Origin of the sequence: Variovorax paradoxus (assembly GCF_009755665.1) — a bacterium.
GTDB lineage: Bacteria > Pseudomonadota > Gammaproteobacteria > Burkholderiales > Burkholderiaceae_C > Variovorax > Variovorax paradoxus_G.
In genome coordinates this window covers 2,355,247-2,468,462 of record NZ_CP046622.1, presented here as the reverse complement: position 1 = coordinate 2,468,462, position 113,216 = coordinate 2,355,247, and the positions used below count along the sequence as shown (strand labels likewise).

104 protein-coding genes and 1 tRNA gene (2 of these 105 only partly in view) are annotated in these 113,216 nt (G+C 64.5%); 33 read left to right on the top strand and 72 right to left on the bottom strand.

From position 1 onward, the window contains the following. The 21 genes from GOQ09_RS11605 to GOQ09_RS11505 form a co-directional block, all read right to left on the bottom strand. Positions 1-411 carry the 5' portion of a hemerythrin domain-containing protein gene (locus GOQ09_RS11605; RefSeq protein WP_157613556.1) on the bottom strand. The gene continues 123 nt to the left of window position 1, outside the view, so 411 of the gene's 534 nt are visible here — the first part of the coding sequence; its start codon is at positions 409-411; its stop codon lies beyond the left edge, outside the window. A gap of 180 nt (positions 412-591) precedes the next feature. After that, positions 592-1,116, bottom strand: a complete 525-nt coding sequence (locus GOQ09_RS11600; protein WP_157613555.1) for a phosphoribosyltransferase — start codon at positions 1,114-1,116, stop codon at positions 592-594. An 18-nt stretch (positions 1,117-1,134) separates the two neighbouring features. Next, entirely contained in the window at positions 1,135-2,466 is a 1,332-nt protein-coding gene (locus GOQ09_RS11595) for an adenylosuccinate synthase (protein WP_157613554.1), read from the bottom strand. Between the two features lie 23 nt (positions 2,467-2,489). Beyond that, on the bottom strand, positions 2,490-3,650 hold the full coding sequence (locus GOQ09_RS11590; RefSeq protein ID WP_157613553.1) for an ATP phosphoribosyltransferase regulatory subunit: 1,161 nt from the start codon (positions 3,648-3,650) through the stop codon (positions 2,490-2,492). A 44-nt stretch (positions 3,651-3,694) separates the two neighbouring features. Then, a complete protein-coding gene (locus GOQ09_RS11585; RefSeq protein WP_126747290.1) occupies positions 3,695-3,883 on the bottom strand; it encodes a DUF2065 domain-containing protein in 189 nt (62 codons plus the stop codon). Between the two features lie 19 nt (positions 3,884-3,902). Further along, complete coding sequence (hflC, locus tag GOQ09_RS11580) at positions 3,903-4,805, bottom strand: protease modulator HflC (RefSeq protein ID WP_157613552.1); 903 nt, start codon at positions 4,803-4,805, stop codon at positions 3,903-3,905. 16 nt (positions 4,806-4,821) lie between these two features. Further along, complete coding sequence (gene hflK, locus GOQ09_RS11575; protein ID WP_157616669.1) at positions 4,822-6,186, bottom strand: FtsH protease activity modulator HflK; 1,365 nt, start codon at positions 6,184-6,186, stop codon at positions 4,822-4,824. Between the two features lie 74 nt (positions 6,187-6,260). Then, entirely contained in the window at positions 6,261-7,430 is a 1,170-nt protein-coding gene (gene hflX, locus GOQ09_RS11570; protein WP_157613551.1) for a GTPase HflX, read from the bottom strand. Positions 7,431-7,484: 54 nt separating this feature from the next. After that, positions 7,485-7,730: an RNA chaperone Hfq gene (hfq, locus tag GOQ09_RS11565; protein ID WP_012747311.1), complete on the bottom strand. Its 246-nt coding sequence runs from the start codon at positions 7,728-7,730 to the stop codon at positions 7,485-7,487. A gap of 164 nt (positions 7,731-7,894) precedes the next feature. Beyond that, positions 7,895-9,238: a ribosome biogenesis GTPase Der gene (der, locus tag GOQ09_RS11560; protein ID WP_126747287.1), complete on the bottom strand. Its 1,344-nt coding sequence runs from the start codon at positions 9,236-9,238 to the stop codon at positions 7,895-7,897. A gap of 48 nt (positions 9,239-9,286) precedes the next feature. Continuing rightward, positions 9,287-10,429 (bottom strand): outer membrane protein assembly factor BamB, encoded by a 1,143-nt coding sequence (bamB, locus tag GOQ09_RS11555; RefSeq protein WP_157613550.1) that lies wholly within the window; start codon positions 10,427-10,429, stop codon positions 9,287-9,289. 12 nt (positions 10,430-10,441) lie between these two features. Then, the gene (locus GOQ09_RS11550) at positions 10,442-11,134 is read right to left on the bottom strand and encodes a YfgM family protein (protein ID WP_157613549.1); all 693 of its coding nucleotides are present in this window, start codon (positions 11,132-11,134) and stop codon (positions 10,442-10,444) included. A gap of 5 nt (positions 11,135-11,139) precedes the next feature. Then, complete coding sequence (gene hisS, locus GOQ09_RS11545; protein WP_157613548.1) at positions 11,140-12,450, bottom strand: histidine--tRNA ligase; 1,311 nt, start codon at positions 12,448-12,450, stop codon at positions 11,140-11,142. A gap of 15 nt (positions 12,451-12,465) precedes the next feature. Then, positions 12,466-13,743 carry a flavodoxin-dependent (E)-4-hydroxy-3-methylbut-2-enyl-diphosphate synthase gene (gene ispG / locus GOQ09_RS11540; protein ID WP_126747283.1) on the bottom strand — a complete coding sequence of 426 codons (1,278 nt, stop codon included), beginning with the start codon at positions 13,741-13,743 and terminating at the stop codon, positions 12,466-12,468. Next, complete coding sequence (locus tag GOQ09_RS11535) at positions 13,740-14,726, bottom strand: helix-turn-helix domain-containing protein (protein WP_157613547.1); 987 nt, start codon at positions 14,724-14,726, stop codon at positions 13,740-13,742. Before GOQ09_RS11535 ends, ispG begins: the two co-directional genes overlap by 4 nt. Next, positions 14,719-15,573, bottom strand: a complete 855-nt coding sequence (gene pilW / locus GOQ09_RS11530; protein ID WP_157613546.1) for a type IV pilus biogenesis/stability protein PilW — start codon at positions 15,571-15,573, stop codon at positions 14,719-14,721. The genes GOQ09_RS11535 and pilW overlap by 8 nt, the downstream gene beginning before the upstream one ends. 4 nt (positions 15,574-15,577) lie before the next feature. Then, complete coding sequence (rlmN, locus tag GOQ09_RS11525) at positions 15,578-16,729, bottom strand: 23S rRNA (adenine(2503)-C(2))-methyltransferase RlmN (protein ID WP_157613545.1); 1,152 nt, start codon at positions 16,727-16,729, stop codon at positions 15,578-15,580. A gap of 21 nt (positions 16,730-16,750) precedes the next feature. Then, positions 16,751-17,176, bottom strand: coding sequence for a nucleoside-diphosphate kinase (ndk, locus tag GOQ09_RS11520; protein ID WP_157613544.1), 426 nt, complete (start codon positions 17,174-17,176; stop codon positions 16,751-16,753). 150 nt (positions 17,177-17,326) lie between these two features. Beyond that, the gene (locus GOQ09_RS11515; protein WP_157613543.1) at positions 17,327-19,129 is read right to left on the bottom strand and encodes a pseudouridine synthase; all 1,803 of its coding nucleotides are present in this window, start codon (positions 19,127-19,129) and stop codon (positions 17,327-17,329) included. Further along, positions 19,126-20,046 carry an SMC-Scp complex subunit ScpB gene (gene scpB, locus GOQ09_RS11510; protein WP_157613542.1) on the bottom strand — a complete coding sequence of 307 codons (921 nt, stop codon included), beginning with the start codon at positions 20,044-20,046 and terminating at the stop codon, positions 19,126-19,128. The genes GOQ09_RS11515 and scpB overlap by 4 nt, the downstream gene beginning before the upstream one ends. A 129-nt stretch (positions 20,047-20,175) precedes the next feature. Next, a complete protein-coding gene (locus tag GOQ09_RS11505) occupies positions 20,176-21,159 on the bottom strand; it encodes an RluA family pseudouridine synthase (RefSeq protein ID WP_157616668.1) in 984 nt (327 codons plus the stop codon). A gap of 56 nt (positions 21,160-21,215) precedes the next feature. On the opposite strand from GOQ09_RS11505, the gene GOQ09_RS11500 reads away from it, so the two are divergent. Then, positions 21,216-22,025 (top strand): outer membrane protein assembly factor BamD, encoded by an 810-nt coding sequence (locus tag GOQ09_RS11500; RefSeq protein WP_126747276.1) that lies wholly within the window; start codon positions 21,216-21,218, stop codon positions 22,023-22,025. Positions 22,026-22,106: 81 nt separating this feature from the next. Here GOQ09_RS11500 and GOQ09_RS11495 read toward each other — a convergent pair whose 3' ends face one another. Both GOQ09_RS11495 and GOQ09_RS11490 read right to left on the bottom strand, forming a co-directional pair. Continuing rightward, complete coding sequence (locus GOQ09_RS11495) at positions 22,107-24,173, bottom strand: ATP-dependent DNA helicase (protein ID WP_157613541.1); 2,067 nt, start codon at positions 24,171-24,173, stop codon at positions 22,107-22,109. Beyond that, a complete protein-coding gene (locus GOQ09_RS11490) occupies positions 24,170-24,373 on the bottom strand; it encodes a DUF465 domain-containing protein (RefSeq protein WP_126747274.1) in 204 nt (67 codons plus the stop codon). Before GOQ09_RS11490 ends, GOQ09_RS11495 begins: the two co-directional genes overlap by 4 nt. A gap of 106 nt (positions 24,374-24,479) precedes the next feature. Here GOQ09_RS11490 and GOQ09_RS11485 point away from each other — a divergent pair, with 106 nt between their 5' ends. Continuing rightward, the gene (locus GOQ09_RS11485; RefSeq protein WP_157613540.1) at positions 24,480-25,250 is read left to right on the top strand and encodes a PP2C family protein-serine/threonine phosphatase; all 771 of its coding nucleotides are present in this window, start codon (positions 24,480-24,482) and stop codon (positions 25,248-25,250) included. A gap of 37 nt (positions 25,251-25,287) precedes the next feature. Here the strand turns inward: GOQ09_RS11485 and GOQ09_RS11480 are convergent, their stop codons facing one another. From GOQ09_RS11480 to GOQ09_RS11450, 7 genes are all read right to left on the bottom strand, one after another. Next, on the bottom strand, positions 25,288-25,962 hold the full coding sequence (locus tag GOQ09_RS11480) for a hypothetical protein (protein WP_157613539.1): 675 nt from the start codon (positions 25,960-25,962) through the stop codon (positions 25,288-25,290). Then, positions 25,959-27,059: a cell division protein ZapE gene (gene zapE / locus GOQ09_RS11475; protein ID WP_157613538.1), complete on the bottom strand. Its 1,101-nt coding sequence runs from the start codon at positions 27,057-27,059 to the stop codon at positions 25,959-25,961. The genes GOQ09_RS11480 and zapE overlap by 4 nt, the downstream gene beginning before the upstream one ends. A gap of 4 nt (positions 27,060-27,063) precedes the next feature. Beyond that, positions 27,064-28,494 carry a dihydrolipoyl dehydrogenase gene (gene lpdA, locus GOQ09_RS11470; RefSeq protein WP_157613537.1) on the bottom strand — a complete coding sequence of 477 codons (1,431 nt, stop codon included), beginning with the start codon at positions 28,492-28,494 and terminating at the stop codon, positions 27,064-27,066. Positions 28,495-28,507: 13 nt separating this feature from the next. Continuing rightward, on the bottom strand, positions 28,508-29,770 hold the full coding sequence (odhB, locus tag GOQ09_RS11465; RefSeq protein ID WP_157613536.1) for a 2-oxoglutarate dehydrogenase complex dihydrolipoyllysine-residue succinyltransferase: 1,263 nt from the start codon (positions 29,768-29,770) through the stop codon (positions 28,508-28,510). Between the two features lie 55 nt (positions 29,771-29,825). Next, positions 29,826-32,702 carry a 2-oxoglutarate dehydrogenase E1 component gene (locus GOQ09_RS11460; protein WP_157613535.1) on the bottom strand — a complete coding sequence of 959 codons (2,877 nt, stop codon included), beginning with the start codon at positions 32,700-32,702 and terminating at the stop codon, positions 29,826-29,828. Between the two features lie 178 nt (positions 32,703-32,880). Further along, positions 32,881-34,794 carry a propionate--CoA ligase gene (locus GOQ09_RS11455; RefSeq protein WP_157613534.1) on the bottom strand — a complete coding sequence of 638 codons (1,914 nt, stop codon included), beginning with the start codon at positions 34,792-34,794 and terminating at the stop codon, positions 32,881-32,883. A gap of 157 nt (positions 34,795-34,951) precedes the next feature. Beyond that, entirely contained in the window at positions 34,952-35,554 is a 603-nt protein-coding gene (locus GOQ09_RS11450; RefSeq protein WP_157613533.1) for an isochorismatase family protein, read from the bottom strand. Between the two features lie 75 nt (positions 35,555-35,629). Between GOQ09_RS11450 and GOQ09_RS11445 the strand changes: the two genes are divergently transcribed. Continuing rightward, entirely contained in the window at positions 35,630-36,436 is an 807-nt protein-coding gene (locus tag GOQ09_RS11445; RefSeq protein WP_157613532.1) for an alpha/beta fold hydrolase, read from the top strand. 19 nt (positions 36,437-36,455) lie between these two features. Here GOQ09_RS11445 and GOQ09_RS11440 read toward each other — a convergent pair whose 3' ends face one another. Continuing rightward, positions 36,456-37,553 carry a PQQ-dependent sugar dehydrogenase gene (locus GOQ09_RS11440; RefSeq protein WP_242631118.1) on the bottom strand — a complete coding sequence of 366 codons (1,098 nt, stop codon included), beginning with the start codon at positions 37,551-37,553 and terminating at the stop codon, positions 36,456-36,458. 274 nt (positions 37,554-37,827) lie between these two features. On the opposite strand from GOQ09_RS11440, the gene GOQ09_RS11435 reads away from it, so the two are divergent. Continuing rightward, positions 37,828-38,412, top strand: coding sequence for a C40 family peptidase (locus GOQ09_RS11435; protein WP_157613530.1), 585 nt, complete (start codon positions 37,828-37,830; stop codon positions 38,410-38,412). Between the two features lie 89 nt (positions 38,413-38,501). On the opposite strand, the gene lpdA (GOQ09_RS11430) is transcribed toward GOQ09_RS11435, so the two are convergent. Genes lpdA (GOQ09_RS11430) through aceE form a run of 4 tightly spaced genes read right to left on the bottom strand, consistent with a single transcriptional unit; the run spans position 38,502 to position 45,346 of the window. Next, positions 38,502-40,325 (bottom strand): dihydrolipoyl dehydrogenase, encoded by a 1,824-nt coding sequence (gene lpdA / locus GOQ09_RS11430; RefSeq protein WP_157613529.1) that lies wholly within the window; start codon positions 40,323-40,325, stop codon positions 38,502-38,504. Next, a complete protein-coding gene (locus tag GOQ09_RS11425) occupies positions 40,322-40,915 on the bottom strand; it encodes an MFS transporter (RefSeq protein ID WP_126747261.1) in 594 nt (197 codons plus the stop codon). Before GOQ09_RS11425 ends, lpdA (GOQ09_RS11430) begins: the two co-directional genes overlap by 4 nt. Beyond that, complete coding sequence (aceF, locus tag GOQ09_RS11420) at positions 40,912-42,582, bottom strand: dihydrolipoyllysine-residue acetyltransferase (RefSeq protein ID WP_157613528.1); 1,671 nt, start codon at positions 42,580-42,582, stop codon at positions 40,912-40,914. The genes GOQ09_RS11425 and aceF overlap by 4 nt, the downstream gene beginning before the upstream one ends. 49 nt (positions 42,583-42,631) lie before the next feature. After that, positions 42,632-45,346 carry a pyruvate dehydrogenase (acetyl-transferring), homodimeric type gene (gene aceE, locus GOQ09_RS11415; protein ID WP_157613527.1) on the bottom strand — a complete coding sequence of 905 codons (2,715 nt, stop codon included), beginning with the start codon at positions 45,344-45,346 and terminating at the stop codon, positions 42,632-42,634. Between the two features lie 215 nt (positions 45,347-45,561). Here aceE and GOQ09_RS11410 point away from each other — a divergent pair, with 215 nt between their 5' ends. From GOQ09_RS11410 to GOQ09_RS11390, 5 genes are all read left to right on the top strand, one after another. After that, positions 45,562-48,102, top strand: coding sequence for a PAS domain-containing sensor histidine kinase (locus GOQ09_RS11410; RefSeq protein ID WP_157613526.1), 2,541 nt, complete (start codon positions 45,562-45,564; stop codon positions 48,100-48,102). Continuing rightward, positions 48,099-48,731: a response regulator transcription factor gene (locus GOQ09_RS11405; RefSeq protein ID WP_012747279.1), complete on the top strand. Its 633-nt coding sequence runs from the start codon at positions 48,099-48,101 to the stop codon at positions 48,729-48,731. Before GOQ09_RS11410 ends, GOQ09_RS11405 begins: the two co-directional genes overlap by 4 nt. Before the next feature lie 80 nt (positions 48,732-48,811). Next, entirely contained in the window at positions 48,812-49,663 is an 852-nt protein-coding gene (gene folD / locus GOQ09_RS11400; RefSeq protein WP_157613525.1) for a bifunctional methylenetetrahydrofolate dehydrogenase/methenyltetrahydrofolate cyclohydrolase FolD, read from the top strand. A 5-nt stretch (positions 49,664-49,668) separates the two neighbouring features. Continuing rightward, entirely contained in the window at positions 49,669-51,729 is a 2,061-nt protein-coding gene (locus GOQ09_RS11395) for a M3 family metallopeptidase (RefSeq protein WP_157613524.1), read from the top strand. Between the two features lie 30 nt (positions 51,730-51,759). After that, positions 51,760-52,407 carry a glutaredoxin family protein gene (locus GOQ09_RS11390; RefSeq protein ID WP_157613523.1) on the top strand — a complete coding sequence of 216 codons (648 nt, stop codon included), beginning with the start codon at positions 51,760-51,762 and terminating at the stop codon, positions 52,405-52,407. Positions 52,408-52,453: 46 nt separating this feature from the next. Here the strand turns inward: GOQ09_RS11390 and rpiA are convergent, their stop codons facing one another. After that, the gene (gene rpiA, locus GOQ09_RS11385) at positions 52,454-53,173 is read right to left on the bottom strand and encodes a ribose-5-phosphate isomerase RpiA (RefSeq protein WP_157613522.1); all 720 of its coding nucleotides are present in this window, start codon (positions 53,171-53,173) and stop codon (positions 52,454-52,456) included. 40 nt (positions 53,174-53,213) lie between these two features. Here rpiA and GOQ09_RS11380 point away from each other — a divergent pair, with 40 nt between their 5' ends. Beyond that, positions 53,214-54,293, top strand: a complete 1,080-nt coding sequence (locus tag GOQ09_RS11380; protein ID WP_157613521.1) for a quinone-dependent dihydroorotate dehydrogenase — start codon at positions 53,214-53,216, stop codon at positions 54,291-54,293. Positions 54,294-54,333: 40 nt separating this feature from the next. Here the strand turns inward: GOQ09_RS11380 and GOQ09_RS11375 are convergent, their stop codons facing one another. The 14 genes from GOQ09_RS11375 to uvrB all read right to left on the bottom strand — a co-directional run bounded on the left by GOQ09_RS11375 (position 54,334) and on the right by uvrB (position 65,714). After that, positions 54,334-55,059: a phage holin family protein gene (locus tag GOQ09_RS11375; protein ID WP_157613520.1), complete on the bottom strand. Its 726-nt coding sequence runs from the start codon at positions 55,057-55,059 to the stop codon at positions 54,334-54,336. 48 nt (positions 55,060-55,107) lie between these two features. Then, on the bottom strand, positions 55,108-55,404 hold the full coding sequence (locus GOQ09_RS11370; RefSeq protein WP_126747251.1) for a glycine zipper domain-containing protein: 297 nt from the start codon (positions 55,402-55,404) through the stop codon (positions 55,108-55,110). Between the two features lie 145 nt (positions 55,405-55,549). Next, the gene (locus GOQ09_RS11365) at positions 55,550-56,653 is read right to left on the bottom strand and encodes an NAD(P)/FAD-dependent oxidoreductase (protein ID WP_157613519.1); all 1,104 of its coding nucleotides are present in this window, start codon (positions 56,651-56,653) and stop codon (positions 55,550-55,552) included. A gap of 32 nt (positions 56,654-56,685) precedes the next feature. Further along, positions 56,686-56,796, bottom strand: a complete 111-nt coding sequence (locus GOQ09_RS11360) for a stereocilin (RefSeq protein WP_082517415.1) — start codon at positions 56,794-56,796, stop codon at positions 56,686-56,688. A 170-nt stretch (positions 56,797-56,966) separates the two neighbouring features. Next, positions 56,967-57,041: transfer RNA gene (locus GOQ09_RS11355), tRNA-Val, on the bottom strand. A 78-nt stretch (positions 57,042-57,119) separates the two neighbouring features. Then, positions 57,120-57,827 carry a DNA polymerase III subunit epsilon gene (gene dnaQ / locus GOQ09_RS11350; RefSeq protein ID WP_157613518.1) on the bottom strand — a complete coding sequence of 236 codons (708 nt, stop codon included), beginning with the start codon at positions 57,825-57,827 and terminating at the stop codon, positions 57,120-57,122. Positions 57,828-57,839: 12 nt separating this feature from the next. Then, entirely contained in the window at positions 57,840-58,178 is a 339-nt protein-coding gene (gene fdx, locus GOQ09_RS11345; RefSeq protein WP_157613517.1) for an ISC system 2Fe-2S type ferredoxin, read from the bottom strand. A 7-nt stretch (positions 58,179-58,185) separates the two neighbouring features. Continuing rightward, complete coding sequence (gene hscA, locus GOQ09_RS11340; RefSeq protein WP_157613516.1) at positions 58,186-60,045, bottom strand: Fe-S protein assembly chaperone HscA; 1,860 nt, start codon at positions 60,043-60,045, stop codon at positions 58,186-58,188. Between the two features lie 9 nt (positions 60,046-60,054). Beyond that, a complete protein-coding gene (hscB, locus tag GOQ09_RS11335) occupies positions 60,055-60,573 on the bottom strand; it encodes a Fe-S protein assembly co-chaperone HscB (protein WP_157613515.1) in 519 nt (172 codons plus the stop codon). A 153-nt stretch (positions 60,574-60,726) separates the two neighbouring features. Next, positions 60,727-61,050, bottom strand: a complete 324-nt coding sequence (gene iscA / locus GOQ09_RS11330; protein WP_007828190.1) for an iron-sulfur cluster assembly protein IscA — start codon at positions 61,048-61,050, stop codon at positions 60,727-60,729. Between the two features lies 1 nt (position 61,051). Next, positions 61,052-61,471, bottom strand: a complete 420-nt coding sequence (gene iscU, locus GOQ09_RS11325) for a Fe-S cluster assembly scaffold IscU (RefSeq protein ID WP_153283850.1) — start codon at positions 61,469-61,471, stop codon at positions 61,052-61,054. A 50-nt stretch (positions 61,472-61,521) separates the two neighbouring features. Then, positions 61,522-62,742: an IscS subfamily cysteine desulfurase gene (locus GOQ09_RS11320; protein ID WP_157613514.1), complete on the bottom strand. Its 1,221-nt coding sequence runs from the start codon at positions 62,740-62,742 to the stop codon at positions 61,522-61,524. An 85-nt stretch (positions 62,743-62,827) separates the two neighbouring features. After that, the gene (iscR, locus tag GOQ09_RS11315; RefSeq protein WP_093237517.1) at positions 62,828-63,364 is read right to left on the bottom strand and encodes a Fe-S cluster assembly transcriptional regulator IscR; all 537 of its coding nucleotides are present in this window, start codon (positions 63,362-63,364) and stop codon (positions 62,828-62,830) included. Positions 63,365-63,596: 232 nt separating this feature from the next. Further along, the gene (gene uvrB / locus GOQ09_RS11310; protein WP_242631079.1) at positions 63,597-65,714 is read right to left on the bottom strand and encodes an excinuclease ABC subunit UvrB; all 2,118 of its coding nucleotides are present in this window, start codon (positions 65,712-65,714) and stop codon (positions 63,597-63,599) included. Between the two features lie 105 nt (positions 65,715-65,819). Between uvrB and GOQ09_RS11305 the strand changes: the two genes are divergently transcribed. From GOQ09_RS11305 to GOQ09_RS11290, 4 genes are all read left to right on the top strand, one after another. Beyond that, complete coding sequence (locus GOQ09_RS11305; protein ID WP_157613513.1) at positions 65,820-67,016, top strand: amino acid aminotransferase; 1,197 nt, start codon at positions 65,820-65,822, stop codon at positions 67,014-67,016. A 156-nt stretch (positions 67,017-67,172) separates the two neighbouring features. Continuing rightward, entirely contained in the window at positions 67,173-68,588 is a 1,416-nt protein-coding gene (locus tag GOQ09_RS11300; protein WP_157613512.1) for a polyhydroxyalkanoate depolymerase, read from the top strand. After that, the gene (locus GOQ09_RS11295; protein ID WP_157613511.1) at positions 68,585-69,211 is read left to right on the top strand and encodes an RnfABCDGE type electron transport complex subunit B; all 627 of its coding nucleotides are present in this window, start codon (positions 68,585-68,587) and stop codon (positions 69,209-69,211) included. The genes GOQ09_RS11300 and GOQ09_RS11295 overlap by 4 nt, the downstream gene beginning before the upstream one ends. Next, positions 69,208-69,846: a LysE family translocator gene (locus tag GOQ09_RS11290; RefSeq protein WP_157613510.1), complete on the top strand. Its 639-nt coding sequence runs from the start codon at positions 69,208-69,210 to the stop codon at positions 69,844-69,846. Before GOQ09_RS11295 ends, GOQ09_RS11290 begins: the two co-directional genes overlap by 4 nt. Before the next feature lie 13 nt (positions 69,847-69,859). On the opposite strand, the gene yedA is transcribed toward GOQ09_RS11290, so the two are convergent. Beyond that, a complete protein-coding gene (gene yedA / locus GOQ09_RS11285) occupies positions 69,860-70,774 on the bottom strand; it encodes a drug/metabolite exporter YedA (protein ID WP_157613509.1) in 915 nt (304 codons plus the stop codon). 115 nt (positions 70,775-70,889) lie between these two features. Here yedA and GOQ09_RS11280 point away from each other — a divergent pair, with 115 nt between their 5' ends. Next, on the top strand, positions 70,890-71,387 hold the full coding sequence (locus GOQ09_RS11280) for an Lrp/AsnC family transcriptional regulator (RefSeq protein WP_157613508.1): 498 nt from the start codon (positions 70,890-70,892) through the stop codon (positions 71,385-71,387). Here GOQ09_RS11280 and GOQ09_RS11275 read toward each other — a convergent pair. From GOQ09_RS11275 to scpA, 7 genes are read right to left on the bottom strand one after another with little or no spacing between them, the layout of a single operon-like run. Next, positions 71,377-71,865 (bottom strand): VOC family protein, encoded by a 489-nt coding sequence (locus tag GOQ09_RS11275; RefSeq protein WP_157613507.1) that lies wholly within the window; start codon positions 71,863-71,865, stop codon positions 71,377-71,379. The genes GOQ09_RS11280 and GOQ09_RS11275 overlap by 11 nt on opposite strands. Continuing rightward, complete coding sequence (gene bioB / locus GOQ09_RS11270) at positions 71,862-72,893, bottom strand: biotin synthase BioB (protein WP_157613506.1); 1,032 nt, start codon at positions 72,891-72,893, stop codon at positions 71,862-71,864. The genes GOQ09_RS11275 and bioB overlap by 4 nt, the downstream gene beginning before the upstream one ends. Continuing rightward, positions 72,893-74,941, bottom strand: a complete 2,049-nt coding sequence (gene accC / locus GOQ09_RS11265) for an acetyl-CoA carboxylase biotin carboxylase subunit (RefSeq protein ID WP_157613505.1) — start codon at positions 74,939-74,941, stop codon at positions 72,893-72,895. Before accC ends, bioB begins: the two co-directional genes overlap by 1 nt. Positions 74,942-74,958: 17 nt before the next feature. Continuing rightward, positions 74,959-76,503 (bottom strand): acyl-CoA carboxylase subunit beta, encoded by a 1,545-nt coding sequence (locus GOQ09_RS11260; RefSeq protein WP_157613504.1) that lies wholly within the window; start codon positions 76,501-76,503, stop codon positions 74,959-74,961. Positions 76,504-76,543: 40 nt separating this feature from the next. After that, positions 76,544-77,542, bottom strand: coding sequence for a methylmalonyl Co-A mutase-associated GTPase MeaB (meaB, locus tag GOQ09_RS11255; protein WP_157616666.1), 999 nt, complete (start codon positions 77,540-77,542; stop codon positions 76,544-76,546). Between the two features lie 44 nt (positions 77,543-77,586). Next, a complete protein-coding gene (locus GOQ09_RS11250) occupies positions 77,587-78,060 on the bottom strand; it encodes a GNAT family N-acetyltransferase (protein ID WP_157613503.1) in 474 nt (157 codons plus the stop codon). Between the two features lie 14 nt (positions 78,061-78,074). Beyond that, positions 78,075-80,237 (bottom strand): methylmalonyl-CoA mutase, encoded by a 2,163-nt coding sequence (gene scpA / locus GOQ09_RS11245; RefSeq protein WP_157613502.1) that lies wholly within the window; start codon positions 80,235-80,237, stop codon positions 78,075-78,077. A 127-nt stretch (positions 80,238-80,364) separates the two neighbouring features. On the opposite strand from scpA, the gene GOQ09_RS11240 reads away from it, so the two are divergent. Beyond that, complete coding sequence (locus GOQ09_RS11240) at positions 80,365-81,012, top strand: GntR family transcriptional regulator (RefSeq protein WP_157613501.1); 648 nt, start codon at positions 80,365-80,367, stop codon at positions 81,010-81,012. Between the two features lie 25 nt (positions 81,013-81,037). Here the strand turns inward: GOQ09_RS11240 and GOQ09_RS11235 are convergent, their stop codons facing one another. Continuing rightward, positions 81,038-81,820, bottom strand: coding sequence for an IclR family transcriptional regulator (locus GOQ09_RS11235; RefSeq protein ID WP_157613500.1), 783 nt, complete (start codon positions 81,818-81,820; stop codon positions 81,038-81,040). A 189-nt stretch (positions 81,821-82,009) separates the two neighbouring features. Beyond that, positions 82,010-82,975 (bottom strand): tRNA dihydrouridine(20/20a) synthase DusA, encoded by a 966-nt coding sequence (gene dusA / locus GOQ09_RS11230; protein WP_242631078.1) that lies wholly within the window; start codon positions 82,973-82,975, stop codon positions 82,010-82,012. A gap of 507 nt (positions 82,976-83,482) precedes the next feature. Here dusA and GOQ09_RS11225 point away from each other — a divergent pair. After that, on the top strand, positions 83,483-84,310 hold the full coding sequence (locus GOQ09_RS11225) for a tyrosine-type recombinase/integrase (RefSeq protein WP_242631077.1): 828 nt from the start codon (positions 83,483-83,485) through the stop codon (positions 84,308-84,310). On the opposite strand, the gene GOQ09_RS26320 is transcribed toward GOQ09_RS11225, so the two are convergent. Both GOQ09_RS26320 and GOQ09_RS11220 read right to left on the bottom strand, forming a co-directional pair. Beyond that, positions 84,259-84,780 carry a hypothetical protein gene (locus GOQ09_RS26320; protein ID WP_242631076.1) on the bottom strand — a complete coding sequence of 174 codons (522 nt, stop codon included), beginning with the start codon at positions 84,778-84,780 and terminating at the stop codon, positions 84,259-84,261. The genes GOQ09_RS11225 and GOQ09_RS26320 overlap by 52 nt on opposite strands. A 3-nt stretch (positions 84,781-84,783) precedes the next feature. Further along, positions 84,784-85,743, bottom strand: coding sequence for a hypothetical protein (locus GOQ09_RS11220; RefSeq protein WP_157613498.1), 960 nt, complete (start codon positions 85,741-85,743; stop codon positions 84,784-84,786). 802 nt (positions 85,744-86,545) lie between these two features. On the opposite strand from GOQ09_RS11220, the gene GOQ09_RS11215 reads away from it, so the two are divergent. The 5 genes from GOQ09_RS11215 to GOQ09_RS11195 all read left to right on the top strand — a co-directional run bounded on the left by GOQ09_RS11215 (position 86,546) and on the right by GOQ09_RS11195 (position 90,690). After that, positions 86,546-87,217 carry a hypothetical protein gene (locus tag GOQ09_RS11215; protein ID WP_157613497.1) on the top strand — a complete coding sequence of 224 codons (672 nt, stop codon included), beginning with the start codon at positions 86,546-86,548 and terminating at the stop codon, positions 87,215-87,217. A gap of 453 nt (positions 87,218-87,670) precedes the next feature. After that, positions 87,671-87,946 (top strand): hypothetical protein, encoded by a 276-nt coding sequence (locus GOQ09_RS11210; RefSeq protein ID WP_157613496.1) that lies wholly within the window; start codon positions 87,671-87,673, stop codon positions 87,944-87,946. Then, a complete protein-coding gene (locus tag GOQ09_RS11205) occupies positions 87,943-88,086 on the top strand; it encodes a hypothetical protein (protein WP_157613495.1) in 144 nt (47 codons plus the stop codon). Before GOQ09_RS11210 ends, GOQ09_RS11205 begins: the two co-directional genes overlap by 4 nt. 3 nt (positions 88,087-88,089) lie before the next feature. After that, the gene (locus GOQ09_RS26605; RefSeq protein WP_157616665.1) at positions 88,090-88,206 is read left to right on the top strand and encodes a pyocin activator PrtN family protein; all 117 of its coding nucleotides are present in this window, start codon (positions 88,090-88,092) and stop codon (positions 88,204-88,206) included. A gap of 228 nt (positions 88,207-88,434) precedes the next feature. Then, entirely contained in the window at positions 88,435-90,690 is a 2,256-nt protein-coding gene (locus GOQ09_RS11195) for a hypothetical protein (protein WP_157613494.1), read from the top strand. Between the two features lie 544 nt (positions 90,691-91,234). Here GOQ09_RS11195 and GOQ09_RS11190 read toward each other — a convergent pair. Further along, a complete protein-coding gene (locus tag GOQ09_RS11190) occupies positions 91,235-91,903 on the bottom strand; it encodes a TetR/AcrR family transcriptional regulator (protein ID WP_157613493.1) in 669 nt (222 codons plus the stop codon). Positions 91,904-92,035: 132 nt separating this feature from the next. Between GOQ09_RS11190 and GOQ09_RS11185 the strand changes: the two genes are divergently transcribed. From GOQ09_RS11185 to GOQ09_RS11175, 3 genes are all read left to right on the top strand, one after another. Beyond that, positions 92,036-92,821: an SDR family NAD(P)-dependent oxidoreductase gene (locus GOQ09_RS11185; protein WP_157613492.1), complete on the top strand. Its 786-nt coding sequence runs from the start codon at positions 92,036-92,038 to the stop codon at positions 92,819-92,821. 187 nt (positions 92,822-93,008) lie between these two features. After that, a complete protein-coding gene (locus GOQ09_RS11180; RefSeq protein WP_165442078.1) occupies positions 93,009-93,242 on the top strand; it encodes a hypothetical protein in 234 nt (77 codons plus the stop codon). Between the two features lie 50 nt (positions 93,243-93,292). Then, a complete protein-coding gene (locus tag GOQ09_RS11175; protein WP_157613490.1) occupies positions 93,293-94,168 on the top strand; it encodes an SDR family oxidoreductase in 876 nt (291 codons plus the stop codon). A gap of 39 nt (positions 94,169-94,207) precedes the next feature. Here GOQ09_RS11175 and GOQ09_RS11170 read toward each other — a convergent pair whose 3' ends face one another. The 5 genes from GOQ09_RS11170 to GOQ09_RS11150 all read right to left on the bottom strand — a co-directional run bounded on the left by GOQ09_RS11170 (position 94,208) and on the right by GOQ09_RS11150 (position 100,799). Next, positions 94,208-94,885, bottom strand: coding sequence for a glutathione S-transferase family protein (locus GOQ09_RS11170; RefSeq protein WP_157613489.1), 678 nt, complete (start codon positions 94,883-94,885; stop codon positions 94,208-94,210). A 42-nt stretch (positions 94,886-94,927) separates the two neighbouring features. Then, complete coding sequence (locus tag GOQ09_RS11165; protein ID WP_157613488.1) at positions 94,928-95,842, bottom strand: LysR family transcriptional regulator; 915 nt, start codon at positions 95,840-95,842, stop codon at positions 94,928-94,930. Between the two features lie 38 nt (positions 95,843-95,880). Next, the gene (locus GOQ09_RS11160) at positions 95,881-98,985 is read right to left on the bottom strand and encodes an efflux RND transporter permease subunit (RefSeq protein ID WP_157613487.1); all 3,105 of its coding nucleotides are present in this window, start codon (positions 98,983-98,985) and stop codon (positions 95,881-95,883) included. After that, positions 98,982-100,097: an efflux RND transporter periplasmic adaptor subunit gene (locus GOQ09_RS11155; RefSeq protein ID WP_157613486.1), complete on the bottom strand. Its 1,116-nt coding sequence runs from the start codon at positions 100,095-100,097 to the stop codon at positions 98,982-98,984. Before GOQ09_RS11155 ends, GOQ09_RS11160 begins: the two co-directional genes overlap by 4 nt. 84 nt (positions 100,098-100,181) lie before the next feature. Further along, positions 100,182-100,799, bottom strand: a complete 618-nt coding sequence (locus tag GOQ09_RS11150; protein WP_157613485.1) for a TetR/AcrR family transcriptional regulator — start codon at positions 100,797-100,799, stop codon at positions 100,182-100,184. A 117-nt stretch (positions 100,800-100,916) separates the two neighbouring features. On the opposite strand from GOQ09_RS11150, the gene GOQ09_RS11145 reads away from it, so the two are divergent. The 6 genes from GOQ09_RS11145 to GOQ09_RS11120 all read left to right on the top strand — a co-directional run bounded on the left by GOQ09_RS11145 (position 100,917) and on the right by GOQ09_RS11120 (position 105,881). Then, complete coding sequence (locus GOQ09_RS11145) at positions 100,917-102,380, top strand: efflux transporter outer membrane subunit (protein ID WP_157613484.1); 1,464 nt, start codon at positions 100,917-100,919, stop codon at positions 102,378-102,380. Positions 102,381-102,503: 123 nt separating this feature from the next. Further along, a complete protein-coding gene (locus tag GOQ09_RS11140) occupies positions 102,504-102,701 on the top strand; it encodes a hypothetical protein (protein ID WP_157613483.1) in 198 nt (65 codons plus the stop codon). A 43-nt stretch (positions 102,702-102,744) separates the two neighbouring features. Then, positions 102,745-103,131, top strand: coding sequence for an ester cyclase (locus tag GOQ09_RS11135; RefSeq protein WP_157613482.1), 387 nt, complete (start codon positions 102,745-102,747; stop codon positions 103,129-103,131). A gap of 150 nt (positions 103,132-103,281) precedes the next feature. Then, on the top strand, positions 103,282-104,745 hold the full coding sequence (locus tag GOQ09_RS11130; protein ID WP_157613481.1) for a cytochrome ubiquinol oxidase subunit I: 1,464 nt from the start codon (positions 103,282-103,284) through the stop codon (positions 104,743-104,745). Next, the gene (gene cydB / locus GOQ09_RS11125) at positions 104,735-105,742 is read left to right on the top strand and encodes a cytochrome d ubiquinol oxidase subunit II (RefSeq protein ID WP_157613480.1); all 1,008 of its coding nucleotides are present in this window, start codon (positions 104,735-104,737) and stop codon (positions 105,740-105,742) included. The genes GOQ09_RS11130 and cydB overlap by 11 nt, the downstream gene beginning before the upstream one ends. Continuing rightward, a complete protein-coding gene (locus tag GOQ09_RS11120) occupies positions 105,729-105,881 on the top strand; it encodes a DUF2474 domain-containing protein (protein WP_242631075.1) in 153 nt (50 codons plus the stop codon). Before cydB ends, GOQ09_RS11120 begins: the two co-directional genes overlap by 14 nt. A 190-nt stretch (positions 105,882-106,071) precedes the next feature. Here GOQ09_RS11120 and GOQ09_RS11115 read toward each other — a convergent pair whose 3' ends face one another. Further along, the gene (locus GOQ09_RS11115; RefSeq protein WP_157613478.1) at positions 106,072-106,290 is read right to left on the bottom strand and encodes a hypothetical protein; all 219 of its coding nucleotides are present in this window, start codon (positions 106,288-106,290) and stop codon (positions 106,072-106,074) included. Positions 106,291-106,458: 168 nt separating this feature from the next. On the opposite strand from GOQ09_RS11115, the gene GOQ09_RS11110 reads away from it, so the two are divergent. Continuing rightward, entirely contained in the window at positions 106,459-106,737 is a 279-nt protein-coding gene (locus GOQ09_RS11110) for a hypothetical protein (protein WP_157613477.1), read from the top strand. 93 nt (positions 106,738-106,830) lie between these two features. On the opposite strand, the gene GOQ09_RS11105 is transcribed toward GOQ09_RS11110, so the two are convergent. The 3 genes from GOQ09_RS11105 to GOQ09_RS11095 form a co-directional block, all read right to left on the bottom strand. Further along, on the bottom strand, positions 106,831-108,621 hold the full coding sequence (locus GOQ09_RS11105; protein ID WP_157613476.1) for an alkaline phosphatase D family protein: 1,791 nt from the start codon (positions 108,619-108,621) through the stop codon (positions 106,831-106,833). Between the two features lie 150 nt (positions 108,622-108,771). Further along, positions 108,772-109,770 carry a Bug family tripartite tricarboxylate transporter substrate binding protein gene (locus tag GOQ09_RS11100; RefSeq protein WP_157613475.1) on the bottom strand — a complete coding sequence of 333 codons (999 nt, stop codon included), beginning with the start codon at positions 109,768-109,770 and terminating at the stop codon, positions 108,772-108,774. After that, complete coding sequence (locus GOQ09_RS11095) at positions 109,767-110,687, bottom strand: LysR substrate-binding domain-containing protein (protein ID WP_126747223.1); 921 nt, start codon at positions 110,685-110,687, stop codon at positions 109,767-109,769. Before GOQ09_RS11095 ends, GOQ09_RS11100 begins: the two co-directional genes overlap by 4 nt. 119 nt (positions 110,688-110,806) lie before the next feature. Between GOQ09_RS11095 and GOQ09_RS11090 the strand changes: the two genes are divergently transcribed. Continuing rightward, positions 110,807-113,216 carry the 5' portion of a tannase/feruloyl esterase family alpha/beta hydrolase gene (locus GOQ09_RS11090; RefSeq protein ID WP_157613474.1) on the top strand. 341 nt of this gene lie beyond the right edge of the window, so 2,410 of the gene's 2,751 nt are visible here — the first part of the coding sequence; the start codon lies at positions 110,807-110,809; its stop codon lies beyond the right edge, outside the window.

The window sequence follows — 113,216 nt, the reverse complement described above, 5'->3', positions numbered from 1 at the left end:
GAGCGTGTCTTCCTTGTCCAGATGCGTGGACATGAACTGCCGGTGCTGCCGCAACAGGGCCCCGGCCTGTCCAGCCGCATCCGGGTCGCCGGACCGGGCCCGCTCGAGCAGCAGCGTCGCCTGCGAGATGAGGCCATTGCAGCACTCGCTCTCGGCATCGAGCTGCTCAAGGAGCTCGTCGGCTTCGCGCGACCTGCCGCGCAGTATGTTCAGCATCACAACGCCTTTGGGGCGATGCGTGTTTTCTTCGAAGGCCCGAAGCCGCTCGATGATCTCGATGGCGGACGTTGCGCGTTGCCGAACGCTCGCCTCGCCCCCTGCCTTCATCGCCTCGCGGAGGCAATCCAGCAATTCCCGGGTGCGAACGTGCTCGGCGCGCAAGATGGCCCACGCGCATTCTGCTGCCAACATGCCTGACTCCTTTGGAGCTGCTGCCCTGCTCCAAAACTGCCTGTGAACTTCAAGCTTTAACGCTATCGTTCTACATCGCTGCATCGGGTACTGCAAGCCATGGTGACGCATACGCGCAGTGCGCCTACATGCGCGCGCGCCCGGGCTGTTGATGAGTCGCCGCCCGGGGGCAAGATCAGGTCAGACCGACCACTTCTCGAGCAGCTTTTCAGGCCCGAGCGAGTCGTAGCCTTCGAAGGGCTGGTGGATCCAGGGGTTGGTCGCGAGGTACTCGACCGAGTAGTCAGGCGTGAAGGTCGACAGCGCCTTGGTCCAGAGCACCGCGCTGCGCAGTTCGGTGATCGGCTTGTAGTTGTTGCGCAGCATGTCCATCACCGCATGCAGCGTGTGGCCCGAATCGGCCAGGTCGTCCACCAGCAGCACCTTGCCTGCGATCTCGCCCTTGGGCGTGGTGATGTAGCGGGCAATGTCGAGGTGGCCCTGCACCGTACCGGCGTCGGCGCGGTACGAGCTGGTCGACATGATGGCGAGCGGCTTGCTGAAGATGCGCGAGAGCACGTCGCCGGGGCGCATGCCGCCGCGCGCGAGGCAAAGAATGGTGTCGAACTCCCAGCCCGACTGATGCACCTTGATTGCGAGCTTCTCGATCAGGTTGTGGTACTCGTCGTAGCTGACGTAGAGATGTTTGCCGTCTTCGGTCAACATGGTCTGGTTCGTTCCTGTTCAGTCGGCGAGATAAGGGTGGCGCATCATGATCGTGTGATCGCGATCAGGGCTGGTCGACACCATGTGGATCGGCACGCCCGTGATTTGCTCGATGCGCTGCAGGTAGAGCCGCGCATTGACGGGCAGCTTGTCGTACTGCGTGACGCCGACGGTGCTTTCGCTCCAGCCTTCGAGGGTTTCGTAGATGGGCGTGCAGCGTTCGATCTCGTCCGCACCCATCGGCAGGATGTCAGTCGTTTCGCCGTCGAGTTCGTAGCCGGTGCACAGCTCGAGCTTTTCGAGGCCGTCCAGCACGTCGAGCTTGGTGATGCACAGGCCCGACAGGCCGTTGACCTGCGCCGAGCGCTTGAGCAACGCGGCGTCGAACCAGCCGCAGCGGCGGCTGCGGCCCGTGGTCACGCCCTTTTCGGCGCCTACGGTACTCATGTGATAGCCGGGGGTGCCAGGCGTCGCCCAGTCGAGTTCGGTCGGGAACGGACCGCCGCCCACGCGCGTGCAGTAGGCCTTGGTGATGCCCAGGATGTAGTGCAGCATGCCCGGGCCCACGCCCGAACCTGCGGCGGCATTGCCGGCCACGCAGTTGCTGGACGTGACGTACGGGTAGGTGCCGTGGTCGACGTCGAGCAACGTGCCTTGCGCGCCTTCGAACAGCAGGTTGGCACCGGCTTTGTGCGCATCGTTCAGTTCGCGCGACACGTCGGCCATCATCGGCTTGAGCAGCGCGGCATGGCGCATGGCTTCGTCGAACACCAGGTCGAAGTCGATGGCGGGCGCGCCGAGCACCTGGGTCAGCACGTGGTTATGCAGATCGAGCAGCACGCGCAGCTTGGTTGCAAAGCGGTCGGGGTGCTTCAGGTCTTGCACGCGCAGCGCACGGCGGGCGATCTTGTCTTCGTAGGCCGGGCCGATGCCGCGGCCGGTGGTGCCGATCTTCTCAACGCCACCCTTTTCGCGGTAGGTCTCGCGCGCGATGTCGAGCGCGGCGTGGAACGGCAGGATCAGCGGGCATGCCTCGCTGATACGCAGGCGCGAACGCACTTCGACGCCCGCTTTCTCCAGGCCTTCGATTTCCTCGAAGAGCTTGGCCGCCGACAGCACCACGCCGTTGCCGATGTAGCACTTGACGCCCGGGCGCATGATGCCGCTCGGAATCAGGTGCAACGCGGTTTTCACACCGTTGATGACCAGCGTGTGGCCCGCGTTGTGGCCGCCCTGGAAGCGGACCACGCCCTGGGCGCTTTCCGTCAGCCAATCGACCAGCTTGCCCTTGCCTTCGTCGCCCCACTGGGTACCGACGACGACCACGTTTCTTCCGGTGGTTACGCTCATGCTCGTTCCATTACTTCAAAAATTCAGATGGCTCGGACTTGCCACTGCCCTGCTTGCTCGACGAGCTCGCGGTCGCAATGGAATTCATCGATTTCGCTGCCGTGGCCGGGCAGTACGCAGACCACGGTTTCGCCGGCCTTGCGCAGCCCGGCAATGGCCTGGCGCAGGCCGGCGGCGTCGCTCCACGGGGCACGGATGGCCGCGCGCAGCGGCCGCGCCGGCAGCACGCCGACCAGTTCGCGCACGTCGAGGCTGAAGCCGACCGCGGGGCGGTTGCGGCCGAACACGGCACCGACTTCGTCGTAGCGGCCGCCGCGCACCAGCGCATCGGCCGCACCCGGCACATAGATGCCGAACCGCATGCCGCTGTAGTAGGCGTAGCCGCGCAGGTCGGCAAGGTCGAAGCTGATCTGCCGCCCCGAGTCGCCCTGCAGGCTGTCGGCAAGCTTCTTCAGGCCGGCGAGCGCCGCGCTCACGGCGGGGGTGCCCTTGAGGGCCTTGGCAGCCTCGTCGAGCACCGACGCATCGCCGTACAGTTGAACCAGGGCGCGCAAGCCGTCGCGCGACGGCGCCGGGAAGTTGCGCGTGAGCGCATGCAACTCGCTCGCGTCCTTGGCAACCAGCGCCGCGTGCACGCGCGCCAGCACCGAGGCATCGACCGGCACGCCGGCAAACAGCGCCCGCACGATGCGCGCGTCCGCCAGGTCGACGATCAGCCCATTGCCGACGCCGGCCGCATGAAGGCAATCGAGTGCTAGCAGCAGGGTTTCGGTGTCGGCTTCGAGCCCGGCATGGCCATAGATTTCGGCGCCGAACTGCAGGGGCTCGCGCGTGGCATGCGGCCGGTCGGGGCGGGTATGGAGCACCGGCCCGCAGTAGCACAGGCGCGCCACGCCCTCGCGGTTCAGCAAGTGGGCGTCGATGCGCGCCACCTGGGGGGTGGTGTCGGCACGAAGGCCCATGCTGCGGCCGGAGAGCTGGTCGACGAGCTTGAAGGTTTGGAGGTCGAGCGCCTCGCCGGTGCCCGACAGCAACGACTCGAGATGCTCGAGCAGCGGCGGCATCACCAGCTCGTAGCCATAGCCACGGGCGGTATCGAGCAGCTGGCGTCGAAGTTCTTCGATGTGGCGCGCCTCGGAAGGCAGCACATCGGCAATGTGATCCGGGAGGACCCAGGCGGACATGGGGATCGGGGGCGTGGTTAAACCGGGATTCTACCGGGACCGAGCTACCCCAAAACCCAAAGGAGGAGCAAACCCAGCAAGATGCTGCAAAGTCCGAAGAAACGCAGCTGTCCGTCGCGCAGCTGCATCAGCTGGCCGAAGCCGCGCCGCCACCCGCCCGGCGACACGAAAGGCAGGATGCCTTCGATCACCAGCACGAGCGCCAGCGCGCTCCAGAAGATTTCGGCGCTCACGACGAAGCCGGCCGACGGATCAGCGGCGCGGCGCGTTGCCTGCTGGCGTGCCGGCGCTCTGCATGGCGCGGAAGAAGTCGGACGACGGATCGAGCACCATCACGTCGCTCTTCTTGTTGAAGCTCTGCTTGTAGGCTTCGAGGCTGCGATAGAACTGCGCGAACTGCGCATCGCGGCCGAAGGCCTCGCTGTAGGCAGCGGCGGCCTGGGCATCGCCCTCGCCCTTGATCTTCTGGGCGTCGCGGTAGGCGTTGGCCACGATCACTTCGCGCTGGCGGTCGGCGTCGGCGCGGATCTTTTCGCCTTCGGCAAAACCGGTCGAACGCAGCTCGTTGGCAACGCGCTTGCGCTCGGCCTCCATGCGGCGGTAGACCGATTCGGTGATCGCTTCCACGTAGTCGACACGCGTGATGCGCACGTCGATCACGTCCACGCCCCAAGGCTTGGCACCCTTCACCACGGCCAGCACTTCGCGCTGCACGTCGGACATGAGCGCCTCGCGGCGCACGGAGATCAGGTCGCGCACGGTGCGCTTGTTGATGTTTTCCTGGAAGGCATTGCGAACCACGCGGTTGAGCTGCGTGGCGCCCGCGCTCTCGTCGAGGCCGACGTTGCGGATGTAGGCCTGCGGATCGGTGATGCGCCAGCGCACATACCAGTCGATCACCACGCGCTGCTTCTCGGCCGTGAGCATGGGCTCGGTGTCGAGGCTGGACAGCGTGAGCAGGCGCTTGTCGATGTACGAGACGTTCTGCAGCGGCGGCGGCAGCTTGAAATGCAAGCCTGGCTCGGTAATGACCTGCTTGATCTGCCCCAGGGCGTACACCACGCCGAACTGGCGCTGGTCGACCACGAAGAGGGTCGAGCTCAGCAGCACCAGCAGCACGAGGATCGACGAGGCGATGAATCCGATTCTGTTCATGTTCTTCTTAGCCTTTTCAACGCACGTCGCGGTCGCGCGAACGGCCGTCGCGGGCGCGGTTGTCGCCGGCGGAGGGGGCCACGGGAATCACCGAGGACTGGGCGGGCGCGGTGCCGGCCACGCTGGGGCTGGCTGCATCGACCGGCGTTGCCTGGTTGTTGCCGCTCATCTGCATGAGCTTGTCCAGCGGGAGGTACAGCAGGTTGGAGCCTTGCTTGGTGTCGACCAGCACCTTGGTGGTGCTGGCGTAGATCTGCTGCATGGCGTCGGTGTACATGCGGTCGCGCGTGACTTGCGGGGCCTTCTGGTATTCGGCCAGCACGGCGGCGAAGCGGCCTGCATCGCCTTGCGCCTGCGCGACGATACGCGCCTTGTAGGCCTCGGACTCTTCCTTCAGGCGCGATGCGGTACCCGTTGCACGCGGCACCACGTCGTTGGCATAGGCCTGGGCTTCGTTCTTGGCGCGCTCGCGTTCCTGTCCGGCCTTGAGCACGTCGTCGAATGCGGACTGCACCTGCTCGGGCGGGCGAACGCCACCCTGCTGCAAGTTGATGTTGACCACCTCGACGCCGACCTTGTAGCGGTCGAGGATGGTCTGCATCAGCGCGCGCACGCGAGGCGCGATCTGGTCGCGCTCCTCGGCAAGGGCCGCATCCATCTTCATCTTGCCGACCACTTCGCGCACGGCGGTTTCGGCCACTTGCACCACCGTTTCCGTGGGCGACTTGCTCTCGTACAGGTAGGCGCGCGCATCGCTCAGGCGGTACTGCACGGCAAACTTGATTTCGACGATGTTCTCGTCCTCGGTCAGCATGGCCGACTCGCGCAGGCCCGTCGTGCGCACGATGGCGTCGCGGCCCACGTCGGTGGAACGGATCTGCGTGACCACGACAACTTCGTGGCGCTGGATCGGGTACGGCAGGCGCCAGTTGAAGCCCGCGCCCACCGTCGCCTTGTAGCGGCCGAATTGGGTAACCACGGCCTGCTGGCCTTCGTTCACGATGAAGAAGCCGGTACCCAGCCAGATGAGAACGGCCACGATGGCCACGAGGCCGATGCCGAAGCCCGCATTCTTCATGTCGGGCCTGTAGCCGTTACCGCCGCCATCGTTGCCGCTGGGGCGGTTGCCGCCACCCTTGCCACCGAAGAAGCCGCCGAGCTTGCGATTGAGGTCGCGCCAGAGTTCGTCGAGATCCGGCGGCCCCTGGTTGGGGCCCTGCCCGCGAGGGCGGTTGCCGTTGTTCTGGTTGCTGTTGCCCGAAGGCGGGGGCGTCGGGGCGCCCGGTGGGTCTGCGTCGGGAGGTCGGTTGCCGGTCGGGCGGTCGCCGTTGGATGCGGGCTCATCGCCACGCCCCCACCGGCCATCGTTCAGGTTGAACATGCCCAGAAACCCTCTCCACGCTGGCTTTGCATTCATTCGCTTCGTTCTCTTGTCAGTGGCGGGATTGTGCCCAATCAATTGGCGGTATCGTGCAATTCAGTGTCGGCTTCTGGGGTCATCGTATCGCCCACGGAACCCGACCGGCGGGCCAGTTCGGCTCGCAGCAGGGGAACGCCCTCGCCGCTTCGCGCACTCAGGAAGATGCGCGGAACCTGCACGCCGTCGATTTCCATCTCGTCCTGCAGATGCAGCGGATGCTGTGCAGTTTCAAGGGCGTCGAGCTTGTTGAACACCAGAAGCTGCGGAACGGCATCGGCCCCGATGTCGCGAAGAACCGACTGCACTTCGGCCATCTGCTCGGGGAAATGCGGGTTGGAGGCATCGACCACGTGCAGGAGCAAGTCGGCGTCGACCGCCTCTTGCAGGGTGGCCTTGAACGCGTCGACCAGGCCGTGAGGCAAGTCGCGAATGAAGCCGACGGTGTCTGAAATGGAAACCTGCCGGCGGGCGTCGCCCAGGTACAGGTTGCGCGTGGTGGTGTCGAGCGTTGCAAAAAGCTGGTCGGCCGCATACGCGCGGGCTTTCACCAGTGCATTGAACAGCGAAGACTTGCCTGCGTTGGTATAGCCCACGAGCGAGATGTTGAAGGTCTCGCGGCGCTCGCGCTGGCGGCGCTGCGTTCCGCGCTGCTTCTGCACCTTGGCGAGGCGCTCGCGCGTGCGCTTGATCGACTCGCTGATCATCCGGCGGTCGAGCTCGATCTGCTTTTCACCGGGGCCGCCTCGCACACCGGCGCCGCCAGTCTGGCGCTCCAGGTGGGACCAGCGGCGAACCAGGCGCGTGCTGAGGTATTGCAGTCGCGCCAGCTCGACTTGGAGCTTGCCCTCATGGGAGCGGGCACGCTGCGCGAAGATTTCCAGAATAAGGAAGGTGCGGTCATACACCGCCACGTCGAGCTGGCGCTCGAGATTGCGCTGCTGCGCGGGGCTCAGCGACTGGTCGAAGATGACCTCGCTGGCCTGGTGCATTGCAGCCAGTTCCTTGATTTCATCGGCTTTGCCGCTTCCGACGAAGAGCGCTGCGTCGGGCGCCTTGCGTTTGCAGATGAGTCGGGCGACAGGCTCCAGGCCCGCGGTCTGTGCGAGCAGGCCGAGTTCCTCGAGTTCGCTGTCGAAATGGGGCAGCCCGAAATCGACGCCGACGAGAACGGCGGCGCCTTCCTGGCGGGAGTTCAGTTCAGACAAGCGGGATCAAATATGGAAAAAGCGCGGCGGTGGGTACCGCCGCGCTCCGCGCGATCAGGCTGCGGCGTCGTCGTTCTCGGCAGCCGAGAAGTTGACGGCACGACCCGGCACGATAGTGGAAATGGCGTGCTTGTAGACCATTTGTGTCACCGTGTTGCGAAGCAACACGACGTACTGGTCGAAAGACTCGATCTGGCCCTGCAGCTTGATACCGTTCACCAAGTAAATGGAAACCGGCACATGCTCGCGACGCAGGGTGTTCAGAAACGGGTCTTGTAGAAGTTGCCCTTTATTGCTCACGATATTCTCCGTGTTCAAGAGTAGTTGTTGGAGAGATGACCTTAACACAGGGTTTCTGCGCCGCAGCAGGCGGGGTCAAAAGCCTTTGAAAAATAACGTCTCTCAAAAGCCGGAACTTCCAGCGCAGCCGCAGCTCATCGGCTGCCATCGGTCGACAAGCGCGCTCAGTCGTCCTTGTCCGCAAAGGGATTCTGCGAGCTCTTGAACTGAATGCGCAAGGGCGTGCCCACGAGGTCGAATTCCTTGCGGAAGCGCCCTTCGAGAAAGCGCTTGTACGCCTCGGTCACGTGCTCCAGCGAATTGCCGTGAATGATGATCACCGGCGGGTTCATGCCGCCCTGGTGCGCATAGCGCAGCTTGGGGCGGAACATGCCCGCGCGCTTGGGCGACTGGAACTGCACCGCCTCCAGCAGCAGCCGGGTCAGCACGGGTGTGGACATCTTGCGGGTGGCCGATTTATGGGCCTGCGCAATCGCCTGCCATACCGGGCCGAGACCCTGGCGCTTGATGGCCGAGATGAAATGCAGCGATGCGAACTTGAGGAACGGCAGGCGGGTTTCGATCTGGCGCTGGATCTGCTCGCGCTGGTAGCTGTCGACCGCGTCCCACTTGTTGATGGCAATCACCACCGCCCGTCCGCTTTCGAGGATGTAGCCGGCAATGTGCGCGTCCTGGTCGGTCACGCCCTGGGTGGCATCGAGCAGCAACAGCACCACGTTGGCCGACTCGATGGCCTGCAGCGTCTTGACCACCGAGAACTTCTCGATTGCTTCGAACACCTTGCCCTTGCGGCGCAGGCCGGCCGTGTCGATGAGCTCGAAGCGCTGGCCGTTACGCTCGAACGGCACCGAAATGGCATCGCGTGTGGTGCCCGGCATGTCGAAGGCCACCAGGCGCTCTTCGCCAAGCCAGGTGTTGATCAGCGTGGACTTGCCGACGTTGGGCCGTCCGGCCACGGCCAGCTTGATCGGCTTGTTGACGTCGTCTTCGTCGGTGTCGTCTTCGGGATCCGGCAGGTTGAGCGGCGCGAGCGCCAGTTCGACCAGGTCGCGCATGCCCTGCCCGTGCGCGGCGGAAACGCCGTGCACGTCGCCAAAGCCCAACTCGTAGAAGTCGACGAGCTTGGTGCCGTCATGCATGCCTTCAGCCTTGTTGGCCGCCAGCACGCACGGCTTGCCCAGCCTGCGCAATTCGTTGGCAATGTCGTGGTCTTGCGCCGAAAGGCCTTCGCGCGCGTCGACGACGAAGATCACCACGTCGGCCTCGGCCACGGCCTGCCGCGTCTGCTTGGCCATTTCCTTGTAGATGCCGCTGCCGGCATCGGGCTCGAAGCCGCCGGTGTCGATCACGATGAACTCGTGCTTGCCCAGCCGGCCGTTGCCGTAGTGGCGGTCGCGCGTGAGCCCCGCAAAGTCGGCGACGATGGCGTCGCGCGTCTGCGTCAGGCGGTTGAAAAGGGTCGACTTGCCGACGTTGGGACGCCCGACCAGGGCCACGACCGGCTTCATGGCCGGCCTTTCATTGGCGCGGTTTTCATGGGCGGGCCTTCGAGAAAGTTATTCAGGGCGATAGCCAAACACACCGCCGTTGGCCGTCACGACGACAACCGTATTGCCGGCCATCACCGGGGTGACGCCGATGGCGGAGCCGTCGGGCGTGACGCGATTGAGCAGTGAGCCGTCTTCGCGCGAGACGAAGTGCAGCGTTCCGGTGCTTTCGCCAATGACGAGCGAACGCCCCACGGCCAGCGGGCCGGTCAGGACGCGGTTCTTGAAGCGCGTCGATTGCCAGGCGCGCTCACCATCGGCGCGGCGCCATGCCGTGACGCTGCCGTCCGATTCGGTGCCGTACACAAAGCTTTCGTCGCCGCTCACGCCTTCGGCGCCGGAAGCCGGCTTGGTCCAGAGCAGCTGGCCGCGAATGGTGTCGACGCAGCCGACGTTGGCGTAGTAGGCCCGGGCGCAGACGGTGTCACCGACACGGCTCACGCTGCCGGTCAGGTCGACCAGGCGCTCGACGTCGTTGGTGCCGCGAGGTGCGGCAATCGGCGCTTCCCAGCGCGAAGTGCCGTTGCCCGGGTTCATGCCGACCAGGCGGCCGCCGATGCCCGACACCAGCGTGTCGCCCACCGCGATCAGCACGCCCGACTTCTTGAGCACCAGGTTTTCGGCGGTGCGCTGCTGCAGCCAGAGGCGGCGGCCGCTCTGGCCATCCCAGGCGCTGATGCTGCGGTCGGCCGTTTGCACGAAGACACGCCGGCCAGCCACCAGAGGCGCGGTAAAGGCCTGGGCCGAGAGGCGCTGCTTCCAGAGGACCTTGCCGCCTTCGATGGCGACCAGTTCGTTGTCAGCGGTGACGACAGCGGCCAGCGAACCGTCGCTGCCGACGCCTGCCGCCAGCTTGGCGCCGACGTTGCCGCGCCATGTTTCGCGGCCGGCACGGGCATCGATGGCGACCACGGTGCCGTCGGTGCCCGCCACGGTCACGATGTCGCCGCTGACATCGACTGCGAGCGGGAAGCTCACGGCGGGAATGCGCACGTTCCAGGCCTGGCGCACCCCAAACAAGGCGGGATTCGGCGGCAATTCGGCGGGCTTGGGCTTGCTGGTGCCGGAGCAGGCGGCCAACATGGCGGCCAGAACAATAGCCGAACCCGCACGCAGGACAGACGACTCAGGCATGAAACGCTTGAAATTCATAATGCGATGCGATCAGGATTTTTGGGGGGCTGCCGGCGTGACCGTGATCACGGGTGCCAGGCTCTTCGGATCGACGCCGGAGGCATTGAGCTTGAATTCGACGAGGCGCCGGTAGTCGGACGTCGCGCCAAGGCCGGTCCAGGCCTTGCGGTATTCGGCCTGCGCTTCGTTGCGCTTGCCCTGGGCCATGTAGATGTCGCCCTTGCGATCGGCCACGAGCGGCTCGAATTCCCTGGGCACGTCGCCGGAGAGTTGCTTGAGCGCTTCGTCATACGACTTGCTGTCGAGCAGTTCGGCCGCCAGCCGGAGCTTGGCCACCGCCTTGTAGCCCGGATCGACAGCGCTTTCGGCAACCCAGCCAAGGGCTGCGCGCGAAGCGTCCAGATTGCCCTTCTCGTACAGCGCCTTGGCGGCGAGAAGGCCGGCCTGCTGCGCATAGGCCGTCTTGGCGAAGCGCTCTTTCATGTCGCCCAGCACGCGCTGGATGCGTTCCACGTCGCCGGACTGCGCGCTGCGCTCGACCTCGTCGTAGAGCGCTGCGGCTTGCGCCGCCTTGCTGCGCTGGAAATATTGCCAGCCGTTCCAGGCCACGAAGGCTCCGGCCGCAAGCAATACCACCCAGGTGATCAGGGTGCCGTAGGTGTTCCAGAAATGCTTGAGCTGGTCGAGCTGTTCCTGTTCGTCGAGATCGAGATGGGTTGCCATGCGTATCAGGTGTTGGGAGCCGGCGATTGTAGGGTGGCGGCCCAGGTGGCCACTTCGGCAAGAGCGCGGGCGCTCTGCGCACCGCTTCCGTCGCGCAACGACTTGAGAGTCACTTCGCCGCGCGCAAGTTCATCGGCGCCGAAAATCAGCGCATAGGTGGCGCCACTGGCATCGGCTTTCTTCATCTGTGCCTTGAAGCTGCTCAGGCCGTCCGCCGTGGCCGCATGCATCTGCACGCTGACACCCGACTCACGCAACTGCTGCAGGGTACGCAACACAACAGGCATCGACGCGGCATCAGGCACCACGGCATAGGCATCGGGTGCGGGCGCGGAAACCTCGGCGCCCTGCTCCTTCAGCAGATCGAGCACGCGCTCGACGCCCATTGCCCATCCCACGGCCGGCGCCGGCTTGCCGCCGATTTGCGCAATCAGGTCGTCGTAGCGGCCGCCGGCACACACCGTCCCCTGCGAACCCAGCCGGTCGGTCACGAACTCGAACACGCTGAGGTTGTAGTAGTCGAGTCCGCGCACCAAACGCGGGTTGATCGTGAATGCGATGTCGTTGGCCTTGAGGATGGCTTGCAGTCCCTCGAAGTGCGCAAGCGATTCAGCCCCGAGAAAGTCGATCAGCTTCGGTGCCGATTCGACGACGTCCTTCATGGCCGGATTCTTGGTGTCGAGAATGCGCAGCGGATTGCTGTGCAGGCGGCGCTTGCCGTCCTCGTCGAGCTTGTCGGCATGCTTCTCGAAATGGGCAATGAGTTGGGCGCGGTGCAGCGCGCGCTCGGCGGGTTGGCCCAGGCTGTTGAGTTCGAGCCGCACGTCGGTCAAGCCAATGGCCTTCCAGAGCGCATTGGCCAGCAGGATCAGCTCCGCATCGACGTCAGGGCCTGCAAAGCCCAGGGCTTCCGCGCCGATCTGGTGGAACTGGCGGAAGCGTCCACGCTGCACGTTCTCGCGGCGGAACATCGGTCCGGTGTACCAGAGCCGCTTGGGGCCTTCGTACAGCATGTTGTGCTCGATCACCGCGCGCACCAGGCCGGCGGTGTTCTCGGGACGCATGGTGAGATGCTCGAACTTGCCGTGCTTGTCGGCGCGATCTTCAAAGGAGTACATCTCCTTCTCGACGATGTCGGTCACCTCGCCGATGCCGCGCACGAACAAGGCCGTGCGCTCCAGGATCGGCGTGCGCACGTTGCGGTATGCAAAGCGCCCCATCAGGTCGCGCACGGTGGCCTCCAGCCACTCCCAGCGCGCCGATTCGGACGGCAATATGTCGTTCATGCCTTTGACGGCATTCAATTTTTCAGCCATGAGTCTGCGGAGGTGTCAGGCCACGGCGGCGTGCTCGCCGCCAAAGCGCTTTTCGATGTAGTTTTCGACGAGCTGATGGAACTCGTTGGCGATATTGTCGCCGCGCAGCGTGAGGGCCTTTTCGCCGTCGATGAAGACCGGCGCCGCAGGTGCTTCGCCGGTGCCGGGCAGGCTGATGCCGATGTCGGCATGCTTGCTTTCGCCGGGGCCGTTCACGATGCAGCCCATGACGGCCACCTTCATGGTTTCGACCCCCGGATATTTCTTGCGCCACACCGGCATCTGCATGCGCAGGTAATCGTCGATCTGCTTGGCGAGTTCCTGGAAAGTGGTGCTCGTGGTGCGGCCGCAGCCCGGGCAGGCCGTCACGCTCGGCACGAACACCCGCAGGCCCAGCGCCTGGAGAATTTCATTGGCGATCAGCACCTCTTGCGTGCGCGACTCGCCCGGCTGCGGCGTGAGCGACACGCGAATCGTGTCGCCGATGCCCTCTTGCAGCAGGATCGAAAGCGCCGTGGCCGAGGCCACCGTGCCCTTGGTGCCCATGCCGGCTTCGGTGAGGCCGAGGTGCAGCGGGTATTCGCAGCGACGGGCAAGCTCGCGATACACCGAGATCAGGTCTTGCACACCGCTCACCTTGCACGACAGGATGACCTGGTTGCCGGCCATGCCCATCGATTCGGCCAACTTGGCGGATTCGATGGCCGAGGTGATCAGCGCCTCGTACATCACCTGCTTGGCGTCCCACGGTTCGGCGCGCTGGCTGTTGATGTCCATCAGGCTGGCAAGCAGTTCCTGGTCGAGGCTGCCCCAGTTCACGCCAATGCGCACGGGCTTGTTCCACCGCATGGCCGCGTCGATCATCTGGCCGAACTGGCGGTCGCGCTTGTCGCCCTTGCCCACGTTGCCGGGATTGATGCGGTACTTGCTGAGCGCCTCGGCGCAGGCCGGATAGTCGGTCAGCAGGCGATGCCCGTTGTAATGAAAGTCGCCGATCAGCGGCACGTCGATGCCCATGCGGTCGAGCTGCTCGCGGATGTAGGGCACCTGGGCCGCGGCCTCGGGCGTGTTGACCGTGATGCGCACCATTTCCGAACCCGCGGTGGCGAGCTCCTTCACCTGGATGGCCGTGCCGATGGCATCGACCGTGTCGGTGTTGGTCATCGATTGCACGCGCACGGGCGCGTCGCCGCCGACCGTGACGGTGCGCGCACCCCAGACCACCTGGGCCTGGCGCGAGCGGCGCGCCTTCGGCGCCGCCGATTCAATGGGTTGAGGAGTGCAGTCGCTCAAGATGTCACCTCGAAACGCGCCACGCCGCCGCCGCGCGTGACCGGCTTCAGATCGTAGGGCTTTCCGCGCACTTGCACATCGACCGCCGAAGCGCGCCCGACCACCACCGACAGCGGCAGCGCGCCGGACAACCCCACGGTTTCGCCGGCTTGCACGATGCGCCGCAGCAACTGCTTGCCGCCCGCCTCCGTCACCGTGATCCAGCAGTCTTCGCGAGCGACGAAGACCAGCGGCTGGCCTCCGCCGGCAGCGGCAGACGGCGCCGCAACGGTGGCAGCTGCATTGGCTGCTGGCAAGGCCGTGGCGGATGGCGCACCCGGTGCGGCAGGTGCTGCCGCAGGCGTTCCGGGCGCCGCATTCGCCGGGCCGGTTGCCGCAGGCGGCACAGGCGACACCGGTGCGTTCTCGATGACGGAGGCTCCGCCTGGAGCCGCTGCGACTGCAGGCGCCTCGGTAACCGAGCCTGTTTCGGTTTCGCCGCGCGCCGTCCAACGCGAGACGGCGGCGCCGACCTGGTCGAAAGCCGACTGCGGCAGCCAGAACAGCACCGCTGCCCCCACCAGCAGCAAAGCGACGACGATCAGCAATGCGCGCGATGGAAGACCGTTGGAGCGGCTGCCGTTCCAGCGCGGCGTACCGGAAACGATATTGCTCTTGAGCGTGCGGTCGGCCGTTGCCAGCGGCGCGCGCTGCGCTCCCGGCAGCTTTGCCAGCACCGGAGCGGAATCGATGCGCAAGGCGCGGCAGACGCTGCTTGCCAGCGCGCGCGCAAAGACCGGATCGGGCAGCGAATCGATATCGTCCGCCTCCAATGCCATGAGCTTCTGCGGCGGCACCTTCAGCGCCGCGGCCACCATTTCGATATGCAGGCCATGGGCCTCGCGCGCCTCGCGAAGCATGTCGCCGGCCGTCTTGTGCGTGATGTCGCCTTCCTCGAGCGGCAGCGCCGCGGAAGTGCCGAACTCCGAAACCCGTTCAGTCATTGAAATTCCCGCGCTCGTACGCTATTGCCTCCCGGGACTGCGGAAAGCGCCGTTGCAGTTGTCCTCCCAACTGCGCAACTGCCTCGCGGTTGTTGAGCCGTCGTTCGATCTTGATGCCGAGCCACAGCGTCTCGGCGCTGGCCGAGGGGCTGTTGTTGACGCGGCGAATGTAGAACTGCGCGCGCGACCATTCTTCGCGCTGCGCCAGCAGCGAGGCCAGGTTGAACCCGACCACCGGATTGCCGGCGTCCATCTCATAGGCCTGCATCAGGCTGCGCTCCGCCTCCGGGCGCTGGCCGGCCTTGAGCTGGCAAACACCCAACGTCATGAGCGTCTTGGCCCGGTCGGTGTAGCTCGGCACCGCGAGCGCGGCGTTGAACTGCTGGGCCGCGTCGCCATAACGGTTCTGCTGGCACAGCAGCCAGCCGTAGTTGTGCCGCACGTTGGGATCGCGCGGGTTGATGGCGATGGCGCGGCGGAAGCTGTCCTCGGCCATGCCGGCATCGTCGAGCCGCATGTAGACGAGGCCCCGAAGGCTGTAGGCATCCGCGTAGTTGGGGTCGGCGACCAGCGCCTGCTTGATTTCGTCGAGCGCGACGGTGTTCTGGCCATGCTCGAAGTAGCCCGAGGCCAACTCAAGCCGCAGCCGCGCGCGGCGCTGCCGGCTGCTTTCGTCCGACTCGGTGACGATCTCCGCACCCTTGCCCGAGCTGGTGTCGGCCAGGCTGGTGGTGGTGGTCCGCGTGTTGACGCAGCCCACGAGCAGAAACGCCACGGCCACACCGGCAAAGCTTGCAGTCAGCAGCCGCTGCGCGCTCGCGGTGGTCATCGGAAAGGCCATGCTCATTGGATCAGTGCTCCTGGGGGGTGGTCTTTCGAACCGGATGCAGAACAACAGGGCGCTCCGACACGGCACGGCGCTGGGCCATGCGTTCGGCGGCGCGCGTGCGGTCCTTCACGTCGCCGGCCAGCTGTCCGCAGGCCGCGTCGATGTCGTCGCCGCGCGTCTTGCGCACGGTGGTCACGAGGCCGGCCTCGCTCAGCGTCTTGGCAAACGCCAGCACCCGCGGCTGCGGCGAACGCAGCAAGCCCGAGGCCGGAAACGGGTTGAACGGAATCAGGTTGAACTTGCACGAAATGCCATGCGTGCGAACGAGTTCCACCAGTTGCCGCGCATGCTCGGGCTGGTCGTTCACACCGTCGAGCATGCAGTACTCGAAAGTGATGAAGTCGCGTGGCGCATGCGCCAGGTAGCGCTTGCAGGCCCCGATCAGTTCGGCGATGGGGTACTTGCGATTGAGCGGCACGAGATCGTCGCGCAGCGCATCGTTGGGCGCGTGCAGCGACACGGCCATGGCCACTGCACAATCGGCGCCCAGGCGGTCGATCATCGGCACCACGCCGGAGGTCGACACGGTCACGCGGCGGCGCGACAGCCCATAGGCGTTGTCGTCGAGCATGGTGCGCAGCGCCGGCACGAGCGCCGAGTAGTTCTGCAGCGGCTCGCCCATGCCCATCATCACCACATTGGAAATGACGCGCTCGTCGCGTTTCAGGTGCTTGCGAAGGAAGTGCTCGGCAAACCACAGCTGGGCGACGATTTCGCCCGTGCTCAGGTTACGACTGAAGCCCTGATGCCCCGTGGAGCAAAAACGGCAACCCACCGCGCAGCCGGCCTGGGACGACACGCACAGCGTGCCGCGGTCGTCTTCGGGAATGAATACGGCTTCGACGGCATTGCCATCGCCGACGTCGAACAGCCACTTGATCGTGCCGTCCTTGGATTCGTGCTGCGTGAGAACCGAGAGGGCCTCGACGCGAGCGGTTGTGGCGAGCTTCTCGCGCAGCGACTTGGCCAGATCGGTCATCTGGGCGAAGTCGCTGGCGCCACGCTGGTGGATCCAGCGGAACAGCTGCGTGGCGCGGAATCGCTTCTCGCCGAGCTTTTCGCAGAACGCAGCCAGCCCCTCGAGATCGAATTCGAGCAGGTTGGCCGTGGTCATGAAATCAGCCGGGATACGGCTTCAGCGCGCGTAGACGTTGAGGCCGGCGAAGAAGAAGGCCACTTCGTTCGCTGCGGTTTCGGGAGCGTCCGAACCGTGCACCGCGTTGGCGTCGATGCTGTCGGCGAAGTCGGCGCGAATGGTGCCGGGGGCGGCCTTCTTCGGGTCGGTGGCGCCCATCAGGTCGCGGTTCTTGGCGATTGCGTTCTCGCCTTCGAGCACTTGCACGAACACGGGGCCGGAGATCATGAACTCGACGAGGTCCTTGAAGAAGGGACGCTCCTTGTGGACCGAGTAGAACTGCTCGGCTTCGTTGCGCGAAAGGTGCACCAGCTTGGCGGCGACGATCTTGAGGCCGGCAGCTTCGAAGCGGGAAACGATCTTGCCGATGACGTTCTTTGCAACGGCGTCGGGCTTGATGATGGAGAGGGTACGTTCGATAGCCATTGAAGTGCTTCCTGAGCTTTAATTTTGAAGTGTTTTGTCACGGCTGCAACGAATATGTTGCACTCTACGGCGACAAAGCCTCTGATTTTAACCGGCGCAGCCCGGGGCCTTGGTGAAAACCCCGCGAAAGGCTGCGCTGGCAGCTGGCTTTCAGCGTCCGCGGCGGCGGTTTCCGCCCGGGCCGCCCTGCCCGCCGAAGCCTCCGCCCGCCGGACCGCCACCACGGCGGCCTGGGCCTTGGCGTTGCTCCTTGCGCTGGCGCGAAAAGCTGTCGGCGCCGATGTAGCCGAGCGAGGTCTTCATCGGATCCGGCTGGTTCGCGCCGCCTGGCGGACGCTCTTCACCCTGGCGGTTGCCACGGTTGTTGTTGTTGCCACGGCGGCCTTGCGGCTGCATGCCAGCGTTGCCGCCACCACCACCGCCTCGGTTGCCGCGCCCCCCGCGCTCTCCACGCGGCGGCCGGCCTTCGCCGAGCGGGTTCGGAATGGGCGCCTCGCGGCCGTCATCGCGCATGTCGCGGGGCTGCTGCTGCGCGCCGCCGGCGTTGCGGTTGTTGCCGCGGCGCTTCTTGTTGCGCCCGTTGCGGCCGCCGCCGGCACCGTCCTGCCCGCCCGGGCCGCGTTGCTGCTGCGGGCGCGGCGCGCCGCCGCCCGATGCCTGGAACAAAGCGCTGATGTCGCGCTCGTCGAGCTCCATCCAGGCACCGCGCTTCAGCCCGCGCGGAAGCACCATGGCGCCGTAGCGGATGCGGATCAGGCGGCTGACCGCGTGGCCGACCGATTCGAACAGGCGCCGCACCTCGCGGTTGCGGCCTTCGGAAATGGTGACGCGGTACCAGCAGTTCGAGCCTTCGCCGCCGCCCTCTTCGATGGTGCCGAACTGGGCCATGCCATCGTCGAGGCGCACGCCTTCGAGCAGCTTCTTCTTTTCGTCGGCGCTGAGCGCACCGAGCACGCGCACAGCGTATTCGCGCTCCAGGCCGAAGCGCGGGTGCATCAGCTGGTTGGCGAGGTCGCCGGAGCTGCTGAACAACAGCAAGCCTTCGGTGTTCAGGTCGAGCCGGCCGACCGATTGCCACTTGCCCTGCTGCAGGCGCGGCAGCTTGCGGAACACCGTGGGACGGTTCTGCGGGTCGTCGTGCGTCACGACCTCGCCCACAGGCTTGTGGTACGCGATGACGCGCGGCGGAGGCGGCGCGATGCGGTAGCGAATGGGCTTGCCGTTGATCTTGACCTGGTCGCCGTACTGGATGCGCTGGCCGATGTGGGCCGGTTCGTTGTTGACCGAGATGCGGCCCTGGAGGATCAACGCTTCCATTTCGAGCCGCGAACCGAGGCCAGCCTGGGCCAGCACCTTGTGCAGCTTGGGCGAGTCGGCCTCCGGCAGCAGCACGCGCTTGAGCGGCGGGACTTCGGGGCTTTCCTCGTCGGCGTCGAACTGGCCTGAAATGACGTCCGCGAAACGGATCGGCTCGGGCGGCAGCGCATTGCGCTGCTCGCGCTCGGCGGCACGGCGTGCGCGGTCGAGGTCGTCCTCTTCCTCGTCGGGTTCGTCTTCCTCTTCTTCGTCGTCGTACTGGCCTCGAGCTCCCTCTTCCTCGCGGCGCTCTTCGCGCTGCTCAGCCGCTGCCACTGGGGCGGCAGCCTTGACGGGAGCGGCAGTGGTTGGCTCCGAAGCGGGAGCTGCTGCAGAGGCGGCTTCAGCGGCGGCTTCGATCACCGGCTCGGAACCTTCCGCAGGTGCTGCCGCAGCTTCACTCTCTGCAGCCGGCTCCACGGTCTTCTTGCGGCGCGGAGCACGCTTCTTCTTGGGAGCTTCACCCTCGCCGGCGGCTGGAGCGGATGCGCCAGCATCGGCATCCGAAGAGGGGCCGGACACTTCCGCGACCGCTTTTTTATCGGATTCGGGCTGGACCGGCACGATTGCCGCGTCGTCGGTGTCGGAGGAGCTCATGAGGTTTTTCCGGGAGAAACAGCGTGGGGATCGGTCTCGTCGGGCGACGGGACTTCTTCGGACTCGAGCGCAACGGGAGGCTCGACTTCCTGGGGGGCGGGAATTTCCGAAGGCTCTTCGGGCGAGGCCGCGTCCTCGGCAAATTGCGCGGCAGCGGCGTCGACCGCTTCGATGGCTTCAGCCGCATCGAGCACTTCGGCGTGCGCCTCGGCGGCCTGAGGCTCGTCTTGCGCCTGATTTTCCGTTGCCTCGGGACCCTCGGCACCGGGCAAGGTCAATTCTGCTTCCAGCGCCGCATCCGTCGCAGCGGAAGCGTCGGCATCGGATTCGCTGGCGATTTCCATCGGCAGGCCGGGCTGGTTGCCCGAGGCTTGGTCGAGCGCGTCGACCAATGCCGCCTGCTGGGCCGGCGTTTCGATCAGCGGCAGCTGGTCCAGCGAGGCCAGGCCGAGATCGTCGAGGAACTGCCGCGTGGTGGCGTAGAGCGCCGGCCGTCCCACGGTTTCGCGGTGGCCGATCACCTCGACCCAGCCTCTGTCCTCGAGCTGCTTCAGGATGAGGGAATTGATGGTGACGCCGCGAATGTCTTCCATGTCGCCGCGCGTGACCGGTTGGCGGTAGGCGATGATGGCCAGCGTTTCTAGGGCGGCCCGCGTGTAGCGCGGCGGCTTCTCGGGGTGCAGGCGATCGAGGTGGTCGCGCATCTCGGGCCGGCTCTGAAAGCGCCAGCCGCTGGCGACATTCACCAGCTCCAGGCCGCGTTGCGCCCAGTCTTCCTGCAGTTCAAGCAACAGCACCTTGATGGTGTCCACGCCCAGCTCGTCGTCGAACAGCACGCGCATGTCGCGCACTGGCAGCGGCTGGCTCGAACAGATCAAGGCGGTTTCTAGAATGCGCTTGGCATCCGCCGTATTCATGGTTCGCGTTATCCGGGAAAAGGCGTCTGTTGGACGCTGGCTCACAAGGATGGAAGGAGTAGGCGTTGCCGGCACGCGGCGAGTGCAACGCAAGGCCGGCATCGAGTGGCCGGCGCGGCCCTCGGGCCGTCAGGCGCGATTGTAATCCAGCCCCCAGGTCTGCAGCGCATGAACAAGATCCGCGGGCGGAAGGGAGCGGAACTCCAGCGGCGCCTGCGTGACCGGGTGCACGAACGCCAGCCTGAAGGCATGCAGCGCCTGCCGCTCCAGCCCGGCGGCGGGCGCGCCTCCATAAAGCGCATCGCCGACCAGCGGATGCCCGATGGACGCCATATGAACCCGGATCTGGTGAGTTCGGCCGGTTTCGAGCGTGCACCGCACGGCGCAACCCTGCGCATTGCTGTCCAGCCGCTCGATGAGGGTACGTGCCGTCTTGCCGGCGTGGCGCTCCAGATCGACCACCGCCATGCGCAAACGGTTGCGCGGATCGCGGCCAATGGGGGCATCGACCTGCCGGGCGGCTGCGCCCGCCCAAGGCTTGTGCCCGACGGCCAGGTATTGCCGCTTGACTTCTCGCGCTGCAATCAGCGCCACCATCGCATCCATGGCAGCCCGCGTGCGCGCCACCACCATCAGCCCGCTGGTGTCGCGGTCGAGCCGGTGCACGATGCCCGCCCGCGGCAGCAGCGAAGCCTTGGGGTCGAGCGCCAGCAGCCCGTTCAGGAGCGTGCCGCTCCAATGGCCCGGCGCCGGGTGCACCACCAGGCCCGCGGGTTTGTCGATGATTCGCAGGTGCTCGTCCTCGTGCACCGTCACGATGTCCATGGCCTCGGGCCGGAACGCCTGGCTTTGCGGCGTCGGCCGCAGTTCGATGCGGCCGGCCTGCCCGGCCCGCACCGTGGCCGATGCCTTCAGCACCGTGCGCCCCTCCAGCTCCACCGCCCCGGCTTCGATCAGCTGTTGCAGATAGTTGCGAGAAAATTCCGGCACCAGGACGGCCAATGCGCGGTCCAGCCGCTGGCCGTGCTCGGCAGCGCCCATGGCAAAGGGCCGCAGCTCGCTGGATTCGACCGGATCGGCGCCCTCCTCGCCCTCGGCTGTTTCAGGCGCCAGGTCCAGGGGGTCGGTCGATATAATTGAAGGCAACTGTTTCACGAAAGCCGTATGTGATGTTTCGCGCCAAATTATCGGTCCCCTCCTGGATCGCGCTCAGCGCAGCAGCGCTGCTTGCAGCCGGCTGCTCCTCCACCCCCACCGCCGACAAGACGGCAAGTTGGAGCCCCAACCGCATTTACGCCGAAGCCAAGGACGAAGCCGGCTCCGGCGCCTACGACAAGGCCGTGCCCCTGTACGAGAAGCTCGAAGGCCGCGCCGCCGGTACGCCGCTCGCCCAGCAGGCCCAGCTCGAAAAGGCCTACGCGCAGTACAAGGCCGGTGAAAAAGCCAACGCGGTTTCCACGCTCGACCGCTTCATGAAGCTGCACCCGGCGAGCCCGGCTCTCGACTATGCGCTGTACCTCAAGGGCGTGATCAACTTCAACGACGACCTGGGCATGTTCTCGTTCCTGACGCGGCAAGACCTGTCCGAACGCGACCAGAAGGCGGCCAAGGAATCGTTCGAGTCGTTCAAGGAGCTCGTGACGCGCTTCCCCGCGTCGCGCTACGCCCCCGACGCGCGCCAGCGCATGAACTACATCGTGAACTCGCTCGCGCAGTACGAAGTGCACGTGGCACGCTACTACTACTCCCGCGGCGCCTACCTCGCGGCCATCAACCGGGCACAGCTTGCGTTGTCCGACTACCGCGAAGTGCCCGCACTCGAAGAAGCGCTGTACATCATCGTGCGCTCCTACGACGCGCTCGGCATGAAGGACCTGCGCGACGACGCCCAGCGCGTGTTGACCACCAACTACCCGCAAAGCGAGTACCTGGCCCGCGGCTTCAAGGGCAAGGACGATCCGTGGTGGAAAGTCTGGTAACTCGATAAAGAACAAAGCCCTTCGGGGCTTTTTCTTCGTCTGGACGGGGGCAGGCCCCTCCCCGCCCGGCCTCCTCGCCTCTCAGGCCGAGAGCGAATTCTTCAGGTCGCTGATGGCGGCCTCGAAATCCGCTTCGCTCTCCAGCCTGCGCATCGGCGGCAACGCGGACAGCAACCGCCGTCCGTAGCCCATCGCCACCAGGCGGGTGTCGCAGATCGCAAGCACCCCGCAATCCGTTTCGCGGCGAATCAGCCGCCCCGCGCCCTGCTTCAGCGCCACGGCCGCCTCGGGCAGCGAGTAGTCGCTGAACGAACTGCGGCCCTGGGCTTCGAGCCGCTGCGAGCGTGCCTCGACCAGCGGGTCATTCGGCGGAGGAAACGGCAGCTTGTCGATCACCACCAGCTGCAGCGCGTCGCCCGGTGCGTCGAAGCCTTCCCAGAACGATGCGGATGCCACCAGCACGCAACCCGCGCGGCCGCCTTGCGCGCCTTCGCGAAAGCGATCCATGAGCACGCGCTTGGGCAGTTCGCCCTGCACCAGCACCTCGGGCCGCACGTCGGATTCGAGCCGCTCGAATTGCTGCTTCATCTCGTCGCCGATGGTGCGCAAGGCACGCAGCGTGGTCGTCAGCACCAGCGTGCGCCCGCCGAGTTCGCTCGCGCCCCGCGCAGCGAGTTGCGCAACCCTCGCGCTGTGAGAAGCATCGTTGGGTTTCGGAAAAGCCCGCGGCACATAAAGCCCCGCTTGGGCGGCATAGTCGAAGGGGCTCTGCACGCGCAGCACCTCGGCATCGCCCAGGCCGCACGGTTCGGTGAACCAGCGCAGCGTGGGCTCGTCGCCCAGCGTGGCGGAAGTAAAGATCCAGGCGCGGCCGCTGTCTTCCGGCGCCGGGTGGCCGTCTTCCTGTTCTTCGCCATAGGCATCGAGTTCACGCTCGCCATGGCTGATCTTGAGCACGCGCGTGCGCATCGCCTCCGCAATGTCGAGCGGTGACTCGACCAGGCGCAATTGCGTGCCCACGTCGACCCAGCGCACCGATTCGACCTCGCAAGGCAACGCGAAACGCGCCGCGCGCTTGGCGAGCTGCTGCGCCCGCTCGTACAGGCGCACGAAGTCGGGCGATATCTCGCTGACGGTATCGAGCCCTTCGGCCGCCATTTCGAATGCATGCTGGAAGTCGTCGAGGGCGCCCTGCCAGATGCCCGGATCGATGCCTTCCGGCGACGGCCCCACCCAGCGCAGCTTGGTGCCGGGCCACTGCTTGCCGACCGCAAGGCGCAGCTCGCGCGCCGCACGCTCCACGGCCGCTGCCAGCTGCTGCCAATCGACCAGTCCGCGCGCATGCTGCAGGCCCGCGCCAAGCAGATCGCGCGCGAAATCGAGTGCCTGGCCGCTGCCGAGTTGCGCCCCGAGAAACTGCACGCCGGTTTCGTTGAGCTGGTGGGCCTCGTCGAACACGACCACACTCACGGTCGGCAGCAGCTCCGCCATGCCGGTCTCGCGCACGGCGAGATCCGCAAAGAACAAGTGGTGATTGATGACCACCACATCGGCGGCCAGCGCCTCGCGCCGCGCCAGGTTGACGTGGCATGGCTTGAACTGCGGACACTGGGCGCCCAGGCAGTTCTCGCGCGTGGAAGTAATCAGCGGAATGAGCGGCGATCGCTCGTCCAGCCCGGGCAGCTCTGCCAGGTCGCCGGTTCGTGTGGCCTTCGACCATTGCTCGATCTTGGCGAGCGTTCGCAGGCTGCCCCGTTCGGGCAGCGATGCATCGTGGCGCGCAAGATCGAGCCGGTGCAGGCACAGATAGCTCGCGCGGCCCTTGAGCAGCGCCGTTCGCACCGGCAGTTCGAGCGCTTCGACCAGGCGCGGCAAGTCGCGGCCGAACAGCTGGTCCTGCAGGGTCTTGGTGGCGGTCGACAGCAGCACGCGTTCGCCGCTCAGCAACGCCGGCACCAGATACGAAAAGGTCTTGCCCACGCCGGTGCCGGCCTCCACCACCAGCACGCCGCCGTCTTCGATGGTGCGTGCCACGGCCAGCGCCATTTCGGTCTGTCCCGAGCGTTCGCGAAACTGCTCGGCGGCGTGGGAAAGCGCCCCACCGTGCGCGAAGGCGTCGCGCACCTTGTCCTCGAGTGTGTCGGTCACGCGGGTTCTCTCGGATCGAGCAAGTTTTCGAGCCGCACGATCTGGTCGCGCAACCCGAGGCGGCGTTTCTTCAGGCGCCGCAGCAGGAGTTCGTCTTGCGGCAAAGCCTCGGCCAGTCGGTCGATGGTGGCATCAAGGTCGGCATGCTCGATGCGCAACTCGATCAATTGGCGGGAAAGGGAGTGGAGATTGGAGTCCAACGTGGGCGATGCGAGCGTATTCCGCGCGCACTCGTGTTCACTCGATAATACGTCCTGACACGAATTCACGAGAAGACAGAAAGCGCGCCATTGGCGCATTGCGCTCATGACCCTAGGCTTTCGACTTGCCGCCGCCACCGGTCTCCACAAGGGAGACCGTCCCTACCAGCAGGACCAGGTGCTGATGATGAGCCATCCGCGCGTGCCTGGCTGCATGCTGGGCGTCATTGCCGACGGCATGGGCGGGCGCAGCGGCGGCCGCAAGGCGTCCGACCAGGTGCTGATGACGGCGCGCCAGCTCTTCACGCGCTACCACCCCGATCGCGACAGCTCCACGGCGGTGCTGCGGCAATTGCTGGAAGACGCGCACACGGTCATCAAGCTCACGGCCCTGTCGAGCGAGCAGGAGCCGCACAGCACGCTGGCGGCTTTTCTCATGAACCCCAAGGGCGACTGCGCCTGGATTCACGCGGGCGACTCCCGCATCTATCACTTTCAGGACGGCGAGCTCGTCACGCGCACGCGCGACCACTCGTATGTGCAGGTGCTCATCGACCGGGGCGAAATCAGCGAGGCCGAGGCCAACGTTCATCCCAAGGGCAACATTCTGCTGGGCTGCCTGGGCATGACAACGACTCCGCCGCCGATCGAACCCCACTACATTCCGGCGATGCAGCCTGGCGACCTGCTCATGGCGTGCAGCGACGGACTCTGGCACTACTTCAGCCCCGAGGAACTGGCCAGCGTGCTGTATGCGGAGCCACCGCGCGACGCGGTTGAAATCCTGGTGGGCGAGGCGCGCCGCCGCGCCCGGGGTACGGGCGACAACATTTCCATTGCGGTGTTGAAACTCGAAGCGCTTCCAGCCGAAGCCTGACGTCCGACGCCGAGCGGTGCTCGCTCGGCCCCCGTGCTCAACGAGAAGGCGACGACGCCGGCGATGCCGGTGGCGGCGGGGGCAAAGGCGCCCCACGGGGTCTGCTGCGATCGGCGTTCTGCCGCTCGCGGCTGGCCCGACGCTCCGCTGCCTTCTGCTGCTTGCTCTCGAAGCGCTCGACCTCCGCCGGCGCCTCGGCACGGCGCTGGGCAGCCTTGGCCTGGTCTTCGGCGTTTGCCTTCTGCTTGGCCTCGAGCTGGCGCCGGCGCTCGTCCGCCTCGGCAGCCGTGGCGGCGCGGCTCGCCGCATGGTCGGCAGCACGCTGCTCGCGGTCTTTTTGCGCTTGGCGGGATTCGTCCTGCTTTTCGGGCGTGTCTTGCGGGCGCCGTGTGGCGGCCTTCTGATCGAGCTTTTCGAGTTCGGCCGCACCGCGCCGCTGGCGCTCGATGTCGTTGATGGCCGTTTCCTGGCGCTTGATGTGATCGGTTTCGGTGCGGCGGCGCCTGCGGCTGTCGCGCAGGCAGTCTTCGACCGCGAACTTCTGATAGCAGGCCGCACGCTCTTTTTCGAAGCGTGCCTCGATGGCGGCGCGCTCGGCGGCCAGCCTGCTGCGTTCGGCCTCGAAGTCGGTACTGCCGGCGGCCGCATTGGACTGCGCCCAGACCGGCAAGCTGCCCAAGCTCATCAGCACGGCGAAAACGATATTTTTCATGTCAGTCGAGTGTCGACGATCCGGCGCTCCAGGGAGAGGAATTCGCTCGATTGCATTTCGGTGAGCCTCGAAACCGTGCGCGGGAATTCATGCGCAAGCGGCCCCTCGGTATACAACGCCTCCGGCGCTACCTCAGCCGACATGATGAGCTTGACGCGCCGGTCGTACAAGACGTCGACCAGCCAGGTGAAACGGCGTGCTTCGGAAGCCATGCGCACCGGCATGTGCGGCACATCGGAGAGCAGCACCGTATGGAACTGGCTGGCAATTTCGAGATAGTCGTTCTGCGAGCGCGGTCCGCCGCACAGCGTCTTGAAGTCGAACCAGACCACGCCGCCCGCCTTGCGCCTTGCGCGGATCTCGCGCTGCTCGATGTGCAGGATGGGGCTTTCGTCAGCCGTTTCGGCCAGCTTGTCGAAAGCCTTGCGCATTTCCTTCTCGGCCGCCGCATCGTTGGGCGTGAGGTACATGCGCAATTGCTCGAGCGTGCGGCGCCGGTAGTCGGTGCCGTTGTCCACGCTCAGCACTTCGAGCTTCTCGTTCAGTAGCGCAATCGCAGGCAGGATGCGGTCGCGGTGCAGCCCGCCGGGATACAGGTCGTCGGGCCTGAAATTGGAGGTGGTGACAAAGCCCACGCCGTTCTCGAACAGCGACACGAGCAGACGATGAAGAATCATCGCGTCGGTGATGTCCGCGACGTGGAACTCGTCGAAGCAGATCAGCTTGTAGCGCTTGGAAATACGCAACCCAAGCTCGTCGAGCGGGTTGACCGTGCCCTGCAGCTCGCGCAGTTCGCGGTGCACCTCGCGCATGAACTCGTGAAAGTGCAGGCGCGTCTTGCGGCGCAGCGGCACGGCGTTGAAGAACAAGTCCATCAGGAAGCTCTTGCCCCGCCCGACGCCGCCATACATGTAGACGCCGCGCGGGAGCTCCGGCCGGTTGATGAACTTCTTCAGCGCGTTGGAGCGCTGGGCCTTGTAGCCGGCCCACTCCCGCGCGCAGCGATCCAGCGCCTCCACGGCGCGCAGTTGCGCGGGATCGCTCTGGAACCCGCGCACCGCGAGTTCCGCCTCGTAGGCCTCTTTGACGCTGGTCAATGGATCAGAAGTTCAGCGTGCGCTTGTCCACGGCAAGTGCCGCTTCCTTCGTGGCTTCCGACAGCGACGGGTGCGCGTGGCAGATGCGTGCGATGTCTTCGGCGCTCGCCTTGAACTCCATGGCCACCACGGCTTCGGAGATCAGTTCGCTGGCTTGAGGACCCACGATGTGCACGCCGAGGATCTCGTCGGTTGCGGCATCGGCCAGGAACTTGACCATGCCCGTGGTGTCGCCCAGCGCGCGTGCGCGGCCATTTGCCAGGAACGGGAAGGTACCGGCCTTGTAGGCGCGGCCCGCGGCCTTGAGCTGCTGCTCGGTCTGGCCGACCCACGCGATCTCGGGACTGGTGTAGATGACCCACGGAACCGTGTTGAAGTTGACATGGCCATGCTGGCCCGCAATGCGCTCAGCAACCGCAACGCCCTCTTCCTCGGCCTTGTGCGCGAGCATCGGACCGCGAACCACGTCGCCGATGGCCCACACGTTGGGCAGGCTGGTCTTGCAATCGTCGTCCACGGCAATGGCACCGCGCTCGTCCAGCTTCAGGCCCACGGCTTCGGCGTTCAGGCCAATGGTGTTGGGCACGCGGCCGATCGAGACGATCAGCTTGTCGACCTCGAGCGTCTGGGCTTCGCCCTTGGCATTGGTCCAGGCAACGCTCACGCCCTTCTTCGACGACTTGATCTCGCCGACCTTGACGCCGAGTTCGATCTTGAGCTTCTGCTTGTCGAAGGCCTTCTTGGCTTCCTTGGCGATCTGCTCGTCCACCGCGCCGAGGAAGGTCGGCAGGGCTTCGAGCACCGTGACTTCGGCACCGAGGCGGCGCCACACAGAGCCCATTTCGAGGCCGATGACGCCGGAGCCGATCAGGCCCAGCTTCTTCGGCACCGCGCCGATGCGCAGCGCGCCGTCGTTCGAGAGAATGTTCTCTTCATCGAAAGGCGTGCCGGGCAATGCGCGGGCGTTGGAGCCCGTGGCCACGATGATGTGCTTGCCGCTGATCGATTCTTCGGCGGCGCCCGCCACCTTGATTTCATAGCCGGTTTCGTCGGTTTTCACGAACGAGCCGCGGCCATGGAAGAAGCTGATCTTGTTCTTCTTGAACAGGTACAGGATGCCGTCGTTGTTCTGCTTCACGACCTGGTCCTTGCGGGCCAGCATCTTGTCGATGTCGAGGCCCAGGCCCTCGACCTTGATGCCGTGGTCCGCAAAGTGGTGGCCGGCCTGCTCGAAGTGCTCCGACGATTGCAGCAGCGCCTTCGACGGAATGCAGCCGACGTTGGTGCAGGTGCCGCCCGGTGCCGGGCCGCCCTTGCCGTTCTTCCACTCGTCGATACACGCGACGTTGAAGCCGAGTTGCGCCGCGCGAATGGCGGCGATGTAGCCGCCGGGGCCACCGCCGATGACGATGACGTCGAATTGTTTGTTTGCCATCTGATCAGTCTCCTCAGATGTCGAACAAGAGGCGCGACGGATCTTCCAGCGCTTCCTTCATGGCGACCAGGCCCAGCACGGCTTCGCGGCCGTCGATGATGCGGTGGTCGTAGCTCATGGCAAGGTAGTTCATCGGGCGGATGACGATCTGGCCGTTCTCGACCACGGCGCGGTCCTTGGTGGCGTGCACGCCGAGGATCGCGGACTGGGGCGGATTGATGATCGGGGTCGAAAGCATCGAGCCGAAGGTGCCGCCGTTCGAAATGGAGAACGTGCCGCCGGTCATCTCTTCGATGCCGAGCTTGCCGTCTTGCGCCTTCTTGCCGTATTCGGCAATCTTCTTCTCGATGTCGGCAAAGCTCATCTGGTCGGCGTTGCGCAGGATGGGCACCACCAGGCCGCGCGGCGAACCGACGGCAATACCGATGTCGAAGTAGCCGTGGTACAGGATGTCGTTGCCGTCGACCGACGCGTTGATCACCGGGTACTTCTTCAGCGCATGCACCGCGGCCTTCACGAAGAAGCTCATGAAGCCGAGCTTCACGCCGTGTTCCTTGGTGAAGCTGTCCTGGAAGCGCTTGCGCAGTTCCATGACGGGCGCCATGTTCACTTCGTTGAACGTCGTGAGGATGGCGTTGGTCGATTGCGATTGCAGCAGGCGCTCGGCAATGCGGGCGCGCAGGCGGCTCATTGGCACGCGCTGCTCGGGGCGTTCACCCAGGTCGGCCGCGCTGCTGGGTGCGGAAACCTGCGGCAGCGCCGGCTTGGCGGCCGGTGCGGCCACGGTGGCGGCGGGCTTGGCGCCCGAAGCCACGGCGCCGAGCACGTCGCCCTTGGTGACGCGGCCGTCCTTGCCGGTGCCGGCCACGTCGCTGGTCTTCAGGTTGTTGTCGGCCAGCAGCTTGGCGGCGGCGGGCATCGCCACGTCGGACTTCGAACCGCCGGCGGCTGCGGCAGCGGCCGCGGGGGCCGGTGCAGCGGCGGGAGCCGGAGCGGCAGCGGGCGCTGCCGCAGGTGCGGCGGCCGCACCCTTGCCTTCGGTGTCGATCTTGGCGATCAGCTGATCGGCCACCACGGTGGCGCCATCGGGCTGCACGATTTCAGCCAGCACCCCGGCCGAGGGCGCGGGCACTTCGAGCACGACCTTGTCGGTCTCGATCTCGATCAGGATTTCATCGATGGCGACGGCTTCGCCGGCCTTCTTATTCCAGGTGAGCATGGTGGCCTCGGCCACGGATTCGGAAAGCTGGGGGACTTTGACTTCTACGATAGACATTTGGAGTGAGCTCCGTTTTGTTCTTGAGGGTGTTCGTGTGAAAAGAGGCTTTTGATTACTTGGTCAGCACGAAGCCCTTGAGCTTGCCAAATGCGCCATCGACGAGCGCCTTCTGCTGTTCCTGGTGCAGGTGCGAGTAGCCCACCGCCGGCGACGCCGAAGCGGCACGGCCGGAGTAGCCGAGCTTCTGGCCTTCCTGCATGTTTTCGTGGATGTAGTGCTGCACGAAGAACCAGGCGCCCTGGTTCTGCGGCTCGTCCTGGCACCAGACCACGTCGACGAGATTCGGGTACTTCTTGATCTCGGCGGCAAAAGCCTTGTGCGGGAACGGGTAGAGCTGCTCGACGCGGATGATGGCCACGTCCTCGTTGCCCTGCTCTTCGCGCTTCTTGAACAGGTCGTAGTAGACCTTGCCCGAGCAGGCGATCAGGCGCTTGACCTTCTCCGCCTTCAGGCCCTTGGTGTCCGGAATGACCGTCTGGAAGCTGCCCTTGGTGAACTCGGACAGCGGCGACGTTGCGTCCTTGTTGCGCAGCAGCGACTTGGGCGTGAGGATGATGAGCGGCTTGCGCAGGTTGCGCACCATCTGGCGGCGCAGCACGTGGAAGATCTGGCTGGCCGTGGTCGGCTGCACCACTTGCATGTTGGTGTCCGCGCTCAGCTGCATGAAACGCTCCAGGCGTGCCGAGCTGTGCTCCGGGCCCTGGCCTTCGTAGCCGTGCGGCAGCATCATGGTCAGGCCGTTGACGCGGCCCCACTTCACTTCGCCCGAGGCAATGAACTGGTCGATCACCACTTGCGCGCCGTTCACGAAGTCGCCGAACTGGGCTTCCCAGATGACCAGCGTATTCGGATCGTTCGAGGCGTAGCCGTATTCGAACGCGAGCACGGCTTCTTCCGAAAGGATGGAATCGATGACGACGAACGGTGCCTGGTTTTCAGCCACGTTCTGCAGCGGCGTGTAGGTGCCAACGTCGAACTTTTCGCGGTTCTGATCGTGCAGCACGGCGTGGCGGTGCGTGAAGGTGCCACGGCCCGAGTCCTCGCCCGAGAGGCGAACCGGGTAGCCGCTGGCCACCAGAGAGGCGAAAGCCATGTGCTCGCCCATGCCCCAGTCGACGTTCACGTCACCGCGGCCCATGGCGGCGCGGTCGTCCAGCACCTTCTTCACGAGCGGGTGCACCGTGAAGCCGGCCGGCACCGTGGTGATCTTCTCGGCCAGGCGCTTCCACTCGCTCGACGGAATGGCCGTGTCGCCGGCGTCGGTCCACTTCTTGTTGAGATAGGGGCTCCAGTCGACCGCGTACTTGCTCTTGAAGTTGGTGAGCACCGGGTCGATGGTGTTCTTGCCTTCGTCGAAGGCCGCGCGCTGCGCCTTGACCATGTCGTCGCCGAGCGTGTCACCCAGGCCCTGAGCGGCCAGCTTGTCGGCGTACAGCTTGCGCGTGCCGGGGTGCTGGGCGATCTTCTTGTACATGAGCGGCTGGGTGAGCGAGGGGGTGTCCTGCTCGTTGTGGCCCAGCTTGCGGAAGCAGACGATGTCCACGACCACGTCCTTCTGGAACTCCATGCGGAACTCGAGGGCGAGCTGGGTTGCCAGCACCACGGCTTCCGGGTCGTCGCCGTTCACGTGCAGCACCGGCGCCTCGATCATCTTGACGATGTCCGAGCAGTACAGCGTCGAGCGGCTGTCGCGCGGGTCGCTGGTGGTGAAGCCGATCTGGTTGTTGATGACGATGTGAACCGTGCCGCCTGTGAAGTAGCCGCGCGTTTCGGCCAGCGCCAGCGTTTCCATCACCACGCCCTGGCCTGCGAAGGCGGCGTCGCCGTGCACGAGCACGGGCAGCACCTGCTTGCCTTGCGGGTCGGCGCGGCGGTCCATGCGCGAACGCACGGAGCCCTCGACCACGGGGTTCACGATTTCGAGGTGCGAGGGGTTGAACGCAAGGCTCAGGTGCACCGGGCCGCCAGGGGTGGTCACGTCGGAGCTGAAGCCCTGGTGGTACTTGACGTCGCCGCTCGGCAGGTCTTCAGGAGCGGTATGGTCGAACTCGGCGAACAGGTCGGCCGGCAGCTTGCCCAGCGAATTGACCAGCACGTTCAGGCGGCCGCGGTGGGCCATGCCGATCACGATTTCCTGCACGCCCTTGATGCCCGCCTGGTTGATGAGCTCGTCCATCGAGACGATGAAGCTCTCGCCGCCTTCGAGCGAAAAGCGCTTCTGGCCGACGTACTTGGTGTGAAGAAAGCGCTCGAGGCCTTCGGCCGCGGTCAGGCGGTTCAGCACGTGCTTCTTCTGCTCGGCCGTCAGCTTGGGGTTGGTGCGGGCGCTTTCGAGCTTTTGCTGCCACCAGCGCTTGTGGTTCTGGTCGGTGGTGTACATGTACTCGGCGCCCATGGTGCCGCAGTACGTTTCGCGCAGGGCATTGAGCAGGTCGCGCAGCGACATGGTCTCTTTGCCGAAGAAGGTATTGCTGGTGTTGAACACCGTCTCGAGGTCGGCGTCGGTGAAGCCGTAGAACGAGGGCTCGAGTTCCGGAATGGCCGGGCGCTCGGCGCGCTTGAGCGGGTCGAGGTCGGCCCAGCGGGCGCCGACGTTGCGGTAGGCGGCAATCAGCTGCTGGACAGCGGTGCGCTTGCGGCCGAGCTCGGAGTCTGCGCCGCTGGCCTGGACCACGCGGGTGGTGCCCTGCTTGGCACGTTCGGCAAAGGCGTTGATGACCGGCTGGTGCGGCACGTCGCGCGCATTGGTGCCGTCGACGGCGGGGACATTCTGCAGCGCATCGAAATACGAGCGCCAGTTGTCAGGCACGCTACCGGGGTTGGCAAGGTAGTTTTCGTACATCTCCTCGACATAGGGCGCGTTGCCGCCGAAGAGGTAGGTGTTGCCTTGATAGGCGGTGTACGCCGATGGCGTAGAAGAATCGCTCATATTCCGCTGACCTTCGCTTCCCTGAAGGAAGCACTAGCTGGTTAAGAAACCTTCCGCGACACGGCTGAACCGGTTGGCGGATGCGACTGTGGCTGGGGAAGGGCCTGAGTACCCTGGCATTGTGCCACGTCAGACATATGACGGCTCGGCGCAACTTCGCAAGATAGCCCTTGCTCATTCAGTCAGAAGAAAGTAGCTGTTTGATCTGCTGCAGCGTGGCGGGGTCGTCGATGGTGGTCAGGTCGCCGGGGTCGCGCTGCTCGCACACGGCCTGGATGGCGCGCCGCAGCAGCTTGCCGCTGCGGGTCTTGGGCAGCCCGTTCACAAAGCGCACGCGAGCCGGCCGTGCCAGGGCGCCGAGCTGGTCGGCCACCACTTTCATGATTTCGCCCTCCAGCTTCAGCGCTGCATCGGCATTGGTAGCCGCCCCGCCGTCCCTGGGCACGACAAAGGCCATGGCCACCTGCCCCTTGAGCGCGTCGGCCACGCCGACCACCGCCACCTCGGCCACACCTGCATGGCCCGAGATGCTCTCCTCGATCTCGCGCGTGCCGAGGCGGTGGCCGGCCACGTTGATCACGTCGTCGGTGCGGCCGAGGATGTAGAAGTAGCCGTCTTCGTCGCGAATGCCCCAGTCGAAGGTCGAATAGACCATCTTGCCGGGTATGGATTTCCAATAGGTGTCGACGAAGCGCTTGTCGTCTTTCCACACCGTTTGCATGAAGCCCGGCGGCGTGGGGCCTTCGATCACGACCACGCCCTTCTCGTTGGCGCCGGTCAGCTCCTCGCCGGTGGACTCGTGCAGGATCTTCACGCGAAAGCCGTACATCGGCACGCCGGGGCTGCCGAACTTGCTGGGCTTTTGCTCGACCCCGTTGGCAATGGTGATGATCGGCCAGCCCGATTCGGTCTGCCAGTAGTTGTCGATGATCGGCACGCCCAGCCCGTCGGCGATCCACCGCGCGGTGGGCTCGTCGAGCGGTTCGCCCGCCAGGAACAGCGCGCGCAGGCTCGACAGGTCGTACTTCTTCAGCAGCGCCGGGTCTTGCTTCTTGAGCACGCGCACCGCGGTGGGCGCGCTGAACATTACGGTGACCTTGTACTTTTCGACCAGGCGCCACCAGATGCCGCCGTCGGGCTGCTTGTCGATGCCCTGCGTGGGGAGTCCCTCGTACATGAGGGTGGCCATGCCGCCGATCAGCGGTCCATAGACGATGTAGCTGTGGCCCACCACCCACCCGATATCGCTGGTCGAAAAATAGGTTTCGCCCGGCCGTCCGTCGAAGATGTGCTTCATGCTGGCGGCCAGCGCCACCGCATAGCCGCCGACATCGCGCTGCACGCCCTTCGGCTTGCCCGTGGTGCCGCTCGTGTAGATGGTGTAGCTGATGTCGGTGGCAGCCAGCCAGGTGCACGGGATCTCGGTGTCGCCGTGCTTCAGGTTCAGCTCGGCAGCCAGATGGTCGCGGCCGGCGGTCAGCGCCATGGGAGCCAGGCCGCGATCGGTCAACAGCACGGCCGACGGCTTGTGCTTCGAAATCCGGATGGCCTCGTCCAGCAGCGGCTTGTACGCAATGACCTTGCCGCCGCGCGAGCCCGCATCGGCGCTCACCACCACCTTGGGTTCTGCGTCCTCGATGCGCGCCGCCAGCGAGCCGCTCGCAAAACCGCCGAAAACCACGCAGTGGATCGCACCGATCCGTGCGCAGGCCAGCATGGCGAATGCGGCCTCCGGAATCATCGGCATATAGATGAGCACGCGGTCGCCCTTGCCCACCCCGAGCGCGACCAGGCTGGCCGCGGTGCGCTGCACTTCGGCATGCAGCTCGCGGAAGCTGTAGGTTCTTTCGGTGCCGGTTTCGGTCGATACGAAGATCAACGCAGGCTGATCGCCTCGTGCGGCCAGGTGCCGGTCGACCGCGTTGTGGCACAGGTTGGTGGTTCCGTCCACGAACCAGCGGGCAAATGGCGGCTGGCTGGCGTCCAGAACCCGGGCCGGCGGCGTCTTCCAATCGATCAGCCTGGCCTGCTCGGCCCAGAAGGCCTCGGGCGCGTCCACCGACTGGCGATAGAACTCTTCGTAGCGGCTCATTTGCGATGTCTCCTTGTTTTGGAAGTCAGCTCCGGCGATCAGCGCCGCCTAAAACTGAATTCATAATTATGGAGGTCGATCTTGCAGCAAGCTGACGGGCCGGACAATCAGGTTTCGCCCGTGCAAGTCCAGCCCTGCCAAGGGGCCGATCGCAAGGCTATCGAACGATCTTCAGCAACTCGGGGAACGCCGGGTGCTCGGCCGTGCGCAGCCATTCGAACCCAACCATCTCGGTGGTCACCAGTTCGGCACCCGCGCCAGCCAACCGATCGAAGGCAGCGTCGCGGTTGCGCTCGGTGCGAGAGCTGCAGGCGTCGGTTACCACCCACACTTCGAATTCGTCTTCCAGCAGATCGAGCGCGGTCTGCAGCAGGCACACATGGGCCTCGCATCCCGCAATCACGATGGTATTGCGCTCTTCGGCCGCGGCCGCGGGCTTTTGCAGATGCTTCGGCAGGCTGCGGGCATTGCCCTGCGGCGCCTTGGGCGGCGCGCGCAGCCACTCGCCAAGGCCCTCCTCCATGCCGCTGAAATGCATCTTGGGCAAGGTTCGCTGATACAGCGCGCGAATATCCGGCACCGTTTCGCCGAGCTTCGACGGGTTGTGCTCGGTGCCCCAGACTGGCACTTCGAACAGGCGCGCCATCTTGCCCAGGCGCACGGCGTTCTGCGCCACGGCATCGGCCTCGAAGATCGCAGGCATCAGCTGCGCCTGGTAGTCGATCAGCACGAGTTGGGATTGCGAGGCGTCGAGCAGCATGCACAGATTCTTTCAGATGAAAATTGATTGGGCTAGACCGTACCACCGAAACGCCGTGCACCTAGACTCCGCTGGATGCGGATCTTTTCACGGCGCCTTTCGGCGCGGCGCCCTCTCTCGCTGTTGAGTCTTTGCGCCGTGCTCCTGGTCGCCGGCTGCGGCGGGCTGCGAACGGCCAACGCACCGCTGAAGAGCACGCTCGAAAAGAGCAGCTGCACGCCGAATGCCGACACGCTGCTGGTGCTGCTGCCCGGCGCGTATTCGCACCCGGACGAATTCATGCGCGAAGGTTTCGTGAAGGCGCTGGGCGACAACAGGCTCGCCGTAGACGTGATGCTGGTCGATGCGCACCTCGGCTACTACAACAACAAGACCATCCTCGACCGCCTGAGCAAGGATGTGATGGCGCCGGCACGCGGCAAGGGCTACAAGTCGATCTGGATCGTCGGCATCTCGGTCGGAGGTTTCGGCGGGCTCCTCTATGCACAAACCCACCCCGGTGAACTGGCCGGCCTGGCGGCCATTGCGCCCTACCTTGGGGAACGCGCGCTCGGCCTGGACATCGCCAATGCGGGCGGCGTGGCCCGCTGGACCGGGCCGCTGGACGCTCCGCCGGGCAGCGACCTGCGAACACCGAACGAAACGCAGCTTTGGCAATGGCTGCGGGGTTACGTGGGCTACAGCGCCACATTCGGCGCGCGCCCGCCGCTTTACCTGGGCTACGGCATCGACGACCGCTTTGCTTTCAGCCACCGGCTGCTGGCCGCGGCGATGCCTGAGGATCGCGTGTTCACGACCGAGGGCGGGCATGACTGGCCCGAGTGGATGCGGCTCTGGCGCCGCATGCTGCCGACGCTGCCTCTGCCGGGATGCCCCGGCTGAATAAAGGCGAATCGCGGCCTCAATTCGGCCGAAGACGCAGCAGCTTGCCGTCGGATTCGTCGGTCAGCACATAGAGCAAACCGTCCGGCCCCTGCTTCACATCGCGAATGCGTGCCCTGCCGTCGGCCAGCAGCTTGTGCTCGGCAGCCACCTTGCCGTCCTTCAGCTCGATGCGGTCGAGATAGCCGAATTTGAGCGACCCGACGAAGAGGTTACCCTTCCACCCCGCGCCGTAGCGGTCGCTGGTCAGAAACGCCATGCCCGACGGCGCAATCGACGGCACCCAGTAGTGCAGCGGCTGCTCCAGGCCGTCCTTGGAAGTAATGCCGTCGCCGATCTTGCCGCCGCCATAGTTTTCGCCATAGGTGATCACCGGCCAGCCGTAATTGCGCCCGGCCTGGGGCACATTGATTTCGTCGCCGCCTTGCGGACCATGCTCCGTCATCCAGAAACGCCCGTCGGGCCCGAGCGCCGCGCCTTGGCCATTGCGGTGGCCGTAGCTCCAGATTTCGGGCAGCGCACCCGCCCTGCCGACGAACGGGTTGTCCTTGGGCACGGTTCCATCCTTTGCGATGCGCACAACCTTCCCAATGTGGCTGTCGAGCTTCTGCGCGTCTTCCTTGCGGCTGTACCGGTCGCCGAGCGTGAGAAACAGCGTTCCGTCTCGCGCCTCGACGATGCGGCAGCCAAAGTGATTGCGGCTGGCCACCTTGGGTTGCTGGCTGAAGATGATGCGCAGGTTCTCCAGCTTTGCGCCGTCTTTCGAAAGCTGTGCACGAGCCAGCGCAGTGCTGTTGGCCGAGCCCCCGGCCGCCGGCTCGGAGAAGCAGAAATACAGTGTGCGGTTCTTGTCGAAGGCTGAATCCGCCAGCACGTCGAGCAGGCCGCCCTGGCCGCCCGCCGCAATGGCGGGCAAACCGGCCACGGGTGCACTGATTTTTCCGTCCGCTGCAATCACCCGCAGCCTGCCGGCTCGCTCGGTCACCGCAAAACGGCCGTCCGGCAAGAAGGCCACGCCCCATGGGTTCTCAAGACCGGACGAAATGGTCTCAGGACGTATCTGCGCTACAACGGTGCCCGCAAGGGCCAGCCCAGCGAGGACAGCAGTGCGGCCCATGAGCCGAAAGTTCGGTCCAATTTGCAAGTTCATGGTTTTTGCGGGAAGTTGCGGCAATGTTGCGAGATTTTGTCGATCAAACTCTCGCCGTTAGCTGATTCACCTTTCGTGCGGAGGTTCATTCGCGCGCAATCGCTTATGGTTCATAAAGGTCGACCGTTACATTTTTTCTTCAACCAAATCGGAAAATCTCAGGCAAATCAATCATTTGCAGATACATTCACCAATTGGGATGAGGTTGACATAACCGCGCGTCATCAATATCCTACGCGCCATGCGTTTTTTCGTCCTACCCGCTTCCCTCCTGTTTGCCGTCGCCGTCCAGGCCGCTCCTCAACAGGACCGAACCGATGACGAACTGGCCCGCCTCCTTGCCGACAAGGGCTTGATCGGGCAACTCCAGCAGGTTCGCCAAACAGTCACAGAACGGACTTCCGACCTGGTAGTGACCGCCATCGGCTTCCTTGGCGTTCCCTATCGCCGCGGCGGCAATACGGCGGAGTCGGGCTTCGATTGCAGCGGCTTCGTTCGTGCCATGTACAACCAGACGGTCGGCCATTTGCTGCCCCGCCGTGCCGAGGAACAAGCGGCGGCCACGGAAAAAATCGACCGCAGCCAACTCAAGCCGGGCGATCTCGTTTTCTTCAACACCATGCGCCGCGCCTTCAGCCATGTCGGCATCTATGTCGGTGAAGGCAAGTTCATCCATTCGCCGCGCACCGGCGCCCAAGTGCGGGTGGAAGACATGAACGGCAGCTACTGGAGCCGCCGCTTCGACGGAGCCCGCCGCGTGCTGGGCGGCGCGCCCAACGACGAGGTCAAGACCGCGGCCACAGCCGCAACCCGTTCCGGCGACTGATCCGTCCGCCCTTCAAGCCATAAAAAAATCCCGCCGCGGCGGGATTTTTTTATGGCCGCTCCGATTGCCCGGAGCGGCTCAACGGCCGCTCAGGCCTTCTTTGCCGGCGGCAGGTCAGTACAGGTACCGTGCGCCACTTCGGCCGCCATGCCGATGCTTTCGCCCAGCGTCGGGTGGGGGTGAATGGTCTTGCCGATGTCGATCTCGTCGGCGCCCATTTCAATGGCCAGCGCGATCTCGCCGAGCATGTCACCCGCGTGCGTGCCGACGATGCCGCCGCCGAGAATGCGGTGCGTCTCGGCGTCGAACAGCAGCTTGGTGAAGCCTTCGTCGCGGCCGTTGGCAATGGCACGGCCCGAAGCGCTCCACGGGAAGTGGCCCTTCTTGATCTTGATGCCTTCCGCCTTGGCCTGGTCTTCGGTGAGGCCGACCCATGCCACCTCGGGGTCGGTGTAGGCCACGCTCGGGATCACCCGGGCGTTGAAGGCGGCGCTCGAAAGCTCCTTGTCGCCCTTCTGCTCGCCGGCAATCACCTCGGCCGCCACGTGTGCTTCATGCACCGCCTTGTGCGCCAGCATGGGCTGGCCCACGATGTCGCCGATGGCGAAGATATGAGGCACGTTGGTGCGCATCTGGATGTCGACCGGAATGAAGCCGCGGTCGCTCACCGTCACGCCGGCTTTCTCTGCCCCGATCTTCTTGCCGTTCGGGCTGCGGCCAACGGCCTGCAGCACCAGGTCGTACACCTGCGGCTCCTTCGGCGCGTTCTCGCCCTCGAAGGTGACCTTGATGCCCTCCTTCGTGGCTTCGGCGCCGACCGTCTTGGTCTTGAGCATGATGTTGTCGAAGCGCGGCGCGTTCATCTTCTGCCACACCTTGACCAGGTCGCGGTCGGCGCCCTGCATCAGGCCGTCGAGCATTTCGACCACGTCGAGGCGCGCGCCCAGCGTGGAATACACCGTGCCCATCTCCAGACCGATGATGCCGCCGCCGAGGATCAGCATGCGCTTGGGATCGGTGCCCATCTCGAGCGCGCCGGTGGAGTCGACCACGCGCGGATCGTTCTTCGGCATGAACGGCAGGCTCACGGCCTGCGACCCGGCCGCAATGATCGCGTTGCGGAACTTGACGGTCTGCTTCTTGCCGGTGGTGTCCCAGCTGGTGCCGGACGTCTCGTCCACTTCCAGGTGGTAGGGGTCGATGAAGTTGCCGACGCCGCGCAGCACCGTCACCTTGCGCATCTTGGCCATGGCCGTGAGGCCGCCGGTGAGCTTGCCCACCACCTTGTTCTTGTGGCCGAGCAGCTTGGCGCGGTCGACCGTGGGGGCTGCAAAGCTCACGCCCAGGTCGGCAAAGTGCTTGACCTCGTCCATGACCGACGCCACGTGCAGCAGCGCCTTCGACGGAATGCAGCCCACGTTGAGGCAAACGCCCCCAAGCGTGGCGTAGCGCTCGATCAGCACCACCTTCAAGCCGAGATCGGCAGCGCGGAATGCGGCCGAGTACCCGCCAGGGCCGGCGCCGAGCACGACGACGTCGCACTCGACATCGACCTTGCCGCCGTAGGTGGAAGCAACGGGCGCTGCGGCCGGCGCGGGCGCAGGAGCCGCCTTGGGCGCGGGCGCCGCAGCGGCTGGCGCTGGGGCCGCTGCTGCGGGCGCGGGCGCTGCGGCACCGTCCACCTCCAGCGTCAACACCACGGAGCCTTCCTTGACCTTGTCACCCACCTTGACTGCGAGCGACTTCACCACGCCGGCAGCCGACGATGGAATTTCCATCGAGGCCTTGTCCGATTCGACCGTGATCAGCGACTGCTCGGCCTTGACCGTGTCGCCGACGTTGACCAGCACCTCGATGACCGCGACTTCGTCGAAGTCGCCGATGTCCGGCACCTTGATTTGTTGTTCGCTCATTTGGACACTTTCAGTTTGAGTGTGAGAACGTCGACCGGTGGGGCCGAATTGCGATCGAATTCGCAGGCGGCGGCAATCCCCGCCTCCGCCACGTCGCGCGAGGTGCGCGACTTCATGTCGTACGCCGCGTGCATGGCGCCAAGTGCAAAGCTGCGCCCCGAGCCAATGGCCCAGAACTGCTTGAACTCGAACACCTCGCGGTAGCTGTAGATGCCGTAGATGCCGCTCTGGTTGGCCATCAGCATCGTGAACTGGCTCGACTCGTAGGGCTCATGCTCGTCTTCCTTGGTCTGCATGAAGAACGAGTCTTTCAGCACCGGGTGCAGCAGCGTGAAGGTGCGGAAGATCTCGTGCTTGCTGCCGAACAGCAACGCCTCGCGCGGCTGCGCGGCCAATGCATGCTGCAGCACCAGAAAGTGCGCGGCGGCCCCGGCCACGGCAAAGAGGCTCTGCCCCGCCGCATCGTCGATGGTGAAGATCTTCTGGTTCGCCTCGGCGCGGTGCGAAAGCCGCGTGTCGCCGAAGGTCACCAGGGAATCCGCCGCCATCGTGACCTGGCCGCCTTTGCGGACGGCCACTACGGTGGTCATAACAGGATTCGACGGTAATCCGCGAGCACCTGGCCCAGGTAGGCGTTGAAGCGCGCAGCCAGGGCACCATCGATCACGCGGTGGTCGTAGGACAGCGACAGCGGCAGCGTCAGGCGCGGCACAAACTGCTTGCCGTCCCACACCGGCTTCATCTGGCCCTTGGAGAGGCCGAGGATGGCCACTTCGGGGGCGTTGATGATGGGCGTGAAATGCGTGCCGCCGATGCCGCCGAGGGAGCTGATCGAGAAGCAGCCGCCCTGCATGTCGGCCGAGCCGAGCTTGCCGTCGCGCGCTTTCTTAGCGAGTTCGCCCATCTCCGCGCTGATCTGCAGGATGCCCTTCTTGTCCGCGTCCTTCAGCACCGGCACCACGAGCCCGTTGGGCGTGTCGGCCGCAAAGCCGATGTTGTAGTACTGCTTGTAGACGAGCTGGTCGCCGTCGAGGCTGGCGTTGAAGTCAGGAAACTTCTTGAGCGCCGCAACCACCGCCTTGATCACGAAGGCCAGCATCGTGACCTTGATGCCAGACTTTTCGTTTTCCTTGTTGGTGGAGACGCGGAAGGCCTCCAGCTCGGTGATGTCGGCTTCGTCGTTGTTGGTGACGTGCGGGATCATCACCCAGTTGCGGTGCAGGTTGGCACCGCTGAGCTTCTTGATGCGCGACAGGTCCTTGCGCTCGACCGCGCCGAATTTCGCGAAGTCGACCTTCGGCCAGGGAATGAGGCCCAATGCCGCACCATCTGCGCCGCCACCGCCGGCTGGCGCCTTGGCTGCGGATGCCTTGGTGCTCGCTTGGCCGCTCATTACGGCCTTGGTGAAGCTCTGGACGTCTTCCTGAGTGATGCGGCCCTTGGGACCGGAACCCTTGACTTCTTCGAGTGGCACGCCGAGTTCGCGGGCGAACTTGCGCACCGAGGGGGACGCATGCGGCAGCTTGCCGGTGGGTGCAACTGTGGGTTCGTGCGGTGCGGCAGCAGCCGACGGAGTTGCAGCGGCCGCCGGCGGAGCGGCAACCGGAGCTGGCGCAGTGGCGGTCGCAGCTGCCGGCGCGGCTGCAGCAGCCTGCGCAGGCGCAGGCGCCGCAGCACCTGCTGCGCCTTCAAGCACGGCAATCAGGTCGCCGATGTTGACCGTATCGCCCACCTTGACCTTGAGCTCCTTGAGCACGCCCGCCGCCGACGACGGAATTTCCATCGAAGCCTTGTCCGATTCGACAGTGATCAGCGACTGGTCGGCCGCGATCGTGTCGCCGGGTTTCACCAGCAACTCGATGACCGCGACATCCTTGAAATCGCCGATGTCGGGCACCTTGATCTCGATGGGTCCGGAAGCCGCCGGCGTTGCTGCCGGTGCGGGGGCCGCGGCTGCGGGCGCCGGGGCGGCGGCCGCAGGAGCCGGAGCCGCTGCAGGCGCCGGTGCCGCGGCAGCCCCTTCCGCCTCGAGCACGAGGACCACTGAGCCCTCTTTCACCTTGCCGCCGACTTCGACCTTGATTTCCTTCACCACACCGGCGGTCGACGACGGAATTTCCATCGAGGCCTTGTCCGATTCGACGGTGATGAGCGACTGCTCGGCCTTGACCGTGTCGCCCACCTTCACAAGCACCTCGATCACCGCGACTTCATCGAAATCGCCGATGTCCGGCACCTTCACTTCCACTGCTGCCATATCGTTGTCTCCCGCCGTGAGGCGCCGTTCGTTCGTTGGTTGTTGATGTTCAGGCGTAAAGCGGGTTGACCTTGTCGACATTGATGCCGTACTTCTTGATCGCTTCCACCACCTTGGCTACGGGCACGGTGCCATCTTCGCTCAACGCCTTGAGCGCGGCCACCACGATGTAATGGCGGTTGATCTCGAAGTGCTCGCGCAGCTTGTTGCGGAAGTCGCTGCGGCCGAAGCCGTCGGTGCCCAGCACCTTGTAATTGCGGCCCTTCGGAATGAAGGGACGGATCTGCTCCGCGTAGGCCTTCATGTAGTCGGTCGACGCGATCACCGGGCCGGCGGTAGGCGCGAGTTGCTCGGCCACGAAAGGCACGCGCGGCGTCTGGTCCGGATGCAGCAGGTTCCAGCGGTCGGCGTCCTGGCCGTCGCGCGTCAGCTCGTTGAAGCTCGGGCAGCTCCACACCGAGGCGGACACGCCCCAATCCTTTTCGAGCAGCTCTTGCGCGGCAAAGCTTTCACGCAGGATGGTGCCGCTGCCCAGCAGTTGCACCGTGGGTGCCTTGGCCTTGAGTGCGGGGCCCTGCTTCGACAGGTACATGCCCTTGATGATCTGCTCTTCGGTGCCGGGCTGCAGGCCGGGCATCGCGTAGTTCTCATTAAGCAGTGTCAGGTAGTAGTAGACGTTGTCCTGCTTCTCGACCATGCGCTTCAGGCCGTGGTGCAGGATCACGCCCACTTCGTGCGCAAAGGTCGGGTCGTAGCTCACGCAGTTGGGAATGGTGTTGGCCAGGATATGGCTGTGGCCGTCTTCGTGCTGCAGGCCTTCGCCGTTGAGCGTGGTGCGCCCCGAGGTGCCGCCAAGCAGGAAGCCGCGCGCCTGCATGTCGCCCGCCGCCCAGGCCAGGTCGCCGATGCGCTGGAAACCGAACATGGAGTAGTACACGTAGAACGGCACCATGATGCGGTTGTTGGTGCTGTACGAGGTGGCCGCAGCAATCCAGCTCGACATGCCGCCTGCTTCGTTGATGCCTTCCTGCAGGATCTGACCGGCCTTGTCTTCCTTGTAGTACATGACCTGATCCTTGTCGACCGGGGTGTACTGCTGGCCTGCGGGGTTGTAGATGCCGATCTGGCGGAACAACCCTTCCATGCCGAAGGTGCGCGCTTCGTCCACAAGAATGGGAACGACGCGCGGGCCCAGCGCCTTGTCGCGCAGCAGTTGCGTGAGGAAGCGCACGTAAGCCTGCGTGGTGGAAATCTCGCGGCCTTCGGCGGTCGGCTCCATCACCGACTTGAAGGTGTCGAGCGACGGCACGGTAAAGCTCTCGTCGGCCTTGGTGCGGCGATGCGGCAAGTAGCCGCCCAGTGCCTTGCGGCGCTCGTGCAGGTACTTCATTTCCGGCGTGTCGTCGGCCGGCTTGTAGAACGGCAGGTCGGCGATCTTGCTGTCCGGAATCGGAATGTTGAAGCGGTCGCGGAAGGCCATGATGTCCTCGTCGCTGAGCTTCTTGGTCTGGTGCACGTTGTTCTTGCCCTCGCCGATCTTGCCCATGCCAAAGCCCTTGACCGTCTTGATCAGGAGCACCGTGGGCTGGCCTTCGTGCTTCACGGCCGCATCGAACGCGGCGTAGACCTTCTGCGAATCGTGGCCGCCGCGGCGCAGCTGCCAGATGTCGTCGTCGCTCATCTTGGAAACCATTTCGAGCGTGCGCGGGTCGCGTCCGAAGAAATGCTTGCGAACGTAGGCACCGTCGTTGGCCTTGAAGGCCTGGTAGTCGCCGTCGTTGGTTTCCATCATGATCTTGCGCAGCGCACCTTCCTTGTCGCGCGCCAGGAGCGGATCCCAGTTGCTGCCCCAGATCAGCTTGATGACGTTCCAGCCCGAACCGCGGAATTCGCCTTCGAGCTCCTGGATGATCTTGCCGTTGCCGCGCACCGGGCCATCCAGGCGCTGCAGGTTGCAGTTGATCACGAAGATCAGGTTGTCGAGCTTCTCGCGTGCCGCTAGGCCGATGGCGCCCATCGACTCGACCTCGTCCATTTCGCCGTCACCGCAGAACACCCATACCTTGCGGTTCTCGGTGTTGGCAATGCCGCGGGCGTGCAAGTACTTGAGGAAGCGGGCCTGGTAGATGGCCATCAACGGGCCGAGGCCCATCGACACCGTCGGGAACTGCCAGAACTCGGGCATCAGCTTCGGATGCGGGTAGCTCGACAGGCCCTTGCCGTCGACTTCCTGGCGGAAGTTGAGCAACTGCTCTTCGGTCAGGCGGCCTTCCAGGTAGGCGCGGGCATAGATGCCGGGCGACACGTGGCCCTGGATGTAGAGGCAGTCGCCGCCGTGGTTTTCGCTTTCAGCGTGCCAGAAATGGTTGAAGCCGGCGCCGAACATGTTGGCCAGCGAAGCAAAGGAGCCGATGTGGCCGCCCAGGTCGCCGCCTTCGGGCGGATGATGGCGGTTGGCCTTGACCACCATGGCCATGGCGTTCCATCGCATGTAGGCGCGCAGGCGCTCTTCGATCTCGAGATTGCCGGGGCAACGCTCTTCCTGATCGGGTTCCAGGGTGTTGACGTAGGCAGTGTTGGCCGAGAACGGCTTGTCGATGCTGTGCTGCCGCGCATGCTCGAGCAACTGCTCTAGAAGGAAGTGAGCCCGCTCAGGCCCCTCGCTCTGAATAACGGAGGACAGTGCATCCATCCATTCACGGGTCTCCTGGGCGTCCGCGTCGTTCGCGGCCGAGCCGAACAGGTTCTCGGGATTTGCCGACATGCTTGTCTCTCCTATTGGGGCTGTGGCTGTAATTTAAGTGCGGTCTTCGATAAACGCGGGCGAGTTTCGCATAGAAATGCTTCTATTTCAAATGGCGCACATTGATTTCTTAATGTGATATTCGTGATCCAAATTGTGTTGGCCGCAACCGCGCCGGACCAATGGCACCGGGCCTTTGGCGCACTTCGTGGGGGAGCATCCCCTAAACTCGCAAGATGCCTCTTTCCTCTCCGCTGGCGGTGGCCCGCAGCGCCGTGACCGCGTCACCTCTTTCCTGGTGGCGCCGCTGGTGGCGCCGGCAAACGCCGGTGCTGCAGGACGCCGTCGCCATGCTCGCGCCCATTGCGGCGGTGCTGCTGTTCCTTGCGGCCATCGTTTCGGCGTTCTGGTATTTGCGCACCGAAGAAGTCGAGCGCGAGCAGGAATCGGTACGGCGGGACGTTGAGTACGCGCAGCAGCGCATGCGCCTGCGCCTGCTGGAGCGCCAGGAACAGCTGATGCGCATTGCGCGCGACGCCTCGAACCGCGAGATCGATCCGGTCGAATTCGCGAGCCGAGCGGAATCGCTGGTGAGCCAGTTCCCTGAACTGCAAACGGTCACCTGGATCGACGACCGCCGCCGTTTCAAGGCCGGTTATTCCGCGCCGAGCGTGCACCCCGCGCAGCAGCACCTCATCGGCGACGTGCTGCGGCCTGGCGATATCGAGAGCAACTACGCGCTGGCGCGCGAACTGCGCCAACCGGTGTTCTCCCAGCCCATGGCGGGCGGCGACCCCACGGCCATGCTGCAGCTGCACATCCCGCTTTTCGACCAGGGCCTGTTCGCGGGCGTGGTGCTGGGCGAGTTTTCGATCGACGGCCTGCTGCGCTACGGCATGCCATCGGAGGTGCAGGCGCGCTATGCGGTGTCGCTGCTCGACGCCAAGGGCAATCCGATTGCGGGCAACACCGTGAGCCCGAGGGAAGGCGGCACGCGCCTGCTGCCCTGGTCCGAAAGAACCAACGAATACGAAGTACCGGTGTCGCCCGTCGGCAATGCGCTGGTGCTGCGGGCCCAGGCCTATCGCACCTCGCAGGGGGTGGTCGGCAACGGCTTGTTCTGGCTGGTTTGCGCGCTCAGCGTGCTCACCAGCTGGATGCTGATCGGTACCTGGCGGCACACCCGGCGGCGCCAGCAGGCGCAGCAGCGGCTGGTTGCCGAAACCAACTTCCGGCGCGCGATGGAAAACTCCATGCTCACCGGCATGCGCGTGCTCGACCTGCAGGGGCGCATCACCTACGTGAACGCCGCTTTCTGCGCAATGACGGGATGGAGCGAAGCCGAACTGGTGGGCCAGACCCCGCCCTTCCCCTACTGGCTGGAATCGGACCGCGAAGTCATGAACGAGCGGCTCGAGGAAGAGCTGCACGGGCGCGCGCTGCCGGGCGGCTTCCAGGTGCGCGTAAAGCGAAAGAACGGCAGCGTGTTCAATGCGCGGCTGTATGTGTCGCCGCTGATCGATGCGCGCGGGCACCAGACGGGCTGGATGACGTCGATGACCGACATCACGGAGCCCACGCGCATCCGCGAGCAGCTGTCGGCTTCGTACGAGCGCTTCACCACGGTGCTGGAGGCGCTGGACGCCGCGGTGTCGGTGGCCCCCATCGGCAGCGAAGAACTGCTGTTCGCGAATAAGCTGTACCGGCTCTGGTTCGGTTCCGACACCGTGGGGCACCTGGGCATGGTGGCGCAGGCGGGTGTGCCGGCCTCCAATGCGCACGACGAGGGCCTGGACGACGTCGACCCCTACGCGGGCCTGCCGATCGACACCCTGACGGCCGCCCAGACCGCCAACAACGAGATCTTCGTGCCGCACCTGGGCAAGTGGCTCGAAGTGCGATCGCGCTATCTCACCTGGGTCGACGGCCGGCTCGCCCAGCTGGTAATTGCCACCGACATCACGCCGCGGCGCGATGCCGAGGAACAGGCCGCCGCGCAGGCCGACCGCGCCCAGGCCGCCAGCCGCCTGATCACGATGGGCGAAATGGCCTCCAGCGTGGCGCACGAGCTCAACCAGCCGCTCACGGCCATCACCAACTACTGCAACGGGATGATGTCCCGCATCAAGGGGCAGTCGATCGACACCGAGGCGCTGCTCGCGGCACTCGAAAAGACCTCGAAGCAGGCGCAGCGCGCGGGCCAGATCATCCAGCGCATCCGCTCCTTCGTAAAACGCAGCGAACCCAACCGCACGCCCGCCGACGTTGCCACCATGGTGAGCGAGGCGGTCGAACTGGCGGGCATCGAGCTGCGGCGGCGCAATGTGCGGCTCAACCACTACGTGGCGGCGCGGCTGCCGGTGGTGCGCGTGGATCCCATCCTGATCGAGCAGGTCATGGTCAATCTGCTGAAGAACGCCGCCGAGGCCATCGACATTGCCGAGCGCCCGCTCGCCCGACGGAGCGTGGAGTTGCGCGTGCTGCCCAAGGTGATCGAAGGCCACAACGCCATCGAGTTCTCGGTGCAGGACACCGGCAAGGGCCTGGCGCCCGAAGTGATGGACCGGCTCTACGAGGCCTTCTTCTCCACCAAGCCCGAAGGCATGGGTATCGGGCTGAATCTGTGCCGCACCATCGTCGAGTCGCACCGCGGACGGATGCAGGCGGAGAACATCTACAATGGCCCGGATGTGATCGGATGCCGCTTTTCCTTCTGGATTCCGGTGTTGGACGCTCCCAGTTCCGTAGCAAGCGACGAGGCAAAGGTACCTGCATGAGTTTGATTCCGAAGAAGGGCACTGTCTATGTCGTCGACGACGACGAGGCCGTACGAGATTCGCTGCAATGGCTGCTCGAGGGCAAGGACTACAGGGTTCGCTGCTTCGATTCAGCCGAGTCTTTTCTTTCCCGATACGACCCGCGCGAAGTCGCCTGTCTGATCGTCGACATCCGCATGGCCGGCATGACCGGGCTCGAACTGCAAGACCGGCTGATCGAGCGGCGCTCCCCGCTGCCCATCGTGGTGATCACCGGCCATGGCGACGTGCCGATGGCGGTCGACAGCATGAAGAAAGGCGCCATGGATTTCATCCAGAAGCCTTTCAACGACGAAGAGCTCGTCACGCTGGTCGAGCGCATGCTCGAGCACGCACGCGGCGCGTTCACCCAGCACCAGCAGTCGGCCAGCCGCGATGCACTGCTTTCCAAGCTCACCGGCCGCGAAGCCCAGGTGCTCGAGCGCATCGTCGCCGGCCGCCTGAACAAGCAGATTGCCGACGACCTCGGCATCAGCATCAAGACGGTCGAGGCGCACCGCGCCAACATCATGGAAAAGCTCAACGCCAATACCGTGGCCGATCTGCTCAAGATCGCGCTCGGGCAGGCGGCGCCCGCAGCCAAGGCCTGAAAACCAGCTATCTCCTCGATAGCGACGAATGTTCCCCACGCCTGCGCAAGCGGGCGTTTTTACTTGGAAAATCGAAACCGATGACCGCTCAATTGATCGATGGCAACGCGCTGGCCCAGAAAATCCGCACCGATGTTGCCGGCCGCATTGCCGCCCTGAAGGCGCGCGGCGTGGAACCCACGCTGACCATCGTCCTGGTGGGTGAAGATCCGGCGAGCCAGGTCTACGTGAAGCACAAGGTCAACGACAGCAGCCAGACGGGGCTCACAGCGCATCTCGAGCGCCATTCCGCCAGCATGACCGAGCCCGAACTGCTGGCCCGCATCGAGGCACTCAACGACGACCCCCAGGTGCACGGCATCCTGGTGCAGCTGCCGCTGCCCAAGCACATGGACAGCCACCGCGTCATCGAAGCCATCTCTCCGGCCAAGGACGTCGACGGCTTTCATGTGGCCAGCGCCGGCGCGCTGATGGTCGGGCAGCCGGGCTTCTGGCCCTGCACGCCGCACGGCTGCATGAAGATGCTCGAATCCATCGGCTACGACCTGCGCGGCAAGCACGCAGTGGTCATCGGCCGCAGCAACATCGTCGGCAAGCCCATGGCCATGATGCTGCTGGCCAAGAACGCCACCGTCACCATCTGCCACAGCGCCACGCAAGACCTGGCCGCCATCACCCGGCAGGCCGACGTGATTGTTGCTGCCGTGGGCAAGCGCAACCTGCTGACGGCCGACATGGTGAAGCCGGGCGCCGTGGTGATCGACGTGGGCATGAACCGCAAGGAAGACGGCAAGCTGGCCGGCGACGTCGACTTCGATAGCGTCAAGGAAGTGGCCAGCTGGATCACCCCCGTGCCCGGCGGCGTCGGCCCCATGACGCGCGCAATGCTGCTCGCCAACACTCTTGAAGCTGCGGAACGCGCCGCAAAGTGATTTCCATGACCAACCCCCTCCTCGACTTCGCCGATCTCCCGCTGTTCGACCGCATCAAGCCCGAGCACGTCGCGCCCGCGGTCGACATCTTGCTGGCCGATGCCGAGGCGGCGCTGCAAACCGTCACGGCGGCCAACTTTCCGGCCGACTGGAATGCAATTTCCAAGGTGCTCGACGTCGCATCCGAACGCTTCAGCCGCGCCTGGGGCGCCGTGGGCCACCTCAACGCCGTGGCCGATACGCCGGAGCTGCGCGCCGCCTACAACGAGGCCATGCCCCGCGTCACCGCGTTCTGGACGCGACTGGGCTCCGACGAGCGCCTGTACGCCAAGTACAAGGCCATCGACGTGGCCACCCTCAACCCCGAGCAGCGCCAGGCGCATCGCAATGCCGTGCGCAACTTTGTGCTCGGCGGCGCGGAGCTGCAGGGCGATGCGAAAAAGCGCTTTGCCGATATCCAGGAACGCCAGGCCGAGCTGAGCCAGAAATTCAGCGAGAACGCGCTCGACGCCACGGACGCTTTCTCATACTACGCAGCGCTTGGTGAACTCGAAGGCGTGCCCGAAGACGTGATTGGCGCTGCACGCGCAGCCGCCGAAGCCGAGGGCAAGCAAGGCTACAAGCTCACGCTCAAGATGCCCTGCTACCTGCCCGTGATGCAGTTTGCCAAGAGCAGCGCGCTGCGCGAAACGCTATACCGCGCGTATGTCACGCGCGCCAGCGAACTCGGCGATCCGGCCTTCGACAACACCGCGCTCATCAACGAGATCCTCGCGCTGCGCGAAGAAGAAGCCAGGCTGCTCGGCTACAAGAATTTCGGCGAGCTTTCGGTCGTGCCCAAGATGGCCGAATCGCCCGAGCAGGTGGTCAAGTTCCTGCGCGATCTGGCGGCCAAGGCCAAACCGTATGGCGAGCGCGACCTGGCCGACCTGCGCGTGTTCGCATCGGAGCAGTTGGGCATTGCCGATCCGCAAGCCTGGGACTGGAGCTACATCGGCGAAAAGCTGAAGGAAGCGCGCTATGCCTTCAGCGAGCAGGAGGTCAAGCAGTACTTCCCGGCACCCAAGGTGATGGCCGGCCTGTTCAAGATCGTCGAAACGCTGTTCGAGGTTTCCATCCGGCGCGACAGCGCCCCCACATGGCACCCGAGCGTGGAGTTCTATCGCATCGAACGCCAGACGGCCAACGGCGTGCAGAAGGTCGGCCAGTTCTATCTCGATCCCTCCGCCCGTGCCGCCAAGCGCGGCGGCGCCTGGATGGACGACGTGCGCGCACGCTGGCTGCGGCCCGACGACGGCGCCCTGCAAACGCCGGTGGCGCAGCTGGTGTGCAACTTTGCGAGCGGCGTGGACGGCAAGCCGCCACTGCTCACGCACGACGACGTGACCACCCTCTTCCACGAATTCGGCCACGGCCTGCACCACATGCTCACGCAGGTGAACGAGCGCGACGTGTCGGGCATCAGCGGTGTCGAATGGGACGCCGTCGAGCTGCCGAGCCAGTTCATGGAAAACTTTTGCTGGGAATGGGACGTGCTCAGGCACATGACCGACCACGTGGATACGGGCGAGCCGCTGCCGCGCGCGCTGTTCGACAAGATGACCGCCGCCAAGAACTTCCAGAGCGGCCTTCAGACCTTGCGCCAGATCGAGTTCTCGCTGTTCGACATGCTGCTGCACACCGAATACCAGGCCGCCAATTCGCAGCCGGGCGGCGTGCTCGCGCTGCTGGGCAAGGTGCGCGCCGAGGTGGCCGTGATGCCTGCGCCGCCTTTCAGCCGTACGCCCAACACCTTCAGCCACATCTTCTCGGGCGGCTACGCGGCCGGCTACTACAGCTACAAGTGGGCCGAGGTGCTGAGCGCCGATGCCTACGCCGCTTTCGAGGAAACCGTGGGCGCCGACGGCCAGCCGAACATCGAAACCGGCCGCAGGTACCGCCAAGCCATCCTCGAAGCGGGCGGCAGCCGCAGCGCCATGGATTCGTTCAAGGCTTTCCGCGGCCGCGAGCCGCAGCTTGATGCGCTGCTGCGACACCAGGGCATGGCGCAGGCGCAGGCCGTTTGAAGCGGGCCTGAAGCTTGCGATACTCAGGCAATGCATTCGATCCAAAAGAAAACCTCCTTGCATTGCCTGTCCGGCTTCGCCCTGCTGCTCGTTGCAGCGGGCGCCATGGCCCAGCCGATCTATCGCAACGTCGACAAGAACGGGAAGGTCACTTTCTCGGACCGGGCCCCCACCGCCAGCACCGAGCCCGCGGCGGGCCCGCAAGCCGGCATCACGCCTCCGGCCAATGCCGGCTTGCCGTATGAACTGCGCCAAGTGGCACAGCGCTACCCCGTAACGCTGTACACCGGCGAAGAATGCGCGCCGTGCGGCGCCGCCCGCTCGCTGCTCACCACGCGCGGCATTCCATTTGAAGAACGCACCATCAAGAGCAACCAGGACGTGGAAGCGCTGCAGCGGATGAGCAGCCAGGCCTCGCTGCCGTTGCTGACGATCGGTTCGCAACAGCTCAAGGGCTTTTCCGACACCGAATGGTCGCAGTACCTCGACGCCGCGGGCTATCCGAAGAGCAACAGCCTGCCTGCGGCCTACCGCAATCCGCCGGCCCGTCCGCTGGTTGCCGTGCAGGCGGCCCCGGCGGCACGCGAACCAGCACCAGCCGCGCCAGCTCCGCAGCAACAACCCGCGCCCGCCCCCAGTGGGCCGAGCCCGAGCAATCCGGCGGGCATCAAGTTCTGAGCGGTTTCTGAACGTGCTGCCGGTTGAAGCCGGCAGCCGCTTTCCTTCACTCGAACGTCATCGTCCGCACGCCCGAAGGCGTGCCCAGCAGGCAAACGTTGGCCTTCTGGTGAGCGAACACACCGACGGTGACCACGCCCGGCCATTGGCTCACCTCGGATTCGAAGGCAAGCGGGTCGCTGATCCGCAGCCCGGTGACGTCGACGATGTGCTGTCCGTTGTCGGTCACCAGCGCCACACCGTCTTTTTCCCGCACCTGCGCAATGCCGCCCATGGCCTCGAACTGCCGCATGACGCGGCGCGCCGCCATCGGAATCACCTCTACCGGCAGCGGAAAGGCGCCGAGCGTGTCGACCAGCTTGGATGCGTCGGCAATGCACACAAAGCGCCGCGACTGCGCCGCCACGATCTTTTCGCGTGTAAGCGCCGCACCGCCGCCCTTCACCATGAAACCGCGATGATCGATCTCGTCCGCACCGTCGATATAGACGCTGAGCTCCTCGACCTCGTTGCTGTCGAACACCGGAATACCCAGGGCGCGCAGGCGTTCCGTCGAGGCGACTGAGCTCGACACCGCGCCCTTGATCTCGTCCTTTATCGTGGCGAGGGCGTCGATGAACTTGTTCACGGTCGAGCCGGTGCCCACGCCGACGATTTCGCCCTTCACCACATAGGCCAGCGCAGCCCGGCCGACTTGGGCCTTGAGCTCGTCCTGGGAGATGGCGCCGGCGCCGGGAGCGGAAGAAGGGGAAACGGGTGCAGTCATCGCGGAGAATCCTTGGCTCATTGAAGTCGAGAATTATCCGATGCCCCTGCTCCCCTCTTCGCTCTACGGCCTAGCCCGGCCCTTTTTGTTCGGCTTCGACCCGGAGCATGCCCACGAACTCACCCTCGACGGCCTGGCCCGCACACAGAACACGCCGTTGGCCTGCGCGTACGCCGCTTCGCGCATAGATGACCCGGTCACGCTCGCGGGGCTGCAATTCCCTAATCGCGTCGGCCTGGCGGCCGGACTCGACAAGAACGCCCGCTGCATCGACGCTTTTGCCGCCATGGGCTTCGGCTTTGTAGAGGTCGGCACCGTCACGCCGAAGGCGCAGCCGGGCAATCCCAAGCCGCGCATGTTCCGCCTGCCGCAGCGCGATGCGCTGATCAACCGGCTCGGGTTCAACAACGAGGGACTCGACGCCTTTCTGGCCAACGTGCAGAAAGCGCGCTTCCGCAAGAGCAGCAGCAACACGGGCAAGAAGCCGATGCTGCTCGGCCTCAACATCGGCAAGAACGCGAGCACCCCCATCGAGCGGGCGGTGGACGACTATGTGAACTGCCTGAACGGCGTGTACGCGCATGCCGACTACGTGACCATCAATATCTCGAGCCCCAACACGGCCAATCTGCGCACGCTGCAGAGCGACGAAGCGCTCGACGCACTGCTGGGTGCCATCGCCGAGCGGCGCCAGGTGCTTGCCGACCGCGGCGGCAAGCGCGTTCCGCTGTTCGTGAAGATCGCGCCCGATCTCGACGAAAGCCAGGTCTCGGTCATCGCCGCCACGCTGCAGCGCCACGGCATGGACGGCGTGATTGCCACCAACACCACCCTCGCGCGCGACGCGGTCGCGGGCCTGCCGCATGCCGACGAAGCCGGCGGGCTTTCGGGTGCCCCCGTGCGCGAAGCGAGCAACCGCGTGATCGCCCAGTTGCGCGCGGCACTGGGAGCAGGTTTTCCGATCATCGGGGTGGGCGGCATCCTGAGTGGGGCCGACGCCAAGGCCAAGATTGCCGCGGGTGCCGACGTGGTGCAGATCTACACCGGCCTCATTTACCGCGGCCCGGCACTCGTGCGCGAATCGGCTCAGGCGTTGCTGCAAGCTCGCAGCGCTGCCTGAGCCTTCGCGTCTTTTCAGCGCTGGTTGTCAGCGCTGGTTTTCATCGCATGCGCCAGAGCACCGGTGCAACGACCGCTGCCCAACGCAACAGCCGCTTGGGCCGAATCACCACCAAGGCCACGGCAGCAACGACGCCTGTGGCCACCGGATGCTCCCGCGCAATGCGCAGCGCAGCGGCGGATGCCGTTTCGTCCGCGGGCGGTGCTTCAGGAGCCGCTGCGGCACCGGCAGGCTGCGGCTTGCGCGGTCCTCCGCCCTGCATGGTGGCAATGCGTTCGCGCTGACGGTCCATGCGGGCCAGCAGTTCCTCGCGCGTGATGGGCCGCCGGGGACGCGGCGCCTCTTCGTCCTGGTCGGGGTCCTTGCCGAGCCCGAAACGGTCCTGAACCCAGGACCAATCGCGTTCGAACTCACGGCGTGCCGGCATGAAGCTGTTCGAGGCATTGCGAATCGCCAGAAACAGTCCCAGCGCAGCCCCCAGCCAAAGCACGACCCACACGCCCGCCACCGCCCACGCAGCCGCTGCTCGATGAGGCGTGTCCCAGAAATGCACCACCACCGCCATCGACAGCAACGCCACCGCCACCGTGGTCAGTCCGAGCACGGCCACCACCAGCACGAGCATCAGCTTTAGGCGCTGCTTCTCGTCCTCCCACGCCATGCGCAGGAGTTGCACCCGGTCTTCGGCGGCCAGCGCGCCTTCGGCCGCGGCAATGCGAAGCCGCCTCAAACGGGCATTGAGCCCGAACAGGGACAGCAACCTCATGCGCCGGCTCCTGCTCGGCGAACGGCGACGCGGCGGTGTGCGATCAGGTCAGCGGCGGCCAAGCAGCAAACCCACCAGCACACCGACTGCCAAGGCTGCGCCGGCAATCTGCCACGGTTCGTCGTGGGCGTAGGCGTTGGCGGTGTTGGCCGCCTCGCGAGCCTTTTGGGCCGCGATCTTGCTCTTCTCCGCCGCAAGCTCGCGCGCGATGGCAAGCTTGGTGTCGATGCGCTGGCGCAGCGCCTTGATGTGGGGAACCGAATCCAGGTCCTTGCTGGCCAGCACGCCGCGCACGTCGCTCGCGATGTCTTCGGCTGCTGCCTCGATATTGTTGGATGCACTCATTGGAATCTTTCCTCCGTGATGACACCGGCACCGCGCCGGCGGCTTCACGCCAGCAAATGGCGTGGTGTCATGTTACAGGCACAAAAGCCCCTCATGCACGGCAGTTCTGCAGACTTCTGCACGCGAAAGGGTTGCGCGGCATCCGTCAGGCGCTTTCAAGCAAGCGAGCCACGTAGCCTCCGATGGCAAGGCTGCTCGTGAGCCCCGGCGATTCGATGCCGAAGAGGTTGACCAGTCCTCTCACACCATGCGATTCGGGCCCCTCGATCATGAAGTCGCGCGCCGGCTCGTCCGGCCCAGAAATCTTGGGGCGCATGCCCGCATAGCCCGGGATCAGTCCCCCGTCGGGCAGCGCCGGCCAGTACTTGCGCACCTCGGCGTAGAAGCCGTCTCCGCGCGCCGGGTCCACCACAAGGTCCTCGGCCGATTCCACCCATTGCACATCAGGCCCGAACTTGGCCTGCCCGCCGAGGTCGAGCGTCAGATGCACCCCCAGGCCGCCCGGCTCGGGCACCGGGTAGATCAACCGGGTGAAAGGCGCGCGTCCGGACAGGGTGAAGTAGTTGCCCTTGGCAAAGTACGCCGTCGGTGTGGCCGCCGCAGGCAAGCCTTCGAACCGCCTGGCCAGTTCGGGCGCACCGAGCCCCGCCGCGTTGACGACGGTGTTGCAGCGCAGCGCCGTGCCGTCTTCCGCTACCAGGACGATAGCGTCAGCGCCACATTGGGCGCTTGCGATGGGCGATTTCAGCGCCAGCATTCCGCCTGCGTTCTCCAGGTCGCCCAGCAGGCTCAGCATCAGCGCGTGGCTGTCGACAATGCCGGTGCTCGGCGAATGCAACGCGGCCACGCAATGCAGTTGCGGCTCCATGGCCATGGCCTGCTCCGCGGTCAGCAGCACGAGGTCGTCGACGCCATTTGCCGCAGCCTTGGCGCGAATGACTTCGAGTTGTGCTACCTGCTCGGGCGAGGTCGCCACGATGAGCTTGCCGCAGCGCTTGTGCGGCAAGCCGCGCTCCGCGGCATATTCATAAAGTGCCTGCTTGCCCTCGACGCACAGGCGCGCCTTGAGCGAGCCCTGCGGGTAGTAGATGCCCGCGTGAATCACTTCGCTGTTGCGAGAACTGGTTCCGGTGCCAATGGCGCCTTCCGCCTCGAGCACCACCACCTCCCGGCCCGCGAGCGCCAACGCGCGCGCCACTGCCAGGCCCACCACACCCCCGCCGATGACGGCGCAATCAAGTTCATCCATGGCGCGAGCTTATCGCGGCTCGCGCGCCAGATTCACGAGGTGGTGGGAGGAGGCTCGGGATCGGTCGGATCGTCCGGCGGCGTGCTCGGCCCTTCGTCGGGTTCCACGGGCAGGTCGGGCGGAATGTCGGGATGAGTGGCCATGATCGGTCTCCTTCCCCGTGGGTGTACGCGCTCGGCCAGCAAATTGAGCCGGCGCTGAGCGGGAGCTGGCGTCAGCACGAGTCGACAGTTTGGTGCGGCGGCTTGAAAGCGGCGCGCAAAACAAAAAGCGACTTGGACAATCCAAGTCGCTGATTTCGTTTTGAGGAATTTGGTGGGCGGTGGAGGCTTCGAACCTCCGACCCCAGCAGTGTGAATGCTGTGCTCTACCCCTGAGCTAACCGCCCTGTCAATTCTCTGGCGCCGTGTTTCAGTGCCGTTGAATTAATCGCGTTGCGCGAAGCCTTCGATTATGCCACAGCATTTCAGGCGTTTTGCCGAAACAGCGTGCGTCCGTTGCTGGATTTGTCGAGCTGCGACAACACCGCCTCGTGCGCCGCAAGCTCCTGCTCGCCCGCAATGAGCACCGGCAGGTCGAACTGGCTCAGGTCGATGGCAACCACCGTGGTGCCCTGCGCCGGCTCATTCGACGACACGTCGATCAGCAGCGCGTCCTGGCCGCGCGTGAGGTTGATGTAGACATCGGCCAGCAGCTGCGCGTCGAGCTTGGCGCCGTGAAACGTACGGTTCGAGCGGTCGACGCCGAAACGGTCGCACAGTGCGTCGAGCGAATTGCGCTTGCCCGGGTACACCTGCTTGGCCATGGCCAGCGTGTCGGTCACTTCGCCGACGAAGGTGCGCAGCGGCGGCAGGCCGGCCAGCTCGAGTTCCTTGTTGAGAAAGCCGACGTCGAAAGCCGCGTTGTGAATGATCAGCTCGGCGCCGCGCAGGTACTCGACGATGTCGTTGGCCAGCGTGGCGAACTTCGGCTTGTCGCGCAAGAAGTCGGTCGTGAGGCCGTGCACCTTGAGCGCGTCTTCATGGCTCTCGCGCTCGGGGTTGAAGTAGATGTGCAGGTCGTTGCCCGTGAGCTTGCGCGCAAACAGCTCCACGCAGCCGAGTTCGATGATGCGGTCGCCGTTCTCGGCGGAAAGGCCGGTGGTTTCAGTGTCGAGGACGATCTGGCGCGACATTCGGTGCCTTCTTCAATGGTTCTCTTTGGCGTGGTTGATCGAGTATTTGGGGATCTCGACCGTCACGTCTTCCTGCGCCAGGATGGCCTGGCAGCTGAGACGCGATTGTGGCTCCAGGCCCCACGCGCGGTCGAGCAGGTCTTCCTCACCCTCTTCGGCTTCGTTCAGCGAGCTGAACCCCTGGCGCACGATGACGTGGCAGGTGGTGCAGGCGCAGCTCATCTCGCACGCGTGCTCGATGTTGATGCGATTGTCGAGCAGCGCTTCGCAAATGGAGGTACCGGCCGGCGCCGTGATTTCTGCACCCTGCGGGCAGTACTCGGGATGCGGAAATATCTTGATGGTGGGCATGTTGTTCTTAGAGGGATTCGACCTTGCGGCCCGACAAGGCGCGCGCAATGCCCGCGTTCATGCGCTGGGCGGCGAAGGCCTCGGTGTCGTTAGCCAGCGCCTTGGTGGCCGCTTCTATGGTGGCGGCGTCGGTGCCCGTGGCGGCTTCGCGCAGCTTTGCCATCGACGCATCGACGGCGGCACGCTCATCTTCGGTCAGCAGGTCGCCGTCGGCATCGAGCGCGCTCTGCGTGGCGAGCAGCATGCGCTCGGCATCCACGCGCGCCTCGACCAGCGCCCGCGCCTGCATGTCCTGCTGCGCGGTGGAAAAGCTCTCCTGCAGCATGGTCGCGATCTGGTCGTCCGAAAGCCCGTACGACGGCTTGACAGTGACGCTGGCCTCGACGCCGCTGCCCTGCTCCTTGGCACTGACGCTCAGCAGCCCATCGGCGTCGACCGTGAAGGTCACGCGGATGCGCGCCGCACCCGCGGCCATCGGCGGAATGCCGCGCAAGGTGAAGCGCGCGAGGCTGCGGCAATCGGCGACCAGGTCGCGCTCGCCCTGCACCACGTGCAATGCAAGGGCCGTCTGCCCGTCTTGATACGTGGTGAAGTCCTGCGCCATCGCGGTGGGGATGGTCTGGTTGCGCGGCACGATGCGCTCGACCAGGCCGCCCATGGTTTCAATGCCGAGCGACAGCGGAATCACGTCGAGCAGCAGCAGATCGCCCGCGCCGTTGTTGCCGGCCAACTGATTGGCCTGGATCGCGGCGCCGAGCGCCACGACCTCGTCGGGGTTCAGGTTGACGAGCGGCTCGCGGCCGAAGAATTCGGCAACGGCGCGGCGAACCTGGGGCATGCGGGTGGAACCGCCCACCAGCACGATGCCCTGCAGTTCGTCGGGCTTGAGCTTTGCGTCGCGCAGCGCCTTGCGCACAGCGGCAATGGTGCGGTCGGTCAGCGGCTTCGTGGCGGCGTCGAATTGCGCGCGGTTCACTTCGAATTGAATTGCTTGACCCGCAACCTCCGCGCGGAAAGTGGTCGAATCCGAATCGGTCAGCGCTTCTTTGGCGGCACGCGCGGCGACCAGCAATGCGGCCTTGTCGCCATCGCTCTCGGCGTGTGCACCGGTCTGCGCGAGCACGAAGCCGGCAAGCGCGTGGTCGTAGTCGTCGCCGCCTAGTGCCGAATCACCGCCGGTCGCAATCACCTCGAACACACCCTGCGTGAGCCGCAGGATCGAGATGTCGAACGTACCGCCGCCCAGGTCGTACACGGCGTAGACGCCTTCGCTGGCGTTGTCGAGGCCGTAGGCAATCGCAGCGGCCGTCGGCTCGCTGATCAGGCGCAGCACATTGAGCCCCGCCAGTTGCGCGGCATCCTTGGTGGCTTGGCGCTGGCCTTCGTCGAAATACGCCGGCACGGTGATGACCGCGCCATAGAGTTCGTCGTCGAAAGTGTCTTCGGCGCGGTAGCGCAGCGTCGCCAGAATTTCGGCGCTGATTTCGACCGGCGATTTTTCGCCTGCAAGGGTCTGCACCTTCACCATGCCGCCGTCGCTGCTGTCGATGCGGTAAGACATCGATTCGCGGTTGGAGATGTCGGCAAGCCCCCGGCCCATGAGACGCTTGACCGAGGTGACGGTATTGGCGGGGTCTTGCCCGCGCGCGGCCACGGCATCGAAGCCGATCTGCCGGCGGTCGCCATCGAGGTAGCGCACCACCGAGGGCAGCAACACGCGGCCCTGGTCGTCAGGTAGGCATTCGGCCACGCCGTTGCGCACCGCGGCCACCAGCGAATGCGTGGTGCCCAGGTCGATGCCCACGGCAATGCGGCGCTGATGCGGGTCGGGCGCCTGGCCGGGTTCTGAAATCTGTAGAAGAGCCATATATAGGGCTTATTGTCCCAACTGATCGAACTTGGCCTCGACGTCCTGGCCGAAACGCTCAATGAACATGAGGGCTCTCACCTGCTGCGCAGCGGCGGGATAGTCGCCCTTCTCGTCGATCAGCCAGTCGAGCGACGACAGCGCGCGCGTGCGGCCGGCCTCGACCTCCGCCTGCAGCTTTTCAACCGCGTCGGCGTCGTCGGCGTCGTCGAGCGCCTCGCGCCACTCCATCTGCTGCATCAGGAAATCGGGCGGCATCGCTGTGTTGTTCTCGGCGTTGAGCGGCGCACCGTTCAGCTCGCAGATATAGCTCGCGCGGCGGATCGGGTCCTTCAGCCGCTGATAAGCCTCGTTGATGCGCACCGACCACTGCATGGCCACGCGCTGCGCTGCTGCACCTTGCGCGGCAAAGCGGTCCGGGTGCGCTTCGCGCTGCAGCTCTTTCCAGCGCGCGTCGAGTGCGGCGCGGTCCTGCGCGAAAGTCGCCGGGACGGCAAACAGTTCAAAGTCGGTGTCGTTGAGGTTCATCAGACTGCCTGCCGGGCCGCCCCAAAGGCGGTCTGCGCCCCCTCGGGGGGCTGTGAGGACACAAAGTGCCGAACGTGGGGGCCCATAAGGATCATGAAAAAACCGCCAGCACATGACATGGTGGCGGCTGTTGTCGCGGTCAGCGACGGCGCATCAGATGCGAAAACTTTCGCCGCAGCCGCAACGGTCGCGTTCGTTCGGGTTGATGAACTTGAAGCCTTCGTTCAAGCCCTCGCGCACGAAGTCGAGCTGCGTGCCGTCGATATAAGCCAGGCTCTTGGGGTCGACCAGCACCTTCACGCCGTGGTCTTCGAACACCACGTCTTCGGGCGTGAACTCGTCCACGTACTCGAGCTTGTAGGCCAGTCCCGAGCATCCGGTGGTCTTCACGCCCAGCCGCACGCCCACGCCCTTGCCCCGCTTGCCGAGGTAGCGGGTGACGTGGCGCGCAGCGGCTTCGGTCAGCGTAACGGCCATCTCAGTGAACAGCAGCTTCGGCGGTCGACTCGGTCTTCACGCCGTGCTTCGCCTTGTAGTCGCTCACGGCCGCCTTGATGGCGTCTTCCGCGAGGATCGAGCAGTGGATCTTGACCGGCGGCAGTGCCAGTTCTTCGGCGATCTGCGCGTTCTTGAGGGCTGCCGCTTCGTCGAGCGTCTTGCCCTTGACCCATTCGGTCACGAGCGAGGACGAGGCAATGGCCGAACCGCAGCCGTAGGTCTTGAAGCGTGCGTCTTCGATCACGCCGGTTTCGGGGTTGACCTTGATCTGCAGCTTCATGACGTCGCCGCAGGCCGGCGCGCCGACCATGCCCGTGCCTACCGAGTCGTCGCCCTTTTCAAAGGAGCCGACGTTGCGGGGATTTTCGTAGTGGTCGATGACCTTGGATGAATATGCCATGGTGTACCTCTCAAACTTTGTTCAATCGTGGAGCCTGGTGCGGTCCGGCGTCAGTGGGCCGACCACTGGATCGTGCTGATGTCGACGCCGTCCTGGAACATCTCCCACAGGGGGCTCAGCTCGCGCAGCTTTGCAACGTTGTGCTTGATGGTCGAGATGGCGTAGTCGATTTCTTCTTCGGTCGTGAAACGGCCGATGGTCATGCGCAGGCTGCTGTGGGCCAGCTCGTCGCTGCGGCCGAGGGCGCGCAGCACATAGCTGGGCTCCAGGCTGGCCGAGGTGCAGGCCGAACCCGACGACACCGCCAGGCCCTTGATGCCCATGATCAGCGACTCGCCCTCGACGTAGTTGAAGCTCATGTTCAGGTTGTGCGGCACACGCTGCTCGAGGTCGCCGTTGATGAACACCTGCTCCACGTCTTTGAGCCCGTCGAGCAGACGCTTCTGCAGGCGGCGCGCATGGGCGATGTCGTCCTTCATTTCGAGCTTGGCAATGCGGTAGGCCTCGCCCATGCCCACGATCTGGTGCGTGGGCAAGGTGCCCGAGCGCATGCCGCGCTCGTGGCCGCCGCCGTGCATTTGCGCCTCAAGGCGGATGCGCGGCTTGCGGCGCACATAGAGCGCACCGATGCCCTTCGGGCCGTAAGTCTTGTGCGAAGCCAGGCTCATCAGGTCGATGGGCAGCTTCGTGATGTCGATCTCGACCTTGCCGGTGGCCTGGGCCGAATCGACGTGGAAGATCACGCCTTTTTCGCGGCAGGCGTTGCCCAACGCGACCACGTCCTGGATCACGCCGATTTCGTTGTTCACGAACAGCACACTTGCCAGGATGGTGTCGGGACGGATCGCGGCCTTGAACTTTTCAAGGTCGACCAGGCCGTTTTCCTCGACGTCGAGGTAGGTCACTTCGAAGCCCTGGCGCTCGAGTTCGCGCATCGTGTCGAGCACGGCCTTGTGCTCGGTCTTCAGGGTGATCAGGTGCTTGCCCTTGCCCTTGTAGAAGTGGGCCGCACCCTTCAGCGCCAAGTTGATCGACTCGGTGGCGCCCGACGTCCAGACGATTTCACGCGGGTCGGCGTTGATCAGCTCGGCCACTTGGCCGCGCGCCTTCTCGACCGCCTCTTCGGCTTCCCAGCCCCAGGCATGGCTGCGCGACGCCGGGTTGCCGAAATGCTCGCGCAACCAGGGAATCATGGCGTCGACCACGCGCGGGTCGCATGGCGTGGTGGCGCCGTAGTCGAGATAGATCGGGAAATGAGGAGTTACGTCCATGGCTGGCTCGGGCTGGCGTGGGGGTTGTTTTCTTTGATCTGCGCTTCTGGTGGCAGCGCCCGCGGGCGCTCCTCCACCAAGGACATCAGGACTTCGCGAACACGTTGCCGAGGGCAAAGACCGAGTTCGGCGCGTTCACGCGAATCGGCTTGACCACCGGTTGCGCGGAAATGGCGCGCTTGACAACCGGCTTGTTCTCGATCTGCACGCCCTTGGCGATCTGGTCGTCGACCAGCTTTTGCAGGGTGACGGAGTCGAGAAACTCGACCATGCGCTGGTTGAGCGAGGCCCAGAGCTCGTGCGTCATGCAGCGGCCGGCTTCGCCCAGGCAGTTTTCCTTGCCGCCGCACTGCGTGGCATCGATGGGCTCATCGACGGAAACAATAATGTCTGCGACGGTGATATCCGCAGCCTTGCGGCCGAGGCTGTAGCCGCCGCCGGGGCCGCGGGTCGACTCGACCAGCTCGTGACGGCGCAATTTGCCGAACAGCTGCTCGAGATACGACAATGAAATCTGCTGCCGCTGGCTGATCGCAGCCAGCGTGACCGGACCGGTGTTCTGACGCAGTGCCAGATCGATCATTGCTGTGACCGCAAAACGGCCTTTGGTAGTGAGACGCATCGCAAGCTCCTTCAAGTGCTTACCGTTGAAATGACACCGTAGCCTGGGGCCGCGGTGACTTCGTCTCCGCCCTGCCCGACCCCTTAAGCTGGTGAACCCAGCCGATGGGATCGGTTCTTCATCGCGAAGTTCTTTTTTTGTTGTTGAGTATTTCGGTCAAGTATAACAGAAGGCCCTGAGGTTTGCTCGGGTAAACCCCAGCGGCAGCCGCTTGAAGAAACCGGAACCCGTCCTATGACGGCAACACGGCGATGTTGTCGCCGCCAGAGGCGCCAAAAGCCTGCTCCCGCAACAGCGCCAGCTGGTCGCGCACCCGCGCCGCCTTCTCGAATTCGAGATTGCGGGCGTGCTCGAGCATGAGCTTTTCGAGCCGCTTGATTTCCCGGGCAATGTCTTTTTCGCTCATGTCCTCGACCTTGGCGCGTTCCAGGTCGAGCTTGGCCATTTCCTTACCGGTCTTTTCGCTATACACGCCGTCGATCAGGTCGCGCACCTGCTTGACGATGCTGCGCGGCGTGATGCCGTTGGCCTCGTTGTAGGCAATTTGACGCGCTCGGCGGCGCTCGGTCTCGTCGATGGCCTTTTTCATCGAGTCGGTCATCCGGTCGGCATAGAGGATGGCCTTGCCGTTCAGGTTTCGGGCCGCGCGGCCGATGGTCTGGATCAGCGAACGCTCGGCGCGCAGAAAACCTTCCTTGTCGGCGTCCAGGATGGCGACCAGCGACACCTCCGGAATGTCCAGGCCTTCGCGCAGCAGGTTGATGCCCACCAGCACGTCGAAAGTGCCCAGCCGCAGGTCGCGCAATATTTCGACCCGCTCCACCGTGTCGACGTCGCTGTGGAGGTAGCGCACCTTCACGCCGTTGTCGCCCAGGTAGTCGGTCAGCTGCTCGGCCATGCGCTTGGTGAGCGTCGTGATGAGCACACGCTCGTTCTTTTCTACCCGGATGCGGATTTCGCCCAGCACGTCGTCCACCTGGTGCGTAGCGGGGCGCACCTCCACTTCGGGGTCGATCAGGCCGGTCGGCCGAACGAGTTGCTCGACCACGTTGCCGGCATGGTCCTTCTCGTACTGCGCCGGAGTGGCCGAAACGAAGATGCACTGGCGCATGCGCGTTTCGAACTCCTCCAGCTTGAGCGGCCGGTTGTCCAGGGCGCTCGGCAACCGGAAGCCGTATTCGACCAGCGTCGTCTTGCGCGCCCGGTCGCCGTTGTACATGGCGCTGAGCTGGCCGACCATCTGGTGGCTCTCGTCCAGGAACATCAGGGCGTCTTTGGGCAGGTAGTCGGTCAGCGTGGCCGGCGGCTGGCCCGGCGCGGCGCCGGAGAGGTGGCGCGTGTAGTTCTCGATGCCCTTGCAGTGGCCGATTTCGGCCAGCATTTCCAGGTCGAACCGGGTGCGCTGCTCCAGCCGCTGGGCCTCGACCAGCTTGCCCTGGCTGACGAATTCCTTGAGCCGCTCGGCCAGTTCGATCTTGATGGTTTCCACCGCGCCCAGCACCTTGTCGCGCGGCGTCACGTAGTGGCTCGACGGGTACACCGTGAAGCGCGGAATCTTCTGCCGGATGCGGCCCGTGAGCGGATCGAAGAGCTGCAGCGACTCGATCTCGTCGTCGAAAAGCTCGATGCGGATCGCCAACTCGCTGTGCTCCGCCGGAAACACGTCGATGGTGTCGCCGCGCACGCGGAAGGTGCCGCGCGAAAAGTCCTGCTCATTGCGGGTGTACTGCATGCGAATCAGCCGCCCGATCACGTCGCGCTGGCCGATCTTGTCGCCCACCCGCATGATGAAACGCATCTGCGTGTAGTCCTCGGGCGTGCCGATGCCGTAAATGGCGCTCACCGTGGCCACGATGACCGTGTCGCGCCGCTCCAGCACGCTCTTGGTGGCTGAAAGGCGCATCTGCTCGATGTGCTCGTTGATGGACGAGTCCTTCTCGATGAACAGGTCGCGCTGGGGCACATAGGCCTCGGGCTGGTAGTAGTCGTAGTAGCTCACGAAGTACTCGACCGCGTTCTTCGGAAAGAACTCGCGAAACTCGCTGTAAAGCTGCGCCGCCAGCGTCTTGTTGGGCGCAAAAACGATGGCCGGGCGACCCAGCCGCGCAATCACGTTGGCCATGGTGAAGGTCTTGCCCGAGCCCGTCACGCCCAGCAGCGTCTGGAACACCTCGCCGTCGAGCACGCCCTCCACCAGCCCGTCGATGGCCTTGGGCTGGTCTCCGGCCGGCGGATAGGGCTGGAAAAGCTCGAAAGGCGAACCCGGGTACTTGATGAATTCGCCCTGCTTGGCCGGACCGATCGGGTCCAGTTTCTTCAGGTCTGCTATGGCTTCGTTGTTCTCTGGCATGGCTGTTCCCGACAGGTGGCGATGGCGCCGGTAAAATTCAAGGCAACCGGAAAGCGTAGCGCAAGTCCGGTTGCCAGCGAAGCTTTCATCCCAAAGGACCTTTCCATGTCTATGTTCACCGCGGTCGAAATGGCACCGCGCGACCCGATCCTCGGCCTCAACGAGCAATTTGCAGCCGACACCAACCCCAACAAGGTCAACCTCGGCGTCGGCGTCTACTACGACGACAACGGCAAACTCCCCCTGCTCCAGTGCGTGCAGGCCGCCGAACAGAACATGATGAAAGCCCCCACCGCGCGCGGCTACCTGCCGATCGACGGCATCGTGGCGTACGACAACGCCGTCAAGGGCCTGGTCTTCGGCGCCGACAGCGAACCCGTGCAATCGGGCCGCGTGGCCACCGTGCAGGGCATCGGCGGCACCGGCGGCCTGAAGGTCGGCGCCGACTTCCTGAAGAGGCTCAACCCCAACGCCAAGGTGCTGATCAGCGACCCGAGCTGGGAAAACCACCGCGCGCTGTTCACCAACGCCGGCTTCGTGGTCGAAAGCTATCCCTACTACGACTCCGCCAAGCGCGGCGTCAACTTCGAAGGCATGCTGGCCGCCCTGAACGCGGCGCCCGCAGGCACGGTGGTGGTGCTGCACGCCTGCTGCCACAACCCGACCGGCTACGACATCACGCCCGAGCAGTGGGACCAGGTGGTTGCCGCCGTCAAGGCCAAGGGCCTCGTGCCCTTCCTCGACATGGCCTACCAGGGCTTCGGCTACGGCCTGAAGGAAGACGGCGCCGCTGTCGCCAAGTTTGTCGACGCCGGCCTGACCTTCTTCGTCTCGACCTCTTTCTCCAAGAGCTTCAGCCTGTACGGCGAACGCGTGGGCGCCCTCTCGGTGCTGTGCGAGAACAAGGAAGAAGCCGGTCGCGTGCTCTCGCAGCTCAAGATCGCCATTCGCACCAACTACAGCAACCCGCCGATCCACGGCGGCGCCGTGGTGGCTGCGGTGCTCGGCAACCCCGAACTGCGCGCCCTGTGGGAAAAGGAACTCGGCGAAATGCGCGTGCGCATCAAGGCCATGCGCCAGAAGCTGGTCGACGGCCTCAAGGCGGCCGGCGTGAAGGAAGACATGAGCTTCATCACCACGCAGATCGGCATGTTCAGCTACTCGGGCCTCAGCAAGGACCAGATGGTGCGCCTGCGCAGCGAGTTCGGCGTGTACGGCACCGACACCGGCCGCATGTGCGTGGCCGCGCTCAATAGCAAGAACATCGACTACGTCTGCGCGTCGATTGCAAAAGTCATCTAGGTGACTGCAAAGTGTGAGGGAATCTGTTTTGCGACGATTCCTTCACGCTCCTTGACCGGAAGACCCTCGCGCCGTGACCGATGTAGGGTTTGGCCTCCTGCATCGCCCTAATTGCGCTGATATATTGCACTGCAACATTTCACTACAAGACCAGCGATGCTTTATCAACTCTACGAAGCCCAGCGTTCCTTGATGGAACCGTTTTCGGACTTCGCGCAAGCGGCCTCCAAGCTCTATGGCCAAGGCGCGGTGTGGGGCCAACTGCCCATGGCGCAGCGCATGGCTGCCGGCTACGACCTGCTCTATCGCCTGGGCAAGGACTACGAAAAGCCAGAGTTCAACATCAAGTCGGTGAAGGTCGACGGCGACGACGTCGTAATCCAGGAGGTCGTCGAGCTCGACAAGCCTTTCTGCGAGTTGCGCCGCTTCAAGCGTTTTACAGACGAGCCGCACACCCTCAAGACGCTCAAGAGCCAGCCCGTGGTGCTGATCGTGGCGCCGCTCTCGGGCCACTACGCCACGCTGCTGCGCGACACGGTGCGCACCATGCTGCAAGACCACAAGGTCTACATCACCGACTGGAAGAACGCGCGCCTCGTGCCGCTGTCGCAAGGCGAGTTCCACCTGGACGACTACGTCAACTACGTGCAGGAGTTCATCCGCCGCCTGCAGTCCGAATACGGCAACTGCCACGTGGTGAGCGTTTGCCAGCCCACCGTGCCGGTGCTGGCGGCCGTGTCGCTCATGGCAAGCCGCGGCGAGCCGCTGCCGCTCACCATGACCATGATGGGCGGCCCGATCGACGCGCGCAAGTCGCCCACCGCGGTGAACAACCTGGCAATGAACAAGAGCTACGAGTGGTTCGAGAACAACGTGATCTACCGGGTGCCGCAAGGCTTTCCGGGTGAAGGCCGCCGCGTGTATCCGGGCTTCCTGCAGCACACGGGCTTTGTGGCGATGAACCCCGACCGCCATGCCAGCAGCCACTACGATTACTTCAAGGACCTGATCAAGGGCGACGACGCCAGCGCCGAAGCCCATCGCAAGTTCTATGACGAGTACAACGCAGTGCTCGATATGGACGCCGATTACTACCTGGACACCATTCGCACCGTGTTCCAGCAGTTCGAACTCGTGAACGGCACCTGGGACGTGAAGAACCCCAAGGGCCAGATCGAGCGCGTGCGCCCGCAAGACATTCATTCGACCGCGCTGCTCACGGTAGAGGGCGAGCTCGACGACATTTCGGGCTCTGGCCAGACCGAGGCCGCGCACAGCCTGTGCACCGGTATCGACGACGCGCAGCGTGAGCACTATGAAGTCAAGGGCGCGGGCCACTACGGCATTTTCAGCGGCCGCCGCTGGCGCGAACTTGTCTACCCCAAGGTGCAGAAATTCATCGCCGCCCACGACCAGCCCCAGCGGCGCGCCGGCGCACGCGAGAGCCTGCCCGCCGAAGACCGCATCAAGCCCGGGCGGAAAACGGTCGCCGTGGCCGCCAAGAAGAATGTCGCAGCCAAGAAAGCGGTGGCCGTTGCCGCCGTGAAGAAGCCGGCGGCACGCCAGAAGTGAACGGGCTGGCCGCACGCATTCACGATGCACTGCCGCAAACGCAGTGCACACGGTGCGGCTACCCCGATTGCGCCGGCTATGCGCAGGCCGTGGCCGACGGAGAGGCGGACATCAACCAGTGCCCGCCCGGCGGCGCGGAGGGCATTGGGAGACTGGCGCAGCTCACGGGCCGCCAGCCGCTGCCGCTCGATCCGCAGTTCGGCACTGAAGGCCCGCGCGCCATGGCGGTGATCGACGAGGCCTGGTGCATCGGTTGCACGCTCTGCCTGGATGCCTGCCCCACCGATGCCATCGTGGGCATCAACAAGCGCATGCACACGGTCATCGAAGCGCATTGCACGGGCTGCGAGCTCTGCATTCCGGTCTGCCCGGTCGACTGCATCTCGCTCGAGGTCGAAACGCCGGGCCGCACCGGTTGGGCCGCATGGTCGCAGGCGCAGGCCGAGGCGGCATTGCGGCGCTACCAACTGCATGGCGAGCATCGCCGGCTCGCCAAGCGAATCGAAGAACCCGCACCCGCCGCCGAACCACAAGCCGCCGACACACGCAAGCGCTCCATTGTCGAAGCCGCCCTCGCGCGCGCCCGTGCCGCCCAGCAACGCCCACCCGCCGCCAAGCCATGACACTCGACACCCTGCTCATCTACGTGGTTGCCTCACTCGCATTGGCCGTGATCCCCGGCCCCACGATGCTGCTGGCACTGTCCAATGGCATCGATGGCGGCATGCGACGCGCGAGCTGGGGCATTGCCGGTGCATCGCTCGGCAGCATCACGCTGATCGCCGTGGTCGCCCTCGGGCTCGGCTCGCTGCTGGCCGCGTCGGAACTGCTCTTCAACGCGATTCGCGTGGCGGGCGTTGCCTACCTGGTGTGGCTTGGCATCAAGCTGTGGCGCAGCGACGCCACCGACCTGGGCGAGGCGCTGGCCAAGTCCGCCATCGAGGTTCGCCCACACGGCCGCATCGCGCTTGTGCGCAGCCTGCTCGTGGCGCTGTCGAACCCCAAGACGGTGTTGTTCTTCGCGGCCTTTCTGCCGCAGTTCATCGACATCACCAAGCCGCAGGGCATGCAGTACCTTCTGCTGGGCTCGATCTTCGTGGCGCTCGACACCTGCGTGATGCTGGCCTATGCGGCCGCCGGCACGCAAGCCGTGCGCTGGCTCTCGCGGCGCGGCCTCAAGGTGCTGAACCGCAGTTGCGCGGCCGGCATGTGGCTGCTGGCGGCCACGCTGGCCTTCTGGCGCCGTCCGGGCACCTGAAGCAGGCGCGGGCTCAGCCCTTCTGCGGGCGCTTGAAGAGCAACAGCAGCACACCGGCCAGGATGACGGCCACGGCATACCACTCGAAGCGCGTCACGGTTTCGTTGGCAATCCACACGCCCAGCAGCATCGCGATCACCGGATTGACGAAGGTGTAGCTCGCCGCCAGCGCGGCCGGCGCCCTTGCGAGCAGCACCATGTAGGCGTTGAACGCAATCAGCGAACCGAAAACCACGAGGTACAGCCAGGCCCAAACGGCCTCTGGCGCTGGTGGCCAGACCAAGCTCTCGCGAGACACCGCCGCAAGCACCATCAGCACCAGGCCGCCACAGATCATCTCGCTCGCGAACCCCATCGCGCCGGGCGCGAGCGGCAGGCTGCGCTGGCTCAGCACGCTGCCCATCGACCAGCAGATGCAAGCCACGGAAATGGCCAGCAGCCCCGCGGGCGATGACTGGAAGCCGCTGCCCTGCGTCAGCATCAGCACGCCGACCAGCCCAAGCGCGATGCCCATGGCCTCGAGCCGCGTCGGCTTCACGCCCCAGATCAGGTTGAGCAGTGCAATCAGCAACGGCACCACCGCGATGAAGGCCACCACCAGACCCGAGCCGATCGATACCTCGGCATGCGCCGTGCCGCCCATGCCGCCGCCCAGCATCAGCGCCCCTACGACAAGCGCATTGCGCCATTGCAGCGCCGAGGGCCAGGCAGCGCCGCGCCAGCGCATCCACACCGCGAGCATCACGCCCGCAAACAAGAAGCGCGACCCCATCTGCAAGAACGGCGGAAAGCTGATCAGCGCGTACTTGATTGCGAGATAAGTCGAGCCCCAGACCACCCAGGTGGCGGCCAGGCAAAGCCACAGGAGCGGCGGCAGCGTGCTGCGGGAGCCGGATGAGGCTTGGGCGGGAGATGCAAGAGTCGGCATGCGAGGTCTGTCTTGTTGGTATTGGAACCCCATCCATGGTATGAAAGCAAACCCTTCGCAGCCATGCACAACTCATGGTTCTATCTGTTTTGAACCGTCGATTTAAAGGAGTTACATGGACTTCACCTTCAACCCCGCACTGGACGCCCACGACACCCGCATCCTGGCTGAACTGCAGGGCGATGCGCGGCTGACTATGGCCGAGCTGGGCCGCCGCGTGCACCTGAGCCAGCCGGCCGTGACCGAGCGCGTGAAAAAGCTGGAAGCCGCGGGCGTGATCAGCGGCTATCGCGCCACGGTCAACCTCGGCAAGCTGGGCTATGGCATCCGCGCGATCATCCGCGTGGGCCGCGCCGACTACGCGCGCGTGGTAGAGCTGGTGCAGCAGACGCCCGAGTGCGTCAATGCCTACAACGTGACCGGCGACGACAGCTGGATTCTGGAAATTGCGGTCATCGACGTGAGCCACCTCGATGCGGTGGTCACCAAGTTCTGCATCCTCACCGAAACGGCCACCTCGATCATCTTGAACCCGGCCCGCGAGCACCAGCCGATGCTGCCGCCTCAGCGCTCGGACGTGAAGCCGCCGATCAAGAAGGTGCTCAACGCGTAGCGGCCAGCGCGTTGAACGCGGTCACCACCTCGGGTGGCGCCTGCACCATTTCTATCAACACGCCCTCGCCCGCAATCGGAAACTCGTCGTTCGCCTTCGGATGCAGAAAGCAGATGTCGAAGCCGGCCGCGCCCTGGCGAATGCCTCCGGGCGCAAAACGTACACCCTGCGCGGTGAGCCATTCGACGGCCTTGGGCAGGTCGTCGATCCACAGGCCCACATGGTTGAGCGGCGTGGTGTGAACCGCGGGCTTTTTCTCGGGGTCCAACGGCTGCATCAGGTCGACCTCGACCTTGAACGGCCCGCTGCCCATCGAACAGATGTCCTCGTCGACGTTCTCGCGCTCGCTCTTGAAGGTGCCGGTGACCTCGAGCCCCAGCATGTCGACCCAGAGCTTCTGCAGCCGCATCTTGTCGGGCCCGCCGATGGCGATCTGCTGGATGCCCAGCACCTTGAAGGGACGCGGCGCGGCCGTCATGCGCAGGCCCCAGCTTCTTCGGTGGCGGTGGTCCGGCGCGACTGCAGACCCAACTTGCGCAGCAGTTGCACGTCGGCCTCCACGTCGGGGTTGCCGGTCACCAGCAGCTTGTCGCCGTAGAAGATCGAATTGGCACCTGCCATGAAGCACAGCGCCTGCACTGCATCGCCCATTTGCTGGCGGCCTGCCGAGAGCCGCACGCGCGCGGTCGGCATCGTGATGCGCGCCACCGCGATCATGCGCACGAAGTCGAAGGGATCGACCGGCTCGGAATCGGCCAATGGCGTGCCCGGCACGCGCACCAAGCTGTTGATCGGCACCGACTCGGGGTACGGATTCAGGTTGGCCAGTTGCGCGATCAGCCCCGCCCGGTGCACCGGCTGCTCGCCCATGCCGACGATGCCGCCGCAGCACACGCTGATGCCGGCGCTGCGTACATGGGCCAGCGTGTCGAGCCGGTCCTGATAGGTGCGCGTGTCGACAATGTCTGTGTAGTACTCGGGCGCGGTGTCGAGGTTGTGGTTGTAGTAGTCGAGGCCCGCGGCCTTGAGCTGTTGCGCATGATGCGGCTCCAGCATGCCGAGCGTGGCGCAGGTCTGCATGCCCAGGCCCTTCACGGCTTCGACCAGCACAGCCACCTTCTCCACGTCGCGGTCCTTCGGCGCGCGCCATGCGGCGCCCATGCAGAAACGCGTGGCACCGGCATCCTTGGCAGCCTGCGCGGCACGCACCACCTCGTCGACCTCCATGAGCTTCTGCGCCTTCACGCCGGTGTCGAACTCGGCCGACTGCGGGCAGTAGCCGCAGTTCTCCGGGCAGCCGCCAGTCTTGACCGACAGCAGCGTCGCAAGCTCGATGTCGCCCTCGGGGAAGTGCTGGCGGTGCACGGTCTGTGCTTCGAACAGCAGTTCCATCAGCGGCTTGTCGAGGAGCGCCTGAATCGCCTCGACCGACCAAGGTCCCTGCGGCTCCGCGGCCTTGGTGGGGCGGTGTAGCGTGATCGTCTGTTGCAAGTCGTTGGCACCCATCAGTTGAACTCCAGAATGATTTGATCGACAGCGAGCGACTCGCCCTTTTTGGCCGAAATCTTGTCGACCACCCCGTCTTGCGTGGCGAACAGCACGTTTTCCATTTTCATGGCCTCGATCACGGCCAGCTTCTCGCCGGCACGTACCTGCTGGCCCGGCTGCACGGACACCTCGACCAGCAAGCCCGGCATCGGCGACATCAGGAACTTGCTCAGATCGGGTGGCGCCTTGTAGGGCATCAACTCGAGCAGGCGCGCACCCAGCGGCGAGAGCACCATGGCTTCGATCTGCGTGCCGTCGTGCGACACGCGCAGCGCCAGCGGGTTCTTGCCCGCCCCGCGCTCGACCTGTGCGGTGAAGGGCCGGTCGTTCACCATGCCCTGCACGCGGATCGCGCCCAGCGCAAAGCCGCTGTCGATCTTGTAGTTCTTGCCGCCCACGGCAACGGCGCTGGCGCCGGTCTTGCCATGAAAGTCGGTCACCGACACCGGGTGGTGCACATGCTTGCCTTCCGGCCCCAGTTCCACCACCACGAACTGCTCGCCCACCTTCACGCCGTGGCCTTCGAGCTGGCCGCTGATGCCCGAGGCGCGCGCGCGGTAGCGGCGATGCACATAGGCCGCAAGCGCAACAAGAAACGAGGGGTCTGCGTGCGGCACGTCTTCCGCATGGAAGCCCTTGCCGTAGTGCTCGGCAATGAAACCGGTGTTGAAATCGCCCGCCACGAACTTGGGATGCGCGAGCAGCGCCGCCTGGAACGGAATGTTGCTGCTGATGCCGCGGATCACGAAACCGTTGAGCGCCTCGCGCATGCGCGCAATTGCATGCTGCCGGTCCTTGCCGTGCACGATGAGCTTGGCGATCATCGAGTCGTAATACATCGGGATCTCGCCGCCTTCGTACACGCCCGTGTCCACTCGCACGCCGTTCAGGCGCTCGGTGTCGCTCGCGAACATGGTCTCGGCCGGCGGCTGGAACTTCACGAGGCGGCCCGTCGAAGGCAGGAAGTTGCGGAACGGATCTTCGGCGTTGATGCGGCACTCGATCGCCCAACCGTTGCGCTTCACCTCGGCCTGCGTCAGCGGCAGCGCTTCGCCGGCCGCCACGCGGATCATCAGCTCGACCAAGTCGAGCCCGGTGATGCATTCGGTTACCGGATGCTCCACCTGCAGCCGCGTGTTCATCTCCAGAAAATAGAAGCTCTGGTCCTTGCCCACCACAAACTCCACCGTGCCCGCGCTCTGGTACTTCACCGCCTTGGCCAGCTGAACCGCCTGCTCGCCCATCGCCTTGCGCGTGGCATCGCTGATGAAGGGCGAAGGCGCCTCTTCGATCACCTTCTGGTGCCTGCGCTGGATCGAGCACTCGCGCTCGTTCAGGTAGATGACATTGCCATGCGAATCGCCCAGCACCTGGATTTCGATGTGGCGCGGCTCCTCGACGAATTTCTCGATGAACACGCGGTCGTCGCCGAAACTGCTCAGCGCCTCGTTGCGGCACGAGGTAAAGCCCTCGAAGGCTTCCTTGTCGTCGAAGGCCACGCGCAGCCCCTTGCCCCCGCCACCGGCCGACGCCTTGATCATCACCGGGTAGCCGATGTCCTTGGCAATCTCGACGGCGCGCTCGGCCGTTTCAATGGCGTCGTTCCAGCCGGGAATGGTGTTGACCTTGGCCTCATTCGCGAGCTTCTTGGAAGCGATCTTGTCGCCCATGGCGGCAATCGAATAGTGCTTCGGTCCGATGAAGGCAATGCCCTCTTCCTCCACCTTGCGCGCAAAGGCTTCGTTCTCGGACAGGAAACCGTAGCCCGGGTGCACCGCCTCGGCGCCGGTCTGCTTGCAGGCCGCAATGATGCGGTCGGCCTGCAGATAGCTCTCGCGGCTGGGCGCAGCGCCGATGTGCACAGCCTCGTCGGCAAGTTCGACGTGACGTGCTTCCTTATCGGCGTCGGAATAGACGGCGACCGTGAGGATGCCCATCTTCTTGGCCGTTTGAATCACGCGGCAGGCAATCTCCCCGCGGTTTGCGATCAGGATTTTCTTGAACATGTTGTTGTCCTGTGTGCTTACAGCGGAATGTTCCCGTGCTTGCGCCACGGGTTCTCGAGCTTCTTCTCGCGCAGCATCACCAGCGAACGGCAGATACGTTTGCGCGTTTCGTGCGGCAGGATCACGTCGTCGATGTAGCCGCGCGCACCCGCCACATACGGGTTGGCGAAACGCGCCTTGTATTCGGCCTCACGTGCGGCAAGCTTCTCGGGGTCGTTCTTGTCTTCGCGGAAGATGATTTCCACCGCGCCCTTGGCGCCCATCACCGCGATCTCCGCGCGCGGCCAGGCCAGATTGACGTCGCCGCGCAAGTGCTTGGAAGCCATCACGTCGTACGCGCCGCCATAGGCCTTGCGCGTAATGACGGTGATCTTCGGCACGGTGCATTCCGCATACGCGTAGAGCAGCTTGGCGCCGTGCTTGATGATGCCGCCGTACTCCTGCCCCGTGCCGGGCATGAAGCCGGGCACGTCGACAAAGGTGACCACCGGAATATTGAACGCATCACAAAAGCGCACGAAGCGTGCCGCCTTGATGCTGCTCTTGATGTCCAAGCAGCCCGCAAGCACCAGCGGCTGATTGGCGACGATGCCGACCGTCTGCCCTTCCATGCGCGCAAAGCCGATCACGATGTTCTTCGCGTAGTCGGGCTGCAGTTCGAAGAAGTCGCCGTCATCGACCACCTTGAGGATCAGCTCCTTGATGTCGTAGGGCTTGTTCGGGTTGTCGGGCACCAGCGTATCCAGCGAGTAGTCGGGCCGGTCGGCCGGGTCGCCCTGCCCGTTGTTGCCCAGGCGCACCGGCGGTTTTTCGCGGTTGTTGAGCGGCAGGTAGTTGTACAGGCGGCGCAGCATCATGAGCGCCTCGACGTCGTTCTCGAACGCCATGTCAGCCACGCCGCTGCGCGTGGTGTGGGTGATGGCGCCACCGAGCTCTTCGGCCGTCACGGTCTCGTGCGTCACGGTCTTCACCACCTCGGGCCCGGTGACGAACATGTAGCTCGAGTCCTTCACCATGAAGATGAAGTCGGTCATGGCCGGCGAATACACCGCGCCGCCCGCACACGGGCCCATGATCATGCTGATCTGCGGCACCACGCCCGAGGCCATCACGTTCCGCTGGAACACGTCGGCATAGCCACCGAGCGAGGCCACGCCTTCCTGGATGCGCGCGCCGCCCGAATCGTTCAGGCCGATGACCGGCGCGCCGACCTTCATCGCCTGGTCCATCACCTTGCAGATCTTTTCGGCATGCGCTTCGCTCAGTGCACCGCCAAAGACGGTGAAGTCCTGGCTGTACACGAAGACCAGACGGCCGTTGATCATGCCGTAGCCGGTAACCACGCCGTCGCCGGGGATCTTTTGCTCGGCCATGCCGAAGTCGACCGAGCGGTGCTCGACGAACATGTCCCACTCTTCGAAGGTGTTGTCGTCCAGCAGCAGCTCGATGCGCTCCCGCGCGGTGAGCTTGCCCTTGGCGTGCTGCGCGTCGATGCGCTTCTGCCCGCCGCCAAGGCGCGCCTGGGCGCGGCGCTTTTCGAGTTGTTCGATCAGTTCTTGCATGGTGTGCTTCCGAAGCTGTGGTCCTGAATTTCGTGTGTTGTCATGGCCTGGCGGTGATGGCCGCTGCCGAAAGCAGCTGGCGCGCCGCCGTCGATGCGGGCAGCGAGCCCTCTGCCACTTGCCGAGTGAGTTGCGGCAGCAGTTCGCGCACCTGCGCGTGTTGCCTGAACGCTTGCTTGAGGCCCGCGTCGATGCGCTCCCACATCCACGCCGTGGCCTGCTTTTCGCGCCGCTTGGCGAGCTTGCCATTCGCGGTTTGCAATTGCCTGAACTGCGTGACGGCGTCCCAGAAGGCGTCGACGCCGGTACCCGCCAGCGCGCTCAGCTGCAGCACCTTGGGCAGCCAGAAGCGAACCTCGGCGCCGCTGTGCGCGTCATGCACCGCATGCGCGTGGTCCGGGTTGCCCTGGTGGCCGAAGAGGCGCAGGGCCGAGGTGATCTGCGCCTGCGCACGCGTGGCGGCGTCCTTGTCGATGTCGGCCTTGTTGATGACAACCAGGTCGGCCAGTTCCATCACGCCCTTCTTGATGGCCTGCAGGTCGTCGCCCGCATTGGGCAACTGCATCAGTACGAACATGTCGGTCATGCCGGCCACGGCGGTTTCGCTCTGGCCCACGCCCACGGTTTCGACAATGACGATGTCGTAGCCGGCGGCTTCGCACACCAGCATGGCTTCGCGCGTTTTCTCGGCCACGCCGCCCAGCGTGCCGCTCGACGGGCTCGGCCGGATGTAGGCGCGCTCATGCACCGAGAGGCGCTCCATGCGCGTCTTGTCGCCGAGGATGGAGCCGCCCGAAACGGTCGACGAAGGGTCGATGGTGAGCACCGCCACGCGGTGGCCCTTGCCAATCAGCAGCAGGCCCAGCGTCTCGATGAAGGTCGATTTGCCGACACCCGGCACGCCGGAGATGCCGAGGCGAAATGAACTGCCGGTGCGTGGCAGCAATGCGGTGAGCAATTCATCGGCTTGCGCGCGATGGTCGGCCCGTGTGGATTCGAGCAGCGTAATGGCCTTGGCGATGGCGCGGCGCTGTGCCATGCCCTCCGGCTCGGCAATGGCGCGTTCAAGTGCCCCGACCTGTTTCAGCACGCATCCTCCGAGGCTACGCGCCAGCGGTAGTGCAGGTCGACGCCCTCTTCGCCTTCGAGCACGAAGCCGTGCCGCACATAGAAGCGGTTGGCGTCGCTCTGCACCAGCGCGGTCAGCTTGATGTCCATCCCTTGCTCCCGGGCCTGCGACTTGGCCCATTGCAAGACCCATTCGCCGATGCCCAGCCCCTGGAAACCGGTGCGCAGGTACAGGTGGTCCAGCCGCAGCGCATCGGGGTCTTCGGGCTTGAGCGTGACAAAGCCGATGCGCAGGTCGCTGTCGAGCACGATGTGATGCATGTAAGGCACGACGAACCCGGCCTGGAGCCGTTCGCGTGAACGCGCAGGGTCGAAGCGCCCGACGCGCTCCAGGCTGGGGCGCATCGCATCGACGCGCAAGGCCAGCATGGCTTCGAAATCGCTGGAATCAACGGGCTGCAGCGACAGCCGCGACAAAAGATCGCCCACGTTTCGCGTCCCGATCAGGCCGAGACCGCTGCGCGAATCTGCTCCAGCACGTCCTTCGCGCTGGCCGGAATCGGCGTGCCCGGGCCGTAGATGCCCTTGACGCCCGCTTCATAGAGAAAGTCGTAGTCCTGCCGCGGAATCACGCCGCCGACGAAGACGATGATGTCGTCCGCGCCCTGCTTCTTCAGCTCGTTGATGATGGCCGGCACAAGTGTCTTGTGGCCGGCCGCGAGGGTGCTCACGCCCACGGCATGCACGTCGTTTTCAATCGCCTGGCGCGCGCACTCCTCGGGTGTCTGGAACAGCGGCCCCATGTCCACGTCGAAGCCCAGGTCGGCAAAGGCCGTGGCCACCACCTTGGCGCCGCGGTCGTGCCCGTCCTGCCCCAGCTTGGAGATCATCACGCGCGGACGGCGCCCCTGCTCTTCGGCGAAGGCGTTGATTTCGGTCTTGAGGGCTTCCCAGCCCTCGGCGGAGTCATAGGCAGCAGCGTACACACCGGTCACCTTTTGCGTGTCGGCCCGATGGCGGCCGAATGATTTTTCAAGCGCGTCGGAAATCTCGCCCACCGTGGCGCGCAGGCGCACCGCGTCGATGCTGAGAGCGAGCAGGTTGCCGGTGCCGTTCTCGGCGGCCTCGGTCAGCGCATCCAGCGCAGCCTGCACCTTGGCGCTATCGCGCGAAGAGCGGAGCATCGTAAGCCGCGCCACCTGCTGCTCGCGCACCTTCACGTTGTCGATCGAGAGGCTGTCGATTGCGTCTTCGTTCTTGAGCTTGTACTTGTTGACGCCCACGATCACGTCCTTGCCCGAATCGATGCGTGCCTGCTTCTCGGCGGCGGCCGCTTCGATCTTGAGCTTGGCCCAACCGCTGTCCACCGCCTTGGTCATGCCGCCCATCGCCTCGACCTCTTCGATGATGGCCCAGGCGGCATCGGCCATGTCCTGCGTGAGCTTCTCCATCATGTAGCTGCCGGCCCAGGGGTCGATCACGTTGGTGATGTGCGTTTCTTCCTGGATGATGAGCTGCGTGTTGCGTGCGATGCGCGCGCTGAACTCGGTGGGCAGCGCAATGGCTTCGTCGAGCGCGTTGGTGTGCAGGCTTTGCGTGCCGCCGAACACCGCGGCCATGGCCTCGATGGTGGTGCGCACCACGTTGTTGTAGGGGTCTTGCTCGGTGAGCGACCAGCCCGAGGTCTGGCAGTGGGTGCGCAGCATCAGGCTCTTGGGGTTCTTGGGGTTGAACTCCTTCATGATGCGGCACCACAAGAGGCGCGCCGCGCGCATCTTGGCCACTTCGAGGTAGAAGTTCATGCCAATGGCCCAGAAGAAGCTCAGGCGGCCGGCAAAGCCGTCGACATCGAGGCCCTTGGCCAGCGCTGTCTTCACGTATTCCTTGCCGTCGGCCAGCGTGAAGGCCAGCTCCAGCGCCTGGTTGGCGCCGGCTTCCTGCATGTGATAGCCGCTGATCGAGATCGAGTTGAACTTGGGCATCTTCTGCGCCGTGTACTCGATGATGTCGCCGATGATCCGCATGCTCGGCGCGGGCGGAAAGATGTAGGTGTTGCGGACCATGAACTCCTTGAGGATGTCGTTCTGGATGGTTCCGCTCAGCTGGTCTTGCGCCACGCCCTGCTCTTCGGCCGCAACCACGTAGCCCGCCAGCACCGGCAGCACGGCGCCGTTCATCGTCATGGACACAGAGACCTTGTCGAGCGGGATCTGGTCGAACAGGATCTTCATGTCCTCGACCGAATCAATGGCCACGCCGGCCTTGCCCACGTCGCCCGTCACGCGCGGATGGTCGCTGTCGTAGCCGCGGTGGGTGGCCAGGTCGAAAGCCACGCTCACGCCCTGCCCGCCCGCCGCCAGTGCCTTGCGGTAGAAAGCGTTCGATTCTTCAGCGGTCGAGAAGCCCGCGTACTGCCGAATGGTCCATGGGCGCACCGCGTACATGGTGGCCTGCGGGCCGCGCAGGTAGGGCTCGAAGCCCGGGAGCGTGTCGGTGTACTTGAGCCCGTGCAGGTCGGCGGCGGTATACAGCGGCTTCACCGTAATGCCGTCGGGCGTTAGCCAGTTGAGCGCATTCAGGTCGCCACCCGGCGCCGACTTGGCGGCGGCCTTGGCCCAGTCGTCGATGTTGGCAGGCTTGAAGGTGGGTTCGGGTGTGCTGCTCATGAGGGGCCGTTTTGCAGTGTCTTGCAGGGTAGTCGCAAATTCGCCTGCAAGGAATTTGCAAGCCGCAGCGAGTCTAACCTATCCATAATTATTAATTCAAACACGTTTTTGCGGTACAGTCCGGCCCATGTCCGCCGTCACCCTTACCCCGCGCGCCCTCTATGAAGAGGTGGCCGAGCTGCTGCGCCAGCGGATCTTCCGCCGCGAGCTCGAGCCCGGCAGCTGGATCGACGAACTCAAGCTGGCCGAGGAATACGGCATCAGCCGCACCCCGCTGCGCGAAGCCCTGAAGGTGCTGGCGGCCGAAGGCCTGGTCACCATGAAGGTGCGGCGCGGCGCCTACGTGACCGAGGTGTCGGAGCAAGACCTGGCGGACGTGTATCACCTGCTCTCCCTGCTGGAGAGCGACGCGGCCGGCGTGGTGGCCGAGCGCGCGACCGACGCCCAGCGCGCGGAACTGAAGGCGCTGCACGCCGAGCTGGAGGCCGCCGGCGCGCCAGGCAAGGAAAACCGAGAGCACTTCTTCGCGCTGAACGAGCGCTTTCACATGCGCCTTTTGGCCATTGCCAACAACAAGTGGCGCGACCAGATGGTGGCCGACCTGCGCAAGGTGATGAAGCTCAACCGCCACAACTCACTGCTCAAGGAAGGCCGCATCGCCGAATCGCTGGCGGAGCACCGCTCGATGATGGCGGCCATCGAGGCGCGCGACGCCACCGCGGCCATGGCGCGCATGCGCGAGCACTTCAAGAACGGCCTGGAAGCGGCGGTCTAGGCCCCGCCCAGGCGCCGCGGGCCGATCAGTCCGGGCCGATGACGCCGGTTTCGGCCGAGATGCGGCTGGCAGCCTCGAGCAGGCGCGGCGCAACGCGCGAGAGCATCATGTCTTTCGGCAGCAGGTAGGCGGGGCCGCCGCAGCTCACGCCATAGCGTTCACCATGCGGCCCTTGCAGCGCAAAGCCAAGCGCATGAATGTGCGGATGCCATTCGCCGAACGAGCTGCAGTAGCCCAGGCGGGCGTATTCGTCGAGCCCGGCCATCAGGCGGGGTTCGATGGAGGCCCAGCTTTCGCCGCTTTCCTGCTGGATCTTCTCGAGCACCGCCGCCCGCTCGGCCTCGGGCAATGCCGCAAGGGAAGCACGGCCCGCGGCCGAGGTGACGATGCTCATGCGGGTGCCGACGTCCAGCCGCGAGCTGATCAGCGCCGAGCGCGGGCGCAGTGAATCGATGACGAGCATGTCGAGATCGTCGCGCACCGCCACATGGACGCTGGCGCCCGCAAATTCGGACAACTCCGCCAGGTGCGGCCTGGCCACCGTGCGCAGGTCGAAATGACGGAGATAGCGGCTGCTCATGTCGAGCAGCGCCGGGCCCAGGCTGAAGCGCTCGCTGTCCTGCGACTGCCGCAGATACCCCGCGTTCACCAACGTGGCCGTAAGGCGCGATACCGTCGCCTTGGGAAGGCCCGTGGTGTCGGCCAGTTCCCGATTGCTCATCGGCGATGCCGACATCCCGATGACCTTGAGCAGGGCCAGACCCCGGCCCAATGCGCTGACTTCTTCTTTGCTCCCCGCTTCATTCATGAATCGAAACCCCTTATTTATTAGCGTTTCTTGATTCTTTAGCAGAAAAGTTGAAAAGTTTCAGTCCTCAGTCAATCATTATCATTTTGGAACACTCACCGTTGCTGGGCGGCGAATCCCTTGCCGCAAGCGGCTTCGCGCCGCAGTGCCCGCTTCACTCAAGGCACGCTTCAGCTAGGCACGCCTCAGCTAGGCAACCTGCGCCACGGGCTCATGCGCCAGCGCCATCACCTCGTGCGGCGAGCGCGTCTTGAGCCGGTGGTCGCTCCAGACCTGACGCCAGCGGCGCGCGCCGGGCAGGCCGTTGCGCAAGCCCAGCATGTGCCGCGCGATCGACGACCACTGCGTGCCGTGTTCCGCCGCCTCGCGAACCATGTAGTCGCACATGAGCGACTCCACCTCTTCACGCGTCAGCGGCTGCGGCCCGGCGCCGAAGAACTCGGCATCCCATTCGGCCAGCCACCAGGGGTTGTGATAGGCCTCACGCCCCACCATCACGCCGTCGAGCAGCCGCAAGTGCTCATGCACCTGGGCATTGGCCGAAATACCGCCGTTGATCGAAAAGCTCAACGCCGGAAAGTCATGCTTCAGCCGGTGCACCAGCTCATAGCGCAGCGGCGGAATCTCGCGGTTCTGCTTCGGGCTCAGCCCCTTCAGCCACGCATTGCGCGCATGAACGATGAACGTGCCGCAGCCGGCCTCGCTCACGGTGCCGACAAAGTCGCGCACGAACTCGTAGCTCTCGATCTTGTCGATGCCGATGCGGTGCTTGACCGTGACCGGCACGCTCACCACGTCGACCATTGCCTTCACGCAGTCGGCCACCAGTTGCGGCTCGGCCATCAGGCAGGCGCCGAAGGCTCCGCGCTGCACGCGCTCGCTGGGGCAGCCGCAGTTGAGGTTGATCTCGTCGTAGCCCCACTCTTCGCCCAGCTTCGCGCAATGCGCCAGGTCGGCCGGTTCGCTGCCGCCCAGCTGCAGGGCCACCGGGTGCTCTTCGGCGTTGAAGCGCAGGTGGCGGGGCACGTCGCCATGCACCAGCGCGCCCGTGGTCACCATTTCGGTATAGAGCAGCGCGTGGCGCGACATCAGGCGATGGAAGTACCGACAGTGGCGGTCGGTCCAGTCCATCATGGGCGCAACGGACACGCGCATGGCCTTGGCAGAACTGGCCTTCAGAGGGGAATCGGGCTCAAGCCCAGTGTTTATGCGATTCTCGTTCGGTGTCATTTCTTCTCATTTGCCCATTTTTTCGGTCCGAGTGGCACATTCCGTGCCACAAAAAAAGCATGTACCACCGGAAGGCACCTTTGGGAACCATCACGAAACGCAAGCGCAGACGGAAGCGTAGCGCACATGGCCCGAATCCGAATCAAGGACGGTCGCGTCGTCGTGAACAGCGAGAAGGAGACCTTCGACCGCGAACAGGCTGCCCAGCTTTGGCTCAAGGCCGCGAGACGGAGTTAGCGAAGCCCAGCGCACTCGAAAAACTCCGGGCACCCGACCCGACTTTTGCCAAAGCCATTGAAAAATACGTCGCCGAGTCCCGGAAGGAGATCGGAAAGACCAAGGCGCAGGTGCTCAACACAGCGGCCGCACAAGCCTGGCCAAGCGGCGCGGCTCCACAATAACCAGCGCCGACTGGGTGCAGTTCGCCAAACCATGAAAGTACAGCCTCAGACTGTTGGCAACTCCCAGTCTCACGTCGCCACGGTCTATGGGCTGGCTCGGCCGGCGTGGGGCTATCCGCTCGACCTCCAGGTGATCGACGACGCGTGCAAGGTGTGCAAATCACTCGGCCTGTCGTCAAGATCAAAGGCGCGCGACAGGCGCCCTACGCTGGAAGAGTTGGACAAGCTCATGAAGCATTTCTGGCGAGTGAAACGCAAGAATGCCATCCCGATGCAGGAAATCATCTGCTACGCGATCTTCAGCGCGCGACGCCAAGACGAAATCACCCGGCAGAGCTTTGAAGACTTGGACGAGGACCACTCGGAAATTTGGGTGCGTGACATGAAGCACCCCGGCGAGAAGGAAGGCAACGACGTCCGCTACGCGCTCACACAGGAGGCACTGGCGATCATCTTGAATCGTCGCAAGTCAACCGAGCAAAAGGGGCGAATTTTTCCGCACCACGGCGATTCCGTCAGCAGTTCTTTCACGAACGCCTGCGCCCTGCTGGGCATCGATGACCCTCATTTCCACGACCTGCGTCACGACGGCATCAGCCGCTTATTCGAACTAGGCTGGAACATTCCCAACGTGGCCAGCTCTTTGGCCATCGCTCCTGGAACTCACTGCGTCGGTACACCCACATGCGCCAGCGGGGCGTCAAATACGCGGCTTGGCCATGGCTTGAGAATTGGGCATCAACAAACCCAAAGTCATTTCCACCGCGCCGACTTCCGAGTTGTGACTGGCGCACTCAGGAGTCAGGATCAGGGCGCAGTAGCCGGATTACGTATCAACTCAAAATTAATCAGCAAATAAGATCGGCGCAACACGATCAACAAACAGAGCAGCACCGACACACCGGCATAGACCATGCAAAACCGTCCAATCGTGCCAATCCACCCGTCGGTCAAGGCAAAGAATGCCGTGACGACCAAGATAATGCATAGCAACACGCTGTATGCAATAGTGGAAAGCGTCTCTCGACATAGACGCTTGAAGTCAACAAAATTACTATAGAGATCATGCGACTCTCTATTATTGAATACGAGCGTGTAAACCAACACCAAAAGATTCAACATTAATCCCGCCACAATAGATGCAGCAGAAACCACGATCGAAACAACATCAGCCGAAACGGCAAAAAGCCTTAGCTGCAAAATTGCAGCAACAGCCGGAAATCCGATTTGAAATGCATATTCCGCCGGCGATTTCTTCCCAGTACCATAATCATAAAATGTCGAAAAGTGTTCGCGAACCAGGAACCAAGGGTTCATTTTTTGGATCATGCTCTACACCTTTGTCGAGAACGTTGTTGATAGCCCCCACGAACTAAGAATTTCTGAAGCCAGGTCATCTGCTTGTTCCAGCCAAGACTCAGGGTCCGGATGTCCCGTCGCATCCACTCTAACGTCGTCAGTGATATCAATATTTGGCGATACTTTTCCGCGATTGCCTAGATCGATGACTCGCGTTTTAGAGCCGTGAACGATTTCAACTTTAATGTTGTCAGGCTGATTGTCGGGAGAAATTGTAAATATATCCTTAGTTTGAATCTTACCCGCGACCAACTTTTTAATCCAATCAACATCTGTAAAAAATGAATTCCGCTTAAGTCGAAATACGTATTCAAGATCCAAAAACTCAGGCTTATCCGCGTTACCCAAGACACTCGCAAAGTCACTTGGCAATGATTTCTTTACTAGCCTGATTTTTTTGACCTGACCTTGATTTAACAAGGTAGTGACGACGGCTGTGGGGGCTACCTTATCCACTCGCAGTTCCAAGCCAGGATGCGCAGCTGCAACATACTTTTTCAGTTCCGGCATGATCATGCTTCTAATGCCCATGGTATTGAAGCGCCCCAAGAGCAGCAACCCGCGCTTTTGCTGCGCCGCATTCGTGCTCTTTGGAAAATAGAAATTGAAGAGGAAGGGAAGCATGTCGGCCTGCACTTTCGTGCGCTTATGAGCCGATGCCTTTTTTACGGTGTCCCAAATGTCTGATTCGAAGCCGTAGTGGCCCGTCTGGTATCTACCACCGACAGTTCGAGGTGAGCCTGTGAACAATTTACGCAGCACATACGTCTTCTTCGCCTGGTGCGTTTCTCGCACGAGAGGCTGGTCAACCACTGATGCTAGAAACTGCTCCACAACGCCCCGTAAGTTGACGTTCTTCTGAATATTCCAAACGTCGATTGGCTGCTTCTTATCATCTACGATTTCGACGTAGTACGGTGCGATTGAGAACACTTTACTCCTCCAGTTCTCGCCGCATCGTACACATTTTGTTGCCGACTTATCGCATGTCTTCCATCTGTCGAAACGAGTGTGCTCGTGGTATTAGAACGGAGGTCTCAGCCGAGGCCAAGTCATTGAGTTATCGGCCCAGCATCGAACAGCTCAGCCGGTAGCACCTTCAGCATCTCTTTTGCTTCTTCGACCGTGCAGGCCAGCCAGCGGTCGAAGGTCGTGCGCCTCGAGCGGCATGATGCTGCGCTTGTCTGCTGATCGGGTGGAAGTTTCGGTTCGGGCTTGTGCATCCGACTCATCAGCGGATGGTCGTCGGGTAGAGGGGCGAATGCAACTTGGCCTATGACACTCACGACAGGCGACTTGACTCCTCCATCGGGCATCCTCTGGCGCCCCGAACTGGTCGCCTGCACCTTTGGCCCCATCAGCTTTGCGGGGACCGAACAGGTTGGCGGGCGAGTGCTATCAGGTCTGGTACTGCGAAGTTCGCGATCTGCCCGCCGCAGTTTCGGATGAGATGCTGAGGTCTGCAGCGACAATGAACCATGAGCCAAACTGAATTTTTTACCGAACCCGCCACCGTTCTTCGGATGCCATCGTGGTTGGGCAGCCAGGCGTATGAAGACCGCGAACTGCCGCTGGCGCCCGGCGGCTACAAGGTGACACCCGGCGACCGTCGTGTGCCTGAAGTCAGGGAAGACCGTCTACGAAGACATCGGCCTCATTGAGATTCGATGTGAACGCATTTGCGCCTGAGCGTACCGATACTTCAGCGCGAAACAAGCACTCACCCAACCCTCGTATGACCGCTGAAAACACGCCGGCAACACCATTCCAAACGGCACTCTTGCTTCTCGGAGGTGCAGCCTTTGGTCTGTCGGTGTGGCTTGAATTTGTTCCGCTTAAAGTTCTAGCAGGCACCGCGATAGCCTTCTGGGCTTTATTCATGCTGTTGCTGGCCATGGCACTTGCGACTGAGTTGTATGTATCAGTCAGAGCAAATACGAAGTACTCCCCTGAATGGGGAAACATCGCCATGTTTCCGTTTGCCGCCTGGATGATTGCTGCGCCCATAGCAGGCGCACTCGCGACGTCTACCGCGGGAATCACAATGCTGTACGAATGGGCGCGCGCGCCTCAAACTAGCGAGCTATTGGTGCTATGGCTTTCAGTGCCTGCAACCCTGTTGCTCGGCGGGACGGCATTTCTCTTTCGATTGCGCCTACGATGTCTTTATGGCATCAGCGAGGTCGGCGCCGGCTTATTTGTGGCGTGGTTTCAGGTGAGAGGCGGCAGCAGCGGCAATCTTCTCAGCGGCGCATTTCTCCTTGCATTTATCACCGCGGCGGTCTACCTCGTCGTTCGCGGTTTGGACAATGTGCACCAAGGATGGAAGGCGGAGCCTCCCGACCCATTCGCGGCCCTTCTTAAAGCTCGTCTCGCTTCAAAGGCACAAAAGCAGCCGAGCTGCTAACGCCGCCGCAAGCCAGTAGAGAACTGGCTGCTGCTTTATCGGATGCGCGCCATCACAAGGGCGCGATCATTTTCAACAATTCCCAGCAGCATTCCTACTTCGGCGTCCCGCTCCTCAACGATGAGTCGACCGTTTCGAAGTAGCTCTGCACCTCGCGCAGCCAAGTCTCCGCCTCGACACGAGCGAACGCGAGGCCATGACATGAAAAGGCTGGCGAGAGACGTTCCTCGCTCGCTTTCATGATCTGCAGGCCGCACGCGCTCTCAACACGAAGAGGGCAGCATTAGGCGAAATAGCCGCTGCGCTCCCCCCAGCCACATTCGGCGCCGTGATCGCCGCACGCTAGATGTAACCGCCAGCGCCGACGACATTACGGCCACGCTCTACAGCGCCTTTGCAGACCTGAAGGCCGGCACCACCGAAAACGAACTGTTCGAACCGCTCGCCTCCATCTTGAACGCCGCGGTGATCCGCGCCGAGAGCATTGATGAACTGTGCCTCGCCCCGCTGCAGACCGCCGCCGATGCGCAGCACCGCTGCGATGCGATCCGCGTCCGTCATGGCCGCTATGGCTTCGACGGTCCTGGCCTGCACGCTATGGCCGCAGGGCTCGAAGTCTGCGAAGAAATCATCCGCGGCAGCTCGTCAAAGCAGATGTTTGATGCCTTCGCGGAATCGCTCGCGCGCGCCTGTTGCCGACCACCTGCAGGAGAGGCACCGGCAGCATGAAAACGATTTTTCTGCTCATGGCCCAGTACGAGGCGCACGGTCATTTCCTTGGAATGGATGTACGTGATTTTTTCGAACATCCCGATGTGAAAAAGCTGGCAGCAAAGGGCACGACCGGGGAATCAGGCTGCCATTGGTGAGGACTGACCCCGAGTAGTCAGAAGTCGCAAAAGGGAGTTGGCATTCAAGACCTCGCAGAGTATCTAGACGACCGCCAGCGGGCGGCGCGGAAGGAGTTGAACCAGCTTCAACCAAGATGAAAACGCCCCGCGAAATGCGGGCCGCTTGTTTTGTGAAGACTGCACCGTCAGCGGCCCAGTCCACTCGTCGCTCACAAAAATTGGGCGTGAACAAGCCAAGCCCCGGGCGTGCGTTCATCGCAATGAAAACGCGCCCATGGCAAGATCATCTTTTCAAACGGCCTGCGAGGCACTGTGGGGTCCGCTCCTAGTCCTCAGACCGTCACTCTCACTGAAACCGAAGCTGCAATGAGCACAAACTGGAAAACTCTAGAAGACCATGTTCGAGGTATTGCATCTCTCCGGTGGGCATCCGCCTGCAGACCAGCGCATATCGATGGTGTTGATTTCGACGGCGTCTGCCAAATTTCCGTCGACGAATTGGTAATCATCGAGATTACCAAGGAAAGAAACCTGCAAAAGGTTCGAGACGATTTGAACAAAATCGTTCCCACCAAACTTCGCTTAGCTACTCAGGGTCTCATTTGCAGGGCATTCATTGTTCTTGATTCGGAGCCGACGGACAGCATGGTGGAGGCAGGCAAGAGTAGCCACATTACTATCTGCTCCGCCACAGCTTTTGAACGTGCATTTTTTGACTTTCAAAGTTACGACAGATTGCGAAGTGCGCTGCCTTTTGGTAGCGCGGTTGACTCGAAGACTGGAGCCAACGATAGTCGCGCATTCATTCCGGTCAAGTACATTGACTTTGACAAAGACAAGCCTTACACGATTGATGGCATCGTTGCACTATTGCAACGAGGGGCGCACTTGGTGTTATCGGGCGATTACGGCACCGGAAAGAGCCGCTGTGTCAGGGAGGTATACACCAAGCTTCGCTCAGATGTTAGAGGCTCCAGCGCATTTCCTTTAGCGATAAATCTTCGAGATCATTGGAGCAGTTCCAGTGCGCTCGAAATAGTCGCAGGACACTTGGGAAATGTTGGCTTGGGAAACTCTGTTGACAACGTAATGCGACTGCTTAATTCGGGCCATCTCATTCTTTTGCTCGACGGATTTGACGAAATAGGCACCCAGGTTCACGACACGCGGATTGAAGATCGAAAGGCGCTGCGCAAGCGTGCCGTCCAGGGTGTCAGGGATTTAATTAACAAATGCAAAGCGGGCGTATTGATCACGGGGCGCTCTCATTTCTTCGACGGAAACGTGGAAATGATTGAAAGTCTTGGGCTTTCGCAGGCAAGAGATCTTTCTTGCCTTCAAGCGCCAGAAACTTTCTCCACGGCTGAGGGTACGCAATATCTGACGGCGCTAGGAATTACCGCTGCACTCCCTGAGTGGCTCCCACGCAGACCTCTCGTTTTTCAAATGATGGTCGAACTTGAAAAGGAGGACTTTGAACGCCTACTCAAGCGCGATTCAGGGCAATTCGAATTTTGGGCAGCCTTTATTTACGCCGTTTGTCGCCGCGAATCGAAGGGTGTAGGCGACTCAATTGCTCCGCAAACGATTCAGTTAATTCTCCAGTTTCTGGCGGCAAAGACTAGATACTCGACAACGTTCACAGGAAGATTGACCCCCTCTGACATCGACTCAGCTTACCAGCTCGTCGTTGGCTCGGTGCCAGATCAAAGCGGGCGACAGCTTCTATCCCGAATGTGCACGCTCGGCCGAATTGAGCCTGAATCACCTGACCGCCAGTTCATCGATGCAAACGTCGTAGATGTTTTGCGCGCCGACTCTCTAGTCTCTGATGTTGTGTCTATGTCAGAGACCTCAGGACGAACTCAATGGGTTCAGTCACTAGGCTTGCTGGGCACATTCCATGCGGCGCAAATAATTCGCTTTTATGACTTGGAACAGCAGAGTTTTGCCTATTTACACAGATTTGGAACGGCTCAAAATACCAAACGCTTAGGCGAAATTGTGTCGGCGCTATCCGTGTACGGCGCTGAACCCCTTGACTTCCGCCTACTAACCCTTAGCCGCTCAAGGCTACCGATAATGAATCTCGCCAGCCGGACAGTTTCCAACTTGATAATCAAGGATTCTGAAATTGATCTGCTCATCCTTGATGGAACACCTATCACGGCGGCCCACAATTCAACTCTCGAGGATTGCATTTTTTCTTCAGTTGCAGGAGTGTCAGCGCAAAATGGACTTCCATCATGGATTAAGAATGCAGAAGTTATAAACTTTGAGCGTCTTTCGAATGCTGCACGCATCAAAGAAAGCCCTCTTACTCCAGCGCAGAAACTATTTTTGGCGATGATTCATAAGATATTTTTACAACCCGGCTCAGGTCGCGAGGAAGCAGCGCTGCTGAAAGGTGGTTACGGACAGAAGTACAGCCCCAAGCTTGCTGACGCAATTTTGAAACTGCTTGTTAAGCACGGTGTCGTAGGGCGAATCAAAGGCGATGACGGGTGGGTTTATAAACCGATCCGCCGATTTATGGACAGAATGAACAGAATTCGATCGGAATTGACGTTGTCAGAAGACGAGCTTTGGACCGAGATTTCGTCCCTCGTGATTCATCGCTAGTTGAACCCTGTTTTTGCTAGGGAGAAGAATCCGGAGGTCAGTTCGCCTGCAGCGTTAATTAGTGTGCTGATCACCGATATTGGGCGCCGCGCCCAGGGGGTCAGGAGGCGTTGCTGGTGGATTCCGCGACTTAGCCACAACCACGTACGGTTACTTGAAGCACGCCATGCGCTGCCCGTGCATTGACTACTTGCAGCTGGTGTTTTAGGCAATGCGACGGTTATGCGTGCCGTTATGCAGACGATTGACATGAGCGAAGGCAGACGGACATCTCTCAACCCTTTCCCAATCTGCGCACAACTGACCATTCACGGACGCCACATTCGTGCCACATGCCCTTAGGCAATCGGATCTAAGTTGTTGGCAAGCCTACGTTTTCTATAGAAAGGTCATCCAATCCATCATCGGCGCTGCTGAGACAATTTTCTCTTTTAAATCAATAACTTAGCTCTACCATCGGTAAACATTACCGAGCAAGGCGCCGGTCCTGCCACCATCGGCGTGGACATCGGCTGCATCCAGGCGCTAGTTTCTCACGCCAGCTTCAATCCGCTGGTGCCATCCCCCGCATCAGCGTCAGCAGGGCATGCGCGAGGTCCTGCTCGAAGTCGTATTGCAAACCCGCCAATTCGGGCAACTCGACCACTTGCGCGGCCATTTCCGCAGGGTTGCTGAGCGGCCAGAGCCCGATGATGAGCGGCACCGTGTGCTTCATGACCTGTTCGAAGGCTTGCACCGGCATGCCGGGCACACGGGCATGAAAGGCCTGCGCTGCGCCCTGCCTAACGGCCAGCAGGTTGCCTTTGAATTCGACCATGCGCTCGAACGACACCTTGCGCTCCAGGAAGGACGGCAGGATGCTGGTCAGCCGGCAAAGCAGGGGCCGGGCAGACACCGTCGAGGCGAAGACGCGGGCAATGTGTTCAAAGCTGGCGCCCGCCTTGCCGCCGCGCGCCAGCGCCGTGCTCAGTTCGGCATGCCAGGCTGCAAATTCTTCGACCAGCAGGTCCATCAGCACGGCCTCGCTGCTCTCGAAATACCGGTACACGTTCGACTTGGTCATCTCAGCCTGGCGCGCCAGTTCGTTGATTCCCAACTCGAGGGCAGCCGGGTTCTGGCTCAGCATTTCCCGAGCGGTGGCCAGCAGGTGGCGGCGCCGCTCTTCCTTCTGCTCGGCGGATCGGGCGCGTACGTATGAGCTGGGCGAATTCATGCGGTGATCACACTCCATTTGCTAAAAGACCATTGGTCTGCTAAATTACAGACCAGTGGTCTCTAATCTTGCCTGAAAGCGAGGGTGCCGGCCACCTCCAGCTTCACTCTCACTTCAACAAAGGCAAACATCATGGCTACCAACGTCGACTCCTGGGTTCTCATCACTGGAGCCTCCAGTGGTTTTGGCGAAGAATTCGCCAAGCAATACGCGGCCAAGGGCCACCCGCTCATTCTGGTCGCACGCCGGCTCGATCGGCTGCAGGCCTTGGCTGCAGCGCTGCAACAGCAGTACAAGGTCAAAGTCATCGTAGAGCAGGTCGATCTGTCGGACGTGGGCGCCGTCCACGCGTTGCACGCCAGCCTTCGCGAGCGCGCCATCGCGGTTGAAATCCTGATCAACAACGCAGGCCATGGCTTGCAAGGTTCATTGCTCGACACGCCGATGCAGAGCGCCCTGGACATGTTGCAGCTCGATATTGCGAGCCTGACGGTCATGACGCGGCTCTTCGGCGAAGACATGCGCGAGCGGGGCCACGGAAAGATACTGCTCGTCGCCAGCATGCTGGCTCACTTCGGCGTGGAAAACATGGCGGTCTACGGCGCAGCCAAGGCCTATGTGCTGCGCCTTGGCGACGCGTTGCACCGTGAGTTCAAGCGCGACGGCGTGACGGTGACCTCGCTCTGCCCGGGCATGTCCGACACCGGCTTTGCGCAGGCCGCCAAGCAGAAGATCACGTGGGGACTCAAGCTGCTGATGATGAAGCCGGCGCCGGTGGTGCGGGCGGGCATTCACGCGCTGCACGCTGGGCGGAGGAGCGTCGTTCCGGGCTTCAACAACAAGGCTGCGGTGGCGATGGTGTGGGCGACACCGCGCTGGCTGCACCAGGCCATTTTTGCGCGCGTCATGAACGGTTGAGTCCGCCGGCCTGAACTGCTGAGTGGTCCCGCTGCGACAAACAGCGCCCCGTTGCCGGCGCGGCAGCCGGCATTGAATCCGCGGAAGAGTGCCGTGGGTCTTGTCCGACGTGCGGATGCGCAAGCCTCGCGCGCACGTCGCAACTCAAAGGCTGAAGCTTGAGCCGTTTTCCCCACCGCTCAGGCACATGATGAACAAATCCCCCGCCCCCACCCCCGCACCCGGCGGCCAGCGCGTGCAGGCACCCGACGCAGTGAACGGCGAAGAGCCGGCCATCGGCAACGGCGACGCGCAGAGCCTCAAGCGCGGAATGAAGAAAGCCGCCGAGCGCGATGCGGCGGCCCCGACCGCCGACAGCGAGGACACGCTGAAGCGCCGCGCCGCCCGCGACACGCCGCGCGAGAACGACGCCGGCGCCTGAACTGCCAAGCAGAACTCCTCCTTTCGTCCACCAATCTCTCCGGAAACGCCATGACACAAGACCCTCGCCAAGCCGGCCCGCAGCCGCCCTTTTCCACGCCCGCCCAGCAACCGCCCGGGCTCGAATCGAAGATGTCGCCTCAGCCCGATTTCGGCGAAAAGTCGTACGTGGGCAGCGGCAAGCTCCAGGGCAAGGCCGCGCTCATCACGGGGGGTGACAGCGGCATCGGCCGCGCAGTGGCCATCGCCTTTGCACGCGAAGGCGCCGACGTGCTCATCTCCTACCTTGCCGAGGAAGAAGAAGACGCTCAGGTCACCCGCCAATGGATCGAGCGCGCGGGCAGCCGCTGCGTTGCGGTGCCCGGCGACATCTGCGAAGAGGCCCATTGCCGCAGCCTCGTGGACCGCGCGTTCGACACCTTCGGCCGACTCGATGTGCTCGTCAACAACGCGGCCTTCCAGATGAGCCACAAGTCACTCGACGAGATCTCGCCCGAGGAGTTCGACCGCACCTTCCGGACCAACGTCTACGCCAACTTCTTCCTGTGCCGCGCCGCGGCGGCGCGAATGAAGCCGGGCGCCTCGATCATCAGCACCACGTCGATCAACGCCGACAAACCCAACGCCACGCTGGTCGCCTACGCGGCCACCAAGGGCGCGATCCAGAACATATCGGGCGGCATGGCGCAACTCCTCGCCGAGAAAGGCATCCGGGTGAACTGCGTGGCTCCGGGCCCGTTCTGGACGCCGCTCATTCCTTCCACCATGCCGCCCGAGCAAGTGAAAGAGTTCGGCAAGCAGACACCGATGAAGCGGCCGGGCCAACCGGCCGAGCTGCAGGCGGTGTATGTACTGCTCGCAAGCGACCAGGCAAGCTACATCTCGGGCGCGACCATCCCGGTGACGGGCGGCGTGCCGTTCATCTGAGCAGCAACGCCCAGGCACCGGCGGCGTGCCTGCCGCCCATCAGGGACGATCGGTCCTGATGTCGGGAGCGGGCGTCGGGGAGACGCCCTGCGCCTCGGCGGCACCCGATTGCGCAGCCATCGCGGCCTTGAAGCCCGGCCGCGTCTGCAGACGCTCCCAGTAAGCTGCCACCGAGGGCGTGAAGCGCTCTGCCAGGCCCAGGTGCTCGGCCAGCAGCAACGCATAGCCGACCGACACGTCCGCCGCGGTAAAGCGGCCCGCGCAAAGGTACTCGCGCTCGGCGAGCAGCGGCTCCAGCGTCCGCAGCCGCGCCAGGAACCACTTGGCGTAGTCGTCGGCGACCTGCGGCTGCTTTCGCTCCGGCGGCTCGAAGTGCGCATACCGCAGCACGAGCGTCTGCGGAAAGGTCAAGGTCGCCTCGCCGAAATGAAGGTAGTTGAGGTACGGCCCGAAGTCCGCCTCGTCGCTACCCACATCCAGCTGGCCCGCCGAGAACCGCGCGGCCAGGTATTGGCAGATGGCGGCCGACTCGGTCATTCGCATGGTGCCGTCGGACAGCATCGGCACCGTGCCGAGCGGGTTGACCTCGAGATACGGCCGCGACAGCACGCGCGGCGGAAACGGCAGCATCTTGAGCTCGTAGGAAAGGCCTATCTCTTCAAGCGTCCACAAAGGCCGGAACGAGCGTGCGCTGACGCAGTGGTGAAGGGTGATCATTTGTCGGCGATCTTTGGTTCGCTGCGGTGTTGAAGCAGGTTGTCATTTTGAATCCATCCTCATGCGCAATCCCGCAGGCCCGAGCCGGCTCGCCAGAAAATCCAGAAACACACGCTGCACCGCCGTACTGTGCCGGCGCTGCAGATAAACAGCCGACAACCACATGTCGCTTCGAACGAACTCGGGCAGCACGGGCACCAGCCTCCCGCTCTCCACGTAGGGCCTGAGCATCACCGAGGGCAGATAGACCACGCCCGCGCCGAGCAGCGCCGCCTGGATCAGCGGGCCGGCTTCCGTTGCGTCCAGCCTCCCGCGAACCTCGACCTCGAGAGGCTGGCCGTCGGCCTTGAAGCGCCATTTCGCCATCGGATTCAACTGCGTGCTGACGAGCGCGAGGTGATGCGCAAGCTCCATGGGATGGGCTGGCATGCCGTGCTTGCGCCAGTACATGGGCGCCGCGCACACGCTCAGCTCCATGGGCAGCAGTTTTCGAACGATCAGGTTCTCGTTGGCCGAAGGGCCGAAGCGCAGCGCGATGTCGACGCCCTCCTCCGTCAGATCGACCTGGCGGTTCGAGAGCACGAGGCTGATGCTCACCTCGGGGTAGTGGCCGAGAAACTCGTTGATCAGTGCCGGCAGTTCCGTCAGGTCCATGCCGTGCGGCGCCGAAATGCGCAGCCGCCCGCTCGGCACCCGCGCACGGCCCTGCAGTTCGTCGCGCGTGGCATCGGCCAGTTCCAGTATTGGCCTGCTCCTGTCGAGCAGCAACAGGCCTGCATCCGTCAGGCTCACGGCGCGGCTGGTCCGGTTGAGCAGCCGGACGCCGAAGCGGCGCTCCAGGGTTGCGATGTACTTGCTGACCGTGCCCCTCGACAGCGCCAGATGCCTGGCGGTGCGGGAGAAGCTCCCGGAAGAGGCAACCTCGCTGAAGGTGCGCAGGAGATCCAGGCTGTCCACGGTGTTCTCCTTCTTCGTTCGCGCAGAGGAGCAACGGCTCAGGAAGATCCGAGATGCGCATCAGTGCGGTGCGCGGGCTGGCCGGCGTCGCCCGGCTTGATCCGGAACCAGATCGAATACATCGCCGGCAGGAACACCAGAGTGAGGATGGTTCCGGCGAAGGTGCCGCCGATCAGCGTGTACGCCAACGCGCCCCAGAACACCGAATGCGTCAGCGGAATGAACGCGAGGATGGCCGCGAGCGCCGTGAGGATCACGGGCCGGGCGCGCTGCACGGTCGCTTCGACGACTGCGCGGAACGGATCGAGCCCCTCTTCCTGGTTGAGGTGGATCTGCCCGAGCAGGATCAGCGTGTTGCGCATCAAGATGCCCGAGAGCGCGATGAGCCCCACGAGTGCGTTGATGCCGAAGGGCTGCTGAAACAGCAGCAAGGTGGGCACCACGCCGATCAGCCCGAGCGGGCTCGTGAGAAACACCATGACCATTGCGGAGATCGAGCGCACCTGGAAGATGATGATGAGCAGCGTGATCGCCAGCATGATCGGGAACAGCGGCAGCATCGCCTGCGTCGCCTTCTCCGATTCCTCGATGGAGCCGGCCTGCACGATGCGGTAGCCCGCGGGCAGTTTCTGCATCACCGGTTGCAGCTGCGCGGTGATCGCGGTCGATACGTCGGGCGGCTGCAGCCCCTCGGCGATGTCGCCCTGCACGGTGATCGTGGGCATGCGGTCGCGTCGCCGCATGACCGGCTCTTCCATGCGCACCTCGACCTCGCCGACCTGCGACAGCGGAATGCGCTGGCCGCCGGCACCCGCGAGCGTGAAGTCCGCGAGCCTTGCGGGATCGAGCCGGGTGCTGCCGGCCGAACGCGCCACCACCTGCACGGTGCGGATGTCCTCGCGCACGGTGGTTACCGGCACGCCGCTCAACAAAAACTGCAGTTGCTGCGCCACGGCGCTGGAGTTCAGCCCCACGGCCTGGAGGCGGTCCTGGTTCAGGGTGAAGTGCAGCGTGGGCGTGCGGGTGCCCCAGTCGGTGTTGACGGTGCGCATCATCGGGCTGGCCGCCATCACCTGCCGCACCTCTGCCGCAATCTTGCGCAGCTCGTTCGCATCGGGTCCGCTCACACGGTAGGCAACGGGAAACGGCGAGTACGGGCCGAACACCAGCTGCGTCACGCGCACCCGCGCCTCGGACGCAAGGCCGTCGGCAATAGCTTGGCGCAACCGGTGCTTCAGGGCCTCGCGCTCTTCCTGGCTGCCCGTGCGAACCACGGTCTTGGCGAACGACGGGTCGGGCAGCTCGGGCCCCATGGCAAAGTAGAAGCGCGGAGCGCCCTGCCCGATGTACGAGGTGACGATCTGCGCCTCGGGCTGCGTGGAGAGCCAGGTCTCGATCTTCGCCGTGGCGTTGCTGGTCTGCGTGATCGAGCTGCCGTAGGGCATCTGCACTTCGACCAGCACTTCGGGACGGTCGGAGATCGGAAAGAACTGCTTCTTCACCACGCCCATGCCGAGGATCGACACCACGAAGAGGCCGACCACCGCACCCGCCACCAGCCACTTGCGCGCGATGACGCGCGCCAGCACGCGGCGCAGGCGGTTGTAGCGCGGCGTGTCGTAGATGGCGGCATGGCCACCTTCGATCTTCTTGAAGTTGGGCAGCAGCTTGACGCCCAGGTAAGGCGTGAACACCACCGCAACCACCCACGAAGCGATCAGCGCGATGCCGACGATCCAGAACATGTTGCTGGTGTATTCGCCCGCGGTGGAAGGCGCGAAGCCGTTGGGCATGAAGCCCACCGCGGTAACCAGCGTGCCCGAGAGCATCGGCGCGGCCGTGTGGCTCCAGGCGTAGGCCGAAGCGGCCACATGGCTGTAGCCCTCCTCGATCTTCACCACCATCATCTCGATGGCGATGATCGCGTCGTCCACCAGCAGGCCGAGCGCGAGAATCAACGACCCGAGCGTGATGCGGTCGAAGTTCTTGCCGGTCGCGGCCATCACCACGAAGACCACGGCCAGCGTCAGCGGCACCGCGGCGGCCACCACAAGGCCCGCGCGCCAGCCCATGCTCAGAAAGCTCACCAGCATGACGACCAGCAGGGCCGCAAAGAACTTGACCATGAACTCGTCGACCGACGCGCTGATGTTCACCGACTGGTCCGTGACCTTGGTGAGGCTGAGGCCCAGCGGCAGCTCGGCGTTGATGGCGCGGGCTTCCACGTCCAGCGCCTTGCCCAGGTCGAGCCCGTTCCAGCCTTCCCGCATGACCACGCCGATCAGCAAGGCGGGCTCGCCGCCGTTGCGGATCATGAAGGTGGCCGGGTCTTCGTAGCCGCGCTTGACCGTGGCCACATCCGACAGCTTCAGGGTGCGGCCCTGCGCAACCAGCGGCGTGTCACGGATCTTCTGCAGGGTGTCGAATGCGCCGTCCAGCCGAATGAAGACTTGCGGTCCCCTGGTTTCCACAGACCCGGCCGGGCTCAGCGCGTTCTGGCTGTTGAGCGCGGCAAACACCTCCTGGGGGCCGATGCCCAGCGTGGCCAGCCGGTCGTGCGCAAACTCGACGTAGATGCGCTCCGACTGCTCACCGGCAATGTTGACCTTCTTCACCCCCGCAACACGCAGGAGCCGCTGGCGCAGCGTCTCGGCGTCGCGCACCAGCACGCGCTGCGGCTCGCCCTTGGCCTTGAGCGCGAACAGCGCAAAGGTGACGTCCGCATACTCGTCGTTGATCATCGGGCCGATCACGCCGGCCGGCAGGTTGCCCGCTTCGTCGCCGACCTTCTTGCGCGCCTGGTAGAACTGTTCCTGCACCTGCGCCGGCGGCGTGCTGTCGAGCAGTGTCAGGGTCGTGAACGCCAGGCCGGGCCGCGTGTAGGTTTCGGCGCGGTCGTAATAGCGCAGCTCCTGCAGGCGCTTTTCGAGCTTCTCGGCAACCTGGTCCTGCATCTCCTGCGCCGTAGCGCCGGGCCAGGCCGTGATGATGGTCATTACCTTGACGGTGAAGGCGGGATCTTCCGCGCGGCCCAGCTTGAAGAACGCCACCAGCCCCGCCAGCGAGATCAGGCAGATGAGGAACAGCGTGATCGATCGCTCGCGGACGGCGAGCGCCGAGAGGTTGAAGCGGCTTTCGCTCATGGGCGGGCTCCGCCTGCCGCGGGTACGGCCGCAGCGGCAGCAACGCGCACCTTCTCGCCTTCGCGCAGCAGGTGCGCGCCGAGCGCGACCACCTGGTCCCCTTGCTTTAGCTGGCCGGCCACCAGGGCACGCTCGCCATCCAGGCGCTCGACGGCCACCGGCTGCCAGCGCACGGCCGACGGATCGCCGCCGATGACCCAGACGCCCGTCGCCTTGCCGGTATCGAACAAGGCGCTGATCGGCACCTGGACGCCACCGGCCCGTGCCGGCTTGCCGTCCGCGATGTCGACTGTGACCGTCGCACCCAGCGGTGCGTTGGCGAGCGCGCCTTCGAGCACATAGCGCGCCTCGAAAGTGCGCGTGAGCTTGTCTGCCGCATCGGAGAGCTGCCTGAGCTTGACCGGCACAGCCACGCTTTCCTTGCCGAACAGCGTGGCCTGCCCGCCCGAACCGACGGCCGGGCGCAGCGTTTCAGGCAACTGCACCACGGCCTCCCTGCGCCCGGCCTGCGCCAGGCGGACCACCGGCTGCCCGGCGTTGACCACCTGGCCAGGCTCGGCCAGCGTCTCGAGCACGGTCCCATCGGCATCGGCGATGAGCTCCGAATAACGGTTCGAATTGCGCGCAACCTCGGCCTGCGCTTCCGCCGCGCTGAGCTGGGCCTGGGCGGCATCGGCGGCCGCCTTCACCTGGTCGTACGCCGAGGCCGAAATGGCACCGGTGCCGCGCAGATCGCGAAAGCGCGCTTCTTCGTCGCCGGCCTGCTTTGCCCGCGCCCGCGCGGCGCTCACGGCCTCCTGCTGCGCACGCGCCGCCAATTTCAGGTCGACGGGGTCGATGCGCATGAGCAGCTGCCCCCGCTTGACCGTCTGGCCTGCATCGACGAGGCGCTCCAGCACCTTGCCAGGGACGCGAAAGCCCAGGTCGCTTTGAACCCGCGCGGCTACGGTACCGGTGAACGAGCGCGATGCCGCCGCGGCCCCTTGGACGGTGGCTGCACGCACCAGCGGCGTTTGGGTGCGCGGATCGGGCGGGGTCTTGTCGTTACAGGCGGCCAGTGCCAACGGAAAGGCGCAGACAAGTGCGGATGTAAGGAGGCGGCGCGAGTGCATGAGGGGCCCATTGACGAATCGATCAAGGCCCCAATTCTGATAATAGTGACCAATTTAGTCAATGGTCACAACGAAATTAATCGTCTATGGCGAAAGGCTGCGCAGCACCAGACCCGACAACTGGGTCGGCGCACGCTCCGTGTGATCGGAGCTGAGCCGCAGGATCAGCGGGTTGACGTAGGGGTAGACGACCAGGTAAATGGCCGCCGCAGTTTCGTCGATCGGCGTCTTGCGCTCGAAGTCGCCGGACTCCCGCCCCTGCTTCAGCAACTCGAGCAGCATCTGCCGTATGCACTCCTCGTGCGCAATGGCCGACGGCCAGCGCTCGCTGGCCGCCGAGATGGCTATTTCGTAGAGCTTGCGGTCCTGGAAGAACAGCCGAAGGCCCGAATCCACAATGGCCTTGAACATGCGGCGCAGTTTCTCGGGCGGGCTTTCGGCCGCGTCGACCGCTGCGCGGATATCCACCTGGATCTCGCGCAGGCAGTTCGAACAGATCATTTCGCCGATCGCCTGCTTGGACTCGAAGAACTTGTAGATGTATGCCTTGGAGAAGCCGATGGCCTTGGCGAGGTCGGAAACCGTGGTCTTCTCGTACCCGTACTGGCTGAAATGCTCGGTGGCCGCGACGACGATCTGCGCGCGCACGTCGTGGTCGGCCGGCCCCCGCGTGGCAGGCGGGGAAGAAGTTGCGTTGTTCATGCCCGGAGCTTACCGCCCGGGCAAACAATCGACAACAAGTGACTAAATTGAATTATAGTCACACTCAAGTCGAATTCTTCTTCCGTTCTTCCTGCCGCTCTTCACGGAACAAAAGCCATGCTCCACCGCACCCTTGCCTTGCCCCTGCTGTTCAGCCTGCTCGCAGGCTGCGCCGTCGGACCTGACTACGCCCGGCCTGCCGTGAGCCTGCCGGACCGGTTCATCGGCGAGGCCGCCCTCGACCGGCGATCGGCCACCGCCAACGCCGAACTGGTGGCGTGGTGGACCGGCTTCGGCGACGCGCAACTGGCCCGCCACGTCGAACAGGCGCTCAAACAAAATCTGGATCTTGCGCAGGCATCCGCACGCATGGCGCAGGCCCGGGCCGGGCTCGGTGCAGCGAACGCGGCGCTGCTGCCTTCGGGCAATCTCGGCGCGCAGGCCGCCAGGGCCTACCAGTCGGTGGAGACGCCGTTGGGCCAGGTGCTGAACGCGCAGCCGGGCTTCGATCGCTACGGCAACGCCTACGAAGCGAACCTGGGCGCAAGCTGGGAGCTGGACATCTTCGGCGGCCTGCGCAGGGGACGCGAGGCCGCGCTGGCCGACTACCAGGCATCGGAGGCCGGCGCCGCCGCCACGCGCCTGGCCGTGGCCGCGCAGACCGCCGACATCTACATCACCCTGCGCGGCCTGCAAGCCCGCCTGGACATTGCGCGCCGGCAAGTCGCAACGCAGCAGGAGCTGGTCTCGAAAATCGATCTGCGCTACGGCAAGGGACTGGCCGCAGAGCTGCAGTTGCGCCAGGCCGAAGGCGCGCTGGCGCAGGTTCGTGCATCGGTGCCCGCGCTGGAAGCGGGCGAGGCCGCGGCCATGAATGCGCTCGACGTGATGCTGGGCGCGGCGCCGGGCACGCACCGCGCCGAACTCGCAGCGGCAGCGGGCATTCCCGTCGCGCCGCGCATCGGCGCCGCCGGTTCGCCCGCTGAATTGCTGCGGCGCCGGCCCGACCTGATTGCCGCCGAGCGGCGCCTTGCGGCATCGAACGCGCGCATCGGCATGGCCGTGGCCGAGTACTACCCGAAGCTGTCGCTGGTGGGAACGATTGGCAGCGCCACCTCGGTGGCCAGCGGCAACCTGTTCACCGGGGGCGCGAGCCAGGCCGCGGCCCTGCTCGGCCTGCGTTGGCGGCTGTTCGACTTCGGCCGCATCGATGCACAGATCGAACTCGCCAAGGGGCAGGACGCGGAGTTGCTCGCGGCCTACCGGCTTGCCGCACTGCGTGCGACCGAAGACGTGGAGAACGCGTTCTCCACGCTGGTCAAGCGCGAGGAACAGGCCGCCGTGCTCGCGCAGGGAGAGGCATCGCTCGGCCGGGCGCGGGGCGCGTCTTTCGCGGCTTATGAGCGAGGCGTGGTCAGCCTGATCGAAGTGCTGCAGGCCGACGAGAGCATGCTGCGCGTGGCCGATGCAAGAGCGCAGGCGCAGACGGAATCGGCGCGCGCAGCGGTCAGCGCGTTCAAGGCGCTGGGCGGCGGCTGGCAGACCGAGCCGATCAGGGCTGCAGCCATCGGCGCGCACTGAGCGCACCGAGCGCATTCGGATCTGAGGGCGCGTAGGAGAGCCACCCTCAAGAAAAGTCGTCAAAGCGGCATGGCGCTGCGCGTGCAGCGGGGTAAACATGGGCCTCAATAAGGAAGAGCAGCCATGACAACCAAGCGATATCACAAGCAGGGCGACATCGGCCGCCGATTGATGTGGACCCTGCTGGCCGTGGTCGCGATCGTCGTTGTCGCGGTACTTTTCTTCTACGGCCTCAGAGACCCATCCGAAGGGCCGGGCAACGTTCCTGCAAGCGGCGCGCCGGCTCAGCAGCAAGACGCACGCCCCGCTGCGCCCAAGTGAACAAACCCGGCAGGCCTCTGCGCACGCGTGAAAGACCTGTGCAATGCCCGAAGACGACTTGGTTTCTGCCTACCATCGATACATCGCTTGCCTGAATGAACGCGATCTCGGCCGGCTGCGCGAGTTCGTTGCTGAAGACGTCGAATACAACGGCCGCCCCGTCGGCCTGGCCGGCTACCGGGCGATGTTGGAGGGCAACTATCGGGACATCCCGGACCTGAAATTTTCCGTGCAGCTGGTGGTGGCGGATACCGCCTCCATTGCGGCTCGCCTCAACTTCGACTGCACGCCCGCGGGCCGGTTTCTTGGACTGGACATCGACGGGCGGCGCGTCTCGTTCAGCGAGAACGTCTTCTATGAGTTCGTGGACGGACGAATCAGGTACGTGTGGTCCGTGGTGGACAAAGCCGCGATAGAAGCCCAGCTTTGAAGGCGCCTGCGGGGCTCCGGAGGAAGGTAGGTCAAAACGCCCAATTCCCTGATTCGCCGCGCAGCCATGTAATAGAGCCGACGGACCGGCCTCATCCACCAACCATCAGCTCGTTGCGAGCTGTGCCGAGCCGGTCGAACGAACACCGACATGGAACCCCTCGCCCTCCTGCTCGCCCGAATCCAGTTCGGCTTCACGATTTCGTTCCACATCATCTTTCCGGCGCTCACCATCGGACTGGCGAGCTACCTGGCCGTGCTCGAAGGCCTGTGGCTGCGCACCGGCCGCAAGGTGTACCTGGACCTGTACCAGTTCTGGATCAAGGTGTTTGCCGTGGCCTTCGGCATGGGCGTGGTCTCCGGCCTGGTCATGGCCTACCAGTTCGGCACCAACTGGAGCAACTTCTCGCGCTTTGCCGGCGGCGTGACCGGGCCGCTGCTGGCCTACGAGGTGCTGACCGCCTTCTTCCTTGAAGCCGGGTTTCTCGGCGTGATGCTGTTCGGGCGCGAACGCGTCGGCCCCGCGCTGCACTTCGTCTCGACGATCGCGGTGGCCGTCGGCACGCTGATCTCCGCCACCTGGATCCTCGCGTCCAACAGCTGGATGCAAACGCCGCAAGGCCACGAGATCATCGACGGGCGCGTCGTGCCGGTCGACTGGTTCAGGGTGATCTTCAATCCGTCGTTCCCCTACCGGCTCGCGCACACCGTCACCGCCGCCTACCTGGCCACCGCACTGATGGTCGGCGGGGCGGCCGCCTGGCACCTGCTGCGCGGCCGCGACAACACGCGCGTGCGCACCATGCTGTCGATGGCGCTGTGGATGCTCCTGGCCGCCGCGCCGCTGCAGGCGGTCATCGGCGACCAGCACGGGCTGAACACGCTCGAGCACCAGCCGGCCAAGCTCGCGGCCATCGAAGGCCACTGGGAGCGCACGCCCGAAGGCGAAGGCGTTCCGCTGAAGCTCTTCGGCTGGCCCGACATGCAGGCCGAAGTCACGCGCTACGCGGTGGAGATTCCGCGCGCCGGCAGCCTGCTGCTGGCCCACAGCTGGGACGGGCAGATCCCCGCGCTGAAGGACTTCGCACCCGAAGACCGGCCGAACTCGACCGTCGTGTTCTGGACCTTCCGCACCATGGTCGGCCTGGGCGTGCTGATGATCGCGCTGGCCTTCTGGGGCCTGTGGCTGCGGCGGGGGCAGCGGCTCTATGCCAGGAAGAACTTCCTGCGCTTTGCGGTTGCGCTCTCTCCGGCCGGGCTGGTGGCCATCCTCGCGGGCTGGTACACCACCGAGATCGGCCGCCAGCCGTGGATCGTCTACGGCCTCATGCGCACCGCCGATGCCGTCTCGCCGCAGCATTCGACGGCGCAGGTCGGCTTCACGCTGGCGCTGTTCGTCGTTGTCTACCTGGTCGTGTTCGGCGCGGGCACCGCCTACGGGCTGCGCCTGATCGCCAAGGGCCCGGCCGGAGACGAAGCCGAACGTCCCGCATGGGGCGGGCCGGGCGAGACGCGAACGCCGATGCGCCCGCTGTCCGCCGCGCCCGAGGACGACCAGGCGGAGACCGACATCAGGGCCGATGCAGCCAAGGAGGGCGACCGCGATGGGCATTGATCTTCCCCTGATCTGGGCCGTGATCATCCTGTTCGGCATCATGATGTACGTGGTGATGGACGGCTTCGACCTGGGCATCGGCATCCTGTTTCCGTTCGTGCCCGCCAAGGAAGACCGCGACGTGCTGATGAACACCGTGGCGCCCGTGTGGGACGGCAACGAGACCTGGCTGGTGCTGGGCGGCGCCGGGCTGCTGGCGGCGTTTCCGTTGGCCTACGCGGTGATCCTCAGCGCGTTCTACCTGCCGCTCATCCTGATGCTGGTGGGGCTGGTGTTCCGCGGCGTGGCCTTCGAGTTCCGCTTCAAGGCGCGTGCGGGCAAGCGCCGCTGGTGGGACCATGCCTTCATCGGCGGCTCGGTCACCGCGGCCTTCTTCCAGGGGGTGACGCTGGGGGCGTTCCTGAACGGCATGCCGGTGGAAGGCGGCAACTACGCCGGCGGGGCGTTCGACTGGGTCTCGCCGTTCTCGCTTTTCACCGGTGTGGCGCTGGTGGCGGCCTATGCGCTGCTGGGCGCCACGTGGCTGGTGATGAAGACCGAAGGCCGCCTGCAGATGCGCATGCGCAGCCTGGCGCGGCCGCTGGCCTGGCTGATGCTGGCCGTGATCATCGCCATCAGCATCTGGACGCCGCTCGCGCACGAGGCGATTGCCAGGCGCTGGTTCAGCTTGCCGAATCTGCTGTGGTTTGCGCCGGTGCCCACGCTGGTGGCCCTGGTCACGTGGCGCCTGCTGCGCGAGCTGGGCGGCGAGGGGCACGCATCGCCTTTCGTGCTCACGCTGGGGCTGCTGTTCCTGGGCTACACCGGGCTGGGCATCAGCCTGTGGCCCAACGTCATCCCGCCGGACATCAGCATCTGGCAGGCGGCGGGCCCGCCGCAGAGCCTGGGCTTTGCGCTGGTCGGCGCCTTGCTGATCATTCCGGTCATCCTGATGTACACCGCATGGAGCTATTGGGTGTTCCGCGGCAAGGTGAGGCATGGCGATGGGTACCACTGACCCCGGCCCCGACGGCCGCGGCAAATGGTTGCGCCGGTTCGGATGGCTGCTTGCCATCTGGATGGCCAGCGTGGTGTCTCTCTACCTGGCCGCCCTTCTGCTTCGCTTTCTCATGAACGCAGTTGGGCTGAGCCGATGAGCCAGGGTGCCTCGACAAGCCCGCAGCACGAAGTGCTGCAGCCGACGAGAGCATGCTGCGCGTGGCCGATGCAAGAGCGCAGGCGCAAACAGAAATCAGCGCGTGCGGCGTCAGTGCATTCAAGGCGCTGGGCAAGCGGTGCGCCGGCGCAGCAGCACGGACGCCCGGCTGCACCCAGATGAACAGCGCTTCAGCGTTGCGCCTCTCGCGACCGGCTGAGTTCCGCCCGCCCTTTGGGCGTGATGCGCAAGATCACTCCCCGATGGCCTGAAACGTCGTCAGGTTCAGGGAGGTTGGCCTCAATAAGCTCGGCAGCAGCCAGCACGGCTGCGCACTGAATGTCGGCCTCTTCATGGATGGCCAACGGGAATGAGGCGTCCTCTATGCGGCGAAGGAAATTCATCGGCATAACTTCTCCTCGGTAGCGACGCGGCCAGATTACTCCCAAGCAAATTGTAGAGCTTAAGACCTACATCGCGACACGACATTGCGGCAATGGCACTTGGAAAACCGGCCGCTAATTTGTGATTCTTTTGACCGACTCGTATCCAGATCGGACGGGCAACCGGAGAATCGTATGGCGCTTTTGTTCTTGATGCGGCTGCAGCATGTGCAGCTCCCGGTCCGGGTTGTGATCCCGGAGGAGCTCCGGCATGTCTCGGTGCTTGTGGCTACCGGCTTGATCGAGGCGGATATCGGGCCGCTCAAGCAGACCGGGCGCTACGCTTCATCGCGCGTGGCCACGGTGCTTCGCATCACTGAAAACGGCCTTGCCGAAATCGCGAAGATGGGGAGTGCGCCCAAGTCCTCCGCGCAGACCTCGATGCAATTCACCCGAGGATTCCGCCTGATGTGACGCGTGGCGACGCTTCGGGCGCATGGCCCATCGTCGCGCACGCTTGCGTGCAGCAACGTCAGCAACCACACGCCGCGTCGGCCCAACCCACCCTCAGGCCGCAAGCACCTGAAGGTTGCCGGTGCCCGGCAGCGCGCGCAGCGTGGCGGCGGTTCTTACCGCATAGTCGCGGCTCAGCACCGTGCTGACCTCGACGTATTCGCAGCGCGCTTCGTTGGGTGTCAGGGTCAGCACGGCATAGCCGCGCTTGCTGGTTTCGGCGTAGCGCAGGTCGTCGACCATGCGCAGGAAGCCGTCGGCCAGCAGGTCGTTGGCAATCAGCGGCAGCGCACGCTCGAAGCCGGGCGAAGACACCGACGACGTTCCGAATTCCACCCCCACGCGCTGCCCCGAAACATCGGTGAGGTTGCCGGCCCAGGCGTTGTGCGTGTCGCCAGCCAGCGAGACCAGGTTCTTGCCCTGGTTGCGCGCCATGGCAAGCACGGTGTCGCGCGCGGCCGGGTAGCCGTCCCATGCGTCCATGTTGTAGGGCACCTTCTGCTGGGCGAGCAAGGCCCTCTGGCTGTCGCTGCGGGCGGTGTCCGGAAGCGCCTGCGCGGCCACGTAGGCGCCCAGCGTCTCGGGACTGAAGTTGGCCGCAATGCTCAGGGGAATGGTCATGCGCATCATGAGCACCTGCTGGCCCAGCACCTGCCAGGTACCGGCCGAGGCCGCCATGCGCGCGGAGAGCCAATCCACCTGCGGCTGGCCCAGCAACTGGCGCGTGGGCGCTGCCGCCTCGCCCGCCAGGTATTGGTCGAGCGTGAGCTGCCGTTCGCGGCCGATCAGCCGGGTGTCGAGCATGTGCAGCGAAGCCAGCGTGCCGAAGTCGAACGAGCGGTAGATCAGCAGCGGGTTGGCCGGGTCGGGCAGCCGCGTCGGCAGCCACTCGTGGTAGGCCTGCACGGCCGCCGCGCGCCGCGCCGCAAAGCTGCCCTCGCTCGCTTCGTCGTGGTTGGCGGCGCCGCCCGACCATGCGTTGTCGGCCAGGTCGTGGTCGTCCCACACCGCAATCATGGGAAACCGCGCATGCAGCGCGCGCAGGTCGCTGTCTGTGCGGTATTGCGCGTGGCGCTGGCGGTAGTCCGCAAGCGTCAGGATCTCATGGTCGGGTGTCGATTCGCGGTCGATGGCAATGGCCAGTTGCGACGCATAGCCCACGCGGCCGAACTCGTAGATGTAGTCGCCCAGATGCAGGACCACGTCGATGTCGGTGCGCTTGGCAATGTCGGCGTACACATTGAAATAGCCGCTCGGAAAGTTGGAGCAGGACACCACCGCCAGCCGGGCCTGCGAAACACCGCCCACCGGCAGCGTGCGGGTGCGGCCGATGGGCGAGGCCTCGCTGCCCACCACGAAGCGATAGAAATAGGTGCTGGCCGGCTGGAGCCCGGTGGCGTCCACCTTCACCGTGTAGTCGCGCTCGGGGCCGGCGCTCACCGTGCCGCGCGCAACGATCACGCCAAAACGCTCGTCGCTTGCAAGTTGCCATTCGACGTTGAGGGCGCCCGGTGCGGGCGCCGTCACACGAGTCCAGAGAATCACGCGGTCGGACAACGGGTCGCCGCTGGCAACGCCGTGCTTGAACAGCGGGCCGGTGCTCACGGGCGGACTGCCGCCGCCTCCGCCGATTCCCCCTCCGATGCCTCCGCCGCCTCCTCCACCACCGCCGCCGCCGCAGCCTGTCAGGCTCACCCCGCTGGCCGAGAACATCGCGAACAGTACGGCGTTGCGTATGAGCGAGCGTCGGGTGGTGCCGGTCAGGGCTTGCTGGGGATCTGTGCCGCCGCCGTTATCGGCGGTCTGGCTTGCCTCGTCGTTCTTCTTCTCGTTCCGAGTGCGCATGGCTGTCTCCTGATCCGCCGAGGACGAGACGCACGGCACGCCTCAATCTCCTTTCGACGTCGGCGCCATTGAAGGTGAAGACTTTGGTTTCCAGCGTAGGTTTGTACCTATGCGCGTGTCAGCCGGCAGCCAACCGAAAAAGCCGTGCGGCTAGTCGAACTGCGATCGGTCTCCGGACACCAGCTCGCGGTTGCGCCGCCGGTCGACGGCAATCTCTTGCGCAAGATCTTCGATGGCTCCGCCCACCGGCAGGTTGTACGCGCCGCGCAGCCGCACGCGCACGGCATCGCTGCTCAGCACCCGGTTGATCTGCGCATTGAGCCACTGCAGCACCGCCACGGGCGTGCGGGCGGGCGCGAAGATGCCGAAGAGCGAATCGCGATTGGCCCGCTCGTAGCCCAGCTCGGCGAGCGTCGGCACCGCGGGCAAGGCCTCGATGCGCGCGGCTGAACCCACCGCGAGCGCCTGCAGCCGCCCTTCCCCTATGTACTGCAGCTGCTGCGCGGCAACGTTGGTCGACAGCACCTCGAACTGCCCGCCGAGTGCATCGTTGAGTTGCGGGCCGCCGCCCGCGTACGGAATGTGCGTGATGGCGGTGCGGCTTTGCATGCGCACCTGCGCCAGCACCATGTGGCCGATGGTGGCCACGCCCGAGGTGGCCCACCGCACTGCGCCGGGCTGGCTGCGCGCAAGTGCAATCAGCTCCTGGAAGCCGCGGCCCGCAAAGGCCGGCGTGCCGACCACGAGCACGGGCGTGCGCATCACGCTTGCCACCGGGGCGAAGGCGCGCAACGCGTCATAGGGCACGCGCGCAACCAGTGGATGCAGCGTGATCGGGCTGATGGCCGAAAACGCGAGCGTGCAGCCGTCGGGCGTGGCACGCGCCAGCGCACCCATGCCGATGCTGCCGCCTGCGCCGGGCCGGTTCTCGACGAGCACCGGAACGCCGAGCGATTGGGCGAGCGGCTCGGCCAGCACGCGGGCCATGCCGTCGCTCACGCCGCCCGGCGGGTAGACCACGATCAGACGAACCGGCCGGTTCGGCCATTGCGCCGGCGCCGCCCGCAGCAGCCGAGGCACAGCACAGGCAGCCGCAAGGGCAATGCCGCTATCACGCACCAAGCGGCGGCGACGCAGTAAAAAACTCATGACCCGGGGTTCTCGCTCGCATGCCTGCGCAGCAGCGCGGCAAAGTGCTGTGCGGGCAGGTTGTCTTCTTCCACGCGCGACACCAGCGTGAGCGGCGCGTCGAGCTGGCCGCCGTCGGCAAGCCGGGTGTAGGCAATCGCATGCGCATGCACGCCGGTCATCGAAGCCGGCACCACCGACAGGCCGACACCCGCGGCCACGAGATTCAGGTTGGTCATCATGCGGTCCACCTCGGCCACCACGCGCGGGCGCAGGCCCTTGGCATGGCACATTGCAAGCAACTCGGCGTAGAGGCCCGGCGCGCCCGGACGGCGCACGAGGATGATGCCGTCCTCGCACAGCTTCGCAAGCGGCAGCGGCCGCGAGGCCTTGCTTCGCGCAAGGGCAAAGCGGTGGTCGCTCGGCATTGCCACCAGTACGGGTTCGCGCAGCAGCGTTTCGAAGCGCAGGCCCTCGGGCCGCGCCACCGGCACGCGCAGCAGGCCGCAGTGCAGCCGGCCGGCGTCCAGCGCCTCGGTGAGTTCGGCCGCGTTGTCTTCGCGCAGCTGCAGTTCCACGTCCGGATGCGCACGGCGAAAGGCGCGCAATGCCTCGGGCACGAAGCGGTGCGCCGCGGCCGAGCTGGTGAAGCCCACCGCCAGCGTGCCGGCCTGCCCTTTGGCCACGCGCGCCATGCGCTGCTTCATGGCCGCCATGTCCTGCAGCATGCGCAGGGCCTCCACCTGGAACAGCCGCCCCGCATCGGTGAGCGCCACGCCACGCGGGTGCCGCCGGAACAACAGCACGCCCAGCTCGCGTTCGAGAGCCTTGATGGCCTGGCTCAACGGCGGCTGCTGAATGCCCAGTTGTTCGGCGGCCCGCGTCATATGGCCGGTCTCGGCAACGGCCACGAAGTAGCGAAGCGGTCTTATCTCCATATTTTTTTCATATCGAAAGTGCCTCTTTATTTTATTTGACCCTAGGTCACCGTGCACCTATCGTCCGGCCGCTCATTCAAAAAAGCGGCCCACCGAGGCCGCATTCCGGAGACAAGTCCATGCGCAACTCGCGCTTTTCTGCATTGCTTGACGCGCCCTTTCGCGCCTGCCGTTCGTTCGTTGCGGTGGTCGGTATTTCGCTGGTTCTGGCCGCCTGCGGTGGTGGTGGCGGCGGTGGTGCCGGCGCCGGCTTCCTTCCGATCGCATCGCCCCCGCCCCCGTCCAATGGCGGCACGCCCGATACCGATCCGCCCGACAACCCGCCGCCGCCGCCCGTGCAGCCGGTGGTTGCCTGCACGGATCTCGCCGGCAAGAGCCTGCCTGCCTCGCTCATCAGCCTGCCCACGCAGGGCGCAACCGTCACCAGCGCCACGCCGGTGGCCGCAACCGACGCCGGAAACCGGCTCGGCGACTACTGCCGCGTGCGCGGTTCCATCCAGCCGATGGACCCTGCTTCCCAAGCCATCAACTTCGCAGTCAACCTGCCCGAAAAATGGAACCGCAAGACCATTCACTTCGGCGGTGGCGGCTTCGACGGCGTGCTGATCGACGGCACCGAGGTCATCCGCTTCGGCCCCGCGGGCAAGCCCGCCCCGCTTGCGCTGGGATATGCGACCTACGGCGACGATTCGGGCCACCAGTCGAGCAGCATCACCGACGGGCGCTTTGCCGCCAACGACGAGCAGCTTGCCAACTACGGCGGCAATTCGCTCAAGAAGACGCGCGACGTGGCGCAGGCGCTGGTGCTCGCGCGCTACGGCATCGAGCCCGCCTACGCCTACTTTCTCGGCACCTCCACCGGTGGGCGCGATGCGCTCAGCTACATCCAGCGTTGGCCACAAGACTACGACGGCGTGATTGCCAACGAGCCCGCGCTCAACTACACCGGTACGCGGCTATCGAACGTGGCGGTGGGCCGCGCGCTGTACAACAACGGCGGCGCCGGCTGGATGAACGTGGCCAAGACGCTGCTGGTGCAAAAGGCGGCCATGCAGGCCTGCGACAAGCTCGACGGCGCGGCCGACAACATCGTGAGCAACGTGGAAAGCTGCCGGCTGCTGAACACGCAGATCCTCGCGTCGCTGCGCTGCAGCGGCGGCACCGACGCCGGCGACAGCTGCCTTTCGGACGCGCAGCTTGCCACCGTGCGCACCATCGAATCGCCGCTCGAGTTCAGCACCTACTCGCTGGCCAACGGCGTAAAGCGTGCAGGCGGCTACAACATCCTTGAAGGCGCACTGGTGGCGGGCCCCTACACCACGCGCGACCTGGGCACGCGAAAGGTGCCGGGCAATCCCGCCACCTCGGCCGACGCCAACATGTACGTCACGGGCGACCAGTGGGTGAAGTACTTCGTCACGCGCATCGACAGCTTCGACTCGCTGGGCTTCGATCCGCTGGACCCGGGCGCTTTCGCCGCGCGCGTGAGCGAGGTGTCGGCGCTTACCGATGCCACCAACCCCAACCTCGCACCCTTCTTCGCGCGCGGCGGCCGGGTCATCATGCTGCACGGCCTGGCCGACGAGGTGATCAGCCCCAACTCGACCATCGACTACTACAAGCAGCTCATCGCCACCGTGGGCCAGGCCGCCGTGGACGAGCATGTGCGCTTCTACACCGTGCCCGGCATGGGCCACGGCACGGGCAGCTTCATTCCCAACTGGGACTCGCTCGCTGCGCTCGAGGGCTGGGTGGAGGGAGGCCTGGCGCCTGCCACCGGCGTGGCGGTCGATGCGGTGGCCGGCACTTATGGCCGCACGCGCCCGCTGTGCCGGTTTCCGGCATGGCCGAAGTACCGCGGCAGCGGCAGCCTCGACGCGGCGGTCAACTACAGCTGCGTGACCGAGGTCGGCGATCCGCTGGCCTGCCCCAACCTGCCGGCTGCCCCGACCAGCTACAAGGGCGGCAACAGCTTCGGCGAGGAACTGCGCATCGACATCGATCCGGCCACCATGGCTTACACCGTGACCATCGATGCCAGCCTGCAGCGCGCGGTTGGCACGCAGCGCAGCGGCTCGCTGGTGGCGCAGGGCAGCTGCAGCTATGCGAGCGGCGAAAGCGCGGCTGTCTTCAGCTTTGCGCCAGGCGGCGTGCTGCTGGGGGGAGTGAATGCGCCGAGCGGCGGCGGCTTTGCGCCGCTGATCGCGTTCCAGAACACCTTCGAGAACACGGCCGCACCGGCGGTGTTCAACCCGGTGGCCAATATCTTCAACGCAGTGGGCGTGCAGCAGGGCACGGGCGGTGCGACGGCGCATGCGTCTTCGGTGCGGCTGCGCAATGCGGGCACTTTCCAGTATTGCCGCGATCCGGTCACCGGCGGTTTCATGACCTACGACGCCACATGCACGCAAACGGAAAAGGGCTACATCACCTATAACACCGCGCGCGGGGCCTTCGACCTGCGAACCACCTCGCCCAGCGGCGGCGCCGTGACCACCGGCGGCACGCTCACGGGGTCGATGGTGATCG

Coding starts and splice junctions, on each gene's coding strand:
- GOQ09_RS11600 (WP_157613555.1), bottom strand. CDS start 1,116: ATGTTGACCGAAGACGGCAAACATCTCTACGTCAGCTACGACGAGTAC.
- GOQ09_RS11595 (WP_157613554.1), bottom strand. CDS start 2,466: ATGAGCGTAACCACCGGAAGAAACGTGGTCGTCGTCGGTACCCAGTGG.
- GOQ09_RS11590 (WP_157613553.1), bottom strand. CDS start 3,650: ATGTCCGCCTGGGTCCTCCCGGATCACATTGCCGATGTGCTGCCTTCC.
- hflC (WP_157613552.1), bottom strand. CDS start 4,805: ATGAACAGAATCGGATTCATCGCCTCGTCGATCCTCGTGCTGCTGGTG.
- hflK (WP_157616669.1), bottom strand. CDS start 6,186: ATGTTCAACCTGAACGATGGCCGGTGGGGGCGTGGCGATGAGCCCGCA.
- der (WP_126747287.1), bottom strand. CDS start 9,238: ATGAAGCCGGTCGTGGCCCTGGTCGGGCGTCCCAACGTCGGCAAGTCG.
- bamB (WP_157613550.1), bottom strand. CDS start 10,429: ATGAATTTCAAGCGTTTCATGCCTGAGTCGTCTGTCCTGCGTGCGGGT.
- GOQ09_RS11550 (WP_157613549.1), bottom strand. CDS start 11,134: ATGGCAACCCATCTCGATCTCGACGAACAGGAACAGCTCGACCAGCTC.
- hisS (WP_157613548.1), bottom strand. CDS start 12,450: ATGGCTGAAAAATTGAATGCCGTCAAAGGCATGAACGACATATTGCCG.
- GOQ09_RS11535 (WP_157613547.1), bottom strand. CDS start 14,726: ATGACTGAACGGGTTTCGGAGTTCGGCACTTCCGCGGCGCTGCCGCTC.
- pilW (WP_157613546.1), bottom strand. CDS start 15,573: ATGAGCATGGCCTTTCCGATGACCACCGCGAGCGCGCAGCGGCTGCTG.
- rlmN (WP_157613545.1), bottom strand. CDS start 16,729: ATGACCACGGCCAACCTGCTCGAATTCGATCTCGAGGGGCTGGCTGCG.
- ndk (WP_157613544.1), bottom strand. CDS start 17,176: ATGGCTATCGAACGTACCCTCTCCATCATCAAGCCCGACGCCGTTGCA.
- GOQ09_RS11515 (WP_157613543.1), bottom strand. CDS start 19,129: ATGAGCTCCTCCGACACCGACGACGCGGCAATCGTGCCGGTCCAGCCC.
- scpB (WP_157613542.1), bottom strand. CDS start 20,046: ATGAATACGGCGGATGCCAAGCGCATTCTAGAAACCGCCTTGATCTGT.
- GOQ09_RS11500 (WP_126747276.1), top strand. CDS start 21,216: ATGTTTCGCGCCAAATTATCGGTCCCCTCCTGGATCGCGCTCAGCGCA.
- GOQ09_RS11485 (WP_157613540.1), top strand. CDS start 24,480: ATGACCCTAGGCTTTCGACTTGCCGCCGCCACCGGTCTCCACAAGGGA.
- GOQ09_RS11480 (WP_157613539.1), bottom strand. CDS start 25,962: ATGAAAAATATCGTTTTCGCCGTGCTGATGAGCTTGGGCAGCTTGCCG.
- lpdA (WP_157613537.1), bottom strand. CDS start 28,494: ATGGCAAACAAACAATTCGACGTCATCGTCATCGGCGGTGGCCCCGGC.
- odhB (WP_157613536.1), bottom strand. CDS start 29,770: ATGTCTATCGTAGAAGTCAAAGTCCCCCAGCTTTCCGAATCCGTGGCC.
- GOQ09_RS11460 (WP_157613535.1), bottom strand. CDS start 32,702: ATGAGCGATTCTTCTACGCCATCGGCGTACACCGCCTATCAAGGCAAC.
- GOQ09_RS11455 (WP_157613534.1), bottom strand. CDS start 34,794: ATGAGCCGCTACGAAGAGTTCTATCGCCAGTCGGTGGACGCGCCCGAG.
- GOQ09_RS11450 (WP_157613533.1), bottom strand. CDS start 35,554: ATGCTGCTCGACGCCTCGCAATCCCAACTCGTGCTGATCGACTACCAG.
- GOQ09_RS11445 (WP_157613532.1), top strand. CDS start 35,630: ATGCGGATCTTTTCACGGCGCCTTTCGGCGCGGCGCCCTCTCTCGCTG.
- GOQ09_RS11440 (WP_242631118.1), bottom strand. CDS start 37,553: ATGGGCCGCACTGCTGTCCTCGCTGGGCTGGCCCTTGCGGGCACCGTT.
- GOQ09_RS11435 (WP_157613530.1), top strand. CDS start 37,828: ATGCGTTTTTTCGTCCTACCCGCTTCCCTCCTGTTTGCCGTCGCCGTC.
- lpdA (WP_157613529.1), bottom strand. CDS start 40,325: ATGAGCGAACAACAAATCAAGGTGCCGGACATCGGCGACTTCGACGAA.
- GOQ09_RS11425 (WP_126747261.1), bottom strand. CDS start 40,915: ATGACCACCGTAGTGGCCGTCCGCAAAGGCGGCCAGGTCACGATGGCG.
- aceF (WP_157613528.1), bottom strand. CDS start 42,582: ATGGCAGCAGTGGAAGTGAAGGTGCCGGACATCGGCGATTTCGATGAA.
- aceE (WP_157613527.1), bottom strand. CDS start 45,346: ATGTCGGCAAATCCCGAGAACCTGTTCGGCTCGGCCGCGAACGACGCG.
- GOQ09_RS11410 (WP_157613526.1), top strand. CDS start 45,562: ATGCCTCTTTCCTCTCCGCTGGCGGTGGCCCGCAGCGCCGTGACCGCG.
- GOQ09_RS11405 (WP_012747279.1), top strand. CDS start 48,099: ATGAGTTTGATTCCGAAGAAGGGCACTGTCTATGTCGTCGACGACGAC.
- folD (WP_157613525.1), top strand. CDS start 48,812: ATGACCGCTCAATTGATCGATGGCAACGCGCTGGCCCAGAAAATCCGC.
- GOQ09_RS11395 (WP_157613524.1), top strand. CDS start 49,669: ATGACCAACCCCCTCCTCGACTTCGCCGATCTCCCGCTGTTCGACCGC.
- GOQ09_RS11390 (WP_157613523.1), top strand. CDS start 51,760: ATGCATTCGATCCAAAAGAAAACCTCCTTGCATTGCCTGTCCGGCTTC.
- rpiA (WP_157613522.1), bottom strand. CDS start 53,173: ATGACTGCACCCGTTTCCCCTTCTTCCGCTCCCGGCGCCGGCGCCATC.
- GOQ09_RS11380 (WP_157613521.1), top strand. CDS start 53,214: ATGCCCCTGCTCCCCTCTTCGCTCTACGGCCTAGCCCGGCCCTTTTTG.
- GOQ09_RS11375 (WP_157613520.1), bottom strand. CDS start 55,059: ATGAGGTTGCTGTCCCTGTTCGGGCTCAATGCCCGTTTGAGGCGGCTT.
- GOQ09_RS11370 (WP_126747251.1), bottom strand. CDS start 55,404: ATGAGTGCATCCAACAATATCGAGGCAGCAGCCGAAGACATCGCGAGC.
- GOQ09_RS11365 (WP_157613519.1), bottom strand. CDS start 56,653: ATGGATGAACTTGATTGCGCCGTCATCGGCGGGGGTGTGGTGGGCCTG.
- GOQ09_RS11360 (WP_082517415.1), bottom strand. CDS start 56,796: ATGGCCACTCATCCCGACATTCCGCCCGACCTGCCCGTGGAACCCGAC.
- dnaQ (WP_157613518.1), bottom strand. CDS start 57,827: ATGTCGCGCCAGATCGTCCTCGACACTGAAACCACCGGCCTTTCCGCC.
- fdx (WP_157613517.1), bottom strand. CDS start 58,178: ATGCCCACCATCAAGATATTTCCGCATCCCGAGTACTGCCCGCAGGGT.
- hscA (WP_157613516.1), bottom strand. CDS start 60,045: ATGGCTCTTCTACAGATTTCAGAACCCGGCCAGGCGCCCGACCCGCAT.
- hscB (WP_157613515.1), bottom strand. CDS start 60,573: ATGAACCTCAACGACACCGACTTTGAACTGTTTGCCGTCCCGGCGACT.
- iscA (WP_007828190.1), bottom strand. CDS start 61,050: ATGGCCGTTACGCTGACCGAAGCCGCTGCGCGCCACGTCACCCGCTAC.
- iscU (WP_153283850.1), bottom strand. CDS start 61,471: ATGGCATATTCATCCAAGGTCATCGACCACTACGAAAATCCCCGCAAC.
- GOQ09_RS11320 (WP_157613514.1), bottom strand. CDS start 62,742: ATGGACGTAACTCCTCATTTCCCGATCTATCTCGACTACGGCGCCACC.
- iscR (WP_093237517.1), bottom strand. CDS start 63,364: ATGCGTCTCACTACCAAAGGCCGTTTTGCGGTCACAGCAATGATCGAT.
- uvrB (WP_242631079.1), bottom strand. CDS start 65,714: ATGCCAGAGAACAACGAAGCCATAGCAGACCTGAAGAAACTGGACCCG.
- GOQ09_RS11305 (WP_157613513.1), top strand. CDS start 65,820: ATGTCTATGTTCACCGCGGTCGAAATGGCACCGCGCGACCCGATCCTC.
- GOQ09_RS11300 (WP_157613512.1), top strand. CDS start 67,173: ATGCTTTATCAACTCTACGAAGCCCAGCGTTCCTTGATGGAACCGTTT.
- GOQ09_RS11290 (WP_157613510.1), top strand. CDS start 69,208: ATGACACTCGACACCCTGCTCATCTACGTGGTTGCCTCACTCGCATTG.
- yedA (WP_157613509.1), bottom strand. CDS start 70,774: ATGCCGACTCTTGCATCTCCCGCCCAAGCCTCATCCGGCTCCCGCAGC.
- GOQ09_RS11280 (WP_157613508.1), top strand. CDS start 70,890: ATGGACTTCACCTTCAACCCCGCACTGGACGCCCACGACACCCGCATC.
- GOQ09_RS11275 (WP_157613507.1), bottom strand. CDS start 71,865: ATGACGGCCGCGCCGCGTCCCTTCAAGGTGCTGGGCATCCAGCAGATC.
- bioB (WP_157613506.1), bottom strand. CDS start 72,893: ATGGGTGCCAACGACTTGCAACAGACGATCACGCTACACCGCCCCACC.
- accC (WP_157613505.1), bottom strand. CDS start 74,941: ATGTTCAAGAAAATCCTGATCGCAAACCGCGGGGAGATTGCCTGCCGC.
- GOQ09_RS11260 (WP_157613504.1), bottom strand. CDS start 76,503: ATGCAAGAACTGATCGAACAACTCGAAAAGCGCCGCGCCCAGGCGCGC.
- meaB (WP_157616666.1), bottom strand. CDS start 77,542: ATGGCACAGCGCCGCGCCATCGCCAAGGCCATTACGCTGCTCGAATCC.
- scpA (WP_157613502.1), bottom strand. CDS start 80,237: ATGAGCAGCACACCCGAACCCACCTTCAAGCCTGCCAACATCGACGAC.
- GOQ09_RS11240 (WP_157613501.1), top strand. CDS start 80,365: ATGTCCGCCGTCACCCTTACCCCGCGCGCCCTCTATGAAGAGGTGGCC.
- GOQ09_RS11235 (WP_157613500.1), bottom strand. CDS start 81,820: ATGAATGAAGCGGGGAGCAAAGAAGAAGTCAGCGCATTGGGCCGGGGT.
- dusA (WP_242631078.1), bottom strand. CDS start 82,975: ATGCGCGTGTCCGTTGCGCCCATGATGGACTGGACCGACCGCCACTGT.
- GOQ09_RS11225 (WP_242631077.1), top strand. CDS start 83,483: ATGAAAGTACAGCCTCAGACTGTTGGCAACTCCCAGTCTCACGTCGCC.
- GOQ09_RS26320 (WP_242631076.1), bottom strand. CDS start 84,780: ATGATCCAAAAAATGAACCCTTGGTTCCTGGTTCGCGAACACTTTTCG.
- GOQ09_RS11215 (WP_157613497.1), top strand. CDS start 86,546: ATGACCGCTGAAAACACGCCGGCAACACCATTCCAAACGGCACTCTTG.
- GOQ09_RS11205 (WP_157613495.1), top strand. CDS start 87,943: ATGAAAACGATTTTTCTGCTCATGGCCCAGTACGAGGCGCACGGTCAT.
- GOQ09_RS11195 (WP_157613494.1), top strand. CDS start 88,435: ATGAGCACAAACTGGAAAACTCTAGAAGACCATGTTCGAGGTATTGCA.
- GOQ09_RS11190 (WP_157613493.1), bottom strand. CDS start 91,903: ATGAATTCGCCCAGCTCATACGTACGCGCCCGATCCGCCGAGCAGAAG.
- GOQ09_RS11185 (WP_157613492.1), top strand. CDS start 92,036: ATGGCTACCAACGTCGACTCCTGGGTTCTCATCACTGGAGCCTCCAGT.
- GOQ09_RS11180 (WP_165442078.1), top strand. CDS start 93,009: ATGATGAACAAATCCCCCGCCCCCACCCCCGCACCCGGCGGCCAGCGC.
- GOQ09_RS11175 (WP_157613490.1), top strand. CDS start 93,293: ATGACACAAGACCCTCGCCAAGCCGGCCCGCAGCCGCCCTTTTCCACG.
- GOQ09_RS11170 (WP_157613489.1), bottom strand. CDS start 94,885: ATGATCACCCTTCACCACTGCGTCAGCGCACGCTCGTTCCGGCCTTTG.
- GOQ09_RS11160 (WP_157613487.1), bottom strand. CDS start 98,985: ATGAGCGAAAGCCGCTTCAACCTCTCGGCGCTCGCCGTCCGCGAGCGA.
- GOQ09_RS11155 (WP_157613486.1), bottom strand. CDS start 100,097: ATGCACTCGCGCCGCCTCCTTACATCCGCACTTGTCTGCGCCTTTCCG.
- GOQ09_RS11150 (WP_157613485.1), bottom strand. CDS start 100,799: ATGAACAACGCAACTTCTTCCCCGCCTGCCACGCGGGGGCCGGCCGAC.
- GOQ09_RS11145 (WP_157613484.1), top strand. CDS start 100,917: ATGCTCCACCGCACCCTTGCCTTGCCCCTGCTGTTCAGCCTGCTCGCA.
- GOQ09_RS11140 (WP_157613483.1), top strand. CDS start 102,504: ATGACAACCAAGCGATATCACAAGCAGGGCGACATCGGCCGCCGATTG.
- GOQ09_RS11135 (WP_157613482.1), top strand. CDS start 102,745: ATGCCCGAAGACGACTTGGTTTCTGCCTACCATCGATACATCGCTTGC.
- GOQ09_RS11130 (WP_157613481.1), top strand. CDS start 103,282: ATGGAACCCCTCGCCCTCCTGCTCGCCCGAATCCAGTTCGGCTTCACG.
- cydB (WP_157613480.1), top strand. CDS start 104,735: ATGGGCATTGATCTTCCCCTGATCTGGGCCGTGATCATCCTGTTCGGC.
- GOQ09_RS11120 (WP_242631075.1), top strand. CDS start 105,729: ATGGGTACCACTGACCCCGGCCCCGACGGCCGCGGCAAATGGTTGCGC.
- GOQ09_RS11115 (WP_157613478.1), bottom strand. CDS start 106,290: ATGCCGATGAATTTCCTTCGCCGCATAGAGGACGCCTCATTCCCGTTG.
- GOQ09_RS11110 (WP_157613477.1), top strand. CDS start 106,459: ATGGCGCTTTTGTTCTTGATGCGGCTGCAGCATGTGCAGCTCCCGGTC.
- GOQ09_RS11105 (WP_157613476.1), bottom strand. CDS start 108,621: ATGCGCACTCGGAACGAGAAGAAGAACGACGAGGCAAGCCAGACCGCC.
- GOQ09_RS11100 (WP_157613475.1), bottom strand. CDS start 109,770: ATGAGTTTTTTACTGCGTCGCCGCCGCTTGGTGCGTGATAGCGGCATT.
- GOQ09_RS11095 (WP_126747223.1), bottom strand. CDS start 110,687: ATGGAGATAAGACCGCTTCGCTACTTCGTGGCCGTTGCCGAGACCGGC.